Below are 112,271 nucleotides of genomic sequence, written 5' to 3'. Positions count from 1 at the left end.
AGCGCGACTTGGACAGGGTCTGCGCCACCAGCAGGTTCGGGTAGCGCTCCACCAGGGCGATCGCGGTCTCGCCGCCGAAGTCGACGTAGGCCTCGTCCACCAGCACCACGCTGTCCGGGTTGGCCAGCAGCAGGCGCTCGATGGCCTCCAGGGGCAGCAGGCAGCCGGTGGGGGCGTTGGGGTTGGGGAAGATGATGCCGGCGTTGGGCCTGGCGTAGTCTTCGACGCGGATCTGGAACCGCTCGTCCAGCGCCAGCGCCTCGAAGGGGATGCCGTAGAGACCGCAGTACACCGGGTAGAAGCTGTAGGTCACGTCGGGGAACAGCAGCGGCCGGCCGTCGTGCTGGAACAGCGCGTGGAAGGCGTGGGCCAGCACCTCGTCGGAGCCGTTGCCGACGAACACCTGGCCCGGGCGCACGCCGTAGTAGTCGGCGATGGCCTGCTTCAGGCGGTCGGCGTTGGGGTCCGGGTACAGCCGCAGGGCATCGTTCAGCTCGCCCTGCATGGCGGCCAGCGCCTTGGGCGAGGGGCCATAGGGGTTCTCGTTGGTGTTCAGCTTGACCAGCTTGGCCAGCTTGGGTTGTTCGCCCGGCACGTAGGGCACCAGGTCCTTGACGAAGGGGCTCCAGAACTTGCTCATCGCCCTTCTCTCCTCGAATGCGGTGGTGGGGCCGCCCCATCACGGGGCGGCGGCACGGGTTCAGTTCTTGATGCGGTATTCGGCGCTGCGGGCGTGGGCGGTCAGCGACTCGCCGCGGGCCAGGACCGAGGCGGTCCTGCCGAGCACCGAGGCGCCATCGGCCGAGCAGAAGATGATCGACGAACGCTTCTGGAAGTCGTACACCCCCAGCGGCGAGGAGAAGCGCGCGGTGCCGGAGGTCGGCAGCACGTGGTTCGGGCCTGCGCAGTAGTCGCCCAGGGCCTCGGCGGTGTAGCGGCCCATGAAGATGGCGCCGGCGTGGCGGATGCCCGGCAGCCAGCTTTGCGGGTCGGCCACCGACAGCTCCAGGTGCTCCGGGGCGATACGGTTGGCCACCTGGCAGGCCTGGGCCTGGTCGGCGACCTGGATCAGCGCGCCGCGGTTGCCCAGCGAGGTGCGGATGATCTCGGCGCGCTCCATGGTCGGCAGCAGTTTCTCGATGCTGGCGGCGACCTTGTCGAGGAAGGCCGCGTCCGGGCTGACCAGGATCGACTGGGCGTCCTCGTCGTGCTCGGCCTGGGAGAACAGGTCCATGGCGATCCAGTCCGGGTCGGTGCCGCCGTCGCAGACCACGAGGATCTCCGAGGGGCCGGCGATCATGTCGATGCCCACCTGGCCGAACACGTGGCGCTTGGCGGTGGCCACGTAGATGTTGCCCGGGCCGACGATCTTGTCCACCTGGGGCACGCTCTCGGTGCCATAGGCCAGCGCGGCCACGGCCTGGGCGCCGCCGATGGTGAAGACGCGGTCGACGCCGGCGATGCAGGCGGCGGCCAGGACGATCTCGTTGATCTCGCCACGCGGCGTCGGCACCACCATCACCACCTCGGAAACGCCGGCGACCTTGGCGGGAATCGCGTTCATCAGCACCGAGGACGGATAGGACGCCTTGCCGCCGGGCACGTACAGGCCGGCGCGGTCCAGCGGGGTGACCTGCTGGCCGAGCACGCTGCCGTCGGCCTCGGTGTAGCGCCAGGAGTCCTGCTTCTGCTTCTCGTGGTAGCTGCGCACGCGCTCGGCGGCGGTTTCCAGCGCTTCGCGCTGGGCCGGGGTGATGCGCGTCAGGGCCAGCTCCAGGCGCTCGCGCGGCAGGATCAGGTCGGCCATGGAGTTGACGGCGAGGCCGTCGAAGCGCTGGGTGAACTCGACCAGGGCGGCGTCGCCGCGGCTGCGCACGGCGGCGATGATGTCCAGCACGCGCTGGTTCACGGCGTCGTCGGATACGCTTTCCCAGGACAGCAGATGGTCCAGATGACGCGCGAAGTCCGGATCGGCGGCATTGAGTCGACGGATGGCGAAGGGTGCGGTCATAGCTGGCCTCTTTAATTGGCGTGATCTCGGGCGCCGCTAGACTAGCAAGCCCACCGTGCGGGCACCCGAGAAAATTTGGCTATGACACGGATAGGGCCGAAAAAAGCTCCCTGCGTTTTCGGCATTTCCGCCATCCCTGGCGGTCACTGCCGCGGCGCAGGGCCGCGGTGGGCATCAGTGACGGTGTCGCGCCTCGACGGCGTCGCGCAGGGTGTCGATCAGGGCCTGGATGCGCGCGTGCTGCATCTTCATCGAGGCCTTGTTGACGATCAGCCGCGAGCTGATGTGGGCGATCAGTTCCTGGGGCTCCAGGCCGTTGGCGCGCAGGGTGTTGCCGGTGTCGACCACGTCGATGATCTTGTCGGCCAGGCCGACCAGCGGCGCCAGCTCCATGGAGCCGTACAGCTTGATCACCTCGACCTGGCGGCCCTGCTCGGCGTAGTAGCGCTTGGCGACGTTGACGAACTTGGTGGCCACCCGCAGGCGCCCCTTGGGCTCGGGCGCGCCGACCGCGCCGGCGGTCATCAGCTTGCAGTTGGCGATCTTCAGGTCCAGCGGCTCGTACAGCCCCTGGCCGCCGTATTCCAGCAGCACGTCCTTACCGGCCACGCCGAGGTCGGCGGCGCCGTGCTCGACGTAGGTCGGCACGTCGGTGGCGCGGACGATCAGCAGGCGCACGTCGTCGAGGCTGGTGGGGATGATCAGCTTGCGGCTCTTGTCCGGGTTCTCGGTCGGCACTATGCCCGCCGCTGCGAGCAGCGGCAGGGTGTCATCGAGGATCCGGCCCTTGGACAGGGCGATGGTCAGCATGTCTGGTCAGCCCTAGCCCGGTACGCGGCGGATCTTGGCGCCGAGCAGTTGCAGCTTCTCTTCGATGCACTCGTAGCCACGGTCGATGTGGTAGATGCGGTCGATCAGGGTGTCGCCCTCGGCCACAAGACCCGCGATCACCAGGCTGGCGGAAGCCCGCAGGTCGGTGGCCATGACCGGTGCGCCCTTGAGCTGCGGCACGCCGGTGACGATGGCGGTGTTGCCTTCGACCAGGATCTGCGCGCCCATGCGGTTCATCTCGTAGACGTGCATGAAGCGGTTCTCGAACACGGTCTCGATCACCGCGCCGGTGCCTTCGGCCACGGCGTTCAGCGAGATGAACTGGGCCTGCATGTCGGTGGGGAACGCCGGGTACGGCGCGGTGCGGATGTTCACCGCCTTCGGCCGGTTGCCCTTCATGTCCAGCTCGATCCAGTCGTTGCCGGTGTTGATGTGCGCACCGGCCTCTTCCAGCTTCAGCAGCACAGCCTCGAGGATGGTCGGGTCGGTGTCCTTGAGCTTGACGCGGCCACCGGTGGCGGCGGCGGCGACCAGGTAGGTGCCGGTCTCGATGCGGTCGGGCAGCACGTTGTACTTGGCGCCGCCCAGGCGCTTCACGCCGTCGATGACGATGGTGTCGGTGCCGGCGCCCTGGATCTGCGCGCCCATGGCGATCAGGCAGTTGGCCAGGTCGACCACCTCAGGCTCGCGGGCGGCGTTTTCCAGCACGGTACGGCCGTTGGCCAGGGCCGCGGCCATCATGATGTTCTCGGTGCCGGTCACGGACACGGTATCGAAGAAGAAGTGCGCGCCGCGCAGGCCGCCGGCCGGGGCCCGGGCCTTGATGTAGCCGCCCTCGACGGTGATCTGCGCGCCCATGGCTTCCAGGCCGCGGATGTGCAGGTCGACCGGGCGCGAACCGATGGCGCAGCCGCCGGGCAGGGCCACCTCGGCCTCGCCGAAGCGCGCGACCATGGGGCCGAGCACCAGGATCGAGGCGCGCATGGTCTTCACCAGCTCGTAGGGCGCGACCAGGGTCTTGATGCTGTTGGCGTCGACTTCGACGTTGAGCTTCTCGTTGATCACCGGCTGCACGCCCATGCGGCCGAACAGCTCGATCATGGTGGTGATGTCGTGCAGGTGCGGCAGGTTGCACACGGTGACCGGGGTGTCCGCCAGCAGGGTGGCGGCGAGGATCGGCAGCGCGGAGTTCTTGGCGCCGGAAATGCGGATTTCGCCGTCGAGACGGGAACCGCCGGTAATGATCAGTTTGTCCATAGAGGTAATCCCCGGCGGCTCAGGAACGCTCGGCCCAGGCGGCGCGGCTGAAGAATTTCATGGTCACGGCATGGATGGCGCCACTGGCGATCCATTCGTTAAGGTGCGCGTAGATCTGCTGCTGACGTTTCACCGGGCTCAGACCGGCCAGTTCGTCACTGATCAGGTTCAGCTGGAAGTTGCAGCCTTCGCCTTCCACTTCGACCTGGGTACCCGGAAGCTTGGCTTCCAGGATGTTCTTGACTTCAATCGCCTGCATGCTCGACCTCGATCGGCGCTCAACGCGCGCGGGCCGGCAATGATACAAAAAAGCCCCCCGCCTGCGAACCCCGCCAGGGGAAGTCGCGGACGGAGGGGCTTTCGACCGCCCCGGTCAGCCCTGCAGCGGCAGGATGCCGTCGAGGTCGCTGACCTTGGCGATGTCCTGCATGTCCTTGGGCAGGCCGCGGATCTGCAGGCTCTTGCCCGCCTCTTGGGCATCGCGCAGGAAGGCCAGCAGCAGCGACAGGCCGACGCTGCTGGATTTCTCCACCGCCGAGCAGTCCACCACCAGTTGCTGGGCGCCGCTCGCGGCGATCAGGGCCTTGCCCTGCTCGCGCAGCTGCGCGCCGCTGCGGTAGTCGAGCACACCGGCCAGGCGCAGCTCGCCGGCCGCGCCCTCGCTGATGCTGGCGGCGCCACTCATTGCGCGCCGCCCTCGTCCGGGTTGCCCTTGGCGGCGTCCTTGGCATGGGCGACCACCTGGTCCCAACCGGCGATGGTCTTCTCCAGGTCGTTGCCGTTCTTCTGCATGGAGTCGGCGAACTGGTCGCGGAACAGCTTGCCGATGTTGATGCCGTTGATGATCACGTTGCGCAGGCGCCAGGTCCCCGACTGGTTGACCATGGTGTACTGCACCGGATAGACGGTGCCCTTGCTGTCGCGGATCTCCATGTTCACGCTGGAACGTTCCGGGTCCTGCTTGCCGGTGGACGGCAGCACGCGGATGTCCTGGTTGTCGTACTCGAGCAGGGCGTTGCCGTAGAACTGCATCAGGCTGTTCTTGAACACCGTCTCGAAGCGCTTGATCTGCTCCGGGGTGGCCTGGCGCGAGTACTTGACGGTCATCACGCCCTTGGCGATGCCCTCGGAGTCCACCACCGGGCCGAGGATGCGGTCCAGGGCGGCGTAGAGCTGCTTGGGATCGGCGCGGTAGGCCGGCCTGTTGGCCTTGAGGTCGGACAGCAGGTTGTCGACGGTCTGCTGCACCACCTGCTGCGCATTGGGCGCGGCGTTGGCGTTGGCGATCAGCGGCAGCGCGGCGAGCAGGACCAGCAGGCCGCGGCGCAGGAGAGTCAGCATGGCGTTCATCCTCATCATCGTCATTGCTTCTTGGGCTCTTCTTTGTTGACCGAGTTCAACAGGAACTTGCCGATCAGGTCTTCCAGCACCAGCGCGGACTGGGTGTCGTGGATCACCCCGCCGTCGGTGAGCATCTTGTCGTCGCCGCCGACGCTGATGCCGATGTATTTCTCGCCCAGCAGGCCTGCGGTGAGGATAGACGCGGTGGAGTCGTCCGGCAGGTTGTTGACGCTCTTGTTGATCTCCATGGTCACCCGGCCACGGTAGCTGTCGTGGTCCAGGTCCACGGCGACCACCTTGCCGATGGTCACGCCGGCCATGGTCACCTTGCCGCGCACGGTCACGCCGGCGACGTTGTCGAAGTAGGCATACAGCTGGTAGGTGTCGGTGGAATGCCCGATGGTCAGTCCACTGACACGCAGGGCCAGCAGCAGCAGGGCCAGCAGGCCGCCGAGAAGAAACAGGCCTACACCGATTTCCAGGGTGCGGGTTTGCATCAGAAGTCTCCAAACATCAAAGCGGTCAGTATGAAGTCCAGCCCCAGTACCGCCAGGGAGGCATAGACCACGGTTCGAGTCGTCGCGCGGCTGATCCCTTCGGAGGTCGGCTCGCAGTCATAGCCCTGGAACACGGCGATCCAGGTCACAACGAAGGCGAACACCACGCTCTTGATCACGCCATTGAGCACATCCTCGCCGAATTGCACGCTGTTCTGCATGTTCGACCAGAAGGAGCCCTCGTATACGCCCAGCCAGTCGATGGCGACGGCGGCGCCGCCCCAGATGCCGACCACGCTGAAGATCGCCGCCAGCAGCGGCATCGAGATGAAGCCGGCCCACAGGCGCGGCGCGATCACGTAGCGCAGCGGGTCGACGCCGATCATCTCCAGGCTGGAAAGCTGCTCGGTGGATTTCATGTTGCCGATCTCGGCGGTCAGCGCGGAACCCGCGCGGCCGGCGAACAGCAGGCCGGTCACCACCGGGCCCAGTTCGCGCAGCAGGGTCAGGGCCACCATCTGCCCCACCGCCTGCTCGGAACCATAGTCCTTGAGGATGTTGTAGCCCTGCAGGGCCAGCACCATGCCGATGAAGATGCCCGAAACCACGATGATCGCCAGCGACAGCACGCCCACCGAGTACAGCTGCTTGACCAGCAGCTGGCCCATGCCGCCGGGCACCCGGCGGCCCAGCATGGCGTGGCCGAGGAACAGCGTGGAACGGCCGAGCGCCTCGAGCACGTCGAGGCCCGACCGCCCGAGCAGGCGGATCCGCTCGAGCAGTGAAGTCTTGCGCATCAGCGTTCCCCCAGCAGGTCGGCGCGGTAGTCGCGCGCGGGATAGTGGAAGGGCACCGGACCGTCCGGGATGCCCTTCATGAACTGGCGCACGCGCGGATCGTCGAGCTCCTTGAGCTCCGCCGGCGTGCCCTGCCCCAGCACCTTGCCGTCGCCGACGATGTAGATGTAGTCGGCGATGCTGGCGGTTTCCGCCAGGTCGTGGGAAACCACGATGCTGGTGATGCCCAGGGCGTCGTTGAGCAGGCGGATCAGCCGCACCAGCACGCCCATGGCGATCGGGTCCTGGCCGACGAAAGGCTCGTCGTACATGAGGATCTGCGGGTCCAGGGCGATCGCCCGGGCCAATGCCACGCGGCGCTTCATGCCGCCGGACAGCTCGTCCGGCATCAGCTCGACGGCGCCGCGCAGGCCCACGGCCTGCAGCTTCATCAGGACGATGTCGCGGATCATCTCCTCGGGCAGGTCGGTGTGCACCCGCAGCGGGAAGGCGACGTTCTCGAACACGTCCAGGTCGGTGAACAGCGCGCCGCTCTGGAACAGCACGCCGAACTGCTTGCGCATGTCGAACAGGTCGGCGCGGGCCAGCCTGGGCAGGTTCTGCCCGTTGACCATGACGTCGCCCCTGACCGGGCGCAGCTGTGCGGCGATCAGGCGCAGCAGGGTGGTCTTGCCACAACCGGACGGCCCCATGATGCCGGTGACCTTGCCGCGCGGAATACGGATATCCACGTTGTCGAAGATGGCGCGGGTACCGCGCTTGAAGGTAACCCCCTTCAGCTCGACAGCGTATTTTTCATCGGTGCTCATAGAACTCCTTGCATGACGGCCCTGTCCCTGCAATGCCCCGTCGAACCGCCGGAACACGGTGACGCAAGACAGGCCGAACGGCGGCGAACTATAGCACTGGCGTGCGCGACGGCCCAAGGGCCGCCACCGGCGATTCAGCTCGGATTCAGCTTCGCGTGCGCAAGATCCGGTATCGGCAGGGTGAAGCCCGGACCGCTTTACCGTTATAATCTCGCCCTTCACTTCGCCCCACGCGATCGGAACATGAGCCAGAATCACGATTTCATCCAGTCGGCACAACGCACCATCGGCCTCGAGCGCGATGCGGTGGATGCCCTGCTGCCACGCATCGGGGCCGATTTCTCCAGAGCCTGCGAGCTGCTGCTCGCCTGCAAGGGCCGCGTGGTGGTGGTCGGCATGGGCAAGTCCGGGCACATCGGCCGCAAGATCGCCGCCACCCTGGCCAGCACCGGCACCCCGGCGTTCTTCGTCCACCCGGCCGAGGCCAGCCACGGCGACATGGGCATGATCACCAGGGACGACGTGGTCCTGGCGCTGTCCAACTCCGGCTCCACCGTCGAGATCATCACCCTGCTGCCGCTGATCGCGCGCCTGGGCATCACCCTGGTGAGCATGACCGGCAACCCCGAGTCGCCGCTGGCCAAGGCCGCCGCGGTGAACCTGGACGCCAGCGTCGAGCACGAGGCCTGCTCGCTGAACCTGGCGCCGACCTCCTCCACCACCGTCTCCCTGGTGCTCGGCGACGCCCTCGCCGTGGCCCTGCTGGAGGCCCGCGGCTTCACCGCCGAGGACTTCGCCTTCTCCCACCCGGGCGGCGCCCTGGGCCGGCGATTGTTGCTGAAAGTGGAAAACATCATGCACGTGGGTGAAGAACTGCCGCAGGTCTCCCCGGGCACCTCGCTCAGCGGCGCCCTGCTGGAAATGACCCGCAAGGGCCTGGGCATGACCATCGTCCTGGGCGAGGACGGCCGCCTGGCCGGCGTGTTCACCGACGGCGACCTGCGCCGCACCCTGGACAAGGGCGTGGACGTGCGCACGGCCACCATCGACCAGGTGATGACCGTGCACGGCAAGACCGTGCGCCCGGACATGCTCGCCGCCGAAGCCCTGAAGATCATGGACGACCACAAGATCAACGTCCTGGTGGTGGTCGACGGCGGCGACCACCCGGTGGGCGTGCTGCACGTCCACGACCTGACCCGCGCCGGAGTCATCTGAATGACCGCAGACCTGCTGCAACGCGCCAGTGGCGTGCGCCTGGCGGTGTTCGACGTGGACGGCGTGCTGACCGACGGCAAGCTCTACTTCCTGCCCGACGGCGGCGAGTTCAAGACCTTCAACACCCTCGACGGCCACGGCATCAAGATGCTCATCGCCTCGGGCGTGCGCACCGCCATCATCAGCGGCCGCAAGAGCGCCGTGGTCGAGCGCCGCGCCCAGAACCTGGGCATCGAGCACCTGTTCCAGGGCCGCGAGGACAAGCTGGTGGTCCTCGACCAACTGCTCGCCGAACTCGGGCTAGGCTATGAACAGGTCGCCTACCTGGGCGACGACCTGCCCGACCTTCCGGTCATCCGCCGGGTCGGCCTGGGCATGGCGGTGGCCAGCGCCGACGCCTTCGTTCGCCAGCACGCCCACGGCGTGACCCAGGCGCGCGGCGGCGAAGGCGCGGCCCGTGAATTCTGCGAACTCATCCTGCGCGCCCAGGGCAACCTCGAGGCGGCGCAGAGCGCCTACCTGTAGAGCCGGATATGCCGAAGACCCTTCGCCAGAAGCTCCTCCTCGCCCTGATCGCGGTCCTGCTGGTCGCGCTGGGCTACTACTGGAACGTGCGCCTGGACTTCAACGAGCGCCAGGTCACGCCCAGCAACGACGCCATCGACTTCTACGCGGCCAATGCCCACAGCCTGCAGTACCGCGAGGACGGCAGCCTGGCCTACGAGATGACCGCCGATCGGCTGGAACACATGAAGGCCACCGACGTCACCAACGTCACCACGCCGGACCTGTTCTTCTTCCGCGAGGGCCAGCCGCAGCCGTGGCACGTGCAGAGCGTGCGCGCCGAGGTGGGCCCGGAAGGCAAGCAGGTCGAACTGATAGACAACGTCCGGGTCCAGCGCACCGACGCGCAGAACCGCACCCTGCTGCTCACAACCACGCGCATGACGGTGTTCCCGGACAAGGATTATGCCGAGACCAGTCAACCCGTTAAGATCACCGAGCCCCAAGGGGTGACCACGGCGGTAGGCATGAAAGCGTATCTGAAAGACAGCCGGATGACCCTGCTGTCCAACGTAAGAGGTCAGCATGAGGTTCGTTAAAACCTTCCCCCTTTTCCTCGGCCTCGTCGCCAGCCTGGGCAGCAGCGCAAGCTGGGCGCTGCCGACCGATCGCGAACAACCGATCCGCGTGCAGGCCGACAGCGCCGAGCTGGACGACAAGCAGGGCGTCGCGGTCTACCGCGGCGACGTGGTGGTGACCCAGGGCAGCATGAAGCTGACCGGCAACACCGTCACCCTCAAGCAGAACAAGGACGGCGAGATCGAGGTGGTCACCTCGGTCGGCAAGCCCGCCTACTTCGAGCAGAAGCCGGCGCCGGAAAAGGAAATCACCAAGGCCTACGGCCTGACCATCCAGTACTTCGTCACCCAGAACCGGGTGATCCTGATCGACCAGGCCAAGGTGATCCAGGAAGGCAACACCTTCGAAGGCGAGAAGGTCGTCTACGATACCGAACGGCAGATCGTCAACGCCGGCCGCGCCACGGGCACCCAGGTGACCACCCCGCGCCCGCGCATCGACATGGTCATCCAGCCCAAGAAGAAGCAGGATCAAGCCCAGTGATGGCCACGCTCACCGCACAGCACCTCGCCAAGAGCTACAAGGGTCGCCAGGTCGTCCGCGACGTCAGCATGAGCATCGACAGCGGGCAGATCGTCGGCCTGCTCGGCCCCAACGGCGCCGGCAAGACCACCTGCTTCTACATGATCGTAGGCCTGGTGCGCGCCGACCAGGGCGTGGTCCGCATCGACGAGCAGGACGTCACCAACCTGCCCATGCACGGCCGCGCCCGCGCCGGCATCGGCTACCTGCCGCAGGAAGCCTCGATCTTCCGCAAGCTGTCGGTGGCGGACAACATCGGCGCCATCCTCGAGACCCGCGCCGACCTCGACCGCAACGGCCGCAAGGAGGCCCTGGAGAGCCTGCTGGAGGAGTTCCACATCCACCACATCCGCGACAACCTCGGCATGAGCCTGTCCGGCGGCGAGCGCCGCCGCGTGGAGATCGCCCGCGCCCTGGCCAGCTCGCCGAAGTTCATCCTCCTCGACGAACCCTTCGCCGGCGTGGACCCGATCTCGGTGGGCGACATCAAGCAGATCATCCACCACCTCAAGGCCAAGGGCATCGGCGTGCTCATCACCGACCACAACGTGCGCGAGACCCTGGACATCTGCGAGACGGCCTACATCGTCAACGACGGCCAGCTGATCGCCGAAGGCGACTCCGCGGCCATCATGGCCAACGAGCTGGTCAAGGAAGTCTACCTGGGCCACGAGTTCCGTCTCTGAGCCCCACGCCCCGGCCTTGCGCCGGGGCGCAGGCAGCCCCTCACGTCGGCCCGACCGACCGACATCAGATTTATGCGTAAACGCCCTAGGCAAAGTCCGAGAATTCAGGCATATAATTTGCTTCCTAGCGGCGTTCCGGAGCTTCGGCCCTGGCGCCCGTAGTCGTGGATATGGCGCACTACACGCCAGCGAACAAGGTGCCAAGTTCCAGCCATGAAACCATCGCTTGTCCTCAAGATGGGCCAGCAGCTGACGATGACCCCGCAGCTGCAACAGGCCATCCGACTGCTCCAACTCTCCACCCTGGACCTGCAACAGGAGATCCAGGAGGCGCTGGAATCCAACCCGATGCTCGAGCGCCAGGAAGAAGGCGACGACTTCGACGCTAGCGACCCCTACGCCGAAGGCGCGGAAACCCCCGCCAACACCAGCGTCAACTCGCAGAGCGAAAGCTACCAGGAAACCACCACGCCCAGCGCCGATAGCCTGGACGAGGACCAGTGGGCCGAGCGCATCCCCAACGAACTGCCGGTCGACACCGCCTGGGAAGACGTCTACCAGACCAGCGCCAGCAGCCTGCCCAGCAACGACGACGACGAGTGGGACTTCACCGCCCGCACCTCCGCCGGCGAGAGCCTGCAGAGCCACCTGCTGTGGCAGCTGAACCTCTCCCCCATGTCCGACACCGACCGCCTGATCGCCCTCAGCATCATCGACGGCATCAACGACGACGGCTACCTGGAGGAGTCCCTGGAGGACATCCTCGTCTCCCTCGACCCCGAGCTGGACGTCGAGATGGACGAGGTGGAAGTGGTGCTGCGGCGCATCCAGCAGATGGAGCCGGCCGGCGTCGGCGCGCGCAACCTGCGCGAATGCCTGCTGCTGCAGTTGCGCCAGATGCCCGCCAACACCCACTTGCTGAACGAGGCCCTGCGCCTGGTCGCCGACCACCTCGACCTGCTCGGCAGCCGCGACTACACCCAGCTGATGCGGCGCATGAAGCTCAAGGAAGACGAGCTGCGCGAGACCATCGAGCTGATCCAGTCGCTGCACCCGCGCCCGGGCTCGCAGATCGAGTCCGGCGAGGCCGAGTACGTGGTACCGGACGTGATAGTGCGCAAGCACAACGAGCGCTGGCTGGTGGAACTGAACCAGGAAGCGGTGCCGCGCCTGCGCGTCAATTCGCAGTACGCCGGCCTGGTGCGCCGCGCCGACTCCAGCGCCGACAACACCTTCATGCGCAACCAGCTGCAGGAAGCCCGCTGGTTCATCAAGAGCCTGCAGAGCCGCAACGAGACGCTGATGAAGGTGGCGACGCAGATCGTCGAGCACCAGCGCGGCTTCCTCGAGTACGGCGAGGAGGCCATGAAGCCGCTGGTCCTGCATGACATCGCCGAGGCGGTGGGCATGCACGAGTCGACCATCTCGCGGGTCACCACGCAGAAATTCATGCACACCCCGCGTGGCATCTTCGAGCTGAAGTACTTCTTCTCCAGCCACGTCAGCACCTCCGAGGGCGGCGAATGCTCGTCCACGGCGATCCGCGCCATCATCAAGAAACTGGTCGCGGCAGAAAGTCCGAAAAAGCCGTTGAGCGACAGCAAGATCGCTGGTTTACTGGAGGCACAGGGCATTCAAGTGGCACGTCGGACAGTCGCCAAGTACCGGGAATCCCTCGGGATAGCTCCGTCGAGCGAGCGCAAGCGACTGGTCTGATTGACCCAAGCCAAGGTGTTCCGGCGGCAGGCCCCATAACCTGCCACTTATACACGGGCAATAAGGAGAAAGCGGTATGCAAGTCAACATCAGTGGACATCAACTGGATGTGACCGACGCCCTGCGCGACTACGTCGGCGAGAAACTCGGCCGACTGGAGCGCCACTTCGACAAGATCACCAATGTTCAGGTCATCATGGAGGTCGAAAAGCTGAAACAGCGCATCGAGGCCACCCTGCACATCGCCGGTGGCGAAGTGGTGGCCTGCGCCGAACATGAAGACATGTACGCAGCCATCGACCTGCTGACCGACAAACTCGACCGCCAACTGATCAAACACAAGGAAAAGTACCTCGAACGCCAACAGGGCGTTGGAGTCCGCTAACCCCCCTCCCCTATGATCCGACTTGAGCAGATCCTGTCCCCCGGCCGTTCCCTGGTGAACGTGCCGGGCGGCAGCAAGAAGCGCGTACTCGAACAGATCGCCAACCTGGTCGTGAAAGACCTTCCCGGCCTCGACGCGCAAGACATCTTCGAAAGCCTGGTGGCCCGCGAACGCCTGGGCTCCACCGGCTTCGGCAATGGCATCGCCATTCCCCACTGCCGCCTGACCGGCTGCAAGGCGCCGATCAGCGCCATCCTTCACCTCGATGCACCGGTGGACTTCGACGCCCTCGACGGCGCCCCGGTCGACCTGCTGTTCGTCCTGCTGGTACCCGAAGCGGCCACCGAGGAGCACCTGGAGCTGCTGCGCCAGATCGCCTCCATGCTCGACCGTTCCGAGGTGCGCGACCGCCTGCGCCGCGCGAGCGATGGCGACGCGCTGTACCAGATAGTCGTGGAAGTGCAGAACGGCCACTAGCATGCGCCTGATCATCGTCAGCGGCCGTTCCGGCTCCGGCAAGAGCACTGCCCTCAACGTCCTCGAGGACAGCGGCTTCTACTGCATCGACAACCTGCCGGCCAGCCTGCTGCCGGACCTGGCCCAGCGCGCGCTGCTGCACACCGAGCTGATGCACCCGCAGGTGGCCGTGTCGATCGACGCGCGCAACCTGCCCAGCCAGCTCAAGCGTTTTCCCGAGCTGCTGCAGGAGGCCCGCGACAAGCACATCCAGTGCGACGTGCTGTACCTGGACGCCGACGACGAGACGCTGCTCAAGCGCTTCTCCGAAACCCGCCGGCGCCACCCGCTGACCACCGACAACCGTTCCCTCGCCGAGGCCATCGCCGACGAGGAGCAACTGCTCAGCCCGATCGCCGACCTCGCCGACCTCAAGCTGAACACCACCAACCTCAACCTCTACCAGCTGCGCGACGTCATCAAGCTGCGCCTGCTGAACAAACCCGAGCCGGGCACCGCCTTCCTCGTCGAGTCCTTCGGTTTCAAGCGCGGCATGCCGGTGGACGCCGATCTGGTGTTCGACGTGCGCTGCCTGCCCAACCCCTACTGGAAACCGGAGCTGCGCGAGCAGTCGGGCCTGGACAAGGACGTGCAGCAATACCTCGCCGAGCAGCCCGACGTGGAAGAGATGTACCAGGACACCCTGGGCTACCTGAACAAATGGCTGCCGCGCTTCGCCGCCAGCAACCGCGCCTACGTCACCATTGCCATCGGCTGCACGGGCGGCCATCATCGCTCGGTCTACCTCGCCGAGCGCATCGGCAGTGCCCTGAGAGCCACCCTGAAGAACGTGCAGATTCGCCACCGCGACCTGAGCTAGCAGCAGATAACGAAAGGACAGCCCCCTCGCGATGCCCGCCCTCGAGATCACCATCATCAACAAGCTCGGCCTGCATGCCCGCGCGGCGGCCAAATTCGTCGGCGTGGCCGGCCGCTTCCCGTGCCAGGTCCGCGTCGGCCGCAGCCCGGAGAGCACGGTGGATGGCAAGAGCATCATGGCCGTGATGATGCTGGCCGCGGGCAAGGGCACCCACCTGCACCTGAACGCCGAGGGCGAGCAGGCCGACGAGGCCCTGCAGGCCCTCGTCGACCTGATCAACAACTACTTCGACGAAGGCGAGTGATCGCCCGCTGGTACGCCCCCGGGCGCTAGCCCAGCGACGTATCCAGCACCATCATCAGGCAGAAGCCGACGATCAGCCCCAGGGTGGCCTCCCCGGCATAGCCACGGCGCTGCGATTCCGGAACGATTTCCCGCACCACCACGTAGAGCATGGCGCCCGCCGCCAGGGCCAGGCCCCAGGGCAGCAGCATCCGCGATACGCCCACCAGCCAGGCGCAGAGCACCGCGAACAACGGCTCGACCAGCCCGGAGGCCGCGCCGGCCAGCATCGCCTTGCCCCGCGACATGCCCGCCCCCGCCAGCACCAGCGCGATCGCCAGGCCCTCGGGCACGTCCTGCAGGGCGATGCCCAGCGCCAGGCCGCCCGCCCCTTCGACCTCGCCGCCGGCGGCGACGCCCACGGCCATGCCTTCGGGAATGTTGTGCAGGACGATGGCCGCGACGAACAGCAGGATGCGCGCGGGGATGGCCGGCCCCGGCGCGTCCCGCAGGTCATGCTGGGCATCGTCCAGGACCCGCCCGGCCAGCATCAGCCCCAGCGCCCCCAGGGCCATGCCGAAGCTCACCAGCAGCGCCGCGTAGAGCGGCGAGCGGCCACCGGCCTCGACCGCCTCCAGCGCCGGCAGCAGCAGCGAGAACGCGGTCGCCGCCAGCATCACCCCGGCGCCGAAGCCCAGCAGGGCATCGGCCACCCGCGCCGGCATGCTGCGGATCAGCAGCACCGGCACGGCGCCCAGGGCGGTGCCCAGGGCGCAGACCAGGCCGCCGACCAGCGCCTGGTACAACGGCGCCGGCAATTGCAGGCGCGCCAGCAGCAACAGGTGGTTGAACAGCAGGCCGCTGCCCAGCAGCACTATCCCCAGGCCGAGCCACCAGCGCAGGTTGCGTGCGCCGGCCTGGCGCGCGCTGGCCTCTAGCGGGCGCATGGCGTCACTTCCCCGGCAGGCATCAGGCGAGCCCCCGCTGCTCCAGGGCCAGGCGGTAGCGGCGCGCCACTTCCGGCCAGTCGACCACCTCGTAGAAGGCCGCGATGTATTCCGGCCGGCGGTTCTGGTACTGCAGGTAGTAGGCGTGTTCCCAGACGTCCAGGCCGAGGATGGGGATCAGGTCCTGCATCAGCGGGCTGTCCTGGTTGGCGCTGCTTTCCACCTTCAGGCGCCCCTGGCCGTCGACGCAGAGCCAGGCCCAGCCGCTGCCGAAGCGGGTCAGCGCGGCCCTGGTGAAGGCTTCGCGGAAGGCCGCGTAGCCGCCCAGCTCGGTTTCGATGGCGCGGGCCAGGGCGCCGTCGGGCTCGCCGCCGCCCGCGGGCGACATCACCTGCCAGAACAGCGAGTGGTTGGCGTGGCCGCCGCCGTTGTTGATCACCGGGCCGAGCAGCTTCTCCGGCAGGCGGTTCAGCTGCTGCAGCAGTTCTTCCACCGGCAGCTCGGCGAAGGGCGTGCCTTCCAGCGCGGCGTTCAGGTTGTTGACGTAGGTCTGGTGGTGCTTGCTGTGGTGGATCTCCATGGTCCGCGCGTCGATGTGCGGTTCCAGGGCATCGTAGGCGTAGGGCAAGGCGGGAAGACTGTGGGGCATGGTCGCTCCTAGTGGTAGCGCATGGATTGCGGGGTGGCGAAGAGGCCGGGGCGCAGCTCCACGTCGCCCTGCTGGTGCAGCAGCTCGCGGGTGCGCGGGTAGTTGCCGTGCTCGCCGATGAAATTGAGCAGCTCGAGGTAGCTGCGCCGGCTGTGGCGCAGCGCGGCCTCGCGCATGTCGCGGCTCTGCCGCGGGTCGATGCTCAGTTCCAGCAGCCGCTCGTGGCAGTTGCACAGGTATTCGGCGGCCTCTTCCGGCTGGCCCAGCTGCACGTGCAGGTCGCCGAGGTTGTGGTGGGAAATGACGAAGGCCATCACCGCCTCGTCCGGCTCGTGCCAGCGGCCCAGCAGCAACTGGGCGTGGGCCAGGGCGTGGAGGTAGTGCTCGCGGGCATCGATCAACTCGTTGCGGATGAAGCAGCGGTTCCCCAGTTCGATGGTCTGTTGCCAATGGCGCATGTCGCGTACCTCCACGGTGGGGGCGGCCTTCAGAGGCCGCCGGCGGTGAGTTTCTCGGGATCCAGCAGGGCCTCCAGGCGCTCGCGGCCGAGATCGGTGTTCTCCAGCGCCACCTCGATGATCGGCCGGCCTTCGCGGTAGGCCTGCTTGGCGATCTCGGCGGCCTTCTGGTAGCCGATGATCGGGTTCAGCGCAGTGACCAGGATGGGGTTGCGCGCCAGCGCCTCGCGCAGGCTCGCCTCGTTGACCTTGAAGCTGGCGATGGCCTTGTCGGCCAGCAGGCGGCTGACGTTGCCCAGCAGCTGGATGCTCTGCAGCAGGTTGTCGGCGATCACCGGCAGCATCACGTTCAGCTCGAAGTTGCCGGACTGCCCGGCCACGGCGATGGTCGCGTCGTTGCCGATCACCTGGGCGGCGACCATGGCGGTGGCCTCGGGGATCACCGGGTTGACCTTGCCGGGCATGATCGAGGAGCCCGGCTGCAGCGCTTCCAGCTCGATCTCGGCGAGGCCGGCGAGCGGGCCGGAGTTCATCCAGCGCAGGTCGTTGGCGACCTTCATCAGCGCCACGGCGAGGGTCTTGAGCTGGCCGGAGACGGCCACGGCGGTGTCCTGGGCGCCGATCAGCGCGAAGAAGTCGTCGCCCGGGCGGAAGGCCAGGCCGGTCAGGCCGTTTAGCTCCTGGCAGAAGCGCGCGGAGAACTGCGGGTGGGCATTCACCCCGGTGCCCACCGCGGTGCCGCCCTGGGCCAGTTGCTGCAGCGCCGGCAACAGCGCTTCGAGGTTGGCGCTGGCCTGGCGCACCTGCTGGGCCCAGCCGCCGAGCACCTGGCTCAGGCGCACCGGCATGGCGTCCATCAGGTGGGTGCGGCCGGTCTTCACGTAGCGCTGCACCTCGCCGGCCTTGCGCTCGAGGGTGGCCAGCAGGTGGCGCAGGGCCGGCAGCAGGCGCTCGTGGATTTCCAGGGCGGCGCTGATGTGGATGGTCGAGGGGATGATGTCGTTGCTGCTCTGCCCGCAGTTGACCTGGTCGTTGGGGTTGACCGCACGGCCCAGGCGGCGCCCGGCGAGGGTCGCCACCACCTCGTTGGCGTTCATGTTGGAGCTGGTGCCGGAGCCGGTCTGGAACACGTCCACCGGGAAATGCTGGAGGAAATCGCCGGCCAGCAATTCCTCGCAGGCGGCGACTATGGCCGCGCCGGTCTCGGCGTCCAGTTGCTCCAGGGCGACGTTGGCCCGCGCCGCGGCGGCCTTGGCCAGCAGCAGCGCACGGATGAAGGCGGCGGGCATGCGCTGGCCGCTGACCGGGAAGTTGTTCACCGCACGCTGGGTCTGGGCCCCGTACAGCGCCGCGGCCGGCACCGCCAGTTCACCCATGCTGTCGCGTTCGATACGGCTGTCAGTCATTCTGCTTTCTCGCTTACAGGTCGTGGTACGTCAGGGAAGGCGCCATCGGCTGGCTGGCCAGCCGGCGCGAAAGCTGTTGCAGGCGCTGCCTGCGCTCTGCGTCACCAGCCAGGCGGCGCAGGTCGCAGAGCGGGCGGTAGGCGTGATCGAGGCACAGGCCGCGCCAGTGCCAGGGCAAGGCGACGTCGGCGGCGGTGTCGAGCAGCAGCTGGAAGCACTTCTCGAACAACTGCCAGGCCGGCAGCGGCTCCCAGGCCACCAGGTAGCGCGTCTCGAACAGGTAGAGCTCCAGCAGGCGCGGCTCGTCGGGCTCCAGCGCGCAGCGGATGCGGGTACCCAGGCGGTACCAGCGGTCGAGCAGGGAGGTGTGGGTTTCGACGAACATGGCTGGCCCTCGAACGATAATGAGATTGATTATCGTTACGAGAGAAAGAAAATACAAGTCAGACCAAGGGCGTAGGGCAAATCGGGGAGGTAGTTTCGCCGGATGCTCTTCGTAGGAGCGAGCTTGCTCGCGAAGGGAGTTCCCCTGAAACGCCGCTGCATAGGGAGGCGCCTTTCCCTCTCCCTAACCCTCTCCCTGAAGGGAGAGGGGACCGTTCGGTGTATTTGGATGTTCTGCAGTTAGCCGGCAGCGCCGAAGGTTTCCGGCTGAAACCATTCCTCCTCTCGGCACGGACTGCCCCCTCTCCCTTCAGGGCGGGGCGCGCAGCCGAGGGCTGGGGAGAGGGCGCTCTTGGAGCAAACACCGAGCCTAGCCGGCAGAATGCCATTCGCGAGCAAGCTCGCTCCTACGAAAAAAGAAACGCCGCTTCCCTCGGCAGGAAACGGCGTTCTCCAGAACCACAGCCTGCTATCAGTTCCCAGCCACCATCATCCTTTCCACCAGCACCGAGCCGGTGTGCAGGTTGCCGCGGTTCTCCACGTCGTTGCCGATGGCCAGGATGCTGGCGAACAGGTCCTTGAGGTTGGCGGCGATGGTGACTTCCTGCACCGGGAACTGGATCTCGCCGTTCTCCACCCAGTAGCCGCCGGCGCCGCGGGAGTAGTCGCCGGTGACCAGGTTGACGCCCTGCCCCATCAGCTCGGTGACCAGCAGGCCGCGGCCCATGCGCCGCAGCAGGGCCTTCTGGTCCTCGTCGCCGTGGCTGACGAAGAGGTTGTGCACGCCGCCGGCGTTGGCCGTGCTGGGCATGCCCAGCTTGCGCCCGGAGTAGGTGCCCAGCACGTAGGAGACCAGGGTGCCGTTCTCCACGAAGGGCTTGGCGTAGGTGGCCAGGCCGTCGTTGTCGAACGCGGCGCTGCCCAGGGCGCCGGGCAGCAGCGGGCGTTCGTCGAGGGTCAGCCATTCGGGGAACAGGCGCTGGCCCAGGCAGCCTTCGAGGAACGACGACTTGCGGTACAGGCTGCCGCCGGAGATGGCGCCGAGGAAGTGGCCGAACAGGCCCACGGCGACTTCCGGGGCGAACAGCACCGGCACCTCGGCGGTCGGCACCGGGCGCGCGCCCAGGCGGCTGGCGGCGCGCTGGGCGGCGCGGCGGCCGATGCTCTGCGGGCTGTCCAGCAGCTCGCCGCGGCGCTTCACGTCGTACCAGTAGTCGCGCTGCATCTGCCCTTCGCCCTCGGCGATCATCACGCAGCTGAGGCTGTGGCGGGTGCTGGCGTAGCCGCCGATGAAGCCGTGGCTGTTGCCGTAGACACGGCAGCCATGGTGGATGTTCAGGGTGGTGCCGTCGGCCTTGGTCACCCGCGGGTCGGCGTCGAAGGCCGCGGCCTCGCAGGCCAGGGCGCGCTCCACCGCCTGGTCCGGGGTCAGCGACCAGGCGTGGTAGAGGTCCAGGTCGGGCAGGTCGCGGGCCATCAGCGCGGGGTCGGCCAGGCCGGAGCAGTCGTCCTCGGAAGTATGCCTGGCGATGGCCAGGGCCGCCGCCACCGTCTCGCGGATGGCCTCGTCGCCGGTCGCCGAGGTGCTCGCCGAGCCCTTGCGCTGGCCGACGTAGAGGGTGATGCCGAAGCCCTGGTCGCGGTTGAACTCGACCGTCTCGACCTCGCGCTGGCGCACGCTGGTGGACAGCCCCTGCTCCAGGGACACCGCCACTTCGCAACCGCTGGCGCCCTGGCGCTTCGCCTCGGCGACGATCCGCTCGACCTGCTCGCGCAGTGCCGGAAGTGCCTCTGGGCCGACGGCCCTGGCCTGTTCGCTCATTGCCAAACTCTCCTGTTCTGTTCCGCGGGCGGGGCATCGGGCCCCGTGGCCTCGCGGGCGGGCCGGACAAGCGACCCTCGACTCGTTATCATGGCGGCGTTTTCCACTGGACCACCGCCATGGCTGAATATCAAGACGACGACTCGCTGTTCGAAGAGAAGAGCAAGTCGCAAGTAAAACGCGAGCTGCACGCCCTGCAGGACCTCGGCGAGCGCCTGACCGCGCTCAAGCCGGACATGCTCGACCGCCTGCCGCTCACCGAGCCGCTGCGCCGCGCCATCGACGAGGCGCCCAAGCACAAGGCCAACGCCGCCCGCAAACGCCACCGGCAGTTCATCGGCAAGCTGATGCGCGACCAGGACCTCGACGCCATCGTCGCCCTGCTCGACCAGCTCGACAGCTCCACGCGCCAGTACAACGAGCGCTTCCACGCCCTGGAGCGCTGGCGCGACCGCCTCATCACCGGTGGCGACGAGGCCCTTTCCGCCTTCTTCGCCGAATACCCGGACAGCGACCGCCAGCACCTGCTGCAGCTGATCCGCCACGCCCAGCACGAGGCCGCTCACGACAAGCCCCCGGCCGCGGCGCGGAAGATCTTCAAGTACATCCGCGAACTGGACGAGCTCAAGCGCGGTCTCCGTTAAGCCCCGCCCGTCCTTCCCGGCGCCTCAGGCGCCGGTCCCGCCCACGGTGATGCCGTCGATCTTCAGCGTCGGCTGGCCGACGCCCACCGGCACCGACTGGCCATCCTTGCCGCAGGTGCCCACGCCGCTGTCCAGGGCCATGTCGTTGCCGACCATGGACACCCGGCTCATCACTTCCGGGCCGTTGCCGATCAGCGTCGCGCCCTTCACCGGGCGGGTGATCCTGCCGTTCTCGATCAGGTAGGCCTCGCTGCTGGCGAAGACGAACTTGCCGCTGGTGATGTCCACCTGGCCGCCGCCGAGGTTGGCGCAGTAGATGCCCTTCTCCACCGAGGCGATGATCTCCTCCGGCTCGCTCTGCCCGGCCAGCATGTAGGTGTTGGTCATGCGCGGCATCGGCAGGTGCGCGTAGGACTCGCGGCGGCCGTTGCCGGTGCGTGCCACGCCCATCAGGCGGGCGTTGAGCTTGTCCTGCATGTAGCCCTTGAGGATGCCGTTCTCGATCAGCACGTTGTACTGCGTCGGGGTGCCCTCGTCGTCCACCGACAGCGAGCCGCGGCGCCCGGCCAGGGTGCCGTCGTCGACGATAGTGCACAGGCTGGAGGCCACCTTCTCGCCGATGCGCCCGCTGTAGGCGGAGCTGCCCTTGCGGTTGAAGTCGCCTTCCAGGCCGTGGCCCACCGCCTCGTGCAGCAGCACGCCGGACCAGCCGGCGCCCATCACCACCGGCAGGGTGCCGGCCGGCGCGGGGACCGCTTCGAGGTTGACCAGAGCCTGGCGCAGCGCCTCGCGGGCGTAGGACATGGCGCGGTCTTCGCTGAGGAAATAGCGATAATCGGTACGGCCGCCGCCGCCGTGGCCGCCGCGCTCGCGGCGGCCGTTCTGCTCGACGATGACGCTGACGTTGAAGCGCACCAGCGGGCGGATGTCCGCGGCCAGCGAGCCATCGGCGGCGGCGATCAGCACCTGCTCCCAGACGCCGGCCAGGCTCACGGTGACCTGCTGGATGCGCGGGTCGAGGGCCCGGGTGGCAGCGTCGATCTTCTGCAGCAGCTCGACCTTCTCGGCGCGGCTGAGCACGTCCAGCGGGTTCTCGCCGGCGTACAGGCGCGTCGGCGCGACCGCCTTGAACGCCTGCACCCTGCCGTTCTGCCCGGCCCGGGAGATCGAGCGCGCGGCGCGCGCCGCCTGGGACAGGGCGTCGGGGGTGATGGCGTTGCTGTAGGCGAAGCCGGTCTTCTCGCCGGACTGGGCGCGCACGCCCACGCCCTGGTCCATGTGGAAGCTGCCTTCCTTGACGATGCCGTCCTCGAGCATCCAGGACTCGGAGACCTGGCTCTGGAAGTACAGGTCGGCGGCGTCGATGCCCGGGCCGCTCAGCTCGTGCAGGATCGGCTGCAGGCCGTCGACGTCCAGGCCGCCGGGGGCCAGCAGGTGCTGGCTGACGGATGACAACAACTCGCTCATGGCTACTCCGTAGGCGCCGGTCCGGGTACGGCCGGCGGATAGAATCTTCGATGGCGGACCACCGGCATGCGCTGCCGGACCGCCGCCTGTTCCGCGCTGTCGCGCTCGGCCAGCAATACCGCCTCGCCCTTGTCGCGCTCGGCGAGGATGCGCCCCCAGGGGTCGACGATGGCCGACTGGCCCCAGGTCTCGCGGCCGCGCGGGTGCGTCCCGCCCTGCCCCGCCGCCAGCAGGTAGCACTGGGTCTCGATGGCGCGGGCGCGGATCAGCACTTCCCAGTGCGCCTGGCCGGTCACCGCGGTGAAGGCCGAGGGCGCGCTGATCAGCTCGGCACCGGCCTCGCGCAGCCGGGTGTACAACTCGGGAAAGCGCAAGTCGTAGCACACCGTCAGGCCCAGGCGGCCGACCGGGGTATCGGCGACCACCACCTGGCCGCCGAACGCGTAGTCGTCGGACTCGCGGTAGCGGCCGCGGGCATCGGCGACGTCCACGTCGAACAGGTGCAGCTTGTCGTAGCGCGCCGCCCGTTCGCCGCGCTCGTCGACCAGCAGCGAGCAGGCGTTGGCCTTGGCCTCGGGCTGGCCGTCCGGCGGCAGCGGCAGGGTACCGGCGACTATCCACAACCTGAGGTCGCGCGCGGCGCTTTTCAACCACGGCAGGATCGGCCCCTCGCCCCGGGCCTCGGCGCGGCCCAGCTCGGCCAGGTCGCGGCGGCCCATGGCGGCGAAGTTCTCCGGCAGCACGGCCAGGCGGGCACCGCCCTCGGCGGCCTGTTCGAGCAGGCGACGAGCGGCGGCCAGGTTGGCCGGGACATCGTCCTGGCTGACCATCTGGATCACGGCGATGGACATGCGTCTCTCCAACAGCGACTGCGTTTCATCCTAACCGATGCCCGCCGGCTCTGCTCACCGGGGTTTCTCGAACGGCTTGTCGAAGGCGATCTCGGGGTTCTGCCAGGGGCCCTTGACGCTGTACTGCACGCTGGCGAAGCGGGCCACCTTGTCGCCCAGCAGCTTGTCCACCACGAAGAGCGCGCCGCCCACCGCCGGGGCGCCGACGATGAGCGCGGCCAGCGGCAGGTTGTTGGTCAGCGGCAGGGTCACCAGCAGCCTGGCGTCGATCTGGTCGTGGGCGAGGTCGAGGGTGCCGTTCATCTCGATGTTGCTGGACGGCCCGGTCAGCCTGATCGGCTCGCGGGTCAGGTAGACGCCGTTGGTGGCGCCGAGCACGCCCTGCACGCGGTCGTAGCTCAGGCCCTTGCCGAACAGGTCGGAGAAGTCCAGGCGCAGGCGGCGGTTGATGGCGTTGAAGTTGAGCAGGCCGAACACCCGCAGGGCCTGGGCGCTGCCCTCGACGTCGACGAACTGGCCCTTGCGCATGTCCGCGTCCAGGCGCCCGCCGAAGCGGCGCAGGCTGATGTAGGCCGGCGAGCCGGGCCAGTTGCCATCGATGTCCAGGCGGAAGCGGTCGCTGGTGGCGGTGGGGGCGAAGTCCCAGGCCTTGAGCACGTCGGCCAGGTTCTTGCCCTCCAGGCGTCCCTGGAAGGTACTGCGCGTCGAACCCACCGGCCCTTCCCAGCGCAACGTGCCGCCGACCTTGAGGCCGCGCAGGTCGAGGTTGACGTTGTTGAAGGCGATGCCGCTGGTGGTCGGGCGTACGTTGAAACTCCAGGCGCCGATGGGCTTGCCGCCCTGGGAGATCTGGCGGATGGCCACGTCCATCGCCGGCAGGCTGCGCGGGTCGAACTTCTCCAGCGGGTCGGGGGCGATGGTCGGCGCGGCGGCCAGGTCGTTGGTGGGGTTCTTCGGCAGGTCCAGGCGCGCCAGGTCGATCTGGATGGCCCGCTGGGCGCTGTCCGGGAATACCGCCTGGCCGGCCATCGGGGCGCTGTCGACGCCCAGCTGCCAGCCGCCGGAAACCCGCGCGAGGTCGACCTTGAGGTTGTCCAGGCTGGTGCCGAAGCCGCGGAAGTGGCCGATCCGCAGGTCGGCGCCGCGCAGCAGGCCCTGGGTATCGCTGGGCACGCCGCCGATGCCGTACTTCTTCAGCGCCGCCTGCCACTGGTCCGCGTCCAGGGTGTCCAGGTTGCCGCGCACCTGCACCCCGTTCCAGTTCGGCAGCAGCGCCGGGTCGCCGCCCAGGCGCAGGGTGCCGCGGCCGCCCAGGGGGTTGTCGGCGGGGGCGGCATAGGCCAGGCTGGCCACCTTGTCGTAGTTGGCCCAGTAGCGCCGCTCCGGGCCCTCGAGGGTCATGCGCCAGTCGCTGGCGCGGCTCTCCTCGGCGGCCTTGCCGAGGGGCGCCGGCAGGTCGATGGCCAGGCCCTTGAGGTTGGAGCTGACCTGCAGCTGGCTGTCCTTGCCGTCGAGCAGCAGGTCGAGCTGGTACGGCAGACGCCCGGAGGCCGGCAGCGCCTGGTGCACGCCGCCCCAGTCGAGCAGGCTCTTCAGCGCCACCTGGCCGCCCACCAGCACGCGGGTGCGCGGCCTGCCCGGGCTGCCCTCGGCGCGGATGCTGCCGCTGACGCGGCTGCCCAGGGCCTGGGCGCTGAGGTCTTTGGCGCTCAGGCCGCTGTTGGTGTCGTAGCGGAAGTCGCCCTTGAGCTGGGCCAGCTCCAGGGTGGGCTTGGCGATCTTCAGGCGCGCGCCCTCGGTGGCGAAGTCCACCACCACCCGCGCCTGCTTCGCCTGTTCCCTGGCCAGGGGGATGTCCAGGTTCAGGTGGCCCTTGAGCGGGCCCTCGCCTTCCCAGCCGGCGAAGACCTGCTGCACGCCCAGGGGCGAATCCTGGAGGATCTTCAGGCCGTCGCCCAGGCTGCTGTCGACGTCGCCATCGACGCGCAGGTGGGCGACCTCGCCCTTGGGCACGTGGGGAATGTCCACCTGCACGTTGCTCACCCGGCTCTGCAGGATGCGCCCGGACTGCGCGCGGATGCGCACGCCGCTGTCCTCCACCAGCACCTCGCCCTCGGCCTGGCTCAGCGCCGGCCAGCCCGGCTGGTAGTCCAGCTCGCCGTCGTGGACCTTGAAGTACAGGCTCATGGCGTGGTCTTCCGGCGCCGAGCCCTTCTTCAGCGAACCCTGCCACTGGAAGTAGCCCTGCTCGACGCGGCCGCCCCTGATGGCGGTGGCCAGCCAGCGGGCCAGGTCCTTGCTCATCTCCGGCAGCACGGTGGGCAGGAACTGCGGGGTGTAGCTGCCGTCGCCGTCCACCAGGCCCACGCGCAGGTCCATGTAGCTCTCTTTGTCGTGGTCGTGCATCAGGCGGATCAGCATGTCGCCGCCCAGCCGGCCGACGTCGCCCTCCACCTTCATCAGGTGGCTGCCGAGGGTGAAGGCCTCGTCGTCCCACTTCCAGAACAGCCGTGCGTTGGCGGTGCGGAAGCGCCAGGGCTCGGGGAACAGGGTGGCCAGGTGGAGCATGAAGTCCTTGGCCGAGGCGTCCAGCTGGCCGCCGCCGAGGTTGCCGCTGAAGGTGCCGTCGACGTTGGCCACCGCCGGCACCTCGTGGAAGGCGCTGACGCCGACCTTCTCCAGGTTCACGCCGTAGGCCAGGCGCTCGGCGCCCTGGCGCTGCGGCCACCAGTCGAGGTTGAGATGGTGCAGCACGCCCTGGGGCGCCAGGCCCTGCAGCCACGCCACCGCCTTGTCCGGCAGCGGCGCCAGGCTTTCCACCACCGGCAGCAGCGGGCCCAGGTCCAGGCGGTCGGCGCGCAGGCGCCAGTGTTCTTCGCCGCGGGTCTGCCGGCTCAGCTCCAGTTCCGCCTCGCCCCAGCGCTTTTCGCCGAGGTTGGCCGCCAGATCGTTGACGCGCAGGCTCATCTCCTCGCCCTGGCGCTGGAAGTACAGCCCCACGCCGAGGTCGCCGATCTCCACCGCCTCGCGGCCATCGAAGGAGGCCCGCACCTGCGGCGCATTGAGCCTGGCCACGGCCGCGCTCGGCTGGCCCTTGTCGATGCGCGCCCAGAGTTCGCCGCCGGCCTCCAGCCGCTGGATGCGCCATTGCCGCGTCAGGCTCGCCGGCAGCCACTTCGCCCAGTCGCTCTGCGGCAGGCTGAGGTAGGCGTCGGCCGAGCTGCGCTTCCAGTCCTCGCGGTCGATGCGCGTATCCACCCGCAGCGCCACCGGCTGGCCGTCCGGCAGGTTGAAGCGGCCGTCCAGGCGCTGGCCGAACACGCCGCTGTGCAGGGTCAGGCCCAGGTAGGTCAGGTTCAGCGTCTGCCCCTCGCGCGGCAGCAGGCTCAGCTGGCTGTCCAGCAGCGACAGGCGGCGCGGCGTCAGCAGCAGGTCGACGAGCTGGCGCGGGTCGCTGCCCTGGGGGCTGGCCGGCAGGCCCTCGACCTGCCAGTGGCCGTCCTCGCCTTCGCGCAGGCTCAGCTGCAGGCCCTGCAGCTCCAGGCTGTCGATGCGCGGCTGGCGCGCCAGCAGGCTGGCGGGGATATCAGGGGTCAGGCGCACCTGCTCCAGGCGCAGGGCATCGCTGCCCTCGCCGAGCTGGATGTCGCGCACCGTGATGATCGGGCCGAAGCCGCGCCAGCTGCCTTCCAGGGCGCCGATGCGCACCGGCATGTGCAGCCGCGCGCTGGCCTGCTCGGCCAGCTCGTCGCGGTACTCCGCCACCAGCGGCGCCAGTTGGCGCCCCAGGCTGACGTACAGCGCCAGCAGCACCAGGCCCAGGGCGCACAGCCCCAGCGCCAAGCGCAGCAGGCGCGCGAACAGGCGGCCGAAGGATTCCATGTCAGTAAAACGCCTCAGAGCAGGACGACGTCATACTGTTCCTGGGAGTAGATCGGCTCAACCTGAAACTTGATGGTGCGCCCGATGAACATCTCCAGATCGGCGACGTTGCCCGACTCTTCATCGAGCAGGCGGTCGACCACCTTCTGGTTGGCCAGCACCACGTAGGAATCGGCCTGGTAGGCGCGGGCCTCACGGAGGATCTCGCGGAAGATCTCGTAGCAGATGGTCTCGGGGGTCTTCAGCATGCCGCGCCCCTGGCAGCACGGGCAGGGCTCGCAGAGCACCTGCACCAGGCTCTCGCGGGTGCGCTTGCGGGTCATCTGCACCAGGCCCAGCTCGGTGATGCCGATGATGTTGGTCTTGGCGTGGTCGCGCTCGAGCTGCTTCTCCAGCGTGCGCAGGACCTGGCGGCGGTGCTCCTCGTCCTCCATGTCGATGAAGTCGATGATGATGATCCCGCCGAGGTTGCGCAGGCGCAGCTGGCGGGCGATGGCGGTGGCCGCCTCGAGGTTGGTCTTGAAGATGGTCTCTTCGAGGTTGCGGTGGCCGACGAAGGCGCCGGTGTTGACGTCGATGGTGGTCATCGCCTCGGTCGGGTCGATGATCAGGTAGCCGCCGGACTTGAGCAGCACCTTGCGCTCCAGGGCCTTCTGGATCTCGTCCTCGACGCCGTAGAGGTCGAAGATCGGCCGCTCGCCGGGGTAGTGCTCCAGGCGGTCGGCGATTTCCGGCATCAGCTCGTCGACGAACTGCGTGATCTTCTGGAAGTTCTCCCGGGAATCCACGCGGATCTTCTCGATGCGCGGGTTGACCAGGTCGCGCAGGGTGCGCTGGGCCAGGGACAGGTCCTCGTAGATCACCGTCGGCGCGCCGACCGTCTGGATCTGCGCGTCTATCTGGTCCCACAGCCGGCGCAGGTAGCGGATGTCGGCGAGGATCTCGTCCTCCCCGGCGCCCTCGGCGGCGGTGCGCAGGATGAAGCCGCCCTTCTCGACGATGCCCTCGGCCTCGACGCACTTGGCCACCACCTGCTTGAGGCGCTCGCGCTCCTGCTCGTCCTCGATCTTCAGGGAAATCCCGACGTGGCTGGTGCGCGGCATGTACACCAGGTAGCGCGAGGGGATCGACAGGTGGGTGGTCAGGCGCGCGCCCTTGGTGCCGATGGGGTCCTTGGTGACCTGCACCACCAGGCTCTGGCCCTCGTGGACCAGGGCGCCGATGCTTTCCACCGCGCTGCCCTCGCGGGTGGAGATTTCCGCCGCGTGGATGAAGGCCGCGCGCTCCAGGCCGATGTCGACGAAGGCCGCCTGCATTCCCGGCAGCACGCGGGCCACCTTGCCCTTGTAGATGTTGCCGACGATCCCGCGGCGCAGCGTGCGCTCGACGTGGACTTCCTGAAGGACACCGTTTTCCACCACCGCCACGCGCGATTCCATCGGCGTGATATTGATCAGGATCTCTTCGCTCATGCGCCCTTCCTTATCGCGCCCGTGTGCAGCGCTACTTCTTCAAGACTGCCAGCAAGGGATCGCGAAGTCAGCCAACAGTTCCGCGGTCTCGCACAGGGGCAGGCCAACCACCCCGCTGTAGCTGCCCTCGACGCGGTTGACGAAGATCGCCGCCAACCCCTGGATAGCGTAGCCGCCCGCCTTGTCCTGGGGCTCGCCGGTGGCCCAGTAGGCCTCGGCTTCGGCCTCGGAAACATTGCGGAACGATACCAGGCTGGTCACCACCCGCACCTCGCAGCGGTCGCGGTCGGCCACCGCCACCGCGGTCAGCACCTGGTGCTGGCGGCCGGACAGCGCGCGCAGCATGGCCAGGCTGTCCTCGCGGTCCGCCGGCTTGCCGAGGATGCGGCCGTCGAGCACCACCGCGGTATCGGCGCCGAGCACGCAGACGTCGGGCCTCTGGGCAAGCATAGTCAGTCCGGCCAGGGCCTTGCCGCGCGCCAGGCGCTCGACGTAGGCGGCCGGCGTCTCGCCGTCCCCGGGCGTTTCGTCGATGTTGCCGGAAACCAGGTGGAAGGACAGGCCGATCTGTGTCAGCAGCTCACGCCGGCGCGGCGAGCTGGAGGCCAGGTAAAGCTGGGGCATCTGCGACTCCCGGAAGCGTCCCGGCCGCCCCTCCCCCGGCCCCGTGCCAGGTGGGAAGCGGCGGGACGGGTATTAGTAGACCTTAAGGCGCTGGGCCAGGCCCTTGAGCAGCACCAGCACCCAGGGCCAGAGCAGGCCGCTGACCAGCGCCGGCAACAGGAAGGCCAGGGTCGGCGGGCGGTTGCCGGTCAGGGCGTTGAGCCACAGCTGCACCAGTTGCGCCAGGCCGTAGACCACCATCAGCACCAGGCACTGCTGCCAGACGGGGTACAGGCGCAGGCGCTGCTGCAGGGCCATGACCAGGAACACGATGAGGCTGAGGATCAGCGCGTTCTGCCCGAGCAGGCTGCCGTACAGCACGTCCTCGGCCAGGCCGCAGACCCAGGCGGTGACCATGCCCACCTTCTGCGGCACCATCAGCACCCAGAAGGTGAGGAACAGCGCCAGCCACAGCGGCCGGCCGATTTCCGTGAAGCTGGGCATCGGCGCCACCGACAGCAGCAGCGCCAGCAGCAGGCTGACCCAGATCAGCCAGCCGTTGCGCGGTCCTTGGGCGGGCATCAGTGACGGCTCCTTTGTGGCGCGGCCTGGGCCGGCGCCGGCGGATGCGCGGGCGTGGCGGCGGGCGTGGCGGGTGCCGGGGCGGCGCCCTGGGCCGGAGCGGCCGGGGCAGCAGGCGCGGCGGGTGCGGCGGGCACCGGCGCCTGGCCAGCGGCCTCCGCTGCCTGGCGGTCGGCCTCGGCCTGGGCCTCGGCGGCCTCGGTGGCGCGCTGCTCGGGGGTGCGGCTGTCGCTGAACACCAGCAGCACGTAGCGGCTGCGGTTCATCTTCGCGGTGGGCACCGCGCGGATCACCGCGAACGGCTGGCCGGAGTCGTGGATGACCTCCTTGACCACCGCCACCGGGTAGCCGGCCGGGAAGCGCTGGCCGAGGCCGGAGCTGACCAGCAGGTCGCCTTCCTTGATGTCCGCGGTGTCGGCGACGAAGCGCAGTTCCAGGCGTTCCGGGTTGCCGGTGCCGACGGCGATGGCGCGCAGGCCGTTGCGGTTGACCTGCACCGGGATGCTGTGGGTGGTGTCGGTGAGCAGCAGCACGCGGGCGGTGTAGGGCATGACCTCGACCACCTGGCCCATCAGGCCGCTGGCGTCGAGCACCGGCTGGCCCTGGAACACGCCGTCCTTCGCGCCCTTGTCGATGAGGATGCGCTGGGTGAAGGGGTTGGGGTCGACGCCGATCAGCTCGCTGACCAGCACCTTGTCGTCCACCAGGGCGGCGGAATTGAGCAGCTCGCGCAGGCGCACGTTCTGTTCGGTCAGGGCGGCCAGCTTCTGCAGTCGGCGCTGCATCAGCAGCGACTCGGCCTTGAGCCGCTCGTTCTCGGCGAGCAGCTCGCTGCGGCTGGTGAACTGGTCGCGCACGCCTTCCCAGGCACGCACCGGCAGGTCGGCCACGCCATAGAAGGGGGTCAGCACCAGGCCCATCTGGCTGCGCACGGGCTTGAGGTAGTCGAAACGCGCGTCGACCACCATCAGGCCCACCGAGAGCACGGCGAGCACCAGCAGGCGCACGCCCAGCGAGGGCCCTTTGGAGAATAGCGGTTTGATGACCAGCTCCTAGCTGATTGAAGGCGGTTGATGTTTCGCCGTGCGCGGCAAAACGTCAACCACCCTCAAGGCTCCCACCTCACTCGGTGGAGAGCAGGTCCATGGAGTGGCGGTCCATCATGTCCAGCGCCTTGCCGCCGCCACGGGCCACGCAGGTCAGCGGGTCTTCGGCGACGATCACCGGCAGGCCGGTTTCCTGGGCCAGCAGCTTGTCCAGGTCGCGCAGCAGGGCGCCACCGCCGGTCAGCACCAGGCCACGCTCGGCGATGTCCGAGGCCAGCTCCGGCGGGGACTGCTCCAGGGCGCTCTTGACCGCCTGGACGATGGTCGCCAGGGACTCCTGCAGGGCTTCGAGCACCTCGTTGGAGTTCAGGGTGAAGCTGCGCGGCACGCCTTCGGCCAGGTTGCGGCCGCGGACGTCCACCTCGCGCACTTCGCCGCCGGAGAAGGCGGCGCCGATCTCCTGCTTGATGCGCTCGGCGGTGGATTCGCCGATCAGGCTGCCGTAGTTGCGGCGCACGTAGGTGACGATGGCTTCGTCGAAGCGGTCGCCGCCGACGCGCACGGACTCGGCGTAGACCACACCGTTGAGCGAGATCAGGGCGATCTCGGTGGTGCCGCCGCCGATGTCGACGACCATGGAGCCACGGGCTTCCTCGACCGGCAGGCCGGCGCCGATGGCCGCGGCCATGGGCTCCTCGATCAGGTACACCTCGCGGGCGCCGGCGCCCAGGGCCGATTCACGGATGGCGCGGCGTTCCACCTGGGTGGACTTGCACGGCACGCAGATCAGCACGCGAGGGCTGGGCTGCAGGAAGCTGTTCTCGTGCACCTTGTTGATGAAGTACTGCAGCATCTTCTCGCAGACGCTGAAGTCGGCGATGACGCCGTCCTTCATCGGGCGGATGGCCGAGATGTTGCCGGGGGTGCGGCCGAGCATGCGCTTGGCCTCGGTACCGACGGCGACCACGCTCTTCTGGTTGCCATGGTTGCGGATGGCCACTACCGAAGGTTCGTTGAGGACGATGCCGCGTTCGCGCACATAAATGAGGGTATTGGCAGTGCCCAGGTCGATCGACAGATCGCTGGAGAACATGCCACGCAATTTTTTGAACATGGAAAGGGAACCCTGGACGATGCGTGGGTGAAAAATGCGCGGGTAAAAAAGTGCGGCAAACTCTAACAATGACGGGGATTTTGGGCAAGGCGGCATTGTGTTAAATTGCTTGACTTTCAGCGCCTTTAAGGCCTGCCCCAGCGGTCCCTGGGACCGCCCGCCGCGGGTTCCGTTCCCCCGCCTACGTTTCGTCCGGCCATGCGTCCTATCGACGCTGGCAGCTCTAGCCTGGAGACCCCCGATGGCGCTTGACCGCTCCGACGTGGAAAAAATCGCCCACCTGGCCCGCCTGGGCCTGGCGGAAACCGACGTCCAACCGACCACCGCGACCCTGAACAACATCCTCGGCCTGATCGACCAGATGCAGGCGGTGGACACCGACGGCGTCGAACCCCTCGCCCACCCCCTGGAAGCCACCCAGCGCCTGCGCGCCGACGTGGTGACCGAAAGCAACCAGCGCGAGGCCTACCAGGCCATCGCACCGGCCGTGGAAGACGGCCTGTACCTGGTTCCGAAAGTGATCGAGTAATAAGGAAGGACACGGACCCATGCTGCACCAACTGACCCTCGCCGAAGTCGCCCGCGGCCTCGCCGACAAACAGTTCTCCGCCGAAGAGCTGACCCGTGCCCTGCTCAGCCGCATCGAGCAGCTCGATCCGCAGCTCAACAGCTTCATCAGCGTCACCGCCGACGAAGCCATCGCCAAGGCCAGGGCCGCCGACCAACGGCGCGCCAACGGCGAGAGCGGCGCCCTGCTCGGCGCGCCCATCGCCCACAAGGACCTGTTCTGCACCAAGGGCGTGCGCACCAGCTGCGGCTCGAAGATCCTCGACAGCTTCGTCTCGCCCTACGACGCCACCGTGGTCGAGCGCCTGGCCGCCGCCGGCGCCGTGAGCCTGGGCAAGCTGAACATGGACGAGTTCGCCATGGGCTCGGCCAACGAATCCAGCCACTACGGCGCGGTGAAGAACCCCTGGGACACCAGCCGCGTGCCCGGCGGCTCCTCCGGCGGCTCGGCCGCAGCCGTGGCCGCACGGCTGATCCCGGCGGCCACCGGCACCGACACCGGCGGCTCGATCCGCCAGCCGGCGGCGCTGACCAACCTCACCGGGATCAAGCCGACCTACGGCCGCGTCTCGCGCTGGGGCATGATCGCCTTCGCCTCCAGCCTCGACCAGGCCGGCCCCCTGGCCCGCACCGCCGAGGACTGCGCGCTGCTGCTCGGCGCCATGGCCGGCTTCGACGCCAAGGACTCCACCTGCGTCGACCAGCCGCTGGACGACTACCTGGCAGCGCTGAACCAGCCGCTGGCCGGCCTGCGCGTCGGCCTGCCCAGGGAATACTTCGGCGCCGGCCTGGACGCACGCATCGCCGACAAGGTGATGGCGGTGGTCGAGGAGCTGAAGAAGCTCGGCGCCACGGTCAAGGACATCTCGCTGCCGAATATGCAGCACGCGATTCCCGCCTACTACGTGATCGCCCCCGCCGAGGCCAGCTCCAACCTGTCGCGCTTCGACGGCGTGCGCTTCGGCTATCGCTGCGAGAACCCGCAGAACCTCGAAGACCTCTACAAACGCACCCGCGCCGAAGGCTTCGGCGCCGAAGTGAAGCGCCGCATCATGGTCGGCACCTACGCGCTGTCCGCCGGCTACTACGACGCCTATTACCTGAAGGCGCAGAAGATCCGCCGGCTGATCAAGAACGACTTCGTCAGCGCCTTCGGCGAAGTGGACGTCATCCTCGGCCCGACCACGCCCAACCCGGCGTGGAAGCTCGGCACCAAGAACGACGACCCGGTCGCCCAGTACCTGGAAGACATCTACACCATCACCGCCAACCTCGCCGGCATCCCCGGGCTGTCGATGCCCGCCGGGTTCGTCGAGGGCCTGCCGGTGGGCGTGCAGCTGCTCGCCCCGTACTTCCAGGAAGGCCGCCTGCTCAACGTCGCGCACCAGTACCAACAGGTGACCGACTGGCACAAACAAGCACCGGCTGGATTCTGAGGACGACACACATGCAATGGGAAACCGTGATCGGGCTGGAAATCCACGCGCAGCTCGCCACCCAATCGAAGATCTTCTCCGGCAGCGCCACCACCTTCGGCGCCGAGCCCAACACCCAGGCCAGCCTGATCGACCTGGCGATGCCCGGCACCCTGCCGGTGCTCAACGCCGAAGCCGTGCGCATGGCCTGCCGGTTCGGCCTGGCGATCAACGCCGAGATCGCCGAGCGCAACGTCTTCGCCCGCAAGAACTACTTCTACCCGGACCTGCCCAAGGGCTACCAGACCAGCCAGATGGACCACCCCATCGTCGGCAAGGGCTTCCTCGACATCACCCTGGAAGACGGCACCGTCAAGCGCGTCGGCATCACCCGCGCGCACCTGGAAGAGGACGCCGGCAAGAGCCTGCACGAAGACTTCCACGGCATGAGCGGCATCGACCTGAACCGCGCCGGCACGCCGCTGCTGGAGATCGTCTCCGAGCCGGACATCCGCAGCGCCAAGGAAGCCGTGGCCTATGTGAAGGCCATCCATGCCCTGGTGCGCTACCTGGGCATCTGCGACGGCAACATGGCCGAAGGCTCGCTGCGCTGCGACTGCAACGTCTCGGTGCGCCCGAAAGGCCAGGCCGCGTTCGGCACCCGCGCCGAGATCAAGAACGTCAACTCCTTCCGCTTCATCGAGAAGGCGATCAACCACGAGGTGCAGCGCCAGATCGACCTGATCGAGGACGGCGGCAAGGTGGTGCAGGAAACCCGCCTGTACGACCCCAACAAGGACGAGACGCGCTCCATGCGCAGCAAGGAAGAAGCCAACGACTACCGCTACTTCCCCTGCCCGGACCTGCTGCCGGTGGTGATCGAACGCAGCTTCCTGGAAGAATTGCGCGCCAGCCTGCCGGAACTGCCGGACCAGAAGCGCGAGCGCTTCGAGAGCCAGTACGGGCTGTCCGCCTATGACGCCAGCGTGCTGTCCGCCAGCCGCGAGATGGCCGACTACTTCGAGCAGGTGCAGGGCATCTGCGGCGACGCCAAGCTTGCGGCCAACTGGGTGATGGGCGAGCTGTCCAGCCTGCTCAACAAGGACGGCCTGGAGATCGAGCAGTCGCCGGTTTCCGCCGAGCAGCTGGGCGGCATGATCCTGCGCATCAAGGACAACACCATCAGCGGCAAGATCGCCAAGATGGTCTTCGAGGCCATGGCCGCCGGCGAAGGCTCGGCCGATGCGATCATCGAGGCCAAGGGCCTGAAGCAGGTCACCGACACCGGCGCCATCGACAGGATGCTCGACGAGGTGCTGGCGGCCAACGCCGAGCAGGTCGAACAGTACCGCGCCAGCGACGAAGCCAAGCGCGGCAAGATGTTCGGCTTCTTCGTCGGCCAGGCCATGAAGGCCTCGAAGGGGAAAGCCAACCCCGGGCAGGTGAACGAACTGCTGAAGAAGAAGCTCGAAAGCTGAGCCCACTCTTCCTGACGCCGGGCTTGCCCGGCGTTTTTTCGTCCGGAGGCTCGATGCTGCGTTCTCTCGCCCTGCTCTGCGGCCTGGCCCTGCTGGCCGGCTGCGCCACTTCGTCGTACGACGGCGGCTCGGCGCGCGGCTACCGCGCCGAAGGCACCGCGTCCTACTATGGCCGCGCGCACCACGGCAGGAAGACCGCCAGCGGCGAGCGCTTCGACCAGCACGCCCTCACCGCCGCGCACCGCAGCCTGCCCTTCGGCACGCGGCTGAAGGTCACCAACCTCGACAACGGCCGCAGCGTGGTGGTGCGCGTCAACGACCGCGGGCCCTTCGGCCGCGGCAGGATCATCGACCTGTCCCGCGGTGCGGCGCAACGCCTCGACATGTTGCGCACCGGCACGGCGCCGGTGCGCCTGGAAGCCATCGACTAGGAGCAGTCCGAATGACCGACAAGCGCAAGGCCGGCGAACAGGTACGCCGGGAAGTGATGGGCGACGCCTTCGTCGACCGCGCCCTGAACAACGCCACCGACTTCACCCGGCCGCTGCAGGACTTCGTCAACGAAAACGCCTGGGGCAGCGTCTGGTCCCGCGACGGCCTGCCGCGCAAGACCCGCAGCCTGATCACCCTGGCCGCCCTGACCGCGCTGAAATGCCCGCAGGAACTGAAAGGCCACGTGCGCGGCGCGCTGAACAACGGCTGCACGGTGGAAGAAATCCGCGAAGCGCTGCTGCACTGCGCGGTCTACGCCGGCGTACCGGCAGCGATCGACGCCTTCCGCGCGGCGCAGGAAGTGATAGAGGCCTGGCAGGCGGATCAGAGGGCCTGAACGTAGGGCGAATAACCGTTCGCGGTTATCCGCCGTTACGCTGAGCTTATGCCCGGTGTCGCAGTCGAATTCGGAGTGCCCGGAAAGAGGCGCTCCGTGACCGAGCTCGAAGCGCGCCTGGGATCGAAGTCAAACGGCGGATAACGCCGTAGGCGTTATGCGCCCTACGGTCCCGGGAACTTCGCGGCCCCGCTTCACACCGAACGGTCCCCTCTCCCGCTTGCGGGGGAGGGTCAGGGAGGGGGAGCGGAGTTCAGGCCAGGCACCGGCACATCGGCGAAGTCCGCCCCTCTCCCCAGCCCTCTCCCTGAAGGGAGAGGGGGCTTGTCCTGAGCAAGCTGAAGATCAAGAGTCAGCCGGCAACCCCACCGTCTCGCAGTGAGCTTTGCGGCCCCGCTTCACACCGAACGGTCCCCTCTCCCGCTTGCGGGGGAGGGTCAGGGAGGGGGAGCGGAGTTCAGGCCAGGCACCGGCACATCGGCGAAGTCCGCCCCTCTCCCCAACCCTCTCCCTGAAGGGAGAGGGGGCTTGTCCTGAGCAAGCTGAAGATCAAGAGTCAGCCGGCAACCCCATAGTCTCGCAGTGAGCTTTGCGGCCCCGCTTCACACCGAACGGTCCCCTCTCCCGCTTGCGGGGGAGGGTTAGGGAGGGGGAGCGGAGTTCAGACCAGGCACCGGCACATCGGCGAAGTCCGCCCCTCTCCCCAACCCTCTCCCTGAAGGGAGAGGGGGCTTGTCCTGAGCAAGCTGAAGATCAAGAGTCAGCCGGCAACCCCATAGTCTCGCAGTGAGCTTTGCGGCCCCGCTTCACACCGAACGGTCCCCTCTCCCGCTTGCGGGGGAGGGTCAGGGAGGGGGAACGGAGTTCAGGCCAGGCACCGGCACATCGGCGAAGTCCGCCCTGCCCGCAAACGCTCTTGCTTGCAGCTTGTAGCTTGCCGCTTGCCGCTTGCAGCCGCTCCTACGGATAACTGAACCGCTTCACCAAAGTCAGCTCCCCCGGCTGCCGCATCGGCACCAGGAAGCTCTCCTGCTTCTCGTCCGGCGTGCCCTCCTCCGTCACTATCGTCACCCTGGCCGTGGTCAGCGGCTGGGCGGCCTCGACGTTGCCGCTCTCCTCGTCCTGGCTGTAGCCGCCGCCGAAGTAGTTCACGTAGACCAGGTACGCCCCCTTCAGCGGCGTCGGCGTGGCAATGATTTCCGGGCCGTAGCCGGTGGTCACGTCGACGTCCTGGGCGGCGCCGTTGGGCAGGCTGCGGTTGCCGTACCAGACGTGGCCGCCGTCGGGGGTCAGCAGGTGCAGGTCGAGGTCGGTGTTGTCGCTGTCCCAGGACAGCAGCACGCGCAGCTTGGCCGGCACCTCGCCGCCGCCACCGCCGTGGTAGAACTGCACGCGCTCGTGGCGCTGGCCGTCCGGGCTGATCACCTCGACGCTGTTGCTGCCGGCCGGGAACGCGTAGGGGCGGTCGAAGCCGCCGTCCTCGCCGATCTTCAGCGGCATGGACACGCCATTGACCACCAGGGTCGCCGGCCGGCCCTTGGGCGCGTTGGCGATCTCGCCCCTGATCCGCGCGCTCAGCGCCTGGTCGGCCGGGGTGTTCACCGAGGCCGCCGGGTAGTTCACGCGCTGGCGGAAGTTGGCGCCCTCGCCGTTGCCGGGTCGCCAGCCGCCCAGCGGGGCGTCCAGGCGGATGCCCGGCTCGGTGGCCTGGGCCAGGCCGGCGGCGAGCAGGGAAAGGAACAGGTAGGGACGCAGCGTCATGGCGGTCATTCCAGTATCAGGCGGCGGGCGAGGCTTTCGACGAAGTCTTCGTCCTGGCCGTTGGGGTGCGCCTGGAAGGCCAGGTGCAGGTATTCGTGGGTGAGGTCGAGGCGGTCCTGCAGCGAATACAGGCCGCGCACGTAGATGCGCTGGCGCTCGCGGTCGACGTAGGGGCGGCCCGAGGCCAGCTGGCAGACGGCGAAGCTCTGCAATTCCTCGTAGCCCGGCTCGCCTTCCAGGCGCGGGCGCCAGCCACGGCGCTGCTTGCGCAGCCAGTCCTCGGCGGCGGGCAGCGGCTGGCAGGCCGCCAGCGGGTTGTTCCAGGCGCTCAGGCTGGCGCGCGGGAAGGTGCGGGCGAGAATGGCGTCGAAGCGCAGGCCGCTGGCCGCCTGGGCCTTGGCCTCCTGCCAGGAGAGTTTCGCCGGGCCGGCCTGGTCGGCGTGGTAGGTGACCGGGCTGCCGGCCAGCACCAGGCCGTCGGTGAAGGCCGCCACGGCGCGCATCTGCGCCGTGGCCGGGCGCGGGGCGACGCGCTGGCGCTGGCTGCTGTCGTCGATGTCCAGGCAGTCGCCGTGCTGCGCGCCGTTCTGCAGCAGGTAGCTGCGGATGGCCACCGCCAGGGCGCGGGCGGCTTCCACCGGGGTGGCCGCGGCTTCGCGCTGCAGCACGCGGGCGACGTATTCCTCGCGCTCCAGCCGGGCCACCAGCCAGGGCTTGCCGTCGCGCTGGAGGAAGAGTTCGCCGTCGCTGTGGATATCCAGGTCGTTGCCGTTCTCGAAGCTCACCCGGTAGCTGCCGCTGAGGCCGCCGGCCGCCGCCGGACGGCCCTGGACGTCGAAGACCTCGCGCAGCGGGTAGCGGCTGAACAGCGGCACCGCCACGCAGCGCCCGGCCTCCCGCGGCCAGGGCGCCGGCAGCAGCGCCCCCAGCGCCTCGGCATACTGCGCCAGCAGCGTCTTGCTGGTGCCGGGACCGGACACCCAGACCGGCGTGCCGTCCACCAGCCAGCCGGCGAAGCCGCCACGGCGCGCCTGCGGGTCGCGCTCGTCGAGCCAACTCCAGGTCTTCACCCGCAGGCGCCCGCCAAGGCTGGCCACGGCGTGGCCGTCGTCGGCGTTCACCACCACGTCGAGCAGCACGCGGCGCGCCTCGTCCTGGGCCGGCAGGCGGCCGAGGACATCCAGCAGCTCGGCCACCGGCACCTCGGTCTGCGGCTGCAACTTGTCCAGGTCCAACAACCAGGCCGGCGCCGCGTACGCCTGCCAGTACCGGCGCCAGGCCGCGGCGTCCAGGCCCAGGCGCGCCGGCTGGAAGTACAGCCCGCAGGATTTCACCAGCGCCTGGTCGCGGCCGATGCTCTGCCCCGCCGAGCAGCAGTAGACCTCCTCGCGGGACTGGCCCTTGCAGGCATAGGCCGGCTCCTGGCGCTGGTTGTCCACCAGCCAGGCGAAGACGAACAGCTTCCACAGGCTGCCCAGGGGCGTGCGCAGGTCCGCCGGCAGCGGCTCGCGGGCCAGCACCTGCTGGCGGTCCAGGCGCAGCAGCTGGTCGCCCTGGGCGGTGCGCCAGGCGAACTGCACGGGCGGCTGCGCCGCCGCGCAGAGCGGCAACAGGAGCAGCAGCCAGGCCAGGCGCTGTCCCATCTACTGCACCTTGACCCTGGCCAGCGCCGGGTTCTGTTCCAGGGCCTGCTCGGCGGGCGCGTACATGCGCACATAGCGCGCCGGCGGCAGGGCGAACTCGCCCTTCTGCGAGAAGCGCACCAGGTGGCGGAAGCGCAGCTCGCCGGCGAGGCTGTCCACCGGGATGCCGTAGTGCAGGTCGCCCGGCTCGTTGCGCGCGCGTTCCAGGCTGGTGGCCTCGGTGCCGCCCAGGCCGCTGACCTGGATGCCCCAGGTGGTGCGCTCGACGTCGGCGCCCGGCGGCAGCGGCACTTCCAGCATGCCGTAGCGCAGCGCGGTGGGCTGCTCGGTCTTGACCGTCACTTCGTCCAGGTACAGCTCGTCGCTGGACAGCGGCTTGTCGCCCAGTTCCTCGACCTTGAAGGCGAAGGCCTTGTCGCCCGGCACCAGGCGCAGCAGGCGGCGGCTGATGCTCACCGGCAACTGGCTGGCCGGAGCCTCGGCGCTGCGGTAGCTGAGCGCGGCGTTGAGCGGGCGCGACGGCGGGCTCTGCAGGGTCAGCTCGGCGGGCACGCCCTGGCCCTGCCACTGCCAGTAGCGCTCGCCGCTGGGGCCTTGCTGCTCGAGCCAATCCTTGCCCGGCTTCAGCGTTTCGGCCGCCGGCGCCTGGGCCAGGGCGCGCTGCAGCCAGGTCAGCGCCAGGGCGCGTTCCAGGGTCGACTGCTGCGGGCCCAGGCGCGCCAGCAGGGCGCGGGCGCGGTTGGCGTCGGGCGCCGCCAGCGACAGCTGCACCGCCTGGGCGAACGGCTGGTCGCTGTTGTTGACCTTGAAGCGCGCCCCATCCAGCTGCTTGGCGAAGGCCGCCGGCAGCGGCACCTTGGCCTGCTGCGCCAGGTTCGCGGCCAGTACCCGCGCCACCGCCAGGCCGAGGCTGGAGTCCGGCGCGGCCATCACCAGGCTGACTTCGGCGTCGGCCGGCAGTTTCGCGTCCTCGCCCTCCCCGGCCTTGGCCAGGTCGTCGAGCAGGCCGCCGACCAGGGTCTGCACCGGCAGCTGCATGTCGCGGGCGAAGCCTAGGATCAGCGCGCGTTGCAGCAGCGGCGTCTGCCCGGCCAGCTTGGCGTAGAGGTCGAGCACGCGCTGCCAGTGCTCCGCCGGCAGGCTGATCTGCAGCGCGCGGCTGGCGTGCCAGTCGGCGTAGTAGGCGTAGGCGGTGAGGAAGGCGTCGCTGTCGGTGTTGTCGCCCCACCAGGTGAAGTAGGCGTTGGGCCCGGCCATCTGCACCAGGCGCAGGCGGCTGTTCTGCATGATCAGGCGCAGGCGGTCGCGCACCCGCGGCTCGCCGCCGGCCAGCAGCGGGTAGGCCACGCTCAGCGGCAGCAGGCGGCTGGCGGTCTGCTCGACGCAGCCGTAGGGGTAGGCCAGCAGGTCGTCGAGGCTGCCGCGGAACAGCGCGCTGGCGCTGTCGTCCAGGCGCAGGCGGATGTCGCGGGCGTCCGCCGGCAGTTGCAGCGGGCTGTTCTGCCCGGCCAGTTGCAGGCTGCGCGCTTGCAGCACCTGCCAGCCGTCGGCGGCCAGGGCGAAGCGCACGCCCAGGCTGTCGCGCAACTGGCCGTCCTGGCGCAGCTCGGCGCTCCATTCGCCATCGCTCAGGGCCTGGGCCGGCAGGCGCACGTAGTTCACACCCCTGGCCAGCTCCAGCGCCTGGGTCTGCTCCTGGCCGGCGTAGCGCACCAGCAGCTCGGCCTTGACCGCCTGCTCGCCCTGGTTGAAGACGAACAGGCCGAGGTCCGGCCTGTCGCCGGCGCGGAAGCGCTGCGGGCCGCTCCATTTCAGGTACAGCGGCTTCTCCGAGCGGATGAACTGCTTCTTCTGGCCGACCTGGCCGTCGCCGTCCATGGCCCGCGCGGTGATGCGCCAGCGCGTCAGCGAATCGGGCATGCGGAAGCTGAAGCGCGCCTTGCCCTGGGCGTCGGTGACCAGCTTCGGCTCCCAGGCGGCGGTGTCCACGTCCTCGCGGCGCGGCCGCTCCAGCACCTTCACCCCGCGCTCGCTGCGGTTGCTGCGCCCCGGCGCGCTGGCGTTGCCCGGCAGGGCCACGTCGTAGCTGATGAAGGCCAGGCTGGCGCTGGTGCGCACGTTGTTGCGCCGCGGATGGTAGAAGAACTGGTCGATGCCCGGGGCGATCTCCGGTTGCAGGGCGTAGATCATCTCGTCCACCACGCCTACCGCCACCTGGCTGGACACCGGCTTGCCGGCGTAGCTGGTGGCCAGGTCCACGGTCACGGTCTCGCCCGGCTCGTAGCGCTCCTTGTCGGTGGCGATGGCAATCTCCACCTGCGGCACCGTCACCTTGATGCCGGCGTTCTGGAAGCTGTAGTCGCCGCCGCGGGTGTAGAGCACCGAGAAGGTCAGGTTCGGCGAGAAGTCCGGCTTCACCGGGATGCGCGCGCGGTACTGGGTGGGGTTGAGCTTCTCCAGCTTCAGCCAGTCGCCGCCCCTGGACAGCAGCGCGGTGGCCTCGACCTTGTCGCGCTCCAGCGAGAGCAGCGCGTCGTCCACCGGCTCGGGGAAGGTGATCAGCGCCAGGGCTTCGTCACCGGCCTGGTACTCGGCCTTGTCGAGGACGATTTCCACGGTGCCGGGCACCGCCTTGACGCCCTCCCCGCTCACCGAGTGGCCGGTGCCGCCGAGCAGTTGGCCCTGGGCGTCACGCAACTCGATGCTGTAGGTGCCGGGCTTGGCGAAGGCGATGGCGAACTTGCCGTCGCCGGCCTCGCCGTCACCCGTGGAGCGGTCTTCCAGGCGCACCCAGCGGTAGCGCTTGGGCTTGAGTTCGGTGGGCTGTTCGGGCGCGTAGCTGAACTCGACCTGGTCGCCCACCGCGCTGAAGCGCTGCGGCGCGGCCAGGCTGTAGCGCGCGGCGCCGCGCTCGATGAGGATTTCCTTGCTGGTCTTCACCCGGTAGGCGGCGCCGTCGCTGGCGAACACCGTCAGCAGGTAGCGGCTGGGCTTGTCCGCCGCCGGCAGCTCGATGGCGGCGCGGCCCTGGGCGTCGGTGGCAAGCTCGGTGCTGGTCAGCTCCACCGGGAACTGGCCGAGGTACTGCAGTTCGTTGTCCACCATGGACAGCTGCTGGGCGCGCAGGCTCAGTTGCAGCTTGGCGTTGGCCACCGGCTTGCCGTCCGGGTAGAGCAGCACCAGGTTGCCCTTCACCGCTTCGCCGGTCTTGAAGTCCGGCTTGGCCAGGTCGAGAGCGATCTCGAAGTGCGGCTTGATGTACTCGGCCACGCGGAAGGCGCTGCTGTAGGTCTGCCCGCGGTAGTCGAAGCGCAGCTCGTAGCCGCCGGCCACGGCGTTGTCCGGCAGCTGGAAGCGGCCGTTGGCGCCGGCCTTGGGGTCCAGCTGCAGGTCGAGGGTCTGCAGGGTGGTGCCGGCGGCGTCGATCACGCTCAGCTTCACCGGCGCCGCCTGGGGCGCGGCGGAGTCGCGGGCGTTCTTGAACTCGCGGCCGTAGATCTTCAGCGCCACCCAGTCGCCCGGGCGGTACAGCGGGCGGTCGGTGAAGGCGTAGAGCTTGGTGTCGTAGATCTCGCTGTCGTAGTAGAAGTTTTCCGAGACGAAGACGCCGCCCTCCTTGTCCTCGCCTATCACGAAGGAGCGCTCGGGGCTGGCGTGCTGCAGGCGCAGCAGGCCCTCGGCGTCGGTGCGGCCGCTGCTCATCACGCCCAGGCCGTCGGTCCAGAGCACCTGGGTGTCGGGCACCGGGGTGCCTTCGTGCTTGCGCGCCGACCACACCAGCAGTTCGTTGCCGGCGATCTTGCTCACCGCCACCGTGTTGGAGACGAATACCACGGTGGTGGCGCGGTACTTGCCCACCAGCGCCTCGACCAGGTACAGGCCGGGCTTGAGCTTGCCCAGGGGGATGTAGACGTTGCCCGGCGAGACGTTGATGAACTCGCTGGAGGAACCGGCCAGCTTGACGTCAGCTGGCGGTTCGATGGGCTTGGCGTCCCACAGCGGGTAGCGGAACTGCTCGACCATCGGCAGCCCGGGAATCGGCGCGTACTGCGGCTGCGCGTCGTAGGGCGTGGGCGCGCTCATGGCCTGGCCCATCTTCAGCTCCGGCACCACCTCGGTGACCTGCTTGCGCGACTCGTAGGAGAAGGCGCGCTGCATCACCCGCCGCGACTTGCGGTACCAGTTGTCCCACAGGTAGGCCAGGGTGTTGGCCAGGCCCTCGCCCTTGAACTGCCCCTCGGCCAGCACCCGGTGCAGGTTCTTCTGGCGCTTGAGGAAGTCCAGCGGCTGGTCGATGCGGTACACGCGCATGTCCACCCCGCCGTAGGCTTCCATGCGGTAGCGGCGGTAGTCGCGGCCCGGCGCCTCCAGGCGCACGCGGGCCTCTTCGTCGGTGGCGAAGCTGCTGTCGGCGAGCAGGAAGAAGGACTCGCCGCTGACCGGCGCGTAGTTGCTCGCCGGCACCTCGTCGTCGGCCCGCAGCGCCTGCGGTGCGCCCAGCAGCAGGCCGCCCAGGGCCAGGCCGGCGCACAGCGCGAGCAGCTTCATCGGGCGAGGAACGACAAGCGATACACGCCGACGAAGTTGGGGTTGGCGGGGTCGGGTATCCATCGGGTGTCCTTCCATGTCATGAGTTGTTGCAGGCTGACCGAGCGCATGCCGTTGTCGGTCGGCGTGCTGCTGCCGGTGTGGTAGGCGATGTGGCGGCCCATCCAGATCATCAGGTGCTGGTCGTCGCCCTGGTCGAAGAAGATCAGGTCGCCCGGCCGCGCCTGGTTGAGGTCGCGGCCGACGAGGGTGCTGTTGTACTGGATCAGCTTGATGGCATTGACGTAGGGGCCGAGCTGGCCGCCGCCCTGCCGCCAGTTCTGCGCCAGGGCGCGCTGCTCGTCGGTGAGCGCCAGCTCCGGCGGCAGGTAGCGGTTGGACAGGCCGTTGGCGCGCAGCCACCTGGCGTCGTGGGGCTTGAGCGCCTCGTTGGCGGCGAAGCGCACCAGGCCCGCGCAGTCCTGCTGGTGCCAGCGCGGGCTAGGGCCCTGGCGCAGCTGTTCCTCGGCGATGCGCACGAACCAGGCGCGGAATACCTGGGACTGCTCCGGGTCGAGCGCGGCGCTGCCGGCCTGGGCCGCCTGGGCGGCCCACAGGCCGAGCGCCAGCAGCAGCGCCCGTGGCCTCACAGCGCGCGCCACTGCAGCGGCAGCCATTGCCAGGGTTGTTCGGCGCGGCTGCCGGCGGGCAGGCCAAGGGCATAGCCGCCATGCCCGGCCAGGGCCTTCAGGCGCGGCAGCAGCAGGCTGTCGGCGGCGTTGCGGAACACCGGCTCCAGGTCCTGCGGCAGGCTCTCCAGGGTCTCGCGCTGCAGCAGCGTGGACAGCGACTGCGGCGCCAGGTAGGCCGGCACCAGGGCATCCCTGGGCAGCACGTCGGCCAGCGGCGGGAAGCGCTTGTCGAGGGTGCCCAGGGCCTTGTCCAGCAACTGGTCGTCGAGGGAGAACAGCAGGGTGCTGCCCTGCCGCGCCAGGCCGACACGGAAGAAGCCGCGGCCGCTGACGGCGTCCGGGTCGGCCGCATCGGCAGCGGCGTATTGGCCGAAGTTGGAGCTGACCTGGCGCAGCCACTTGCGCGTCTCGCCCTGACGCTGCTCGTCCACCGGGAAGTTGCCGCCCTCGGCGTTGGCCTCGTAGGCGCCCACCAGGCTGGCGAACAGCCGCCCCAGGTCGGCGTCCAGTTCGGGGCCGGGCGGCGCGCTGAGCGTGGCCACCAGCAGCGGGGTGTACAGCCGCGAGTCGGCGTACCAGCACAGCCCGGCGGCGCCGGACAGGTGCTCGGAAAAAGCCGCGGCCATCTTCTGCTCGGCGCCCAGGCGCACCAGCAGGCTGTCGTACAGGCCCGGGGTCAGCGGCAAGGCCACGCAGGCGCTGGCGCCCATGGGCATGGCCTGCCACACGGGGGTGAAGTCCAGGTCCGGCTGGCGCTCCACCGGGTTCAGCGCCAGGTAGCTGTTCCAGCCCTTGGCGTCCTTGTCGAAGCGCACCCCGGCGAAGGCCGGGATGAAGCGCTGGTAGCCCATGGTCAGGGCGCCGGCGCCGAGGCTGACGCGCTGGCTCAGCTCGCCGCGCGGGCCCAGGCCGAAGGCGCGGGGGAAGGCTTCGTCGTCGCCGCCCAGCAGCGCGGCCAGGTCGGCGCCGGCCTGGGCGTCGGCCTCGCCCATTTCATCGCCGGCGGCCCTGGGGAAGAGCATCTTCGGGTTGGACAGCAGCACCAGATAGTCGCCGCTGGAGGCGAACAGCAGGGTCTTCTGGCCGTTGTAGCGCAGGCGGTAGACGCCGGCGCCGCCCTTCAGCTCGCCGACCTTGCGCAGCTGGCTGTCGTCGGCGGCGAGGTGCGCCAGGGGCTCCAGCAGCCTGGCCAGGCCACCGCGCTTCATCACCACCAGGAAGTCGCGCAGGCGGCCGTCGGCGCCGCGCCACAGGGCGACCTGGGCCGGCTGGTCGAGCAACTCCTCGACCAGGTTGTCCTTCAGCGTCAGCTCGTGTTCGTAGACGATGCGCCGCAGGCTGCCGGCCAGGCCCAGGCGGTCGCCGTCGTTCTCGTAGTAGAAGACGAAGTCCTCGGTGAGGGTGTCGCGCAGCAGCGGCACCTCCAGCAGTTCCTTGGGCAGGCGGGCGAGCGAGGCGCTTTCGATCAGCGCGTCGGGGTGCCGGATGTCGCGGCCCTGGGCGTTGGCCGGCGGCGCCTCCAGGCCCGGCAGCGGGCCGCTGGGCGGCGCGGTGACGACGTAGCGCAGCAGCAGGCCGCCGAGGACCAGCAGCACCAGCGCCAGGCCGCCGATGATCAGCGGCCAGCGCTTCACGCCGGGGCTGTCGGCGGCGGGAGTGGAGGGACTGGGGGTGGTGTTGTCGCTCATGCGTGCTCGATCCTGTTGCATCCCTGGCAGGGGACGGCTCTCAATAGGTGAAGGTCTTGACCAGGACCAGGTCGCCGATGGTGCGCAGCGGCACCACGAAGGTCTCGCGCTTCTCGTCGACGCTGTTCTCGTTGAACACCAGGTTGACCTGGGCGGTGATGACCTCCTGCTGGTTGGCGCCGGCCTGGAAGTTATAGCCCTGGGCGCCGAAATTGCCCCAGTAGTTCACGTAGACCAGGTAGGTGCCGTGCAGCGGCGCGGCCATGCTGAACATTTCCGGGCCGGGGCCGTCGACGCCGTCCGGGTCCAGGCCGCCGCCGTTGTTCAGCCGCGGCCGGGCCCAGAAGGCGTGCTGGCCGTCGGGGGTGACGATGTGCAGGTCCAGCTCGGCCTTGGGGTCGTCCCAGCCCAGGGCCACGCGCACCCGCGGCGGAATGCGCCCGGCGTTGGCCTCGTAGAACTGCACGCGCCTGAGCGACTGGCCGTCGGCACTGGCCACCTCGACGCTGTTGGAGCCCGCGCCGAAGGCATAGGGCCGGACGAAGTGCCCCTGGGCATCGGTATACAGGGGCAGCGGGTTGCCGTTGACCACCAGGCGCTGGGCGCGCTCGGTGCCGGCGAGCTGCTTCAGGTCGCCCTCGATCAGGCTGCGGCCACGCTGGCCGCCGCGGTCGATGGGCGGGGTGGGATAGGCCACGCGCGGGCTGTCGAGGTCGTCGAGCAACCCCGAGTAGCGCCAGCCGCCGGCCGGGCTGGACAATTCGGCGCCCGGCCCGGCGTACGACGACGCCAGCCACAGCAGGCCGGGCAGCAGCGCGAGGCTGCGGGCGGAATCCTGGAAACGCATGAGCAATCCTTTGTCGCGCGTTGGAAGGGGTAAGTGTAACCGCCTGTAAAACAGCTTGAAATGGCCTTCGGGCAGAGCAAGTGATGCCGTCTGCGAATTCAGAATCTGCTTAGACCGTTCCCCAACAGGCGGCGGTTATCCAGGACGTAGGGCGCATAACGCCTACGGCGTTATCCGCCGTTTGACCTCGATCCCGGGCGCGCTTCGAGCCCGGTCACGGAGCGCCTCTTTCCGGGCACTCCGAGTTCGACTGCGACACCGGGCATAAGCTCGGTGTAACGGCGGATAACCGCGAACGGTTATACGCCCTACGCCGAGGGTGGGCTGGACGTAGGGCGCATAACGCCTCCGGCGTTATCCGCCGTTTGACCTCGATCCCAGGCGCGCTTCGAATTCGGTCACGGAGCGCCTCTTTCCGGGCACTCCGAGTTCGACTGCGACACCGGGCATAAGCTCGGTGTAACGGCGGATAACCGCGAACGGTTATACGCCCTACGCCGAGGGTGGGCTGAACGTAGGGCGCATAACGCCTCCGGCGTTATCCGCCGTTTGACCTCGATCCCGGGCGCGCTTCGAACTCGGTCACGGAGCGCCTCTTTCCGGGCACTCCGAGTTCAACTGCGACACCGGGCATAAGCTCGGTGTAACGGCGTATAACCGCGAACGGTTATACGCCCTACGCCGAGGGTGGGCTGGGCGTAGGGCGCATAACGCCTACGGCGTTATCCGCCGTTTGACCTCGATCCCAAGCGCGCTTCTAGCTCGGTCACGGAGCGCCTCTTTCCGGGCACTCCGAGTTCGACTGCGACACCGGGCATAAGCTCGGTGTAACGGCGTATAACCGCGAACGGTTATACGCCCTACGCCGAGGGTGGGCTGGACGTAGGGCGCATAACGCCTCCGGCGTTATCCGCCGTTTGAACTCGATCCCGGGCGCGCTTCGAACTCGGCCACGGAGCGCCTCTTTCCAGGCACTCCGAGTTCAACTGCGACACCGGGCATAAGCTCGGTGTAACGGCGTATAACCGCGAACGGTTATACGCCCTACGCCGAGGGTGGGCTGGGCGTAGGGCGCATAACGCCTACGGCGTTATCCGCCGTTTGACCTCGATCCCAGGCGCGCTTCGAACTCGGTCACGGAGCGCCTCTTTCCGGGCACTCCGAGTTCGACTGCGACACCGGGCATAAGCTCGGTGTAACGGCGGATAACCGCGAACGGTTATTCGCCCTACGCCGAGGGTGGGCTGGGCGTAGGGCGCATAACGCCTCCGGCGTTATCCGCCGTTTGACCTCGATCCCAGGCGCGCTTCGGGTTCGGCCACGGCGCGCCTGTTTCGGGGCACTCCGGGCTCGACCGCGACGCCGGACATGAGCTGGGTGTAGCGGCGTATAACCGCGAACGGTTATACGCCCTACGAACTTGCCGGCTGACGCTGCGGTTCGGGGGTTGGGCACCTCAGATCCACCCACCCCACTGCAGGATGAACAGCCCGATATTGGTGGTCAGCGCCGCCGCCAGGGTGGTGATGACGATGATCGAGGCCGCCAGCTCGGCGTTGCCCTGGGCCGCGCGCGCCATCACGTAGCTGGCCGCCGCCGTGGGGCTGGCGAAGTAGAGGAACAGCACGCCCAGTTCGGCGCCGCGGAAGCCGCACAGCCAGGCGGCGGCGGTGCACAGCGCGGGCAGCCAGACCATTTTCATCAGGCTGGCGCTCAGGGCCAGGCTGCCGCTGCTGCGCAGGGCCGGCAGCGACAGGGTGCCGCCGATGCAGACCAGCGCCAGGGGCAGGGTCATCTGCGCGAAGTAGTCGCCGGAGGTGAGCACCCAGGCCGGCAGCCGGATGCCCCACCAGGCGAACGGGAAGGCCGCCAGCACGCCGAGGATCAGCGGGTTGAGCAGCACCTGGCGGGCGATGCTCAGCGGGTCGGACTTCAGTACCGGGCTGTAGATCGCCAGGACCACCGTGGCCAGCGTGTTGTAGCAGAGGATCACCAGGGCCGCGAGCACCGAGCCCAGGGCCAGGCCGTGCTCGCCGTAGAGGCTGGTGGCCAGGGCCAGGCCGACGATACCGTTGTTGCCGCGGAAGGCGCCCTGCACGTAGACGCCGCGTTCCTCGCGCGGCACCCGCCAGAGCGCCCAGCCCCAGGCGAGGAGGAAGCCGCCGAGGGTCGCCAGGCAGAAGAACGTCAGCACCGCCGGGCTGGCCGCGCGGTGCAGGTCGGAATGGTAGATGCCGAGGAACAGCATCACCGGCATGGTGGCGTTGAACACCAGGGCCGAGGCGGTCTGGATGAAGCCCTGGTCGATCCAGCCGACGCGCCGGAGCAACACGCCGATGAACAGCATGGAGAACACCGGCGCGGTGATGCCGAGGGTCTGGAACAGCAGTGCGAGCATGGAGGGGAAACGCCGGCGGAAAAACTGCGGCGATCATAGCAAGGGGCACTGCTTCGCGTGCTAACGATTTGCCTCAGGCGGGCTCCGCTTCCTCGGCGCGCGCCCGCGGGCGCTCGGGCGCCGGCAGCTCCAGCGGGCGCTGTTCGTCCAGGCGGGTGAGCTTGCCGTCGACGCTGGCGCCGTTCTCCATGCTCAGCTGGCGGTAGTGGATGTTGCCGATGACGCGGGCGTTGGAATGCAGCTCCAGCAGGTGCTCGACGTACAGGTCGCCAACGATGGTGCCGTCGATGAGCGCGTCGTAGCTGCTCACGCAGCCCTCGATCCGCCCTTCCGCGCCCAGGGCCAGCAGGCTCTGGGTGCCCGGCTTGTGGCGCACGTTGCCCTGGATGCGGCCCTGGACCTTCAGGCCCTCCTCGAACTCCAGGTCGCCCACCAGCGCCAGGTTGCCCGACAGCAGGCTGGAAAACCTGTCCACCGCCACCTGCGGCCCCTTCTTCTTGCTGCTGAACATGTTCGTCCTCCTGCGGATCACTTGGCGGGTTTCTGCTGGCGGTAGAACGCCAGGTCGGTCTTGAGCTTCTTGAGTTCCCCGGACATCTGCTCGATGCGCCGCTCCAGCTGCTCGCGCGTGGCCTGCGCCTCGGCGGCCAGCAGGCGCTGGCGCTGCAGGTCGGCGGCCAGCGCGGCATTGCCGGCCTGCAGCTCATCGATGCGCTGCTGCGCCCCGTCCCGCTGCGCGCCGCGCCAGAAGTGCAGCGCGGCGAAGGCCACGGCCAGCGCCAGCGCGGCCCAGAGCAGCGGCCGGTAGCTGCGCGCCACCTGCGCCCGCGGCTGGTGCTCGGCGCGCAGCAGCTCGCGGGTGGTCGAGGGCCTAGTCCTGGGCCAGCGCATCGAGGGCCTTCTCCATGTCGCCCAGGGAGAGGAAGTGCTGCGGGTCGACGAACTCGCCGCGGTAGAGCACTTCGAAGTGCAGGTGCGAGCCGGTGGAACGGCCCGTGGAACCCATGGCGGCGATGCGCTGGCCGGGCATCACCACCTCGCCGACGCGCACGTGGAGCTTCGACAGGTGCGCGTAGCGGGTGAGCAGGCCGTTGCCATGGTCGATCTCCACGCGGATGCCGTAGGAGCTGAAAGGCCCGGCCGCGACCACCCGGCCGCCGGCGGCGGCCTGGATCTCGGTGCCGCTGGGCGCGGCGAAGTCGAGCCCGGAGTGGAAGGCCAGGCGGCGGTTGAACGGGTCCACCCGGTTGCCGAAGGCCGAGCCCAGGCGCGCCTTGCCCACCGGGCGATGGGTGGGGATGGCGAGGAAGTCGGCGTTGCGCCGCGACACCGCGTCCAGCAGCAGGTCGAGCTGGCGGCGCAGGCAGCGGGCGGCCGCGGTGCCCTGCTGCACGTCGACCAGCGGCGCGGCCTGGCACGGCCGCGGCGGCAGCAGCAGGCCGCCCTCCCCGTCCTCATGCGGCGCCGCGGCGTCGCCGGGCACCAGGGCGGGGTCGATGCGCGCCAGCTTGCGAGCGATTTCCTCGTGGCCGTCGACCACCTTGAGCAGGTAGGCGGCGTCCTTCTCCAGCACCTGCAGGCGCCCGGCCAGCTCGCCCAGGCGCGCCACGGCGAAGCGCTGTTCCGGGGTTTCGCCCGGGGCGGCCTCGGCCACGGCGGCGGCGGGCGCCATCGCGCGGCCGAACCAGAGGCCGGCGGCGAAGGCCAGGGCGCCGAGCAGCAGGGCGAGGCCGGCGGCGGCCAGCAGCCAGCGACGCAGGTTGACCAGGCGCAGCGGCTCGCGGGTCAGCGCCTGCCAGGAAGGCAAGAGAACGTGCATTGGGGTACCCAGGCGACGAAACAGGAGAACCTTTTAGAGGAAAGTCGCCGAGGGTACCGGGTAGCAGGCCCGTTAGGCTGGCCTGATGAGCGAATCTGCCAACTGTTTATGAATTTTCCTACCCCGCCCGTGCAAGCCGTTGGCAAGATGTTTCACTACGGCGCCCCGGGCGGGGCAGGCCTCAGGCCGGCAGCACCGCCTCGACCTCGCGCAGGTGGCGATCCTCCAGGCGCAGCTGGCGGTCGTGGAAGCGCTTGAGGTCGGCGCGGTGGCCGACGCTGACCAGGGTCACGCCGGGCAGTTGCTCCAGCAGGGTCTGGTAGAGCGCGGCCTCGTCGTTGTCGTCCAGCGCCGAGGTGGCTTCGTCGAGGAACAGCCAGGCCGGCGCGTAGAGCAGCGCGCGGGCGATGGCCAGGCGCTGCTGCTCGCCCGGCGAGAGCAGGCGCTGCCAGTGCTGGGCCTCGTCCAGGCGTTCGCCCAGGTGCTCCAGGCGGCATTGCCGCAGCACCTCGCGCAGGCGCTCGGGTGCGTGCCGACCGGGCGCCTCGGGGTAGCTCAGGGCCTCGGCCAGGCTGCCGATCGGCAGGTAGGGCTTCTGCGGCAGGAACAGCGTGCGCGCCGCCGGCATCAGCACCTGCCCGGCGCCGAAGCGCCAGAGCCCGCTCATGGCCCGCAGCAGGGTGCTCTTGCCGGCGCCCGAGGGGCCGCTGACGAGAACCTGTTCGCCGGCCCGCAGGCTGAGGCTGGTGGGCTCCAGCAGCACGCTGCCGTCGGCCAGGCGCAGGCTCAGGTGGTCAAGCTGCAGGTTGTCGCCGGCGGCCCGCACCGCGATACCCTCGTGCTCGCCGGCCACCTCGTCCATGGCATTGCGGAAGCTCAGCAGACGGTCGCAGGTGGCGCGCCAGGTGGCCAGGCTGGCGTAGGCGTCGATGAACCAGCTCAGGCCGTCCTGGACGTTGCCGAAGGCGGAGTTGATCTGCATGAGCTCGCCGAGCTGGATCTTGCCGGCGAAGTAGCGCGGCGCGGCCACCACGATGGGGAAGATGATGGCGATCTGGGCGTAGCCGGAGCTGAAGAAGGTCAGGCGCTTCTGCACCTTCATCAGTTCCCAGAAGTTGCCCCAGACGTTGCGGAAGCGCGTCATCAGGCGTTCGTTCTCGCTGCCTTCGCCGTTGTACAGGGCGATGCTCTCGGCGTTCTCGCGGATGCGCACCAGGCCGAAGCGCAGGTCGGCCTCGTAGCGCTGCTGCTGGTTGTTCAGGCCGATCAGGCGGCGGGCGATCAGGTGCGTCAGCCAGCTGCCGACCAGGGCATAGAGCAGCGCGGCCCAGAACATGTAGCCGGGGATGGAGACGCCGAACAGCTCGATGCTGCCGGACACGCCCCAGAGGATCACCGAGAAGGACACCAGGCTGACCAGGTTGCGGATCAGCCCCAGGCCCAGGCTCAGGGTGGTGTCGGTGAAGCTGTTGAGGTCCTCGGACAGGCGCTGGTCCGGGTTGTCGGTGTAACCGCGCTGTTCCAGGCGGTAGTAGTGCTTGTCGGAAAGCCAGGCGGCGAAGTGCTTCTCGGTGAGCCAGCGGCGCCAGCGGATGGTCAGCATCTGCGTCAGGTACAGCCGGTACACGGCGACCAGGATGGCCACCGCGGCGATGCCGCAGAAGTACAGGATCAGGCGGACGAAGGCGTCCAGGTCCTTGTTCTGCAGGGCGTTGTAGAAGTCGCGGTACCAGGTGTTGACCCACACCGAGACACCGACGCCGACCAGCGACAGCGCGATCACCACGACCAGCAGCAGCCAGGCCATGCCCTTCTCTTCGCTGCGCCAGTACGGCGCCGTCAGTTTCCACACCTGGGAGAAGAATCGCTCGCGAACGGCATCGTTCGGAGCGCGATACTCGGCACTTTCGGTCATCGGGTCGGGCTCTGCACGGGCGGCACAAAAAAAAGGAGCGCCCAGTTGGCGCTCCCTGTCTTATGAATTCCTTAACGCCTCACCGGGCGCTTCTGCAGCTTACGCTGCAACGTCCGCCGATGCATCCCCAGGGCGCGGGCGGTGGCGGAAATATTGCCGTCGTGCTCGGCCAGCACGCGCTGGATGTGCTCCCACTGCAGGCGGTCCACCGACATGGGGTTTTCCGGCACCAGGCTGTCCAGGTCGGCGTGCTGCGAGAGCAGCGCGGTCAGCACGTCGTCGGCGTCGGCCGGCTTGCACAGGTAGTTGGTGGCGCCGCGCTTGATGGCCTCCACCGCGGTGGCGATGCTGGAGTAGCCGGTGAGGATCACCACGCGCATCTCCGCGTCCAGCTCCAGCAGCTTGGGCAGCAGCACCAGGCCGGAATCGCCGTCCATCTTCAGGTCCAGCACGGCGTAGTCGGGCAGGTCCTCCCTGGCCAGCGCCAGGCCTTCCTCGGCGGAGCCGGCGACCGATACGCGCAGGCCGCGGCGGCTCATGGCGCGCGCCATCACGCGGGTGAAGGTGGCGTCGTCGTCCACCAGCAGCAGGTGGGGTTGCTCTTCGCCTTCGAACAGGTTCTCTTCGCTCATGGGTACTTCCTCGCGCGTGGGTTCACACCACACCGTAACTGCGCGGCAGGCGCAGCTCGGTAAGCGTGCCGCCGTCTTCGTGGTTGTACAACTTCACCGTGCCGCCGGCGCGGGTGACGCTGGCCTGGCTGAGGAACAGGCCGAGGCCGAAGCCCTTGCCCTTGGTGGTGAAGAAGGGTTTGCCGAGTTGCTCGGCGATCGCCAGGGGCACGCCGGGGCCGTGGTCGCGGATGCTCAGGCAGATAGTGGAGGCGTCCCAGTCGACGCTGATCTCGAGGTCGTCCGGGCAGGCGTCGGCGGCGTTGTTCAGCAGGTTCAGCAGGGCCTGGGTGAGGTCGGTGGGCGGCGTCAGCCGCGGGGCGCTGCCGGGGCCCAGGTTCAGGTAGCGGTAGGTGGCTTCCGGGCGCATCAGGTGCCAGCGGCGCAGCACCGCCTCCAGCCATTCGTTGGCGCCCTGTTCCTGGATGGCCTGGCGGCGGTCGGCCTCGGCGGCGCGCACCAGTTGCTGCAGGGTGTCCTTGCACAGCTTGACCTGCTCCTGCAGCAGCGCCAGGTCTTCCTGCAGCAGCGGGTCCTTCGGGTGCGCCTGGCGCAGTTCCTTGAGCAGCACGCTCATGGTCGCCAGCGGCGTGCCCAGCTCATGGGCGGCGCCGGCGGCCTGGGTGGCCACGGCCAGCAGCTGCTGGTCGCGCATGCTCTCCTCGCGGCGCTGCGCGACTATCTGCTCCTGGCGGCGCAGCGCCTGGGACATGCGCGCGACGAAGAAGGTGATCAGCCCGGCGGCCAGGGCGAAGCTCAGCCACATGCCGTAGATCAGCAGGTAGTCGCGCTGCACCGGGGCCATGTCCAGCGGGTGGAACCACACCAGCAGCACCGTGTAGGCGGCCAGGGCCAGGCCGGCGAGAACGATGGTGTAGAGCCACGGCAGGGTCGCCGCGGCGATGGTCAGCGGCACCAGGTAATAGGAGACGAAGGGGTTGGACGAGCCGCCGGAGAAGTACAGCAGGGCGCTGTGGATGATCAGGTCGCAGCCCAGCTGCACCGAATACTCCAGCTCGGTCACCGGCCAGGGCCCGCGCAGGCGCAGGGCGGTGGCCAGGCACAGCACCAGGGACACGCCGAGGGTCACCCCCAGGGCCGCCCAGGGCAGCGCGAGCAACTGGGCCTTGTAGGCGATGCCCACCGAACCGGCCTGTGCGGCCAATACGAGAATGCGGATGAGCGTCAGGTGCAGCAGGTTCTGCCGGCTGGCGGATAACTGGAAAACCGGTGTGCGCATGGTGAATTCCGGAATTTGCGCGAGTATAGCCAAGCCCCTTCCCCTCTCGGTGCGTCATAGCGACACAGCATACGAGATAAAGGCTATCGCGATTCAACCCCTTTGAACGCCGACCTGCGTCAAAAGGTCTGACTGTCCATGTGCGGGTTCGTCTACCCTGCACCCGGGACTCATTCAGGACCAAGGAGTCGATCATGTCCGCATTTAAGAAAAGCCTCGCCGCCCTGGCCGCGTCCGTCGCCCTGGCCGCCACCAGCTTCGCCGCCCACGCCGACGAGCCGCGCTACAACCTGGTGTCGCTGCACGCCGAGGCCAGCCAGGAAGTGGCCCACGACCAGATGCACGTGACCCTCTTCAACGAGGCCCAGGCCAGCGACCCGGCCAGGCTCGCCGCCGAGACCACCGCCGCGCTCAACGCCGCGGTGACCGAGGCGCGCAAGGTCAAGGGGGTGACCGTGAGCCTGGGCAGCCGCAACAGCTACCCGGTGTACGACGACAAGGGGCAGAAGATCACCGCCTGGCGCGAACGCGCCGAGCTGCGCCTGGAAAGCCCGGACTTCGCCGCGCTGTCGCAGCTCACCGCCAGCCTGCTGGGCAAGCTGAAGATGGGCAACATGAGCTTCAGCATCGCCGACGCCACCCGCCAGCAGAACGAGGACAGCCTGATGAAGAACGCCGTGGCCGCGTTCAAGGCCCGCGCCCAGCTGCTGACCGACTCCCTCGGCGGCAAGGGCTACCGCCTGGTCAACCTGAACCTGAACAGCGCCGGCGCGCCGCGGCCGATGCCGGTGATGCGCATGGCGGCGATGAAGGCCGACGCCGGCTACGGCGCGGCGCCGGAGATCGAGGCCGGCACCAGCCAGGTCACGGTGACCGCCGACGGCACCATCGAAGTGCAGATGCCCTGAGCCGCGGGCCCGCCGCCTCGCCCATGCCCCGGCCATGGCGGCGGGCTTCTTGCGATATTGCGACATTCCCTTACGACTTCATCACAGCTTCTACACTGTGGCGGGTGTGGCCCTTGCGCCCGGCATGTGCCCTGCATAGTTTCAGGCGACACGCCCCACAAGGGCGTGCCTCGATGACAACCACAACAAACTGAGGTCAGCATGCGCAAGAATGCCGTCATCCGCTCCATGATCGCCGCTGGGTTGATCGCCAGTGCTCCCTTCGCCCACGCCGCCGGCAACCTGGTGTTCTGCTCCGAGGGCAGCCCGGCGGGCTTCGACCCCGGCCAGTACACCACCGGCACCGATTTCGACGCCGCCGCCGAGACCGTGTTCAACCGCCTGACCCAGTTCGAGCGCGGCGGCACCCAGGTGATCCCCGGCCTGGCCGAGAAGTGGGACGTATCCGATGACGGCAAGACCTACACCTTCCACCTGCGCCACGGCGTGAAGTTCCACACCACCGACTACTTCAAGCCGACCCGCGAATTCAACGCCGACGACGTGCTGTTCACCTTCAACCGCATGCTCGACAAGAACCATCCGTTCCGCAAGGCCTACCCCACCGAGTTCCCCTACTTCACCGACATGGGCATGGACGCCAACATCGCCAAGGTGGAGAAGGTCGACGACTACACCGTGAAGTTCAGCCTCAACGAGGTCGACGCCGCCTTCATCCAGAACCTGGCCATGAGCTTCGCCTCCATCCAGTCCGCCGAGTACGCCGACCAGTTGCTCAAGCGGAACAGGGCCAGCGACATCAACCAGAAGCCGATCGGCACCGGGCCCTTCGTGTTCAGCCGCTACCAGAAGGACGCGATGATCCGCTTCAAGGCCAACAAGGACTACTGGGTGCCCGGCGAGGTGAAGATCGACAACCTGATCTTCGCCATCAACACCGACGCCTCGGTGCGCATGCAGAAGCTCAAGGCCAACGAGTGCCAGATCACCCTGTTCCCGCGCCCGGCGGACCTGGAGTCGCTGAAGAAGGACGCCAACCTGAACATGCCCTCGCAGCCGGGCTTCAACCTCGGCTACATCGCCTACAACGTGCTGCACAAGCCGCTGGACAAGCTGGAAGTGCGCGAGGCGCTGGACATGGCGGTGAACAAGAAGGCCATCATCGACGCCGTCTACCAGGGCGCCGGCCAGCTCGCCGTGAACGGCATGCCGCCGACCCAGTGGTCCTACGACGACAGCATCAAGGACGCCGGCTACAACCCGGAAAAGGCCAGGGAACTGCTGAAGAAGGCCGGCGTGCCCGAAGGCACCGAGATCACCCTGTGGGCCATGCCGGTGCAGCGCCCCTACAACCCCAACGCCAAGCTGATGGCCGAGATGCTCCAGGCCGACTGGGCCAAGGTCGGCATCAAGGCGAAGATCGTCACCTACGAGTGGGGCGAATACATCAAGCGCGCCAAGGCCGGCGAGCACGACGCCATGCTGATCGGCTGGAGCGGCGACAACGGCGACCCGGACAACTGGCTGGGCACCCTGTACAGCTGCGACGCGGTCAACGGCAACAACTTCTCCAAATGGTGCGACCAGCCCTACGACAAGCTGATCAAGGAAGCCAAGCGCACCCCCGACCAGGCCAAGCGCACCGAGCTGTACAAGCAGGCCCAGCACATCCTCAAGGAACAGGTGCCGATCACCCCGATCGCCCACTCCACCGTGTACCAGCCGATGCGCAAGACGGTCGAGGACTTCAAGATCAGCCCCTTCGCGCTCAACTCCTTCTACGGCGTGGGCGTCGGCAAGTAAGGCAGGTGGCCGCCGCGAGGCGGCCGCTACGCCATGCTGCGCTGGCTACAGCCGCACCCTGAGCGACGACCGGGCCGCCCCACGTGGGCGGCCCTGGCGTTGCTGCTCGCCGCCGCGCCGGCGCTGGCCCGGCCCCTGGTGGTGTGCACCGAGGGCAGCCCGGAAGGCTTCGACATCACCCAGTACACCGCCGCCACCACCGCCGACGCCACGGCCGAGACGGTGTACGAACGCCTGGTGCAGTTCGCCCCCGGCAGCACGAAGGTAATCCCTGCGCTGGCGCAGAGCTGGGACATCAGCGCCGACGGCCTGGCCTACACCTTCCACCTGCGCCCGGGCGTGAAGTTCCAGCGCACCGACTACTTCACCCCCAGCCGCACCTTCAACGCCGACGACGTGCTCTGGAGCTTCCAGCGCCAGCTCGACCCGGCGCACCCGTGGAACAGGCTGGCCCCGCGCGGCTTCCCCTATGCCCAGTCGATGGGCCTGCCGGGGCTGATCGAGCGCATCGACAAGCTCGACGCGCTGACCGTGCGCTTCACCCTGCGCCACCCCGAGGCGCCCTTCCTCGCCGACCTGGCCATGGGCTTCGCCTCCATCTACTCGGCCGAGTACGCCGACCTGCTGCTGGCGGCCGGCAAGCCCGAGCAACTGAACAACCTGCCCCTGGGCACCGGGCCCTTCGTCTTCCAGCGCTACCAGAAGGACGCCCAGGTGCGCTTCGCCGCCAACCCCGACTACTGGGGCGGCACGCCGAAGATCGAGCGCCTGCTGCTGGCGATCACCCCCGACCCCAGCGTGCGCATCCAGAAGCTGCGCGCCGGCGACTGCCAGGTGGCCGTGTACCCGCGGCCCACGGACATCCCCGAGCTGCGCGGGGACCCGCGGCTGAAGGTGGAGGAACTGGACTCGCTGCTGGTCGCCTACGTCGCCATCAACACCCGGCACAAGCCGCTGGACGACGTGCGCGTGCGCCAGGCCATCAACCTCGCCTTCGACCGCGACGCCTACCGCAAGGCGCAGTTCGGCGAGGGCGGCGCCAGCCCGGCGGTGGCGCCCTACCCGCCGACGCTGTGGGGCTCGGACCCGGACCTGAAGGGCTGGCCGCGCGACCTCGAACGGGCCCGCCAGCTGCTGGCCGAGGCCGGCGTGCAACCCGGGCAGAAACTCAGCATCTGGACCCGCCCCGGCGGCGGCCCGACCAACCCCAACCCCGGCATAGGCGCGCAGATGCTGCAGAACGACCTGGGCAGGCTGGGCATCCGCGCCGACATCCGCGTCTACGAATGGGGCGAACTGATCCGCCGCGCCAAGCACGGCGAGCACGACCTGGTGTTCATGGGCTGGGTGGGCGACAACGGCGACCCGGACAACTTCCTCACCCCCAACCTGTCCTGCGCGGCGGCGCAGAGCGGCGAGAACATGGCCGGCTGGTGCAACGCCCAGTTCGACGACCTGCTGCGCCAGGCCCGCGCCACCACCGACCAGGACGCTCGCGCCGCGCTCTACCGCCAGGCCCTGGCGATCTTCCAGCGCGAGGCGCCCTGGATAGCCCTGGCCTACCCCAAGCAGTTCGTGGTGCTGAGCCCCCGGGTGAAAGGCTTCACCCTGAGCCCGCTGGGTTCGAACAATTTCACCCACGTCGAGCTGGGGCCCTGAGTCCTGCAAGACGGCACCAAGATGCTCGCTCCTACGAAAAGCCGTGCCCACCGGTTAAGGAGCGGACCTTGTCCGCGATAGCCGGACGCCCCGGCGCGATTCGCGGATGAGGTCCGCTCCGCAACCCCACCCACACCATTCCCATGTAGGAGCGGGCCCTGCGCGCGAAATCGCGGGCAGGGCCCGCTCCTACAGGTGGGCGCCAAGATTCCCACCACGCCACCTCAAAAAATTCCGCGAAGCCTCTATTCCGGGCATCGGCGAGAAGCGGCGTAGTGAAGCACCAGGCATTTTTTCATTGTCGCGGCCGCCAGGCATGGCTTAGCTTCCCTCCTGAAGGCCCGGCAGCCACGGCCCCCCACGCCTTCCACGGCACGGCAGACCCGCCGCTGCCGCCCCTGCGCCCGCCCCATCCGCTGCGGGCAGCCATGAGCCAGGTCCGACCGGCCATGCTCTTCCAACAATCATCCCACCTCACTCGCTTCCCGCCTTGCAGCCGGCCACCGGCCGTTCCCGGCGCGCGCCCAGGTGCCCGCCGTTGCACACAGCACTAGAAACGAGGAGCAATCAGATGACCAATCCACACATCCGCCCCACCACCATCGGCCTGGCACTGCTCGCCGGCATCACCGGCCAGGCCTGGGCGGCCGAAGAGGACGACAGGCAGCGGGGGCAGGCCGCCGCCAAGGGCTTCATCGAAGGCCAGAGCCTGACCCTGAGCACCCGCAACTTCGCCTCCCGCGAGCAGAAACATGGGCGCTTCGTCTTCAAGATCCCCAAGGACGACGGCTACGAACCCACCCACAGCCGGCGCACCTGGGTGCAGGGCAGCATCCTGCAGTACAGCTCCGGCTACACCCGGGGCACCGTCGGCTTCGGCCTCGACGTCGGCGCCTTCCATGCCCTCAACCTGGAGCGCGGCAAAGGCGTGGTCGCCGGCGGCAGCAACCGCACCCTGACCGACAGCGACGGCCGGCCGCTGGACGAGTGGTCCAAGCTGGGCGTGGCCAACCTGCGCCTGCGGCTGTCCAACAGCGAACTGCGCGCCGGCCGCCTCCAGGTCGAGACGCCGGTACTGGCCACCATAGACAACCGCGCCCTGCCCTCCACCTTCCGCGGCGTCGGCCTGACCAGCAGCGAACTCACCAGGCTCAAGCTGCAGGCCGGCAGCTTCGATCGCGTCAGCCCGCGCACCGGGGCCGGCGACGAGAAACTCACCACCACCTACGGCGACCGCAAGGCCAAGGGCGACCGCTACAGCTACCTCGGCGGGACCTACCGTGCGACGCCCAATCTCAGCCTCACCGCCTACGGCGGCGAGTTCGAGGACATCTGGCGGCAGTACTACCTGGGCTTCTCCCACGACCTCGGCGACCCCGACGTGCTGGCCCTGCACACCCGCTTCGACGGCTACAGCACCCGCGATGCCGGCAGCCGCAAGGCCGGCTACATCGACAACGACACCTGGAGCCTGGCCTTCACCCTCGCCCGCGGCGCCCATAGCCTGATGGCGGGCTGGCAGCAGGTCGATGGTGACGAGTACTTCGACTACGTCAACGAGACCGCGGCCATCTACCTGGTCAACTACCTGCAATCCGACTACAACGGCCCCAACGAGAAGTCCGCCCAGCTGGCCTACGGCACCGACTGGGCCCGCTACGGCATACCGGGGCTGAGCAGCACGCTGTGGTACGCCAAGGGCTGGGGCATCGACGGCACCCGCTACGACGGCGACCGCAACGGCGCCCACGGCAGCTACGCCGAGGTGCGCAAGCAGGACGGCGAAAGGCATCGCGAACTGGGCATGACGCTCGCCTACAAGATCCAGGACGGCCCGCTCAAGAGCAGCAGCATCAAGCTGACCTACCGGCGCCACCGGGCCAGCCAGAACCAGGCCGACGGCAGCATCGACGACGTGCGCCTGATCACCACCCTACCCTTCAACCTGCTGTAGCCCCCCGCTCCGGCGCCGCCCCGCCAGAGGCGGCGCCGGGCAGGTACGCGCCCTCCATCGCCCCGCGCCTAACCGAGGTGCTCGCTCCTACGAAAGGCCCTGCTCGCCGGTAGGGTAGGAGCAACTGTCTTGCAGGCTGCGCCGCCTCTTTCCAACCCGTAGGGCGCATAACGCCTACGGCGTTATCCGCCGCCGCCGTCGGGCACCGGCGTTCCGGCCGGCGGCGGATAACCGCGAACGGTTATTCGCCCTACGGTCGAGCACGGACGTAGGACTTTGTCCGCGATAACCGGAGGTTCCAGCGCGGTTCGCGGATGAGATCCGCTCCGCAACCCCACCCGCGCCATTCCCCTGTAGGAGCGCGCCCTGCGCGCGAAATCGCGGGCAGGGCCCGCTCCTACAATGCCCACCGATGCCGCTAGGCCCTAGCCCGCCAGACCGAACGGATCGTCGATGGAATGGCTCGGCCGGGTGAACCAGCGCGGGCCCTCGGCGCTCATGTAGAAATGGTCTTCCAGGCGGATGCCGAACTCGCCGGGCACGCAGATCATCGGCTCGTTGCTGAAGCACATGCCGGCCTCCAGCGGGGTTTCGTCGCCGCGTACCAGGTAGGGGCCTTCGTGGATGTCCAGGCCGATGCCGTGGCCGGTGCGGTGCGGCAGGCCGGGCAGGGCGTAGTCCGGGCCCAGGCCGCCGGCTTCCAGGCAGCGCCTTGCGGCGGCGTCCACCGCCTGGCAGGGGGCGCCCGGCACGGCGGCGTCGAAGGCGGCCTGCTGGGCGGCCTTCTCCAGGTTCCAGAAGGCGCGCTGGCGGTCGCTGGGGGTACCGAAGACGTAGCTGCGGGTGATGTCCGAGTTGTAGCCGTGCAACTGGCAGCCGGTGTCGATCAGCACCATGTCGCCCTCGCGCAGCGGGCGCGGTTCGCGCACGCCGTGGGGGAAGGCGCTGTCCTCGCCGAACAGCACGATGCAGAAGGTCGAGCCGGGCGCGCCGACACGGCGGTGCGCCGCCTCGATGAAGCGCACCACTTCGGTAGTGGTGATGCCTTCGCGGAGGATGCCGGCGGCAGCCTTGTGCACCTCCAGGGTCATGTCCTTGGCGCGTTGCAGCAGCGCCAGCTCGGCGGCCGACTTGCGCTGCCGGCCGTGGTCCACGGCGGCGCCGGCGTCCACCAGGCGCAGGGCGCCGGCGACCTCGCGCAGGCGCTCGACCATGCCGAACGGCAGGCTCGGGCACAGGCCGAGGCGGGCGTTGGCCGGCACGCCCAGCTCCACCAGCATGTCCAGCAGCAGGCGGTAGGGGCTCTGGTGCTCCTGCCAGGTGCGGATCGCCCCGGGCAGCACCTGGAAGTCGCGCACCGTGCCCTCCTCGAAGGCCGGGGCGAGGTACAGCGGCTCGCCGTCGGCGGGCACCAGCAGGCCGACCAGGCGCTCGCTGGGGTTCCACTTCACCCCGCTGAAATAGCGCAGGTAGCTGCCGGCATCGACGAAGGCCGCGGCCATGCCCTGCCCGCGCAGGCGCGCCTGCAGGCCGGCCACGCGGGCCCGGTATTCGTCCAGCCCGATCGGCTCGACGCCGCCGCTCATGTCATGCAGCCCCGCCAGTGCCTGCTCGGGGGTGCGGCCCCCAACGCCCAATGCCATCGCCCAGCTCCCGTGGTGAAAAATGCCGGCTGGATTTAAGCATTACTTAAAATCCGTGCCAAACGAATTTTAAGTCACACTTAAAACCACGAAGAAAGCGCCTACCCCCTGTCAACCTTGCCGACACTCTTCCGCCGCGATTCTTCACCGGTATACTGCCGGCATCCTCCAAGAGCCCAGCCAATGACCGTCGATCGAATCGGAGAGCGCCTGCGCCGTTATCGGCGCGCCGCGAAGAAGACCCTCAACCAGGTGGCCAGCGAATCCGGCCTCACCGCCAGCTTCCTGTCCCAGGCCGAGCGCAACCTCACCGGCGTTTCCATCTCCTCCCTGGCCAGCATCGCCAGGTCCCTGGGGGTGCCGCTCAACGAACTGTTCGACCAGCCGCAGCAAGCGCAGCCGGACACCCACCAGGGCGAGCGCGTGCGCTACGCCATCGAAGGCCAGCCGCTGGGCTACGAGCGCCTGTCCAGCACCTTCCCCGGCAACCAGCTCAACGCGGTGAAGATGAACATGCCGGTCGGCTACCAGTCCGAGCTGATTTCCCACGAAGGCGCGGAATTCGCCTACGTGCTCAGTGGCAACATCGTCTACACCATCGACGGCCGCAACTACCCCCTCGGCCCCGGCGACTCGGTGCACTTCGATGCCGGCAAACCCCACTGCCTGCGCAATGCCGGCGAGGAAACCGCCGAGGTGCTGACCGTCACCACCATGCCGCTGTTCGGCGAGCACCCGGGCACCTGAGTCCTTCCCCCGCCATCAGGATTCGTCTGATTTTTGCAGTGGCACTGAATTTAAGTTGACCTTAATTTCAGCCTGACTTAACTTCGCGTTCGACGTTCGCCGGCCACCCCCGGCGGCATCCGGCCATCGCCTCCGGGGGAGCGATGGCGCCCGAGCCGGCGCAGGCCCACAACGCCCAGCGCACGGCTCCCTCAGAAAAAGAACAACGAGGTTAGGCATGCGTATGAAGCGTCGTAACTCCATGCATTCACTGGTTGCCGGCGGCCTGCTGCTGGCCAGCTCGGCGAGCTTCGCCGGCAACACCCTGGTGTACTGCTCCGAAGGCAGCCCGGCCGGCTTCGACCCGGGCCAGTACACCACCGGCACCGACTACGACGCCACGTCGGAAACCCTGTTCAACCGCCTGGTGCAGTTCGAGCGCGGCGGCACCGAGGCCGTGCCGGCCCTGGCCGAAAGCTGGGAGACCAGCGCCGACGGCAAGGCCTGGACCTTCCACCTGCGCCCCGGCGTGAAGTTCCACAGCACCGACTACTTCAAGCCCAACCGCGCGTTCAACGCCGACGACGTGGTCTTCACCTTCCAGCGCATGCTCGACAGGAACCACCCGTTCCGCAAGGCCTACCCCACCGAGTTCCCCTACTTCACCGACATGGGCCTGGACCGCAACATCGCCAGGGTGGAGAAGCTCGACGAGCACAGCGTCCGGTTCACCCTCAACGAGGTCGACGCCGCCTTCATCCAGAACCTGGCGATGAACTTCGCGGCCATCCAGTCCGCCGAGTACGCCGACCAGCTGCTCAGGCAGAACCGGGCCAGCGACATCAACCAGAAGCCCATCGGCACCGGGCCCTTCGTGCTCGCCCGCTACCAGAAGGACGCGCTGATCCGCTTCAGGGGCAACAAGGACTACTGGAAGCCCGAGGACGTGCGCCTGGACAACCTGATCTTCGCCATCAACACCGACGCCTCGGTGCGCATGCAGAAGCTCAAGGCCGGCGAATGCCAGATCAGCCTCAACCCGCGCCCGGCGGACCTCGAGTCGCTGAAGCGCGACCCGAACCTGGACATGCCCTCGCAGCCGGGCTTCAACCTCGGCTACCTGGCCTACAACGTCACCCACAAGCCGCTGGACCGCGTCGAGGTGCGCCAGGCGCTGGACATGGCGGTGAACAAGCAGGCCATCATCGACGCCATCTACCAGGGCGCCGGCCAACTGGCGGTGAACGCCATGCCGCCGACCCAGTGGTCCTACGACGAGTCGATCAAGGGCCAGGCCTACGACCCGGAAAAAGCCAGGGCACTGCTGAAGCAGGCCGGCATCGCCGAGGACACCGAGATCACCCTCTGGGCCATGCCGGTGCAGCGCCCCTACAACCCCAACGCCAGGCTGATGGCCGAGATGATCCAGGCCGACTGGGCCAAGGTCGGCATCAAGGCCAGGATCGTCAGCTACGAGTGGGGCGAGTACATCAAGCGCGCCCACGCCGGCGAGCACGACGTGGCCCTGTTCGGCTGGACCGGCGACAACGGCGACCCGGACAACTGGCTGGGCACCCTCTACGGCTGCGACGCGGTCAACGGCAACAACGTCTCCAAGTGGTGCGACCCGGCCTACGACAAGCTGGTGAAGCAGGCCAAGGCCACCACCGACCACGCCCAGCGCGTCGCCCTCTACCAGCAGGCCCAGCAACTGCTGGCGCAGCAGCTGCCGATCAGCCCCATCGCCCACTCCACCGTGTACCAGCCCATGCGCAAATCGGTGCAGGGCTTCCTCATCAGCCCCTTCGGGCGCAACTCGTTCTACGGCGTGAGCAACCAGCCCTAGCCGCAGCCCGCGGTCCCACCGCGGGCAGGCCAGCCCGGCACAGACCGGGCGGCCCTTCGTTTCGCCACTGCCTCACTCCCAGCGTGCCAGCCCCGGCAGGCGCGGCGGGATGCGTTTGCCGTCTCGAACAACAACGAAGAAGAAAGAAGGAGCAACCCCATGCAGTGTCCCTACATCAAACCCACCGTACTGGGCCTGGCGATCGGCGCCGGGCTGCTCGGCCAGGCCTGGGCCGCCGAGGACGATTCGGACAAGGGCCAGGCCGGCGCCAGCGGCTTCGTCGAAGGCCAGAAGCTGACCCTGAGCACACGCAACTTCTTCTCCCGCGAGCAGATGCACGACAGCTTCGGCTTCCGCATCCCCAAGGAGGGCGGTTCGGAGTTCACCCACAGCCGCCGCACCTGGGTCCAGGGCACCATCCTCCAGTACAGCTCCGGCTACACCCAGGGCACCGTCGGCTTCGGCCTGGACCTGGCCGGCTTCAACGCCATCAACCTGGAGCGCGGCAAGGGCGTGATCGGCGGCGGCGGCAACCGCACCCTGACCCACGGCGACGGCGAGGCGGTGGACGAGTGGTCGAAGATGGGCATCGCCAACCTGCGCCTGCGGGTCTCCGACACCGAGCTCAAGGCCGGGCGCTTCCAGGTCGAGACGCCGGTGTTCAACAGCATCGACAACCGCGCCCTGCCGTCGAGCTTCAACGGCGTGGGGCTGGTCAGCGAGGAGCTGGCCGGCCTCTCGCTGCAGGGCGGCAGCTTCACCCGCGCCAGCCCGCGCACCGGGGCGGGCGACGAGGACCTCACCACCGAGTACGGCACGCGCCAGGTCAAGGGCGACCGCTACAGCTACCTCGGCGGCACCTACAAGGTCGCCGACAACCTCTCGGTGACGGCCTACGGCGGGCACTTCGAGGATGTCTGGAACCAGTACTACCTCGGCTTCTCCCACGACCTGGGCGATGCGCAGAGCCTGGCCCTGAACACCAGCTTCAACCTCTACAGCACCCGCGACACCGGCAACCGCGAGGCCGGCTACATCGACAACGACACCTGGAGCCTGGCCTTCACCCTCAGCCGCGGCGCCCACTCGCTGATGCTCGGCTGGCAGCAGGTCGACGGCAACGAGTACTTCGACTACGTGCACGAAACCTCGGCCATCTACCTGGCCAACTCGCTGCTGTCGGACTACAACGGGCCCAACGAGAAATCCGTGCAGCTGCGCTACGGCACCGACTTCGCGCCCTACGGCGTGCCCGGCCTGAGCACCGCGGTGTGGTACGCCAAGGGCTGGGACATCGACGGCAGCCACTACGACGGGGACCGCAACGGCGCCTACGGCAACTACGCTGAAGTTCGTGGCCAGGACGGCGAGAAGCACCACGAACTGGGCCTGATGGGCACCTACGTGATCCAGGACGGCCCGCTCAAGCGCAGCAGGTTCCGCCTGATGTACATGAAGCACCTGGCCAGCCAGAACCAGGTCGACGGCAGCGTCGACGAAGTCCGCCTGGTCAGCACCTTCCCCTTCGACCTGCTGTAGGAGAACCTGCATGCCCGTCCCGCGCTACCTGCCCCTGCTCCTGGCCCTCGGCGCCGGCCCCGCGCTGGCGCAGAACCTGGTGGTCTGCACCGAGGCCAGCCCGGAAGGCTTCGACATCGTCCAGTACACCGGCGCGGTCACCGCCGACGCTGCCGCCGAGACGGTGTTCAGCCGCCTGGTGGCGTTCCGCCCGGGCACCACCGAGGTAGTGCCGGCACTGGCGCAAAGCTGGGAGGTCAGCCCCGACGGGCTGACCTACAGCTTCCACCTGCGCCCGGGGGTGAAGTTCCACAGCACCGAGTACTTCAAGCCCAGCCGCACCCTCAACGCCGACGACGTGCTCTGGAGCTTCCGCCGCGCCCTGGACCCGCAACATCCCTGGCATGCCTCGGCGCCGCGCGGCTACCCCTACTTCGAAGCCATGGGCATGGGCGAGCTGATCAAGTCGGTGGACAAGCTCGACGACCTGACCGTGCGTATCACCCTCAACCACCCGGAGGCGCCCTTCCTCGCCGACATGGCCATGGGCTTCGCCTCCATCTACTCGGCCGAATACGGCGACCAGCTGCTCAAGGCCGGCAAGCCGGAGCAGCTCAACACCCAGCCCATCGGCACCGGGCCCTTCGTCTTCAGCCGCTACGCCCGCGACGCCCAGGTGCGCTACAAGGCCAACCCGGACTACTTCGGCGGCAAGCCGGCGATCGACAACCTGGTGTTCGCCATCACCCTGGACCCCAACGTGCGCATGCAGAAGCTGCGCCGCGGCGAGTGCCAGGTGGCGCTCTACCCCAAGCCCGCCGACGTGCCGCAGCTGCAGAAGGAAGCGGGCCTGGCGGTGGACAGCACCGACGCCCTGCTGACCACCTACGTGGCCCTCAACACCCAGCACAAGCCGCTGGACGACGTGCGCGTGCGCCAGGCCATCAACCTGGCCATCGACAAGCCGGCCCTGCTCGACGCGGTGTTCGGCCCCGGCGCCGCGACCCCGGCGATCAACCCCTATCCGTCCACCCTGCTGGGCTACAACGAGGCCCTGCAGGACTGGCCGCACGACCCCGAGCGCGCCCGGGCCCTGCTCGAGGAAGCCGGGGTGGACGGCCTGAAGCTGACGCTGTTCATCCGCAACGGCAGCTCGCCGACCATCCCCAACCCGGCGCTGGCGGCACAGATGATGCAGGCGGACCTGGCCAAGGTCGGCATCGCCTTGCAGATCCGTTCGCTGGAATGGGGCGAGCTGCTCAAGCGCTCCAAGGCCGGCGAGCACGACCTCTCGCTGCTCGGCTGGGCCGGCGACAACGGCGACCCGGACAACTTCCTCAGTCCGAACCTCAGCTGCGCGGCGGCGAAGTCCGGGGAAAACCAGGCGCGCTGGTGCGATGCGGCCTTCGAATCACTGATCCAGCAGGCCCGGCGCACCGACGAGCGGTCGAAACGGCAGGAACTTTATGAAAAGGCGACAAAGATATTCCACGAACAGGCCCCCTGGATTCCCCTGGCGCATCCTAAGCTGTTCAATGTGCGCCGCAGCAACATCGAGGGCTACACCATCAGCCCGCTGAGCAACAACAACTTCGCCGAAACCCGGGTGAAGTGACAAGAAAAAGCGGCGCCCGCCCTACCCCGGCGGGCAGCCGCGCGATGAGGAGTGCTCCACCACCATGCTGAGTTTCATCGCACGCCGCTTCGGCCTGCTCATCCCCACCTTCTTCGGCGTCACGCTGCTGACCTTCGCGCTGATCCGCATGATCCCCGGCGACCCGGTCGAGGTGATGATGGGCGAGCGCCGCGTCGACCCGCAGATGCACGCCGAGGCCATGCACCGCCTGGGCCTGGACGAGCCGCTGTACCAGCAGTACCTGGACTACATCGGCAACCTCGCCCAGGGCAACCTCGGCGAATCCCTGGTCACCCGCGACAGCGTCTGGCACGAGTTCCTCACGCTGTTCCCGGCGACCCTGGAGCTGGCCATCGCGGCCATGCTGTTCGCCGGCACCTTCGGCCTGCTGGCCGGGGTGATCGCGGCGCTCAAGCGCGGCTCGATCTTCGACCATGGGGTGATGACCATCTCCCTGGCCGGCTACTCGATGCCGATCTTCTGGTGGGGCCTGATCCTCATCATGCTGTTCTCCGTGACACTCGGCTGGACGCCGGTGTCCGGGCGCCTGGACCTGCTCTACGACATTGAGCCTGTGACCGGCTTCATGCTCATCGACACCCTGCTCTCCGACGAGCAGGGCGCCTTCCTCGACGCCCTGCACCACCTGGTGCTGCCGGCCATCGTGCTGGGCACCATCCCGCTGGCGGTGATCGCCCGCATGACCCGCTCGGCGATGCTCGAGGTGCTGCGCGAGGACTACGTGCGCACCGCCCGCGCCAAGGGCCTGTCGCCGGCCCGGGTGGTGTTCGTGCACGCCCTGCGCAACGCCATGATCCCGGTGCTCACCGTGTTCGGCCTGCAGGTCGGCGCGCTGCTGGCCGGCGCCGTGCTGACCGAGACCATCTTCTCCTGGCCGGGCATCGGCAAGTGGCTGATCGACGCCATCAGCCGCCGCGACTACCCGGTGGTGCAGAACGGCATCCTGCTGGTCGCCACCCTGGTGATCCTGGTCAACTTCACCGTGGACATCCTCTACGGCCTGGTCAACCCGCGCATTCGCCACCAACGCTGAGGAGCCCGCGATGAATTCCATGCAAAACGCTCCCGCCGGCGACCCGAGCCTGGTCTACCCCTCGCCCCTGAAAGAGTTCTGGCAAGCTTTCGCGCACAACAAGGGTGCGGTCGGCGGCCTGGCGTTCATGGTGCTGATCGTCTTCTGCGCGCTGTTCGCGCCCTGGGTGGCGCCCCACGACCCCAGCGAGCAGTTCCGCGACTTCCTGCTCACCCCGCCGGTGTGGCTGGAGGGCGGCAGCGGGCAGTTCCTGCTGGGCACCGACGAAGTGGGCCGCGACATGCTCTCGCGGCTGATCTTCGGCGCCCGCCTGTCGCTGCTGATCGCCCTGAGCTCGGTGGTCATCTCGCTGCTGCCGGGGCTGGTGCTGGGCCTGGTCGCCGGCTTCTCGCCGACCCGCCTGGGCCCGGTGATCATGCGCCTGATGGACATCATGCTGGCGCTGCCCTCGCTGCTGCTGGCGGTGGCCATAGTCGCGGTGCTCGGCCCAGGGCTGTTCAATACCGTGATCGCCATCGCCGTGGTCTCGCTGCCCTCCTACGTGCGCCTGACCCGCGCGGCGGTGCTCGGCGAGGTCAACCGCGACTACGTCACCGCCTCGCGCCTGGCCGGCGCCGGCATCTGGCGGCTGATGTTCGTCACCGTGCTGCCCAACTGCATGGCGCCGCTGATCGTCCAGGCCACCCTGAGCTTCTCCTCGGCCATCCTCGACGCCGCCGCCCTGGGCTTCCTCGGCCTCGGCGTGCAGCCGCCGACCCCGGAGTGGGGCACCATGCTGGCCTCGGCGCGCGACTACATCGAGCGCGCCTGGTGGGTGGTGAGCCTGCCGGGCCTGGCCATCCTGCTCAGCGTGCTGGCGATCAACCTGGTGGGCGACGGCCTGCGCGACGCGCTGGACCCGAAACTCAAGAGCGCGGCCTGAGGACGATCCCGATGAAGACTGCGCTTTTCGTAGGAGCGAGCTTGCTCGCGAACCTGCATCCCCGCCATACCGACGTTCGCGAGCAAGCTCGCTCCTACAGGAAGAATTCGCTGGAGACCGCCGTATGAGCCTCCTGGAAATCCGCAACCTCTCGGTGCGCTTCGGCGGCGCCGACGCCGTGCCCGTGGTCGACGGCCTCGACCTGAACGTCGACAAGGGCGAGGTGCTGGCCATCGTCGGCGAGTCCGGCTCCGGCAAGTCGGTGACCATGATGGCGCTGATGGGCCTGATCGACTCCCCCGGGCGCATCACCGCCGACACCCTGCGCTTCGACGGCAGCGACATGCTCAGGCTCAAGGGCCGCGAGCGCCGGCGCATCGTCGGCAAGGACATCGCCATGGTCTTCCAGGACCCGATGACCGCCCTCAACCCCAGCTACACCGTGGGCTTCCAGATCGAGGAAGTGCTCAGGCTGCACCTCGGCCTGCGCGGCAAGGCCGCGCGCCAGCGCGCCCTGGAGCTGCTGGAGAAGGTCGAGATCCCCGGCGCCGCCCAGCGCCTGGACGCCTACCCGCACCAGCTCTCCGGCGGCATGAGCCAGCGCGTGGCGATCGCCATGGCCATCGCCGGCGAGCCCAAGCTGCTGATCGCCGACGAACCCACCACGGCGCTGGACGTGACCATCCAGGCGCAGATCATGGAACTGCTGCTGAACCTGCAGCGCGACGAGGGCATGGCGCTGATCCTGATCACCCACGACCTCGCCGTGGTCGCCGAGACCGCCCAGCGCGTCTGCGTGATGTATGCGGGCCAGGCGGTGGAGATCGGCCAGGTGCCGGCGCTGTTCGACCTGCCCACCCACCCCTACACCGAGGCGCTGCTGAAAGCGATTCCCGAGCACAGTGCCGGCGAAGAGCGCCTGGCCACCCTGCCCGGCATCGTCCCCGGCCGCTACGACCGCCCGCAGGGCTGCCTGCTGTCGCCGCGCTGCCCCTACGTGCACGACGACTGCCGCGCCACCCGCCCGGCCCTGGAACCCCACGTCCGCGGCGCGGTGCGCTGCTACTACCCGCTGAACCTCAAGGAGGTGGTCTGATGGAAGCCGTACTGACCGCCCGCGACCTGACCCGCCACTACGACATCGCCCAGGGCCTGTTCAAGCCCCACGCCCTGGTCCGCGCCCTCAACGGCGTGTCCTTCGAACTGCAGGCCGGCAAGACCCTGGCGGTGGTCGGCGAGTCCGGCTGCGGCAAGTCCACCCTGGCCCGCGCCCTGACGCTGATCGAGGAGCCCACCTCCGGCTCCCTGCGCATCGCCGGGCAGGAGGTGAAGGGCGCCAGCCACGAGCAGCGCAGGCAATTGCGCCGCGACGTGCAGATGGTGTTCCAGAACCCCTACGCCTCGCTCAACCCGCGGCAGAAGATCGGCGACCAGCTCGGCGAGCCGCTGCTGATCAACACCAGCCTGTCGCGCGGCGAGCGCCGCGAGCGGGTACAGGCGATGATGCAGCAGGTGGGCCTGCGCCCGGAGCACTACCAGCGTTACCCGCACATGTTCTCCGGCGGCCAGCGCCAGCGCATCGCCCTGGCCCGCGCCATGATGCTGCAGCCCAAGGTGCTGGTGGCCGACGAGCCGACCTCGGCGCTGGACGTGTCGATCCAGGCCCAGGTGCTCAACCTGTTCATGGACCTGCAGGAAGAGTTCGGCACCGCCTACGTGTTCATCTCCCACAACCTGGCGGTGGTGCGCCACGTGGCCGACGACGTGCTGGTGATGTACCTCGGCCGCCCGGCGGAAATGGGCCCGGCGGACAAGCTCTACGAACGTCCGCTGCACCCCTACACCCGCGCCCTGCTCTCGGCCACCCCGGCCATCCACCCGGACCCGGGCAAGCCGAAGATCAAGATCCAGGGCGAGCTGCCCAACCCGCTCAACCCGCCCAGCGGCTGCGCCTTCCACAAGCGCTGCCCCTATGCGACGGAGCGCTGCAAGGTGGAGGTGCCGGCGCTGCGGCCGCTGGATGAGCGGCAGGTGGCTTGTCACCATGCGGAGCAGTTTCTGGGGTAGCCGGGGACGGTGGTGCTCGTGCTGGGTCCCGTTCCCTCTCCCCAGCCCTCGGCTGCGCGCCCCGCCCTGAAGGGAGAGGGAGCTTGTCCGTGCCGGCTGGAGGTAAGGTTTCAGCCGGATAGCACAGCGTCCGGCTAACGCCGAATTATCAGCGCACTCCGAACGGCCCCCTCTCCCTCCGGGAGAGGGCTGGGGTGAGGGGAACGGAGCATCCCTGTAATCCACAACGCCCCCACACACCCACCTCCTCTTGTAGGAGCGAGCTTGCTCGCGAACCCGCCCAACCCCACAGCCCCCGGCGAAATCCCTTCGCGAGCAAGCTCACTCCTACACCTCCCTCAACAATGCCAACCGCGCCCCGAACCCGATCAGCAGGGAAGCAAAAGCCCACTGCTGCACCCGCTGCGCCAAGGCATGCCGCTCCAGCCAGCGTCCCAGCCGGGCCCCGCTCAGCGCGTAGAAACCGTCGAAAGCCAAGCCCACCAACACCAGCACCGCCCCCAGCGCGCCAAACTGCAACGCCAACGGCCCCGCATCCGGCCGCACGAACTGCGGCAGCAGCACCGAACAGAACAACAACGCCTTGGGATTGAGCAGATTGGTCAACAACCCATTGCCAAAGGCCCGCCGCCAACTCCGCGCCTGGACCTCGGCCACAGGCTCGATACCAGCCAACGACGGCCGCGCCAGCAACATGCGCAGCCCCAGCCACGCCAGGTAGGCCGCGCCGGCCAGGCGCACCGCATCGAAGGTCCAGGGCACGCTGCGGAACAGCAGGGCCAGCCCGGCGCCGGCCAGCGCCACGTGGCAGGCCCGCGCCGCGGCCAGGCCCAGGGCGGTGACCAGGGCCGCGCGGCCGCCGCGGCTGGCGCCGGTGTGCAGCAGCAGGAGCATGTCCGGCCCGGGCAGCAGGTAGACCATCGCCAGGGCCAGCAGGAAGACGCCGAAATCCATGGTTCGCACTCCGCAGGAAGGGATTCCGGTCAAGGATTCTATGCCCGAAGGCCAGGGCAGGTGCTTGCGTATTCGGCTTGCCAACTCAGGTAGTTTTGGCATTATCTGCCAATCCAAACCCTGAAAGCTGGCCAGATATGCCAAACCACAAGCTTGACGCCTACGACCACCGCATCCTCGCCGCGCTGCAGCGCGACGGCCGCCTGAGCAACGTGCAGCTGGCCGAGGCCATCGGCCTGTCGCCCTCCCCCTGCCTGCGCCGCGTGCGCCTGCTGGAGGAGGCCGGGGTGATCCGCCGCTACGGCGCCGACCTGGACCGCGACCAGGTCGGCCTGGGCCTGACGGTATTCGTCGGGATCAAGGTGGAGCGCCACCACGAGGAACACGCCGAGGCCTTCCGCCAGGCGGTGATCGACCTGCCCGAGGTGATCTCGGTGCACCTGGTCTCCGGAGAGTCGGACTTCCTGCTGCAGGTGGTGGTGCCGGACCTGCGCGCCTACGAGCGCTTCCTCACCGGCACCCTGCTGAAGCTGCCGGGGGTGAGCGACATCCGCAGCAACTTCGCCATCAGCACCCTCAAGGAATCGGCGCCGCTGCCCCTGCAGCACCTGCCGCGCTAGCCGCGGAAGAAGCGGTAGAAGCGCCGCAGCTCGTCCTGGGCCGCTTCCAGGGTCGTCTCGGCGAAGCGCACCTCGGCGTGGGCCGGGCACTGCGCCAGGCGGCCCAGGTCCAGGGGGTGGACGAAGCCGAGCAGCGGGTAGCCGCCCATGCTCTGGTGGTCGGCCAGCAGGACGATGGGTTGGCCGTCCGGCGGCACCTGGATGGCGCCGCGGACCATGCCCAGCGACCACTGCCGGCGCGGCGCGCGCAGCGGCTCGCCGTGCAGGCGCGCGCCCATGCGGTCGGACTGCGGGCTGAGCTGCCAGGTGCGGCTGAAGAAGGCCGCGCGCTGCCCGGGTTCGAAGGCATCCGCATCGCCACCGTGCAGCACGCGCAGCACGGGCGTCTCGCGGTAGTCCGGCACGTAGGGCCAGGGCACGCTGGCACCGCGCGCGAAGGCTTCGCCGCAGGCCTCGCAGGGCAGCAGGTCGCCTTCCGCCAGCGCCCGGCCGTCGCCGTGCAGGCCGCCCAGCCCCTCACGGAGCTGGGTGGCGACGCTGCCCAGCACCGGTTCGACACGGAAGCCGCCCGCCACCGCCAGGTAGGCGCGCTGGCCGCTGGCGGCGAAGCCCAGTTCCAGTTCCTGCCCGGCATGCACGACGAAGCGCGACCAGCCGGGACGCGCTTCGCCATCCAGCCGAACCGGCACCTGCGCACCGCACAGCGCCAGCCAGCAATCGACTTCCGCCCGCAGGCGCAGGCCGCCCAGGGCCACTTCCAGCAGCGGCGTGCCCCAGGCATTGCCCAGCAACTGGTTGGCCCAGGCCGCGGCATGGATATCCACAGCCCCGCCCGGCGATACCCCGAGGTGCTGCCAGCCATGGCGGCCGGCGTCCTGCAACAGGCTCAGCGGCCCGGCCCTGAGCACCCGCAGGCCGCTCATGGGCAGCCTCCGGCGCGGCGGAAGGCAGCTTCGTCGATGGGCAGGAAGCGCACCCGGTCGCCCACCGCCAGCGGGCAGGGTGGCTCCTGATGCGGATCGAACAGGCGTTGCGCGGTGAGCCCCAGCAGGTGCCAGCCGCCCGGCGAGGCCTGTGGATAGACCGCGGTCTGCCGCTCGGCGATGGCCAGGCTGCCGGCAGGCACGCGGGTGCGCGGGTTGGCCCGGCGCGGCAGGGCCAGGCGCTCGTCCAGCTCGCCCAGGTAGGCGAAGCCCGGGGCGAAACCGATGGCGCCCACGCGGTACTCGCGGGCGCAGTGCAGCTCGATCACCTGCCCGGTGCCCAGGCCGCAGGCCCGCGCCACTTCCGCCAGGTCCTCGCCGGCGTACCACACCGGGATTTCATGCAGGCGCCCGGCGGCGTCGTCCGGCTCGGGGCCGGGCCAGCCCGCCAGCAGGGGCGCCAGGCGGCGCTGCAGGTCGAGGGCGTCGGTGCGGCGCAGGTCGTAATGCAGCAGCAGGGTGGTCCAGCCCGGCACCAGGTCGGTCAGCAGCTCGCCCAGGGCCGCGCGCAGGCGTTCGGCCAGGGCGGCGATGCGCAGCGGCAGGTGCGCGTCCGGGCGTTCGGCCAGGGTCAGCAGCAGGGCTTCGGCGCCGAAGGGCTCGACGCGGATCATGCGGCGTCCAGCAGGCCACGCAGGCGCCGCAGCACCGCCAGGGATTCGGGGTTGTCGCCATGCACGCAGAGGCTGTCGGCGCGCAGCCGCAGGGGGTTGCCGTCGATGTCCGGGAAGGGCTCGCCGCGGGCGATGGCCAGGGCCTGGTCGAGGATGCGCTGCGGCTCGTGGTGCACCGCGCCGGCCAGGCGCCGCGGGGCCAGTTGGCCGTCGGGCAGGTAGGCGCGGTCGGCGAAGGCCTCGAACATCAGCGGCACGTCGGCGGCGTCGGCCATGGCCAGTTCGCGGCGGTTGTCGGCCAGGGCCAGGACCATCAGCGGCAGGCCCTTGCGGTAGGCCGCGCAGGCATCGAGCACCGCGGTCAGCAGGGCGTCGTCGCGGACCAGGTCGTTGTACAGCGCGCCGTGGGGCTTCACGTAGTCGACGCAGGTGCCGGCGGCGCGGCAGAAGGCGTCCAGCGCGCCCACCTGGTACAGCACCAGGGCCTGCACCTCTTCCGGCGAGCAGCTCATGTGGCGGCGGCCGAAGCCGGCCAGGTCGGGGTAGGACGGGTGCGCGCCTATGCTCACTCCCTGCTCCACCGCCAGGCGCACGGTGCGCTGGAGGGTCAGCGGGTCGCCGGCATGGAAGCCGCAGGCCAGGTTGGCCTGGTCGATCAGCGGCATGGCGTGGACGTCGTCGCCCATGCGCCAGGCGCCGTAGCTTTCCCCCATGTCGCAGTTGAGCAGGATGCGAGTTGACTGATCGGTCATGATTCTGCCTCGACTTCGCCGGCGAGTTTCGGAAACACCCCTAGGGTAAACCAGAGGGCCATCATTTAGTCTTAGGAATATTCAGTAACGATTCAGGGGAGTAATATCCTCCGCCTCTTCCCGCCGAAAGCCATCGAATCGAAGATGAAAGCCCTGATCCTGGCGGCCTACGCGGCCTGCATCGCCTATGTGCACGTGCGTGGCAAGGTCCGTCACAAGCTGTCCCGGCAGTTGAGCGACCACTCCAGCTTCCTCGCCCCGCTGAACTGCTTCATGTACCTGTTCTCCAAGGTACCCAACACCCCCTACCTGACGCCCAACGCCTTCCCGGAGATGCAGAAGCTCACCGACAACTGGGAAGTCATCCGCGCCGAGGCCCTGCGCCTGCGCGAGGCCGGCAGCATCAAGCGCTCCGAGCAGTACAACGACGTCGGCTTCAACTCCTTCTTCAAGACCGGCTGGAAGCGCTTCTACCTGAAGTGGTACGACGACGCCCACCCCTCGGCCGACGTGGTCTGCCCGCAGACCACCGCGCTGCTGCGGGAAATCCCCTCGGTGAAGGCAGCGATGTTCGCCGAGCTGCCGCCGGGCTCGCGCCTGGTGCGCCACCGCGACCCCTACGCCGGCTCGCTGCGCTACCACCTGGGGCTGTTCACGCCGAACGACGAGGGCTGCTTCATCGAGGTCGATGGCCAGCGCTATTCGTGGAAGGACGGCGAGGCCGTGGTGTTCGACGAGACCTACATCCACTACGCCGAGAACACCACCGGGCACGACCGGGTGATCCTCTTCTGCGACGTCGAGCGGCCGCTGAAGTACCGCTGGGCGCAGGCCTTCAACCGCTGGTTCAGCCGCAACGTGATGGCCGCCGCGGCCTCGCCCAACGACGCCGGCGACAAGACCGGCGGCATCAACCGCGCCTTCGGCACGCTGTACAAGATCCGCCTGCAGGGCAAGGCGCTGAAGAAGCGCAACCGCAAGCTGTACTACCTGCAGAAGTGGGCGTTCTTCGGGGCGATCCTGGCGTTCATTCTCTGGATCTGAAGGTGCGGTGCTCTTCGTAGGAGCGAGCTTGCTCGCGAACCGGGCAGGCACGGAGCCGGGATTGGTTCGCGAGCAAGCTCGCTCCTACAGGTGATAACCGGGCATATCGGCGCGATTCGCGGATGAGATCCGCTCCTACGCTACCCCACCCATGCCATTCCCCTGTAGGAGCGCGCCCTGCGCGCGAAATCGCGGGCAGGGCCCGCTCCTACAGGTAGCTGGGAAACACGGCATTCTCCCCGTAGGAGCGGACCTTGTCCGCGATGACCGGGCATATCGGCGCGATTCGCGGATGAGATCCGCTCCTACGCTGCCCCACCCATGCCATTCCCATGTAGGAGCGCGCCCTGCGCGCGAAATCGCGGGCAGGGCCCGCTCCTACAGGTTGTGGAACACGCATGGCCGTAGAGACGTAGGGGAATAACCGTTCGCGGTTATCCGCCGTTATCGCTTGGCGCCGAGGCGGCGAATAACACCTGAGGCGTTATCCCCCTACATCCTGCAGCCTGCCGCCCTAATAAACATCCCGCCGATAGCGCCCCTCCTCCAGCAACGCCTCCACCGCCAGGTCGCCCAGCGCTTCGCGCAGCACCGCGTCCACGCCGCCGGCCATGCCCTCCAGGCTGCCGCAGACGTAGATGGCGGCGCCCTCTTCCAGCCACTGCGTCAATTCCACGGTGCGTTCGCGCAGCACGTCCTGCACGTAGACCTTTTCCGCCTGGTCGCGGGAGAAGGCCACGTCCAGGCGCTGCAGTTCGCCGCTGAGCAGGTAGTCCTCCAGCTCTTCGCGGCAGTAGAAGTCGTGCTCGCGGTTGCGTTCGCCGAACAGCAGCCAGTTGCGCCGGCGGCCGGCGCCGATGCTGGCGCGCAGCAGCGAACGCAGGCCGGCCAGGCCGGTGCCGTTGCCGATCAGCAGCAGCGGGCGGTCGTCCTCCGGCAGGTGGAAGCCGGCGTTGCGGCGCAGGCGCAGGGCCAAGCCGGCGCCGGGCTGCAGGTATTCGGTGAGCCAGCCGGAGCCCACGCCCAGGCTGCCGTCGGTGTGGCGTTCCTGGCGCACGATCAGCTCCAGGGCGCCGTCGCTGGGCAGCGAGGCGATGGAGTATTCCCGCGCCGCCAGCGGCACCAGGGCATCCACCACGGCCTGGGCATGCAGGCCGACCAGATGGCCGTGGGAAACCGGCAGTTCGCGCCCGGCCAGGGCATCGGCCAGGGCCACGCTGCCGCCCTCGACCGCGACGCGGGTCTGGCCGTCCAGGCCCAGGCGCGCCAGCCAGGCCAGCACGCGCTCGCGGGGATGCTGCGGGAGGATTTCCACCAGGTCGCCGGCGCGCCAGTCGGCGGCGCTGCCGGCCGGCGGCTGCAGGCGCAGCAGCCAGGTGGACTGGCCCTGGCTGCCGGGGTTGAGGTGTTCGCGGGCGGCCAGGCTCCACAGCTCGTATTGCGGCGCGGCAAAGGGCGCCGGCGCGGTCGTGCCGGTGAGTTGCGCCAGATGTTGCTGCCACTCGCGCAGGGCGGCGGCGTCGCCGTTGTCCACTTCCACGCCGTCGAACAGCGGCTGCGCGCCCTGCCCTTGCAGCCAGCCCTGCAAGCGCCGGGCGAAGCCGCAGAAGGCCTGGTACTGGCGGTCGCCCAGGGCGAGCATGGCGAAGCGCAGCTGGCCGAGGCCGGCGGCTTCGCCGAGCAGCTTGCGCTCGAAGCCGCGGGCGCTGTCCGGGGCCTCGCCGTCGCCGAAGGTGCTGACCACGAAGAGCGCGTTGCGCGTCTGCTCCAGTTGCTGGCGGTCCAGGCGCGCCAGGGGCTCGACGCGCACCGCCAGGCCCGCGGCCTGCAACTGCCCGGCGCTCTGCCAGGCCAGTTGCTCGGCGAAACCGCTCTGGCTGGCGTAGCCCACCAGCCAGGCATCGGCGCCGCCGGCGCCAGCCAGTTCGACGCGGGCGGCCTGGGCGGCCTTCTTCTTGCGCCGGCGGTCGAGGTAGAGCAGCCAGCCGGTGACGAAGAACAGCGGCATGGCCAGGCTCGCCAGCATCATCAGGATGCGCCCGGGCATGCCGAAGTAGCTGCCCACGTGCAGGGCGTAGACGCTGGTCAGCAGTTGCTTGCCGAAGCTGCTGTCGGCGTAGCGCTTGTCGCCCAGCAGGCGGCCGCTCTTCGGCTCGATGCGCATTTCGTTGAAGGCGCGTTCGTGGGCGGCGTCGTCCAGGCGGTAGAACACCGTGGCCGGCTGCCCGCCCACCGGCGGCAGGCGCAGGTTGTAGGCCGCAAGGCCGGGGCCGGCGGTGCTGCGCAGGGTGTTCCAGAGGGCGCTGTAGTCCACTTCCAGCGGCGGCCCCTTGGGCGCTTCGCCGCCACGGCCACCGCGGCCGCCCTGGCGCTGCTGGCCGGCCGGGGCGTCGTCGAGCAGCTTGAACAGCGCGCCGCGGTACCAGTCGTAGGACCAGTACAGGCCGGTCAGCGAGGCCAGCAGGTAGAAGGCCAGGCACCAGGTGCCGGCCACCGCGTGCAGGTCCCAGTTGAAGGCGCGGCCCTTCTTGCGCCAGTCCAGGGCCAGCCAGGCGCGCCAGCTGAGCAGCTTGCGCGGCCAGCGCAGGTACAGGCCGGAGAGGCAGAAGTAGATGAGGATCAGGGTGCAGGCCGCGGTCACCTGCTTGCCGAACTCGCCCAGGGCCAGGAAGCGGTGCAGCTGCATGACGAACATGAAGATGCCTTCCCCGGACGGCGCCGGCAGGAAGGCCGCGGTGTAGGGGTCGACGTAGCGCGACTCGCCGCGGCGCTGGCCCGGCGGAGGGGTGTAGAAGACGCGGCCGGCCTCGTCGCCGTCCACCGTGACCCAGACGAAGGAGACCTTCTTGCCCGGTTCGGCGGCTTCCACCCGCTGCACCAGCTCGTCCAGCGCCAGGGTGCCGCCGGGCTGCTTCTGCACGGTAAGGCTGGCAGGGTTGAAGGCGCGCAGCAGTTCGTCCTGGAACGACAGCGCCGCCCCGGTCACGCCCATCAGGGCCAACACCAGGCCGGCGCTTATGCCGAAGAACCAATGCAGCTGGAACCAGACTTTCTTCAACACCTTGCTCTCACCTCAGGCGCGGGGCGCCAAACATAGAAAACCCCGCCCGAAGGAGCAACGGGCGGGGTGCACGGAAGGCCGTGCGATCAGAAGTGCAGGTTCACCCCCAGCAGCGCGGTGCGGCCCGGGGCCACGTGGGCCATGTGGGTGCTGTAGACCTGGTCGAAGTAACGCTTGTCGGTCAGGTTCTGCACGTTCAGCTGCAGGTCGACGTTCTTGCTCAGCTTGTAGCTGGCCATGGCGTCGTAGCGCCAGTAGGACGGGATGTAGGTCGAGTTGGCAGTGTTGCCGAACTGCTTGTCCACGTAGGTGGTGCCGCCGCCGATGGTCAGGTCCTGGAGCAGCTCGTAGGTGGTCCACAGGGTGAAGTTGTTCGGCGCCACCTGCGGCATGCGGTTGCCTTCGTCGGACTGGGTGCTCGACTTGCGGATCTCGCTATCCAGGTAGGTGTAGCCGCCGAAGACCTTCCACTTGGGCGTCAGCTGGCCGCTGAAGCCCAGTTCCACGCCCTGTACGCGCTGTTCGCCGTCGAGCACCTGGAAGGAGCTGTTGTCCGGGTCGGCGACGCGGGCGTTGGTCTTGTCGGTGCGGAACACCGCGGCGTTCAGCGACAGCGCCTCGTCGAAGAAGTCCCACTTGGTGCCCAGCTCCAGGTTGCGGTTGCGTTCCGGGTCCAGGTTGGTGTTGGCCGCGCTGACTTCCTGGCCGCCCTCGCCTGCGGTCTCGCCGCTGGGGTTGCTGGAGGTGGACCAGGCCAGGTAGATGCTGCCGTTGGGCAGCGGCTTGTAGACCAGGCCGGTCTGGTAGTTCCAGAAGTGGGTGTTGCTCTCGCGCTTGAAGTTGCCCGGCGCCGAGCCGCGGCCACCGGTGCTGTAGCCACTGGACTTGGTGTCGAAGTCGTCGTAGCGCAGGCCCAGGTTCAGGTCCCACTGCTCGTTGAGCTTGAGGGTGTCGAACACGTAGGCGGCCGAGGTCTTGGTATCGGTGTCGGTATAGGCCTGGCTGTCGACGATGCTGCCGGTCCAGGGGTCCTTGGGCGTCGGGTTGGCCAGGCTGGTGCAGTCGCCGCTGGCCAGCAGGGCGGCGTTGCAGGTGTTGCCCGCGGCCCCCGGGGTCACCACGTAGGGACGGTTGTGCACGTCCTCGTAGCTGAACTCCAGGCCGGTCACCAGGCTGTGCTTGATGAAGCCGGTGTCGAAGCTGGCCTTCAGGTCGGTCTGGTTGACCCAGCCCTTGGAGGTGGAGTTGCGGTTCTTCGACGAGCGATAGACGTAGCCGTTGGCCACGTTGCCGCGGCTGTCGTCGGGGTTGCTGACCACGTAGTCGAGGGTGGTGCGGACCATGCGGAAGCTGTTGGACAGCGTCAGGTCGTCGTTGAGGTCGTGCTCGATGCGGAAGGTGCCGCTGTCGGTGGTGCTCTTGCGGTAGTCGCGGTGGGTCAGGCCGTAGAAGTTGTCGCGATCGACCGATGCCGGCTTGCTCGGGTTGTGCTTGCTGCGGCCGACGTTGGTCAGCGGCAGGCCGTAGTCCGGGATGTCGTCGGTATCCAGGTGGTAGTACGAGAGGGTCGCGCGGGTCGGGCTGTTGAAGCCGAAGGTGACGGTCGGCGCCACGCCCCAGCGGCTGACGCTGACGCCGTCGCGGCCGGCGACGTTGGCCTCGTGCTTCATCAGGTTCAGGCGGAAGGCCGCGTTGTCGCCCAGGGTGTGGTTGACGTCCAGGGTGGTGCGGTGGGTCTGGTCGGAACCGTAGGTGAAGCTGGCGTCGTTGAAGTCCTGCAGCTTGGCGGTCTTGCTGACCAGGTTCAGGCTGCCGCCGGTGGAGCCGGCGCCGGTGTAGGCCGAGCCCGGGCCCTTGCTGACCTCGATCTGCTCGATGTTGAACACCTCGCGGGTCTGCGAGGCGACGTCGCGCATGCCGTCCAGGAAGGTGTCGCTCTCGGCGTTGAAGCCACGGATGAACGGACGGTCGCCCGCCGGGTTGCCGCCCTCGCCGGCGCCGAAGGTAATGCCGGGGGTGGTGCGCAGGGCATCCACCAGGGTCAGGGCGCCGGTGTCCTTGATCACCTGCTGCGGGATCACGGTGACGGTCTTGGGCGTCTCGAGCAGCGGCGCGGTGTACTTCTGCGAGGCCGATTGCTGGACGTTGTAGGTTTCCTCGCCCGGCTGGCCGACGACGGTGTCGGCATCCAGCGACAGCACATCCTGCGCGGGCTTCTTCTCGGTGGATTCCGCCGCCTGGGCGAAGTGGCTGCCGGACATGGCGGTGATGGCCACACCGACGGCGGAGACCAGCAGGCGCGGAGCGCTGGTGGCTTCGACAGTTTGACGCGACATCGAAAGTTCCCTCCCCAGGGACTTGCTGAAGGCCGCGAAATCTAGTGCAAAACGAGAATATGTATCAATTAGTAAATATTATCAGACGCACTTTCTTTACAACATTTACATTTGCCCCGTGCGACCGTTCGCCACCTCCGCTATACGCTGCAAATGCAAATGTCTATCATCGGCGTCGGATTTTCATCTGACCGAGCCCCACCATGCTGCTGCACATTCCCGGCCTGTTCACCCGCGACGAGGTGACACGCATCCGTACCGCCCTGGAACAGGCCGAGTGGGGCGACGGCAAGGTCACCGCCGGCTACCAGTCGGCCAGGGCCAAGCACAACCTGCAGCTGGCCCAGGACCACCCGCTGGCCCGCGAGATCGCCGAGGCCATGCTCCAGCGCCTGTGGCAGAACCCGCTGTTCATGTCCGCCGCCCTGCCGCACAAGGTGTTCCCGCCGCTGTTCAACTGCTACACCGGCGGCGGCAGCTTCGACTTCCACATCGACAACGCCGTGCGCGACGTGCACAACGGCCGCGAGCGGGTGCGCACCGACCTGTCCTCCACGCTGTTCTTCAGCGACCCCGAGGACTACGACGGCGGCGAACTGGTGATCCAGGACACCTACGGCGAGCAGCGCGTGAAGCTGCCGGCCGGCGATCTGGTGCTCTACCCCGGCACCAGCCTGCACAAGGTCGAGCCGGTGACCCGCGGCGCGCGCCTGGCCTCGTTCTTCTGGACCCAGAGCCTGGTGCGCGAGGACAGCCAGCGCGCCCTGCTGTTCCAGATGGACCAGGCGATCCAGAAGCTCACCCGCGACGTGCCGGAGCACCCGGCCCTGGTCGAGCTGACCGGCACCTACCACAACCTGCTGCGGCGCTGGGTCGAGGTCTGACATGGCGTTCCTCCTGCGCCGGCGCGAAGAGCTCTCGGTGGAGCAGCTGCGCGCCCGCCTGGCCAGCGACCCGCGCCAGGCCGCGGCGGCCATCCTCGAAGCCGCGCGCCAGGGCGATGTCGAGGCCCAGGCGCTGCTCGGGCAGATCCTCCTCGACGGCCAGGGCATCGAGCGCGACCCGGCGCTGGCGGTGACCTGGTTCCGCATTGCCGCCGAACGCGGCCACGCCATGGCCCGCAACATGCTCGGGCGCTGCCTGGAGCACGGCTGGGGCGTGCCCGCCGACCCCGCCGAAGCGGCCGAACACTATGCCCGCGCGGCGGCCGTGGACCTCGACTGGGGCCTGTACAACCTGGCCAACCTGCTGGCCACCGGCCGCGGCGTGCCGCGCGACGCGGCCCATGCCCTGGCGCTGTACCGGCGCGCCGCCGACCTCGGCCACGCCAAGTCGATGAACCTGGTCGGCCGCCATCACGAGGAAGGCCTGTGCGTGCCGCGCAACCCCGAGCTGGCCCGCGAGTGGTACCGCCGCTCGGCCATCGCCGGCGACTTCCGCGGCCAGTTCAGCCACGCCGCGGCGCAGGCCGAGCAAGGCGAGGTGGAGGACGCGCGCTACTGGCTGCTGCGCGCCCTGGAAGGCGGCAACCTGAACTTCCTGCGGGTGGCCCGCGAGCAGCTGGAGCGGGCGCCGCAGCCGGAACTGCGCAGCCTGGCCCTGGCCTACTACCGGCGCGCCGCGGAGATCGGCGAGACGGCCGACGCAGACCTGTTCGCCGCCGCGCTCAAGCGCCTGTGAATGGCGTCTTGACGTTTTTTTCACATACCCTTGCCCCGCCCTTCACACGTGCCCCGCTAGGCTCGCAGCCCAACTGACCGCCCCGGACGGGCGGCCCCTGCAATGCGAGGCAAGCGTGTCGACTGCAACCACCCCCTCCCCCCGCAAGGTGGACTGGGCCGGCCTGGGCTGGCTGCTGCTGTTCTTCTGGTACTTCTCCGGCGTCACCCAGGCGCTGATCCTGTTCAGCGGCACCACCGGCTTCGCCGGCTTCCGCGACGCCTTCTTCCTCAGCAGCCTGTGGCTGGCCCCGGCCCTGCTGCTGCCGCGCTTCACCCGTGGCCTGGCGGCGCTGATCGGCCTGGTGCTGTGGGCGGCCTCGCTGGTGGGCCTGAGCTACTTCGGCATCTACCACCAGGAGTTCTCGCAGAGCGTCATCTTCGTCATGTTCGAATCGAACACGGCCGAGGCCAGCGAGTACTTCAGCCAGTACTTCAGCACCTGGCTGTGCCTGGCCCTGCTGCTCTACACGGCGGTGGCGGTGCTGCTGTGGCGACGCGTGCGCCCGCTGCGCATGCCGGCGCCGGCCCGGGTGGCCCTGGCCATGCTGCTGGTGGCGGCGAACCTGGCGTACCCCTTCTACAAGCAGATGGTCACCCAGGACCGCAGCTTCGCCGAGGCCCTGGAGAAGGTGCAGCAGCGCATGGAGCCGGCGGTGCCCTGGCAACTGGCCGTGGGCTATGCGCAGTACCGCCAGCAGCTGGACAACATGCAAAAGCTGCTCGACCGCAACGCCGCCCTGCCGCCGCTGAAGAACCTGCGGGACGGCAGCGGCGAGGCGCCGCGCACCCTGGTGCTGGTGCTGGGCGAATCCACCACCCGCGAACACATGCACCTGTACGGCTACGACCGGCCGACCACGCCGAACCTCGACGCCCTGGCCGCCGCCGACCGCAACCTCACGGTGTTCAAGGACGTGGTCTCGCCGCGCCCCTACACCATCGAGGTGATGCAGCAGATCCTCACCTTCGGCGACGAACAGCACCCGGACCGCTTCCTCACCGACCCGTCGCTGATCAACCTGATGAAACAGGCCGGCTACAAGACGTTCTGGATCACCAACCAGCAGACCATGACCAAGCGCAACACCATGCTCACCACCTTCTCGCAGCAGACGGACGAGCAGTTCTACCTGAACAACCAGCGCAACCAGAACGCCCGCCAGTACGACGACGTGGTCTTCGCGCCCTTCGAGCAGGTGCTCAGGGACCCGGCGCCGAAGAAGCTCATCGTGGTGCACCTGCTGGGCACGCACATGGACTACCGCTACCGCTATCCCGAGGCCTCGGCCCGCTTCAAGGACCGCCAGGGCGTGCCGGCCGGGCTCTCCGACGACCGGGCCGACACCTACAACGCCTACGACAACGCGGTGCTGCACAACGACTTCGTGGTCGCCAGCCTGATCAAGCGCTACGCCGCCAGCGAAGCGAACGGCTTCCTGGTGTACCTCTCCGACCATGGCGAGGAGGTCTTCAGCTCCGGCAAGCACGACCGCCTGGGGCGCAACGAGGGCGACCCGACGCGGCCGATGTACACCATCCCCTTCCTGCTCTGGACCTCGCCGAGCTGGCAGCAGGCGCACCCGCGCGACCTGCAGGCGATGAGCGGGCGGCCCTACAGCAGCTCGCACCTGATCCACACCCTGTCCGACCTGGCCGGCCTGAACTACGACGGCTACGAGCCGGGCAAGAGCCTGGTCAGTCCCGAGTTCGTCGCGGCGCCGCGCTGGATCGGCGACCCCTACGCGAAGAACGGCCTGCACGAGTTCGACAAGCTGCCGCTGGAGAACGCCACGGGCGACCAGCAGTTGGCCAAGGTCGGCAAGGCACCGGCCACCGCCCAGGTGCGCCAGGCCAACGAGGGTTGAGGCCGCGCGGGCCCTGCCCGCGAATCGCGCGCAGGGCGCGCTCCTACATGGAATGGCGTAGGTGGGGCAGCGTAGGAGCGGATCTCATCCGCGAATCGCGCCGATACCTCCGGCTATCGCGGACAAGGTCCGCTCCTACAGGGGGATACCGTGCCTCACGGCGAACTGTAGGAGCGGGCCCTGCCCGCGAATCGCGCGCAGGGCGCGCTCCTACATGGAATGGCGTAGGTGGGGCAGCGTAGGAGCGGATCTCATCCGCGAATCGCGCCGACACCTCCGGCTATCGCGGACAAGGTCCGCTCCAGGGGGATACCGTGCCTCACGACGAACTGTAGGAGCGGGCCCTGCCCGCGATTCGCGCGCAGGGCGCGCTCCTACATGGAATGGCGTGGCTGGGGTCGCGTAGGAGCGGATCTCATCCGCGAATCGCGCCGACACCTCCGGCTATCGCGGACAAGGTCCGCTCCACAGGGGGATACCGTGCCTCACGGCGAACTGTAGGAGCGGGCCCTGCCCGCGAATCGCGCGCAGGGCGCGCTCCTACATGGAATGGCGTAGGTGCGGCAGCGTAGGAGCGGATCTCATCCGCGAATCGCGCCGATACGTCCGGCGATCGCGGACGGAGTCCGCTCCTACGGAACAGGAAAAACGCCTTCGTAGGATGAGTGATACCCATCGCCATGGCCCCATGGGTCTAGCGCATCGCGGCGCACGAGCAACGAACGCCCAAAGAAAAAGCCCCGCATCGCGGGGCTTCTTCGACTCACCAGCGGCTTAGATGTAGAAGGCCTTCAGCGGCGGGAAGCCGTTGAATTCCACCGCGCTGTAGCTGGTGGTGTAGGCACCGGTGGACAGCCAGTACAGGCGGTCGCCGGCGGCCAGGTTCAGCGGCAGGCCGTACTTGTAGTGCTCGTACATGATGTCGGCGCTGTCGCAGGTCGGGCCGGCGATCACCACTTCTTCCATCTCGCCCTTCTTCTCGGTCCAGATGGGGAACTTGATCGACTCGTCCATGGTTTCGATCAGGCCGGAGAACTTGCCCACGTCGGCGTAGACCCAGCGCTCCACCGCGGTGCGCGACTTGCGCGCCACCAGCACCACTTCGCTGACCAGGATGCCGGCGTTGGCGATCAGCGAGCGGCCCGGCTCGAGGATGATCTCCGGCAGGTCGTCGCCGAAGTCTTCCTTGAGGAAGCGGATGATTTCCTCGGCGTAGGTTTCCAGGTCGTTGGTCTTGGCGATGTAGTTGGCCGGGAAGCCGCCGCCCATGTTGATCATCTGCAGGGTGATGCCGTCTTCTTCCTTCAGGCGCTCGAAGATCACCTTGACCTTGGCGATGGCCGCGTCCCACACCGAGATGTCGCGCTGCTGCGAGCCGACGTGGAAGGAGATGCCGTAGGGCACCAGGCCCAACTGGCGGGCGAGGATCAGAAGGTCCATGGCCATGTCGGTCTGGCAGCCGAACTTGCGCGACAGCGGCCAGTCGGCGGTGGTCGAACCCTCGGTGAGGATGCGCACGTAGACCTTGGAGCCCGGCGCGGCCTTGGCGATGTTGCGCAGGTCGGCCTCGGAGTCGGTGGCGAACAGGCGCACGCCCTTCTCGAAGAAGTAGCGGATGTCCTTGGCTTTCTTGATGGTGTTGCCGTAGCTGATGCGCTCCGGGCCCACGCCGGTCTTCATCACCTTGTCCAGCTCGTAGATCGAGGCGATGTCGAAGTTCGAGCCCTTGTCGCGCAGCAGCTCGGTGATCTCGGTGGCCGGGTTGGCCTTGACCGCGTAGTACACCTTGGCGAACGGGAAGCAGTGGGTCAGCTGGTCGTAGGCGTTGGCGATGGTCTGCTTGTCGATGACGACGAAGGGGGTTTCCTGCTTGTCGGCGAATGCCTTCATGCGCTGGAAGGTTTCAGGGGCGAAGTAATCCTCGACCTTGATGGACATGGTTGGGACTCCCAATGGCAAAACACATGGATACGTAGGGGTGAAGCTGAACGTCTAATCCGTTTCCCCACTTTGGTTCGCCTACTTCCCAAGGCATGTCGCCGAGGATCAGACCTCCGATGTTCCAGCGGCTACTGCAACCCTCTCATGGCTAGGCGCTTCGCCGCAGACAGTAGTGGACCTACGGCAAGGCGGAGCAACAACGCCAGGAGAGGGTTGCGGGAGTCGCAGGGCACCAGAGGCGACCTCTCGTCGTCAGTACTTGAGCCGGATGGATCGTTTCCAGCATGGACGTTCGGGCGCGAACTTTAGGACCTGAAGTCCGCGAGTTCAACCAGAAATTGCCGCTTTCCCGAATCCCTTTGTCGCCTGGCCGGTTGACTGTTCTAGATACTCGACAAAATGCACGGAATACCGCACAGCCTGGGCGTTCCAGGGGTATCGGACGCACGTTCGGATCGATCCGATCATCCCCCTTCTTTTTGACAGACCGGGGACAACGGCGAGGGTTCAGCCGAAGCGTCGCCATGCACCTTTCGTTGGGGAAAGTTCGCGCGCCAGCCTCGGAAACCCTACCCACGGGAGGAACCCATACTCCCCGCCCCTGTCGGACGAAACCCCGGCGTTCGCCAACGCGCCCGCCGTATCCGGTTATCATCCGGTTCCTTTTCCGCGTGCCCCCGACCCAGGGATAGGTCACTGGGGCCGGCCCGCTTGCCTTGCCAAGGAGTACCCGCATCATGCTCGACCTCGCCGCGGCGTTCATCACGCTCACCACCCTGCTCACCTACGTGAATTACCGCTTCGTGCGGCTGCCGCCGACCATCGGCGTGATGGCCACGGCGCTGGTGTTCTCGCTCATCGCCCAGGGCCTGTCGATGGCCGGCTACCCGGTGCTGGAGGTGGAGATGCAGGAGATCATCCGCCGCATCGACTTCTCCGAGGTGCTGATGACCTGGTTCCTGCCCGCGCTGCTGTTCGCCGGCGCCCTGCACGTGAACCTGGGCGACCTGCGCAACTACAAGTGGCCCATCGGCCTGCTGGCCACCGTCGGCGTGCTGATCGCCACCACGGTGATCGGCTACCTGGCCTACTACACCTTCGCCCTGTTCGGCTGGCACGTGGACTTCATCTACTGCCTGCTGTTCGGCGCGCTCATCTCGCCCACCGACCCCATCGCCGTGCTCGGCATCCTGCGCTCGGCCGGCGCGCCCAAGCCGCTGGCCACCACCATCGTCGGCGAGTCGCTGTTCAACGACGGCACCGCGGTGGTGGTCTTCACCATCCTCTTCGGCATCCTCCAAGCCGGCGAGGCGCCCACCGTCTCGGCCACCGCCTGGCTGTTCCTGCAGGAAGCGGTGGGCGGCGTGCTGTTCGGCGCGGCCCTGGGCTACGGGGTGTTCCTGATGATGCGCGGCATCGACCAGTACCAGGTGGAGGTGATGCTGACCCTCGCCCTGGTCATCGGCGGCGCCGCCCTGGCCGCGCGCCTGCACGTGTCGGCGCCGATCGCCATGGTGGTGGCCGGGCTGATCATCGGCAACCACGTCCGCCAGTACGCCATGTCCGACGAGACGCGGCGCTACGTCGACAAGTTCTGGGAGCTGATCGACGAAATCCTCAACGCCCTGCTGTTCGCCCTGATCGGCCTGGAGCTGCTCCTGCTGCCGTTCAACTGGCTGCACGTGGTGGCCGCCTTCGTCCTCGGCGGCGCGGTGCTGGTCTCGCGCCTGCTCACCGTGGCCCCGGCCATCCTGGTGCTGCGCCAGACCGAGGCCGGCGGCCGCCAGGTGCCGCGCGGGACCATCCGCATCCTGGTCTGGGGCGGCCTGCGCGGCGGCGTCTCGGTGGCCCTGGCGCTGTCGCTGCCGCTGGGCGAGCAGCGCGACCTGATCCTCAGCCTGACCTACGTGGTGGTGCTGGTGTCCATCCTGCTCCAGGGCCTGTCCATCGGCCCGCTGGTGCGCGCCATCTACCGTGGCGAGGCACGCCCGGCGGCGGACGAGCATTGAAGTCCGGCCTTGCGTCGCCGCGGCTGCTGGCGACGCAAGGCTTTGGGTTATAATCCCGCGCTTTTCCGGGCCGTCCGCGCCCGCCGTCACCGAACTCCAGCAGGCACGCACCCATGACCATCCAGGCCGCCGAAGTCGCCAAGCGCCGTACCTTCGCGATCATCTCCCACCCCGACGCAGGCAAGACCACCATCACCGAGAAGCTGCTGCTGATGGGCAAGGCCATCGCCGTCGCCGGTACCGTGAAGTCGCGCAAGTCCGACCGCCACGCGACCTCCGACTGGATGGAAATGGAGAAGCAGCGCGGCATTTCCATCACCACCTCGGTGATGCAGTTCCCCTACCGCGAGCACATGATCAACCTGCTCGACACCCCCGGCCACGAAGACTTCTCCGAAGACACCTACCGCACCCTGACCGCGGTGGACTCGGCGCTGATGGTGCTGGACGGCGGCAAGGGCGTGGAACCGCGGACCATCGCCCTGATGGAAGTCTGCCGCCTGCGCGACACGCCCATCGTCAGCTTCATCAACAAGCTCGACCGCGACATCCGCGACCCCATCGAACTGCTCGACGAGATCGAGGCGGTGCTGAAGATCAAGGCCGCGCCCATCACCTGGCCGATCGGCTGCTACAAGGACTTCAAGGGTGTCTACCACCTGGCCCAGGACAAGATCATCGTCTACGTCCCCGGCCACGGCCACGAGCGCATCGAGACCCAGGTCATCGACAAGCTGGACTCCGACGAGGCCCGCGCGCACCTGGGCGACCTCTACGACAACTTCCTCGAAGAGCTGGAACTGGTGCAGGGCGCCTGCCACGAATTCGACAAGCAAGCCTTCCTCAAGGGCGAGATGACCCCGGTGTTCTTCGGTACCGCGCTGGGCAACTTCGGCGTCGACCAGGTGCTCGACTGCATCGTCGACTGGGCCCCGCAGCCGCTGGCGCGCGCCACCCACGAGCGCGAGGTGCAGCCCACCGAGGAGAAGTTCACAGGCTTCGTGTTCAAGATCCAGGCGAACATGGACCCGAAACACCGCGACCGCATCGCCTTCATGCGCATCTGCTCGGGCAAGTACGAGAAGGGCATGAAGATGCGCCACGTGCGCCTGGGCAAGGACGTGAAGATCGCCGACGCCCTGACCTTCTTCTCCAGCGAGCGCGAGCAGCTGGAGGAAGCCTTCGCCGGCGACATCATCGGCCTGCACAACCACGGCACCATCCAGATCGGCGACACCTTCACCGAGGGTGAGAACCTGGGCTTCACCGGCATCCCGCACTTCGCCCCGGAACTGTTCCGCCGCGTGCGCCTGAAGGACCCGCTGAAGTCCAAGCAGCTGCGCCAGGGCCTGCAGGAACTGGCCGAGGAAGGCGCCACCCAGGTGTTCTTCCCCGAGCGCAACAACGACATCATCCTCGGCGCCGTGGGCGTGCTGCAGTTCGACGTGGTCGCCAGCCGCCTGAAGGAGGAATACAAGGTCGAGTGCGCCTACGAGAACATCAACGTCTGGTCGGCCCGCTGGATCGAGTGCAAGGACGAGAAGAAGCTCAAGGAGTTCAAGGACAAGGCCTTCGAGAACCTCTCCGTGGACGGCGGCGGCCACCTCACCTACCTGGCCCCCACCCGCGTCAACCTGAGCCTGATGGAAGAGCGCTGGCCGGACATCAAATTCCGCGCCACCCGCGAGCACCACTGAGTTCGGTGCCTTGCGAAAACGCCCGCCGTTGTGCGGGCGTTTTCGTTTGGGGTGGGTTCGCGAGCAAGCTCGCTCCTACGAAAAGCAGGTGCCACGCCCGACCTGTAGGAGCGAGCTTGCTCGCGAACCGCCCCACACACCTCCCTTCCCGGATAAATCCGATACCTCTTCCTGCCATGCTCCCAGCGTCACCCAAGCATGGAGCACCCCATGGGCTTCCACGGAAAGGACCTGCGCAAGGGCCGTCATTCCATATCCGGTCAGATTTACCTGGTCACAACGGTCACTCCCCATCGCGAGCGTCTCTTCGAGGACTGGGCGACCGCCTGCCAGGTCTGCCGGCAGATCCACCATGCCGAGGAGTTACGGACTCTGGCCTGGGTACTAATGCCGGATCACCTCCATTGGCTGCTCCAGCTTCAGGAAGAGAGCCTGGAACGCGCGATGCGACGCTTCAAATCACGAACGGCTATCGCCATCAACGCAGCCTCGCGGCGAACAGGAAAAGCCTGGCAATCCGGCTACCACGACCGAGCCCTGCGACGCGAAGAAGACCTCAAGGCCGTCGCCCGCTACATCATCGCCAATCCGATACGTGCCGGCCTGGTGAAACGCGTCGCCGACTACCCCTTCTGGAATGCCATCTGGCTGTGATGCCGCAGGGGCTCTTCGTAGGAGCGAGCTTGCTCGCTCAAACAGACTCCGCAGCGGGGCTGGTTCGCGAGCAAGCTCGCTCCTACGAAAAGCGGTATCGCGTCAGGGATCCAGCGCGCCGGAGCTCCAGGTGCTCGACGGCGCCGAGCCGGTGAACTTCGCCGCTATCGCCCCGCGCGGGATCAGCCGGTCGCGATAGCGGGTGACGAACAGGCCGCTCTGCGGCGCCCGCAGCACCACTTCGCTCTCCGCGTCCCCCGGCCTTGCGATGATGCGGGCGAAGCGTTCGCCCGCCTGCACCGCCTCGCCCAGCTCGCGCTCGAACACCAGCACCCCGGCCACCGGGGCGAACAGCGTTTCCATGAAGCCCATGGGCACTGCCACGCCCTTCCAGGCCGGCAGCTCCACCGCTTCGTCGATCACCCCGCGCCCACAGAGGAAGGCCCACAGCCCATCGGCATCCTGCTGCGCCAGCGCATCGCTGACGTCGCCCTGCCCGCGCAGCTCCACCGTGGCCACCAGGCGCCCGTCGAGGCGGCCCTCGGCCAGCCAGGGTTCGATCACCACCTCCTCGAAAGCGCCGTCGCTGTCGCCTTCCCAGATGATCGCCAGCTCGGCGCGCAGCGCCGCGGCCAGGTCCCGTGCCGCCGGCCACAGGCGCTCGTGGACGTAGAGGTACTGCAGCGCCTCGTCGTCGGTGTGCAGGTCCAGCACTATGTCCGCCGGCGCCGCCAGGGCGGCCAGCTGGCGTTGCCAGTCGGTGAGGTTGTCCACAGTGCCCGTGGCCTTCGCCGAGGCCGGGAAGCCGCGGTTGAAGTTGCGCGCCGTCGCTTCGTGATGGCGGCCGAGGATGCGCCCCTGGCGGAACTGGCCGCTGCCGAAGGGGTTGGCCTGGGGCACCAGGGTCACGCTGCCGTTGAGCCGGCCCTGCTCCGCCGCCTGGCGCAGCCGCGGCAGCAGCTGGTGCAGTACCAGCATGCCGGCGATCTCGTCGGCGTGCACCCCGGCCTGCAGGTGCACCCGCGGCCCCGGCCGGCCGCCGTCGATGCGCCAGGCCGGCACCGGCAGCGGCGCGCCGGAATCCCCCGTCACCCGCAGCGATACGTCTTCGATCATGCTTGCCTCCTCCCTCGTCGCGGGGCGTGGCAAACTTGCCCGGCGCCCCCTAGTATCGATTCCACCCACCGCGCCCCGGCGCCCCGCACAAGGAACTCCCCGCGTGGACAGCCCCCGCCAGAAAGCCCGCCGCGCCACGCCCGGGGAACGCCGCGACGACCTGGTGCGCGCCTGCCTCAAGTGCCTGGTCGCCGATGGCCACGCCGGCATCTCGGTGCGGCGCATCGCCAGGGAGGCGGGGGTGGCCGTCGGCCTGGTCAACCACCACTTCGGCAGCATCGAGGCGCTGGTGGCCCAGGCCTACGAGACCCTCGCCGCCGAGGTCACCCAGTCGCTGCGCGAGAGCGTCGCCGCTGCCGGCAGCGACCCCGCCGCGCGCCTGGACGCCTTCCTGGTCGGCTCCTTCTCGCCCGGCGTGCTCGACCCCGACCTGCTCAGCCCCTGGGTGGTGTTCTGGAGCCTCATCCGCCACTCCACGCCGGTCAACGACGCCCACGAGCGCGGCTACCGCGCCTACCTGCAACTGCTGGAAACCCTCATCACGGACCTGGCGCGCAGCGAGGGCTTCGCCATCGCCAACCCGCGCCTGGCCTCCATCGGCCTGTCGGCCATGCTCGACGGCCTGTGGCTGGAGTGGTGCCTGAACCCCACCACCTTCAGCGCCGAGGACGGCCTGCAGCTCAGCCGCCACTGGGTCGAGGGCCTGCGCCGCGGCGCCTACGCCTAGGCCTTCGCCTTGCGCCGCCAGAACAGGAAGCCGGCGCGCGAGCGCGGCGCGGTGGACTCGCGGCGCACCGGGGTGGCCCCCTCCAGCAGGTTGAACAGGCCCTCGATGATGAACGTCAGGCACACGTAGATGGCCGCCACCAGCAGCAGCGGCTGGTACACCTGGAAGGTCTGCGCGCGCACCACGTTGGCCGCGCCGAGCAGGTCGACCACGGCGATGGTCGAGGCCAGCGCGGTGGACTTCAGCAGCAGCACCGTCTCCCCGGCCAGGGTCGGCAGCAGCAGGCGGATGGCCCGCGGCAGCCACACGCGGTAGAGCACCAGGCGGCGGTGCATGCCGAAGGCCGCGGCGGCTTCCAGCTCGCCGCGCGGCACGGCCCTGAGGCCACCGCGCACCACCTCGCCGACGTAGGCCCCCACCGACAGCACCAGCGCCAGCACGATGTACCAGTAGCCGTCGCGCAGGTAGGGCCAGAGGAAGCTGCTGCGGATCGGCGGGTAGGTGGCGAACAGGCTGCCCAGGCCGTAGTAGCAGGTGTAGATCTGCACCAGCAGCGGTGTGCCGCGGATGACGCTGGTGAAGGCCAGGCTGGCCTTGGCCACGAACAGGTTGCGCGACATCCGCGCCAGCGCCACCAGCAGCGCCAGGGCGAAGCCGAGCACGGCGCTGACCAGCAGCAGCGACAGGGTGGTGCCCAGGCCGCGCAGCAGCAGGCTGCCGTAGGCGAATATCCAGTGATCGCTCATCGCGCGCCCCTCACACCGCCGGTATCCAGCGGCGGAAGCGCCGCTCGAGCCAGCCGGAGAACAGGTTGGAGAGCACCGTGAGCAGGTAGTACAGCGCCGCCGCGGTGAGGTAGAAGGTCAGGTAGCTGCGCGTCGAGCCGGCCGCCTGCTTGGCGGTGTAGAGCAGCTCGTTGGTGCCCACCACGCTGATCAGCGCGCTGTCCTTGATCAGGTTGACCCACAGGTTGGCCATGCCGGCCAGGGCGTTGGGCGCCATGATCGGCAGGGTGACCCGGCGGAACAGGCCGAAGCCGTGCATGCCGTAGGCCCGCGCCGCCTCGATCTGGCCGTAGGGGATGGCCTGGATGGCGCCGCGGAAGATTTCCGAGGCGTAGGCCCCCTGCACCAGGCCGAGCACGGCGATGGCGACCACGGTGCCATCGAGCTTGACGTCACCGTGGCCGAGCCAGGCGAACAGCTGGTTCAGGCCCATGGAGCCGACGTAGTACAGCAGCAGGATCAGCAGCAGCTCCGGCACAGCCCGGCACAGGGTGGTGTAGCCGCGGGCGATGGCGGCCAGCGGGCGCGAGCCGCTGAGCTTGGCGCTGGCGGCGCCCAGGCCGATGAGCATGCCGACCAGGAAGGCGCCGAAGGAAATCTGCAGGGTGACCAGCAGCCCGCGCAGCAGCGCCGGCCCCCAGCCCTGGGCGCCGAAGCCGACGAGGTCGAGATAGGATTGCATGGCGAATTCCTCGAACGACGGCGCCGCCCGGCGGGCGGCACCGGTTCATCACGGCTGCCTGGGCGCGACGCTCAGGCCGAAGTACTTGTCCGACAGCGCCTTGTAGTCGTCGCTGGCCAGCAGCTTGCCGATGGCCTCGTCCAGCTTCGCCTTCAGCGCCGTGTCGTCCTTGCGCAGGCCGGCGCCCACGCCGCGGCCGAACAGTGGGTCGTGGGGCACCTCGCCCTTGCTGACGATGCCCGCCGCCTGGGCATCGGGCGACTTGAGGAAGGTGTTCACGGCGATGCCGTCGGCCATCATCAGGTCGATGCGCCCGGCCACCAGGTCGGCGTTCACCGAGTCCTGGGTGTCGTAGTAGCGCACGTCGGCGATCTTCTCGTAGTACTTCTTCAGGTAGTTGGAGCTGACGGTGGAGATCTGCACGCCGATCACCTTGCCCTTCAGCCCCTCGGGGCTGACGACTATGTCGCTGGCGGCCGGCGCGGCCACCGCCACCGGGGTGTCGTAGTAGGGCACGCTGAAGGCGATCTGCTTCTCGCGCTCCTCGGTGATGGACAGGGAGTTGAAGATCACGTCGACCTTCTTCGCCAGCAGCGCCGGGATGATGCCGTCCCAGGCCACCTCGTCGATCTCGCACTGCGCCTGCATCTGCGCGCAGAGCGTGTGGATCAGGTCCGGCTCGAAGCCGCTCCAGCTGCCGTCCGGCTGCTTCACCGAGAATGGCGGGTAGGGCTCCGCCGCCAGGGCGAAGCGCAATGTCTCCGCCTGCGCGCTGGCCATGCCCGCCGCCAGCAATGCCGCACCCGCCAACCAACCGCAAAGACCCTGTCTGTTCATGATGCCCCTTCCGCTTTCTTGTGGTTTGTCGTGCTAGAAGCTTGTCAGGTGGCCGCGCCGCGGCCGGTTCAGCGATTCTGGTGCGCGTTGACGAACTGCCGGCAGCGCTCGCTGCGCGGCCGCGCGAAGACCTCCCCGGGGGTGCCCTCCTCCTCGATCAGGCCCTGGTGGAGGAAGGCCACGTGGCTGGAGACGTCACGGGCGAAGGCCATCTCGTGGGTCACCAGGATCATGGTGCGGCCCTCCTCGGCCAGCGAGCGGATCACCCGCAGCACCTCGCCGACCAGCTCCGGGTCCAGCGCCGAGGTCGGCTCGTCGAACAGCATCACCTTCGGCCGCACCGCCAGGGCGCGGGCGATGGCCACGCGCTGCTGCTGGCCGCCGGAGAGGAAGGCCGGGTATTCGTTGCGCTTCTCCGCCAGGCCCACCCGCGCCAGCAGCGCCTCGGCGCGTTCGCGGGCCTCGGCGCGGCTCTCGTGGAGGACGAAGGTCGGCGCCTCCATCAGGTTCTCCAGCACCGTGCGGTGCGGCCACAGGTTGAAGTTCTGGAACACCATGCCCAGCCGCGAGCGGATCCGCGTCAGCTGCTTCTGGTCGGCCACCCGCGGCTCGCCGTGGCGGTCCTGGTCGAGGCGGATGGTCTCGCCATCGACGCTGACGCTGCCGGCGTTGGGCACCTCCAGCATGTTGATGCAGCGCAGCAGGGTGCTCTTGCCCGAGCCGCTGGCGCCGATCAGCGACACCACGCCGCCCTCGCGGGCCGACAGCGACACGCCCTTGAGCACCTCGAACTGGCCGAAGCGCTTGTGCAGGTCGCGGACTTCGATCACCGGCTTGCCGGCGGGCTGTGCCGGTACGCTCTGTGTAGGAGCGCGCCCTGCGCGCGATTCGCGGGCAGGGCCCGCTCCTACAGGTTCAGGCAAGCCCTCGACGAAGGCGAGGATGCGCTCGCAGGCCTCGGCCAGGGTCTCGTCGGCCAGGGTGAAGGACAGCCGCACGAAGCCGTCGGCCTGGGGCCCGAAGGCGGCGGCGTCGAGCACCGACACGCCGCGGGCGCGGAACAGCTGCCAGGCGAAGTCCAGGGAGCTCAGGCCGGTGCCGCGCACGTCGACCATCACGAACATCCCGGCCTCGGGGCTCAGCACCTGCAACCGCGGGCTGCGCGCCAGGCGCTGCACGACCAGGTCGCGGCGGCGGCGGTAGACCTCGCGCATGCCGGCGGCCACCTGGTCGTGCTGCCGCACCGCTGCCAGGGCGGCCTCCTGCACGAAGCCGGGCAGGCCGTAGAGCATGTTCAGCGCCAGGTTCTCGATGTGCGTCACCAGCGTCGGCTCGGCGACTATCCAGCCGGCGCGCCAGCCGGTCATGGCGTGGGACTTGGATAGGCTGCCCAGGCTCAGGGTGCGCGCGGCCATGCCCGGCAGCGCGGCGAAGCTCTGGTGCGGCTGCTCGAAGGTCAGCGCCTCGTACACCTCGTCCACCACCACCCAGAGGTCGTGGCGCTCGGCGACGGCGGCGATGGCGCGCAGCTCGTCGGGGCGCATGACCACGCCGGTGGGGTTGTTCGGGTTGGCGAAGAAGATCGCCCGGGTGCGCGGGGTGATGGCCGCCTCCAGGGCCGCGGCGTCGAGGCGGAAGCCGTTGCCGGCGGGGGTCGGCACCGCCACCAGCTTCGCGCCGGTGGCCTTGAGGGTGGCTTCGTAGGTGACGTAGACCGGGTCGAAGACGATGACTTCGTCGCCGGCCTCCAGCAGGCACAGGGCGGCGGCGAACAGGGCGTTCTGCGCGCCGGCGAGGACGATGACGTTGTCCGCGCCCAGCGGCAGGTCGAAGCGTCGCCGGTACAGGTCGGCGATGGCCTGGCGCAGTTCCGCTCGCCCGGCCACGTCGCTGTAGTGGGTGTCGCCGGCCTGCAGCGCGGCCACCGCGGCGTCGGTGATGAAGGCCGGCGTGGCGAAGTCCGGATCGCCGACGCTGAGGACGATCGCATCCTCCCCGGCGCGTTGCGCCGCCACGGCGGCGTAGTGGATATCCCAGGCGGCTGCGCCCGGCCCGACCATCCTGTCCACAAGCGACGAATAACGCATGCACGGACCTCACCCGAATGACGGAGAACCCGTGGCTGGAACGCTGCCAGGCCGCGGGGCGTGGCATCACCATAACCACGAATGAACGAGTGTTCAACAGTGTTTTCCGGCCATTTCGAGCGATCGTTCAATTTGCCCCGCAATAGAGCGGCCGCGCCCTCCAGGCCCCGTTCCGGCGCCTGGCGCGGCAGGTGCCGACGAGCCTGGCGGAGCCCCCGAAGCGGCCCGCGCGGTCCCCATCACCCTGCCCCGCGAGGGTGCGGGCGGCGCCGCGACATTTTTCGAACACGCCCATAACGGGTTCTTAACGATCGCTCGGCGAGCATGAGCCCAGAGAATCGCCACCACCCCGTGAAGTGCATGGACAACCCCTTCCTCCCCTTCTCCCGGCCCAGCATCGGCGCCGAGGAAATCCAGGCCGTCAATGAAGTGCTCGGCTCCGGCTGGATCACCACCGGCCCGAAGAACCAGCTGCTGGAGCAGCGCTTCGCCGACTACGTCGGCTGCAGGCACGCCGTGGCCGTGGCCTCGGCCACCGGCGCCATGCACATCGCCCTGCTGGCCCTGGGCATAGGCCCGGGCGACGAGGTGATCACCCCGTCGCAGACCTGGGTGTCCACCGCCAACATGATCTGCCTGCTGGGCGCCACCCCGGTGTTCGTCGACGTCGACCGCGACACCCTGATGACCGACGCCGCGCGCATCGAGGCGGCCATCACCCCGCGCACGAAAGCGATAGTCCCGGTGCACTACGCCGGCGCCGCCTTCGACCTGGACCCGCTCTACGCGCTGGCCGAAAAACACGGCATCGCGGTGATCGAGGACGCCGCCCACGCCGCCGGCACCCGCTACCGCGGCCGCCACGTCGGCGCGCGCGGCACGGCGATCTTCTCCTTCCACGCGATCAAGAACATGACCTGCGCCGAAGGCGGGATGTTCGTCAGCGACGACGAGGCCCTGGCCAACCGCGTGCGCACCCTGAAGTTCCACGGCCTGGGCGTGGACGCCTACGACCGCCTGAGCCACGGCCGCAAGCCCCAGGCGCAGGTGACCGAACCGGGCTTCAAGTACAACCTCACCGACATCAACGCCGCCATCGCGCTGGTGCAGCTGCAGCGCCTGGACGCCCTCAACGCGCGCCGCGCCGAACTGGCCGAGCAGTACCGGGAGCGCCTGGCGCACCTGCCGGTGCAGCCGCTGGCCGTGCCCGGCTACCCGCAGCGGCACGCCTGGCACCTGTTCATCCTGCGCATCGACGAGCAGGCCTGCGGCATCGATCGCGACGCCTTCATGCAGGCCCTGCAGCAGCGCGGCATCGGCAGCGGCATCCACTTCATCGGCACCCACCTGCACAGCTGGTACCGCCAGCGCTTCCCCGGCCTCAGCCTGCCCGCCACCGAATGGAACTCGGCGCGCCTGTGTTCCATCCCGCTGTTCCCCGACATGACCGAGGCCGACCTGGCGCGCGTGGTCGGGGCCTGCGAAACCCTCCTGCGGTGAACCCCGTGAAACCTTACGCCATCGACTGCGTCTCCGTGGTCATCCCGGTCTACAACGAAGAAGCCAGCCTGCCCGAGCTGCTGCGCCGCAGCGAGGCGGCCTGCCGCCAGCTCGGCCGCGCCTACGAGCTGGTGCTGGTCGACGACGGCAGCCGCGACCGTTCCGCCGAGCTCATCCTGGAAGCCGCCGAGGCCCCCGGCAGCCACGTGCTGGCGGTCATCCTCAACCGCAACTACGGCCAGCACGCGGCGATCATGGCCGGCTTCGAGCAGTGCCGCGGCGACCTGGTGATCACCCTCGACGCCGACCTGCAGAACCCGCCGGAAGAAATCCCGCGCCTGGTCGAGCAGGCCGCGCAGGGCTACGACGTGGTCGGCACGGTGCGCGGCAACCGCCGGGACTCGGCCCTGCGCCGCTGGCCGTCGCGGCTGATCAACCTGGCCGTGCAGCGCTCCACCGGCGTGGCCATGAGCGACTACGGCTGCATGCTGCGCGCCTACCGCCGCGGCATCGTCAAGGCCATGCTGGCCTGCCGCGAGCGCAGCACCTTCATCCCGATCCTGGCCAACGGCTTCGCCCGCCACACCAGCGAGATCGTCGTCGGCCACGCCGAGCGCGAGCACGGCGAGTCGAAGTACGACTTCCTGCGGCTGATCAACCTGATGTTCGACCTGGTCACCTGCATGACCACCAGCCCGCTGCGCCTGCTCAGCCTGGTCGGCGGCGGCATGGCGGTGGCCGGCGTGGCCTTCGGCGTCCTGCTGCTGGCGCTGCGCCTGCTGTTCGGCGCGGCCTGGGCCGGCGACGGACTGTTCGTGCTGTTCGCCATCCTGTTCATCTTCACCGGCGCGCAACTGGTGGGCATGGGCCTGCTCGGCGAGTACCTGGGCCGCATGTACAACGACGTGCGCGCCCGCCCGCGCTTCTTCATCGAGCGCGTGGCGCGCGGTGCCGCCCTGCCCACCGCCGGCACCGCGTCGATCTCCCCTTCCCCTGTCGTCGAGTCCCTCGCCCAATGAGCGCCAAGACCCTCGTATTCGCCTACCACGACATCGGCTGCGCCGGCATCGAAGCCCTGCTGGCCGCCGGCTACCAGATCGACGCGGTCTTCACCCATGCCGACGACCCGCGGGAGAACCGCTTCTTCGGCTCGGTGGCGCAGCTGTGCGCACAGCGCGGCATCCCGGTGCACGCCTCGGAGGACGTCAACCACCCGCTGTGGGTCGCGCGCATCCGCGAGCTGCAACCGCAATACATCTTCTCCTTCTACTACCGCCACCTGCTCGGCGACGAACTGCTGGCCTGCGCCAGCCGTGGCGCCTTCAACCTGCACGGCTCGCTGCTGCCGCGCTACCGTGGCCGCGCCCCGGCCAACTGGGTGCTGGTCAATGGCGAGAGCGAGACCGGCGTGACCCTGCACCGCATGGTCAAGCGCGCAGACGCTGGCGCCATCGTCGCCCAGCAGCGCGTCGCCATCGACGAGGACGACACCGCCCTGAGCCTGCACGGCAAGCTGCGCGAGTGCGCCGCCGAACTGCTCGGCCGGGTGCTGCCGGCGCTGCGCGAAGGCGACTTCGTCGAACGCGAACAGGACGAGCGCCAGGCCAGCTACTTCGGCCGCCGCACCCCGGCCGACGGCCTGCTCGACTGGCGCCGCCCGGCCCGCGAGCTGCACAACCTGGTGCGCGCGGTGACCCAGCCCTACCCCGGCGCCTTCGCCCCGGTGGGCGAGCGCAAGCTGATCGTCTGGCAGTCGAAGGTGGTGCCCGGCAACCAGGGTCGCCCGGCCGGCGCCGTGCTGGGCGTGGAGCCGCTGCGCATCGCCTGCGGCGAAGACAGCCTGGAGATAGTCGCCGGCCAGCAGGGCGACGCCGGCCTCTACCTCGCCGGCCCGCAACTGGCCCGCGAGATGGGCCTGGTGGCGGGCTCGCGGCTGCATGCGCAGGCCAAGCCCAGGCGCAAGACGCGGGTGCTGATCCTCGGCGTCAACGGCTTCATCGGCAACCACCTCTCCGAACGCCTGCTGCGCGACGGCGGCTACGAGGTCTACGGCCTGGACATCGGCTCCGACGCCATCGAGCGGCTGAAGAGCAACCCGGACTTCCACTTCGTCGAGGGCGACATCGGCATCCACAGCGAGTGGATCGAGTACCACATCAAGAAGTGCGATGTGGTGCTGCCGCTGGTGGCCATCGCCACCCCGATCGAATACACCCGCAACCCGCTGCGGGTGTTCGAGCTGGACTTCGAGGAGAACCTCAAGCTGGTCCGCTACTGCGTGAAGTACGGCAAGCGGGTGATCTTCCCGTCCACCTCCGAGGTATACGGCATGTGCAGCGACGCCAGCTTCGACGAGGACAGCTCGAACCTGGTGGTGGGGCCGATCAACAAGCAGCGCTGGATCTACTCGGTGTCCAAGCAGCTGCTCGACCGGGTGATCTGGGCCTACGGCCAGAAGGGCCTGCGCTTCACCCTGTTCCGCCCGTTCAACTGGATGGGCCCGCGCCTGGACCGCCTGGACTCGGCGCGCATCGGCAGCTCGCGGGCCATCACACAACTGATCCTGCACCTGGTGGAAGGCACGCCGATCCGCCTGGTCGACGGCGGCGCGCAGAAGCGCTGCTTCACCGACGTGGACGACGGCATCGAGGCGCTGGCGCGCATCGTCGACAACGCAGGCGGACGCTGCGACGGGCAGATCGTCAACATCGGCAACCCGGACAACGAAGCGAGCATCCGCGAGTTGGGTGAGGAACTGCTGCGCCAGTTCGAAGCCCACCCGCTGCGCGCGCACTTCCCGCCCTTCGCCGGCTTCCGCGAGGTGGAAAGCCGCAGCTTCTACGGCGACGGCTACCAGGACGTGGCGCACCGCAAGCCGAGCATCGACAACGCCCGCCGCCTGCTGGACTGGGAGCCGAGCGTGCCCCTGCGCGAGACCATCGCCAAGACCCTCGACTTCTTCCTGTGCGAGGCCATCGCCGAACAGCGGCAGGCCGGCAAGCCGAGGCTCGCCAGCTGATGCAGGCCGGTCTGCGCATCGACGTCGACACTTACCGCGGCACCCGTGACGGCGTGCCGCGGCTGCTCGACATGCTCGACGAGGCCGGGATCAGGGCGACCTTCTTCTTCAGCGTCGGCCCGGACAACATGGGCCGCCACCTGTGGCGCCTGGCGCGGCCGCGCTTCCTGGGCAAGATGCTGCGCTCGAAGGCCGCCAGCCTGTATGGCTGGGACATCCTCCTGGCCGGCACCGCCTGGCCCGGCCGGCCCATCGGCCGCGACCTCGGCCCGTTGATGCGGCGCACCCAGGCGGCCGGCCACGAGGTCGGCCTGCACGCCTGGGACCACCACGGCTGGCAGGCCAACGCCGGGCGCTGGAGCGCCGAGCAGCTGCACCGGCAGATCGCCCTGGGCGTGGACAGCCTGAGCGACATCCTCGGCCGCCGCGTGGACTGCTCGGCGGTGGCCGGCTGGCGCGCCGACGAGCGCACCGTGCAGGCCAAGGAGGCCTTCGGCTTCCGCTACAACAGCGACTGCCGCGGCAGCGCGCCGTTCCGCCCGCGCCTGGCCGACGGCCGCCCGGGCACCCCGCAGGTGCCGGTGGACCTGCCGACCTTCGACGAGGTGGTGGGCACGGCGGTCCCCGCCGGCGCCTTCAACGACTTCATCATGGCCCGCTTCCGCCCGCAGGCGCTGAACGTCTACACCGTGCACGCCGAGGTGGAAGGCATCGTCATGGCCGACGCCTTCCGCCAGTTGCTGGGCCATGCCCGCGAGGGCGGCATCCACTTCCGCCCGCTCGGCCAGTTGCTGCCGGCCGACCCGGCGACGCTGCCGCTGGGCGAACTGCGCCGCGGCAGCCTGGCGGGCCGCGAAGGCTGGCTGGGCGTGCAGCGATGAGCCGGCGCTACGGGCTGCTGGCCGCGGCCGTCCTGCTGTTGTTCTTCCTGGTGCCGCTGGGCCTGCACGGCCTGTGGATACCCGACGAGGCGCGCTACGCCCAGGCCGCCCAGGAAATGCTGCGGCGCGGCGACTGGGTGGCGCCGCACTTCCTCGGCCTGCGCTACTTCGAGAAGCCCATCGCCGGCTACTGGCTGGTGGCCCTGGGCCAGGCGCTGTTCGGTGAGAACCTGTTCGGCGTGCGCGTCGCCTCGGTGCTGGTCAGCGCCTGCAGCACCCTGCTGGTCTGGCTGCTGGCCCGGCGGCTGTGGCCGCAGCCGGGCCGGGCGTGGACCGCCGCGCTGCTCTATGCCAGCTTCGCGCTGATCGCCGGCCAGGCCGGCTACGCCAACCTCGACCCGCAGTTCACCCTGTGGGTGAACCTGAGCCTGTTCGCCCTGTGGTTCGCCTTCGAGGCCGAAGCCCCCCGCACCCGCCTGGGCGCCTGGGCGCTGCTGGGCGTGGCCTGCGCCATGGGCTTCATGACCAAGGGCTTCCTCGCCGGCCTGCTGCCGGTGCTGGTGGCCCTGCCCTATGCGCTGTGGCGCCGACGCCTGGGCGAGCTGTTCCTGCTCGGCCCGCTGGCGGTGCTGGCGGCGCTGCTGGCCAGCCTGCCCTGGGCGCTGGCGGTGCACCTGCGCGAAGCGGACTTCTGGCATTTCTTCTTCTGGCACGAGCACATCCAGCGCTTCGCCGGCAGCGACGCCCAGCACGCGCGGCCGTTCTGGTTCTTCGTGCCGCTGCTGTTCGCCTGCGCGGCGCCCTGGACGCTGCTCGTCCCCGCCGCCTTCCAGCGCGGCTGGCAGGCGCGCCGCGAGCCCCATGCGGCATTCCTGCTGCTGTGGTTCCTGATGCCCTTCCTGTTCTTCAGCCTGGCCAAGGGCAAGCTGCCGACCTACATCATGCCCTGCTTCGCGCCGCTGGCCCTGCTGATGGCCGATGCCCTGGCCAGCGCCCTGGAGCGCGGACGCCTAGGGGCGCTGCGCCTGAACGGCGCGCTGAACCTGCTGCTGGGCCTGCTCGGCCTGGCCGCGCTGGTGTTCCTGCAGGCGAAGAAAGCGCTGTACCACCAGCAACTGCCGAGCCTGCTGCTGGTCGGCCTGGTCTGCGCCCTCTGGGCCCTGTGCGGCGCCCTGCAGTGGCTGCGCCCGCAGCAGCTGTGGGCTGCCCCGGCGCTGGCTGCCTGGCTGCTGGTGGCCGCGGCGCCGGCGGCGCTGCCCGAGCGCATGGTCAACAGCAAGATGCCCGACCAGTTCATCGCCCAGCACCTGGACGAGCTGGGCACGGCCACCACCCTGCTGAGCAACGACCTGGGCGCCGCCTCGGCGCTGGCCTGGCGCACCGGGCGCAGCGAGGTGTTCCTGCTCAACACCGAGGGCGAGCTGAAATACGGCCTCGGCTACCCCGACGCCAGTGGCCGGCGCATCGGCCTCGAACAGTTCCCCGCCTGGCTCGCCGCGGCGCGCCGCCAGGGCCCGGTGGGGGTGATCCTGCGCGTCAACAGCCCCGGCGACGAGGCCGAGCTGGCGCTGATGCCGCGGGACGCCACCAGCTACCGGGAGAACCACCTGGTCTTCCTGCTGATCCCGCAGGCCGCGCCATGACCGCCGCGCTGCTCGCCGCCGTGTGCCTGCTCACCTGCCTCGGCCAGGTCGCCCAGAAGCTCGCCGTGGAGGGCTGGCGCGAACGCAGCCTCAGCCTTGCGGGCAAGCTGCTGTCGCCCTGGCTGCTGCTGGCCATGGCCTGCCTGGGCGCGGCCCTGCTGCTCTGGCTGCTGGTGCTGCAGCGCCTGCCGGTGGGCCTGGCCTACCCGATGCTGAGCCTGAACTTCGTGCTGGTCACCCTGGCCGCGCGCCTGCTGTTCGGCGAGCACGTCGATGCGCGCCACTGGCTGGGCATCGCCCTGATCGTCGGCGGCGTGGCGCTGCTGGGGCTGCAGGCATGAGCCGGGTCCGCGGCTTCGCCCTGGCCCTGGGCAGCGTGGCCCTGGTCAGCGCTGCCCAGCTGGGCATGCGCTGGGCCATGGCGCGGCTGCCCGCCGCCGCGCAATGGCTGGAAGCGCCGGGCAGCCACCCCCTGCCGCTGCTGGGCGTGCTCGCCGCCGCCGTGCTGGCCTACGCCCTGTCGCTGTTGTGCTGGCTGGGCGCCCTGCGCCACCTGCCCCTGGGCCGCGCCTATTCGCTGCTGAGCATCAGCTACGCCCTGGTCTACCTGGGCGCGGCCGCGCTGCCCGGTTTCGGCGAGCCACCGAGCGCCCGCGGCGCCCTGGGCGTGGCCCTGGTGATCGCCGGCGTGCTGGCCATCAACGCGCCGCGCGGCAAGAGAACCGTAACGAAGCAGCGGCATGCTGGCTCCAGCGCCGGGCCGGCGCCCTCGAACCACCTGTAACCACTAGGGACACCACCATGAAAATCAGTGTATTCGGGATCGGCTACGTCGGCCTGGTGCAGGCCGCGGTCATGGCCGAAGTGGGCCACGACGTGGTCTGCATGGACATCGACCAGGCCAAGGTCGCCAAGCTGCAGCGCGGCCAGGTGAGCATCTACGAGCCCGGCCTGGCCGAGCTGGTGAAGGAGAACCTGGAGGCCGGCCGCCTGCGCTTCACCAGCGAGGTGGAAGTGGCCGCGGCCCACGGCCTGGTGCAGTTCATCGCCGTGGGCACACCGCCGCGCGCCGACGGCTCGGCCGACCTGGCCGCGGTGTTCGCGGTGGCCGAGGGCATCGCCCTGCACCGCAAGGCGCCGGTGGTGATCGTCGAGAAATCCACGGTACCGGTGGGCACCGGCGACCTGGTCAAGGCGCACGTCCACAAGGTGCTGAGCCAGCATGGCCGCAGCCTGGACTTCGATATCGTGTCCAACCCGGAATTCCTCAAGGAAGGCTCGGCCCTGGCCGACTGCCGCCGCCCGGACCGCATCGTCATCGGCTGCGAGCGAGCCGAGGTGCTGGACGTGATGCGCGAGATCTACGAGCCCTTCAACCGCAACCATGACCGCATCCTGTGCATGAACCTGCGCAGCGCGGAGCTGACCAAGTACGCCGCCAACTGCATGCTCGCCACCAAGATCAGCTTCATCAACCAGATCGCCGAGCTGGCCGAGCACCTGGGCGCCGACATCGAGGCGGTGCGCCAGGGCATGGGCGCCGACCCGCGCATCGGCTACCACTTCATCTACCCCGGCTGCGGCTACGGCGGCTCCTGCTTCCCCAAGGACGTCCAGGCCCTGATCCACAGCGCGGACGACGCCCACTGCTCCAGCGACCTGCTGCGCGCGGTGGAGGCCATCAACCAGCGCCAGAAGCACAAGCTGTTCGAACGCATCGACGCCTACTTCGGCGGCAACCTCAAGGGCCGCACCTTCGCCCTCTGGGGCTTGTCGTTCAAGCCCAACACCGACGACATGCGCGACGCCCCCAGCCGCGCGCTGATGGAAGCGCTGTGGGCGGCCGGGGCCAAGGTCCGCGCCTTCGACCCCGAGGCCATGCCCGAGGCCCAGCGCCTGTACGGCCACGACGAGCGCCTGACGCTGATGGGCACCCCCGAGGCGGCCCTGGGCGGCGCCGATGCGCTGGTGGTCTGCACCGAGTGGCAGCAGTTCAAGGCGCCGGACTTCGAACTGCTGGCCAGCCGCCTGAAGGCCCCGGTGATCTTCGACGGGCGCAACCTCTACGATCCGGAGCGGATGGCGCGCCATGGCTTCGAGTACTTCGCCATGGGCCGCGGCGACTCGCACCGCCTGCCGGTGCCGGCGCAGGAGCAGCCGTTGCGGCGCAGTGCCTGAGAGTGGCTCTTCGTAGGAGCGAGCTTGCTCGCGAACCGTGTTTCCCGGGGGCTGTGGTGTAGCAGGTTGACTCCGCCCCCTCTCCCCAGCCCTCGGCTGCGCGCCCCGCCCTGAAGGGAGAGGGGGCTTGTCCGTGCCGAGATGAGCATGGTTTTAGCCGGAAACTGCAGAGCTGCCGGCTGACTCTGAAATATCCGAGCACTCCGAACGGTCCCCTCTCCCTTCAGGGAGAGGGTTAGGGAGAGGGCGCTCTTGGAACTGGCACCGGTGCATTGCCCAACGGAATCACTCAGCAGCCCGCCCCGGCACCCCCACCATCCCCTGCACCTCATCCCGCTTGAGCACGGCATAAATCACCCCCGTCACCACGCTCCCCGCGACTATCGCCAGCAGGTACATCAGCGCGTGGTTCATCGCATTGGGGATCAGCAGCACGAACAGCCCGCCATGGGGCGCCAGCAGCTTGCAGCCGAAGTACATCGACAGCGCCCCGGTCAGCGCGCCGCCCACCACGCTGGCCGGCAGCACCCGCAGCGGGTCCCTGGCGGCGAAGGGAATGGCGCCTTCGGAGATGAAGCACAGGCCCAGCACCAGCGCCGCCTTGCCGGCCTCGCGCTCGCTGCGGGCGAACTTGCGCCGGGCCAGGAGGGTGGCCAGGCCCATGCCGATCGGCGGCACCATGCCGGCGGCCATGGTCGCCGCCATCGGTGCGTAGCTCTGCGAGGCCAGCAGGCCCACGGAGAAGGCGTAGGCGGCCTTGTTGATCGGCCCGCCGAGGTCCACGCACATCATGCCGCCGAGCAGCAGGCCGAGGAGGATGGCGTTGGCCGTGCCCATGCCGGCGAGGAAGTCGGTCAGCGCGCCCATCAGCCCGGCCACCGGCTTGCCCACCACGTAGATCATCACCAGCCCGGTGAACAGGCTGCACATCAGCGGGATCAGCAGGATCGGCTTGAGCGCCTCCAGGCTCTGCGGCAGCTTCAGCCACTGGCTGACCGCCCGCGCCGAATAGCCGGCCAGCAGGCCGGCGACTATGCCGCCGAGGAAGCCCGCGCCCAGGCTGCTGGCCAGCAGGCCGCCGATCATCCCCGGCGCCAGGCCCGGGCGGTCGGCGATGGACCAGGCGATGTAGCCGGCGAGCATCGGCACCATCAGCTTGAAGGCGCTCTCGCCGCCGATCTGCATCAGCGCCGCGGCCAGGGTGCCCGGCTGCTTGAACGCCTCGATGCCGAACACGAAGGACAGCGCGATCAGCAGGCCGCCGGCCACCACCATCGGCAGCATGAAGGACACACCGGTCAGCAGGTGCTTGTACAGCCCGTGCGCCTCGCCCTTGGCCGGCTTCGACGCAGCGGCGACGGTGCTTTGCGCAGAGCCTTCCTGCAGGGCCTTCTTCAGGGTCGCTTCGGGCTGCTTCAGGGCCATGCCGGTGCCACAGCGGAAGATGCGCTTGCCGGCGAAGCGCTCGGCGTTCACCTCGATGTCGGCGGCCAGCAGCACCACGTCGGCGGCGGCTATGTCCTCGGCCGACAGCGGGTTGCGCGCGCCCACCGAGCCCTGGGTCTCCACCCGCAGCTGCCAGCCCAGGCGTTCGGCGGCCTGCTGCAGCGCCTCGGCGGCCATGAAGGTGTGCGCCACGCCGGTGGGGCAGGCGGTCACCGCCACCACCCGCACCGCCCTGGCCTCGGCTTGCGGTTCGGCGGTGCCTTGCCAGGGCTGCGCCTCGGCGGCGGCGCGTTGCAGAAAGGCCGCGGGCTCGGCCAGGGCCTCGGCCGGGCGCGCCTGGAACAGCAGCTTGCCAGCGAAGCGGGACAGCTCCAGCGGCTGGCTGCTGACCACCAGCACCAGGTCGGCGGCGGCGATCTGCTCGGCGCTCAGGCGCGCCTCGGGGCGCTGCGGTTCGTTGCTCTCGACGCACACCGACCAGCCCAGGCGCTCGGCGGCGGCGCGCAGCAGGCGCGCGCTGAGCAGGCTGGTGACCTGGCCATTGGGGCAGGCAGTGATCAGGGCAAGATTCATCGTGGTACCTCTTGTCATGGCGCCGCCCGACGCAGCCGGGCGGGCGAATCAATCCAGCGCGCGCACCGCCACCTGCGCCTGCAGGCGGGCCAGGCGCTCGCGGTCGGCGATGCCGAAGTCGAACTGGGTCACCGCCAGGGCGGCCACCGCGGTGGCCTGGCGCAGCACCTGTCCGGCGGGCCGGCCGGCGAGCAGGCCGTCGACCATCGCCGCCAGCAGCGAATCGCCGGCGCCCACGGTGCTGGCCACCTCGACCTTCGGCGGCGTCGCCTGCCACAGCCCCTCCGGGCCGTACCAGCGCACGCCCTCGGCGCCCTCGGAAAGCACCAGGTGCTCGATACCGCCGGCGCGCAGGGCGCGGGCCTGGGCATCGAGGCCTCCCTCGCCCGCCGGGCCGCAGGCCTCGGCCAGCTCCTCGACGTTCGGCTTGACCAGCCAGGGCCCGGCCGCCAGCCCCTGGCGCAGGGCCTCGCCGCTGCTGTCCAGGGCCACGCGCAGGCCCAGGCGCTTCAGGCGCAGCAGCAGCTCGCGCAGCCACTGCGGCTCCACGCCGCGCGGCAGGCTGCCGGCCACCACCACCAGGTCCTGGCCGGCGGCCAGTTCGTCCAGGCCGTCGAGCAGACGCTGCCGGGCAGCGGCGTCCACTTCCAGGCCGGGACCGTTGAGATCGGTGATGCGCCCGCTGCGCTCGGCCAGCTTGATGTTGCTGCGCGTCTCGCCCGGCACGCGGACGAAGGCGTCGCGAAAGCCGCGGCGGCGGAACAGCGCCTCGAAGGCTTCGGCATTGTCGGCGCCGAGGAAGCCGCCCACGCTCAGTTCGTGGCCGAGGTCGGCGAGCACCTGGGCCACGTTCAGGCCCTTGCCGGCGGCCTGGGCCAGCACCGCCTCGCTGCGGTTCACCGCGCCCAGTTCCAGGCTGCGCAGGCGCACGGTGAGGTCCAGCGCCGGGTTCAGGGTAAGGCTGAGGATACGGGCCATCAGCGTGCCTCCCCCAGCGCCCGCGCCACCAGGGCGCGGACTTCCTCCGCCGAGGCCAGGCCGAGGGCGGCGCTGGCCAGCTCGCGGGCCCGGCCCATGTCCAGCTCGCGCACGCCCTGCTTCACCAGCGGGATGCTGCGCGCGGACACGCTCAGCTCGTCCACCGCCAGCCCCAGCAGGACCG

The 112,271-nt window shown here is 68.8% G+C and carries 98 protein-coding genes (2 of these 98 only partly in view); 45 read left to right on the top strand and 53 right to left on the bottom strand.

All coding sequences use genetic code 11. The features are described 5' to 3' along the window. The 10 genes from hisC to CHC02_RS06170 form a co-directional block, all read right to left on the bottom strand. A protein-coding gene (gene hisC / locus CHC02_RS06215) for a histidinol-phosphate transaminase (RefSeq protein ID WP_089390627.1) crosses the window boundary here: on the bottom strand, positions 1–640 show its 5' portion. It extends 419 nt beyond the left edge of the window; the window shows 640 of its 1,059 coding nt (coding positions 1–640); the start codon lies at positions 638–640; the stop codon falls past the left edge of the window. Between the two features lie 60 nt (positions 641–700). Next, positions 701–2,011, bottom strand: a complete 1,311-nt coding sequence (hisD, locus tag CHC02_RS06210; RefSeq protein ID WP_089390626.1) for a histidinol dehydrogenase — start codon at positions 2,009–2,011, stop codon at positions 701–703. Between the two features lie 174 nt (positions 2,012–2,185). Next, positions 2,186–2,821 carry an ATP phosphoribosyltransferase gene (gene hisG, locus CHC02_RS06205; RefSeq protein WP_089390625.1) on the bottom strand — a complete coding sequence of 212 codons (636 nt, stop codon included), beginning with the start codon at positions 2,819–2,821 and terminating at the stop codon, positions 2,186–2,188. A 12-nt stretch (positions 2,822–2,833) separates the two neighbouring features. Next, positions 2,834–4,099: a UDP-N-acetylglucosamine 1-carboxyvinyltransferase gene (gene murA, locus CHC02_RS06200; RefSeq protein ID WP_089390624.1), complete on the bottom strand. Its 1,266-nt coding sequence runs from the start codon at positions 4,097–4,099 to the stop codon at positions 2,834–2,836. 19 nt (positions 4,100–4,118) lie between these two features. Further along, positions 4,119–4,358 carry a BolA family protein gene (locus tag CHC02_RS06195; RefSeq protein ID WP_009617824.1) on the bottom strand — a complete coding sequence of 80 codons (240 nt, stop codon included), beginning with the start codon at positions 4,356–4,358 and terminating at the stop codon, positions 4,119–4,121. 114 nt (positions 4,359–4,472) lie between these two features. After that, a complete protein-coding gene (locus CHC02_RS06190; protein ID WP_089390623.1) occupies positions 4,473–4,784 on the bottom strand; it encodes an STAS domain-containing protein in 312 nt (103 codons plus the stop codon). Further along, positions 4,781–5,440, bottom strand: coding sequence for an MlaC/ttg2D family ABC transporter substrate-binding protein (locus tag CHC02_RS06185; RefSeq protein ID WP_089390704.1), 660 nt, complete (start codon positions 5,438–5,440; stop codon positions 4,781–4,783). The genes CHC02_RS06190 and CHC02_RS06185 overlap by 4 nt, the downstream gene beginning before the upstream one ends. Before the next feature lie 20 nt (positions 5,441–5,460). After that, complete coding sequence (mlaD, locus tag CHC02_RS06180) at positions 5,461–5,937, bottom strand: outer membrane lipid asymmetry maintenance protein MlaD (protein ID WP_043272353.1); 477 nt, start codon at positions 5,935–5,937, stop codon at positions 5,461–5,463. Further along, complete coding sequence (gene mlaE, locus CHC02_RS06175) at positions 5,937–6,734, bottom strand: lipid asymmetry maintenance ABC transporter permease subunit MlaE (protein WP_089390622.1); 798 nt, start codon at positions 6,732–6,734, stop codon at positions 5,937–5,939. The genes mlaD and mlaE overlap by 1 nt, the downstream gene beginning before the upstream one ends. Then, positions 6,734–7,543: an ATP-binding cassette domain-containing protein gene (locus CHC02_RS06170; protein ID WP_089390621.1), complete on the bottom strand. Its 810-nt coding sequence runs from the start codon at positions 7,541–7,543 to the stop codon at positions 6,734–6,736. Before CHC02_RS06170 ends, mlaE begins: the two co-directional genes overlap by 1 nt. A 243-nt stretch (positions 7,544–7,786) precedes the next feature. On the opposite strand from CHC02_RS06170, the gene CHC02_RS06165 reads away from it, so the two are divergent. The 10 genes from CHC02_RS06165 to CHC02_RS06120 all read left to right on the top strand — a co-directional run bounded on the left by CHC02_RS06165 (position 7,787) and on the right by CHC02_RS06120 (position 14,853). Beyond that, positions 7,787–8,761 (top strand): KpsF/GutQ family sugar-phosphate isomerase, encoded by a 975-nt coding sequence (locus CHC02_RS06165; RefSeq protein ID WP_089390620.1) that lies wholly within the window; start codon positions 7,787–7,789, stop codon positions 8,759–8,761. Next, the gene (locus tag CHC02_RS06160; protein WP_058488599.1) at positions 8,762–9,286 is read left to right on the top strand and encodes a KdsC family phosphatase; all 525 of its coding nucleotides are present in this window, start codon (positions 8,762–8,764) and stop codon (positions 9,284–9,286) included. An 8-nt stretch (positions 9,287–9,294) separates the two neighbouring features. After that, positions 9,295–9,864, top strand: a complete 570-nt coding sequence (gene lptC / locus CHC02_RS06155; protein ID WP_089390619.1) for an LPS export ABC transporter periplasmic protein LptC — start codon at positions 9,295–9,297, stop codon at positions 9,862–9,864. Continuing rightward, complete coding sequence (gene lptA, locus CHC02_RS06150) at positions 9,851–10,387, top strand: lipopolysaccharide transport periplasmic protein LptA (protein WP_089390618.1); 537 nt, start codon at positions 9,851–9,853, stop codon at positions 10,385–10,387. Before lptC ends, lptA begins: the two co-directional genes overlap by 14 nt. After that, positions 10,387–11,112 (top strand): LPS export ABC transporter ATP-binding protein, encoded by a 726-nt coding sequence (gene lptB / locus CHC02_RS06145; protein WP_089390617.1) that lies wholly within the window; start codon positions 10,387–10,389, stop codon positions 11,110–11,112. The genes lptA and lptB overlap by 1 nt, the downstream gene beginning before the upstream one ends. Positions 11,113–11,325: 213 nt before the next feature. After that, positions 11,326–12,828 carry an RNA polymerase factor sigma-54 gene (locus tag CHC02_RS06140; RefSeq protein WP_089390616.1) on the top strand — a complete coding sequence of 501 codons (1,503 nt, stop codon included), beginning with the start codon at positions 11,326–11,328 and terminating at the stop codon, positions 12,826–12,828. Between the two features lie 76 nt (positions 12,829–12,904). After that, a complete protein-coding gene (hpf, locus tag CHC02_RS06135) occupies positions 12,905–13,213 on the top strand; it encodes a ribosome hibernation-promoting factor, HPF/YfiA family (RefSeq protein WP_089390615.1) in 309 nt (102 codons plus the stop codon). 12 nt (positions 13,214–13,225) lie between these two features. Then, complete coding sequence (ptsN, locus tag CHC02_RS06130; protein WP_089390614.1) at positions 13,226–13,690, top strand: PTS IIA-like nitrogen regulatory protein PtsN; 465 nt, start codon at positions 13,226–13,228, stop codon at positions 13,688–13,690. Between the two features lies 1 nt (position 13,691). Then, positions 13,692–14,549: an RNase adapter RapZ gene (rapZ, locus tag CHC02_RS06125; protein WP_089390613.1), complete on the top strand. Its 858-nt coding sequence runs from the start codon at positions 13,692–13,694 to the stop codon at positions 14,547–14,549. A gap of 31 nt (positions 14,550–14,580) precedes the next feature. After that, the gene (locus tag CHC02_RS06120) at positions 14,581–14,853 is read left to right on the top strand and encodes an HPr family phosphocarrier protein (protein ID WP_089390612.1); all 273 of its coding nucleotides are present in this window, start codon (positions 14,581–14,583) and stop codon (positions 14,851–14,853) included. A 25-nt stretch (positions 14,854–14,878) separates the two neighbouring features. Here CHC02_RS06120 and CHC02_RS06115 read toward each other — a convergent pair whose 3' ends face one another. The 6 genes from CHC02_RS06115 to pmbA all read right to left on the bottom strand — a co-directional run bounded on the left by CHC02_RS06115 (position 14,879) and on the right by pmbA (position 20,497). Beyond that, positions 14,879–15,778, bottom strand: a complete 900-nt coding sequence (locus CHC02_RS06115) for a ZIP family metal transporter (RefSeq protein ID WP_089390611.1) — start codon at positions 15,776–15,778, stop codon at positions 14,879–14,881. Positions 15,779–15,800: 22 nt separating this feature from the next. After that, on the bottom strand, positions 15,801–16,427 hold the full coding sequence (locus tag CHC02_RS06110) for a superoxide dismutase (RefSeq protein WP_089390610.1): 627 nt from the start codon (positions 16,425–16,427) through the stop codon (positions 15,801–15,803). A gap of 8 nt (positions 16,428–16,435) precedes the next feature. Further along, positions 16,436–16,885 (bottom strand): hypothetical protein, encoded by a 450-nt coding sequence (locus CHC02_RS06105; protein WP_089390609.1) that lies wholly within the window; start codon positions 16,883–16,885, stop codon positions 16,436–16,438. Positions 16,886–16,914: 29 nt separating this feature from the next. Beyond that, a complete protein-coding gene (gene fumC / locus CHC02_RS06100) occupies positions 16,915–18,291 on the bottom strand; it encodes a class II fumarate hydratase FumC (protein ID WP_089390608.1) in 1,377 nt (458 codons plus the stop codon). A gap of 13 nt (positions 18,292–18,304) precedes the next feature. Further along, complete coding sequence (locus CHC02_RS06095; RefSeq protein WP_089390607.1) at positions 18,305–18,676, bottom strand: FagA protein; 372 nt, start codon at positions 18,674–18,676, stop codon at positions 18,305–18,307. 471 nt (positions 18,677–19,147) lie between these two features. Next, complete coding sequence (gene pmbA, locus CHC02_RS06090; protein WP_089390606.1) at positions 19,148–20,497, bottom strand: metalloprotease PmbA; 1,350 nt, start codon at positions 20,495–20,497, stop codon at positions 19,148–19,150. Between the two features lie 119 nt (positions 20,498–20,616). Here pmbA and yjgA point away from each other — a divergent pair, with 119 nt between their 5' ends. Next, the gene (yjgA, locus tag CHC02_RS06085) at positions 20,617–21,141 is read left to right on the top strand and encodes a ribosome biogenesis factor YjgA (RefSeq protein ID WP_043272347.1); all 525 of its coding nucleotides are present in this window, start codon (positions 20,617–20,619) and stop codon (positions 21,139–21,141) included. Positions 21,142–21,165: 24 nt separating this feature from the next. Here the strand turns inward: yjgA and tldD are convergent, their stop codons facing one another. From tldD to mreB, 8 genes are all read right to left on the bottom strand, one after another. Continuing rightward, complete coding sequence (gene tldD, locus CHC02_RS06080) at positions 21,166–22,608, bottom strand: metalloprotease TldD (RefSeq protein WP_089390605.1); 1,443 nt, start codon at positions 22,606–22,608, stop codon at positions 21,166–21,168. A 2-nt stretch (positions 22,609–22,610) separates the two neighbouring features. After that, a complete protein-coding gene (locus tag CHC02_RS06075; protein WP_089390604.1) occupies positions 22,611–23,459 on the bottom strand; it encodes a carbon-nitrogen hydrolase family protein in 849 nt (282 codons plus the stop codon). 54 nt (positions 23,460–23,513) lie between these two features. Next, entirely contained in the window at positions 23,514–27,341 is a 3,828-nt protein-coding gene (locus tag CHC02_RS06070) for a YhdP family protein (protein WP_089390603.1), read from the bottom strand. 14 nt (positions 27,342–27,355) lie between these two features. Next, positions 27,356–28,813, bottom strand: a complete 1,458-nt coding sequence (gene rng, locus CHC02_RS06065) for a ribonuclease G (RefSeq protein WP_089390602.1) — start codon at positions 28,811–28,813, stop codon at positions 27,356–27,358. A gap of 39 nt (positions 28,814–28,852) precedes the next feature. Beyond that, positions 28,853–29,437: a Maf family protein gene (locus CHC02_RS06060; RefSeq protein ID WP_089390601.1), complete on the bottom strand. Its 585-nt coding sequence runs from the start codon at positions 29,435–29,437 to the stop codon at positions 28,853–28,855. Between the two features lie 72 nt (positions 29,438–29,509). After that, positions 29,510–29,998: a rod shape-determining protein MreD gene (gene mreD, locus CHC02_RS06055; RefSeq protein ID WP_089390600.1), complete on the bottom strand. Its 489-nt coding sequence runs from the start codon at positions 29,996–29,998 to the stop codon at positions 29,510–29,512. Further along, entirely contained in the window at positions 29,998–31,041 is a 1,044-nt protein-coding gene (gene mreC / locus CHC02_RS06050) for a rod shape-determining protein MreC (RefSeq protein ID WP_089390599.1), read from the bottom strand. Before mreC ends, mreD begins: the two co-directional genes overlap by 1 nt. Positions 31,042–31,120: 79 nt before the next feature. Beyond that, positions 31,121–32,158 carry a rod shape-determining protein MreB gene (gene mreB / locus CHC02_RS06045; RefSeq protein ID WP_009617768.1) on the bottom strand — a complete coding sequence of 346 codons (1,038 nt, stop codon included), beginning with the start codon at positions 32,156–32,158 and terminating at the stop codon, positions 31,121–31,123. A 241-nt stretch (positions 32,159–32,399) separates the two neighbouring features. Here mreB and gatC point away from each other — a divergent pair, with 241 nt between their 5' ends. The 5 genes from gatC to CHC02_RS06020 are packed head-to-tail and all read left to right on the top strand — an operon-like array spanning position 32,400 to position 36,447. Further along, positions 32,400–32,687: an Asp-tRNA(Asn)/Glu-tRNA(Gln) amidotransferase subunit GatC gene (gene gatC / locus CHC02_RS06040; protein WP_089390598.1), complete on the top strand. Its 288-nt coding sequence runs from the start codon at positions 32,400–32,402 to the stop codon at positions 32,685–32,687. A gap of 19 nt (positions 32,688–32,706) precedes the next feature. Beyond that, positions 32,707–34,161 (top strand): Asp-tRNA(Asn)/Glu-tRNA(Gln) amidotransferase subunit GatA, encoded by a 1,455-nt coding sequence (gene gatA / locus CHC02_RS06035; protein ID WP_089390597.1) that lies wholly within the window; start codon positions 32,707–32,709, stop codon positions 34,159–34,161. Positions 34,162–34,172: 11 nt separating this feature from the next. Beyond that, complete coding sequence (gene gatB, locus CHC02_RS06030) at positions 34,173–35,618, top strand: Asp-tRNA(Asn)/Glu-tRNA(Gln) amidotransferase subunit GatB (RefSeq protein ID WP_089390596.1); 1,446 nt, start codon at positions 34,173–34,175, stop codon at positions 35,616–35,618. A gap of 53 nt (positions 35,619–35,671) precedes the next feature. Continuing rightward, positions 35,672–36,049: a septal ring lytic transglycosylase RlpA family protein gene (locus CHC02_RS06025; RefSeq protein WP_089390595.1), complete on the top strand. Its 378-nt coding sequence runs from the start codon at positions 35,672–35,674 to the stop codon at positions 36,047–36,049. Between the two features lie 11 nt (positions 36,050–36,060). Continuing rightward, entirely contained in the window at positions 36,061–36,447 is a 387-nt protein-coding gene (locus CHC02_RS06020; RefSeq protein WP_089390594.1) for a carboxymuconolactone decarboxylase family protein, read from the top strand. Between the two features lie 960 nt (positions 36,448–37,407). On the opposite strand, the gene CHC02_RS06015 is transcribed toward CHC02_RS06020, so the two are convergent. The 13 genes from CHC02_RS06015 to CHC02_RS05955 form a co-directional block, all read right to left on the bottom strand. Further along, positions 37,408–38,208, bottom strand: a complete 801-nt coding sequence (locus CHC02_RS06015) for a YfaP family protein (RefSeq protein ID WP_089390593.1) — start codon at positions 38,206–38,208, stop codon at positions 37,408–37,410. Positions 38,209–38,213: 5 nt separating this feature from the next. Then, the gene (locus CHC02_RS06010) at positions 38,214–39,851 is read right to left on the bottom strand and encodes a DUF2300 domain-containing protein (protein ID WP_089390592.1); all 1,638 of its coding nucleotides are present in this window, start codon (positions 39,849–39,851) and stop codon (positions 38,214–38,216) included. After that, the gene (locus CHC02_RS06005) at positions 39,852–44,399 is read right to left on the bottom strand and encodes an alpha-2-macroglobulin family protein (RefSeq protein ID WP_089390591.1); all 4,548 of its coding nucleotides are present in this window, start codon (positions 44,397–44,399) and stop codon (positions 39,852–39,854) included. Next, a complete protein-coding gene (locus tag CHC02_RS06000) occupies positions 44,396–45,055 on the bottom strand; it encodes a DUF1175 domain-containing protein (protein WP_089390590.1) in 660 nt (219 codons plus the stop codon). The genes CHC02_RS06005 and CHC02_RS06000 overlap by 4 nt, the downstream gene beginning before the upstream one ends. Next, positions 45,025–46,758 carry a DUF2138 domain-containing protein gene (locus CHC02_RS05995; RefSeq protein ID WP_089390589.1) on the bottom strand — a complete coding sequence of 578 codons (1,734 nt, stop codon included), beginning with the start codon at positions 46,756–46,758 and terminating at the stop codon, positions 45,025–45,027. The genes CHC02_RS06000 and CHC02_RS05995 overlap by 31 nt, the downstream gene beginning before the upstream one ends. A 40-nt stretch (positions 46,759–46,798) precedes the next feature. After that, the gene (locus tag CHC02_RS05990) at positions 46,799–47,605 is read right to left on the bottom strand and encodes a YfaP family protein (RefSeq protein WP_089390588.1); all 807 of its coding nucleotides are present in this window, start codon (positions 47,603–47,605) and stop codon (positions 46,799–46,801) included. 1,456 nt (positions 47,606–49,061) lie between these two features. Further along, a complete protein-coding gene (locus CHC02_RS05985) occupies positions 49,062–50,003 on the bottom strand; it encodes an AEC family transporter (protein WP_089390587.1) in 942 nt (313 codons plus the stop codon). A 73-nt stretch (positions 50,004–50,076) separates the two neighbouring features. After that, positions 50,077–50,514: a bactofilin family protein gene (locus CHC02_RS05980; RefSeq protein ID WP_089390586.1), complete on the bottom strand. Its 438-nt coding sequence runs from the start codon at positions 50,512–50,514 to the stop codon at positions 50,077–50,079. Between the two features lie 17 nt (positions 50,515–50,531). After that, positions 50,532–50,894, bottom strand: a complete 363-nt coding sequence (locus CHC02_RS05975; protein WP_244161025.1) for a hypothetical protein — start codon at positions 50,892–50,894, stop codon at positions 50,532–50,534. Then, positions 50,875–51,822 carry a M23 family metallopeptidase gene (locus CHC02_RS05970; RefSeq protein WP_089390585.1) on the bottom strand — a complete coding sequence of 316 codons (948 nt, stop codon included), beginning with the start codon at positions 51,820–51,822 and terminating at the stop codon, positions 50,875–50,877. The genes CHC02_RS05975 and CHC02_RS05970 overlap by 20 nt, the downstream gene beginning before the upstream one ends. Positions 51,823–52,003: 181 nt before the next feature. Beyond that, positions 52,004–53,737 carry an ABC transporter ATP-binding protein/permease gene (locus CHC02_RS05965; RefSeq protein WP_089390584.1) on the bottom strand — a complete coding sequence of 578 codons (1,734 nt, stop codon included), beginning with the start codon at positions 53,735–53,737 and terminating at the stop codon, positions 52,004–52,006. A gap of 71 nt (positions 53,738–53,808) precedes the next feature. Then, a complete protein-coding gene (locus CHC02_RS05960) occupies positions 53,809–54,369 on the bottom strand; it encodes a response regulator transcription factor (protein ID WP_089390583.1) in 561 nt (186 codons plus the stop codon). Between the two features lie 22 nt (positions 54,370–54,391). After that, a complete protein-coding gene (locus CHC02_RS05955) occupies positions 54,392–55,648 on the bottom strand; it encodes an ATP-binding protein (protein WP_089390582.1) in 1,257 nt (418 codons plus the stop codon). A gap of 194 nt (positions 55,649–55,842) precedes the next feature. Here CHC02_RS05955 and CHC02_RS05950 point away from each other — a divergent pair, with 194 nt between their 5' ends. The 4 genes from CHC02_RS05950 (at position 55,843) to CHC02_RS05935 (ending at position 61,972) form a co-directional block, all read left to right on the top strand. Then, positions 55,843–56,556 (top strand): SIMPL domain-containing protein, encoded by a 714-nt coding sequence (locus tag CHC02_RS05950; protein ID WP_089390581.1) that lies wholly within the window; start codon positions 55,843–55,845, stop codon positions 56,554–56,556. 201 nt (positions 56,557–56,757) lie between these two features. Continuing rightward, the gene (locus CHC02_RS05945; protein WP_089390580.1) at positions 56,758–58,359 is read left to right on the top strand and encodes an ABC transporter substrate-binding protein; all 1,602 of its coding nucleotides are present in this window, start codon (positions 56,758–56,760) and stop codon (positions 58,357–58,359) included. 33 nt (positions 58,360–58,392) lie between these two features. After that, positions 58,393–60,018 (top strand): ABC transporter substrate-binding protein, encoded by a 1,626-nt coding sequence (locus CHC02_RS05940; RefSeq protein ID WP_089390579.1) that lies wholly within the window; start codon positions 58,393–58,395, stop codon positions 60,016–60,018. Positions 60,019–60,589: 571 nt separating this feature from the next. Further along, positions 60,590–61,972: an OprD family porin gene (locus CHC02_RS05935; protein ID WP_089390578.1), complete on the top strand. Its 1,383-nt coding sequence runs from the start codon at positions 60,590–60,592 to the stop codon at positions 61,970–61,972. Between the two features lie 425 nt (positions 61,973–62,397). Here the strand turns inward: CHC02_RS05935 and CHC02_RS05930 are convergent, their stop codons facing one another. After that, positions 62,398–63,615, bottom strand: a complete 1,218-nt coding sequence (locus CHC02_RS05930) for a M24 family metallopeptidase (RefSeq protein ID WP_089390577.1) — start codon at positions 63,613–63,615, stop codon at positions 62,398–62,400. A gap of 183 nt (positions 63,616–63,798) precedes the next feature. On the opposite strand from CHC02_RS05930, the gene CHC02_RS05925 reads away from it, so the two are divergent. From CHC02_RS05925 to CHC02_RS05890, 8 genes are all read left to right on the top strand, one after another. Then, a complete protein-coding gene (locus tag CHC02_RS05925; protein ID WP_089390576.1) occupies positions 63,799–64,362 on the top strand; it encodes a helix-turn-helix domain-containing protein in 564 nt (187 codons plus the stop codon). A 223-nt stretch (positions 64,363–64,585) separates the two neighbouring features. Beyond that, positions 64,586–66,187: an ABC transporter substrate-binding protein gene (locus CHC02_RS05920; protein WP_089390575.1), complete on the top strand. Its 1,602-nt coding sequence runs from the start codon at positions 64,586–64,588 to the stop codon at positions 66,185–66,187. Between the two features lie 159 nt (positions 66,188–66,346). After that, positions 66,347–67,726 (top strand): OprD family porin, encoded by a 1,380-nt coding sequence (locus tag CHC02_RS05915; RefSeq protein WP_089390574.1) that lies wholly within the window; start codon positions 66,347–66,349, stop codon positions 67,724–67,726. A gap of 10 nt (positions 67,727–67,736) precedes the next feature. Beyond that, positions 67,737–69,320 carry an ABC transporter substrate-binding protein gene (locus CHC02_RS05910; RefSeq protein WP_089390573.1) on the top strand — a complete coding sequence of 528 codons (1,584 nt, stop codon included), beginning with the start codon at positions 67,737–67,739 and terminating at the stop codon, positions 69,318–69,320. Between the two features lie 64 nt (positions 69,321–69,384). After that, entirely contained in the window at positions 69,385–70,395 is a 1,011-nt protein-coding gene (locus CHC02_RS05905; protein ID WP_089390572.1) for an ABC transporter permease subunit, read from the top strand. A gap of 10 nt (positions 70,396–70,405) precedes the next feature. Continuing rightward, positions 70,406–71,317: an ABC transporter permease subunit gene (locus CHC02_RS05900; protein WP_089390571.1), complete on the top strand. Its 912-nt coding sequence runs from the start codon at positions 70,406–70,408 to the stop codon at positions 71,315–71,317. Positions 71,318–71,441: 124 nt separating this feature from the next. Next, positions 71,442–72,413 (top strand): ABC transporter ATP-binding protein, encoded by a 972-nt coding sequence (locus CHC02_RS05895; RefSeq protein WP_089390570.1) that lies wholly within the window; start codon positions 71,442–71,444, stop codon positions 72,411–72,413. Continuing rightward, entirely contained in the window at positions 72,413–73,384 is a 972-nt protein-coding gene (locus tag CHC02_RS05890; RefSeq protein ID WP_089390569.1) for a peptide ABC transporter ATP-binding protein, read from the top strand. The genes CHC02_RS05895 and CHC02_RS05890 overlap by 1 nt, the downstream gene beginning before the upstream one ends. A 327-nt stretch (positions 73,385–73,711) precedes the next feature. Here CHC02_RS05890 and CHC02_RS05885 read toward each other — a convergent pair whose 3' ends face one another. Continuing rightward, positions 73,712–74,338 carry a LysE family translocator gene (locus CHC02_RS05885; protein ID WP_089390568.1) on the bottom strand — a complete coding sequence of 209 codons (627 nt, stop codon included), beginning with the start codon at positions 74,336–74,338 and terminating at the stop codon, positions 73,712–73,714. 137 nt (positions 74,339–74,475) lie between these two features. Here CHC02_RS05885 and CHC02_RS05880 point away from each other — a divergent pair, with 137 nt between their 5' ends. Next, positions 74,476–74,958 (top strand): Lrp/AsnC family transcriptional regulator, encoded by a 483-nt coding sequence (locus CHC02_RS05880; protein WP_089390567.1) that lies wholly within the window; start codon positions 74,476–74,478, stop codon positions 74,956–74,958. Here the strand turns inward: CHC02_RS05880 and CHC02_RS05875 are convergent. From CHC02_RS05875 to CHC02_RS05865, 3 genes are read right to left on the bottom strand one after another with little or no spacing between them, the layout of a single operon-like run. Further along, positions 74,955–75,881, bottom strand: coding sequence for a 5-oxoprolinase subunit C family protein (locus CHC02_RS05875; protein WP_089390566.1), 927 nt, complete (start codon positions 75,879–75,881; stop codon positions 74,955–74,957). The genes CHC02_RS05880 and CHC02_RS05875 overlap by 4 nt on opposite strands. Beyond that, positions 75,878–76,555, bottom strand: coding sequence for a 5-oxoprolinase subunit PxpB (gene pxpB / locus CHC02_RS05870; protein ID WP_089390565.1), 678 nt, complete (start codon positions 76,553–76,555; stop codon positions 75,878–75,880). Before pxpB ends, CHC02_RS05875 begins: the two co-directional genes overlap by 4 nt. Continuing rightward, positions 76,552–77,307: a 5-oxoprolinase subunit PxpA gene (locus tag CHC02_RS05865; RefSeq protein ID WP_089390564.1), complete on the bottom strand. Its 756-nt coding sequence runs from the start codon at positions 77,305–77,307 to the stop codon at positions 76,552–76,554. The genes pxpB and CHC02_RS05865 overlap by 4 nt, the downstream gene beginning before the upstream one ends. A 144-nt stretch (positions 77,308–77,451) precedes the next feature. On the opposite strand from CHC02_RS05865, the gene lpxO reads away from it, so the two are divergent. Beyond that, the gene (gene lpxO, locus CHC02_RS05860; protein ID WP_089390563.1) at positions 77,452–78,351 is read left to right on the top strand and encodes a lipid A hydroxylase LpxO; all 900 of its coding nucleotides are present in this window, start codon (positions 77,452–77,454) and stop codon (positions 78,349–78,351) included. Between the two features lie 514 nt (positions 78,352–78,865). On the opposite strand, the gene CHC02_RS05855 is transcribed toward lpxO, so the two are convergent. After that, positions 78,866–81,409, bottom strand: coding sequence for a PepSY domain-containing protein (locus tag CHC02_RS05855; protein ID WP_244161026.1), 2,544 nt, complete (start codon positions 81,407–81,409; stop codon positions 78,866–78,868). A gap of 89 nt (positions 81,410–81,498) precedes the next feature. Then, on the bottom strand, positions 81,499–83,748 hold the full coding sequence (locus tag CHC02_RS05850) for a TonB-dependent receptor (RefSeq protein ID WP_089390561.1): 2,250 nt from the start codon (positions 83,746–83,748) through the stop codon (positions 81,499–81,501). A 203-nt stretch (positions 83,749–83,951) separates the two neighbouring features. On the opposite strand from CHC02_RS05850, the gene CHC02_RS05845 reads away from it, so the two are divergent. The 3 genes from CHC02_RS05845 (at position 83,952) to CHC02_RS05835 (ending at position 87,334) form a co-directional block, all read left to right on the top strand. Continuing rightward, complete coding sequence (locus CHC02_RS05845) at positions 83,952–84,632, top strand: Fe2+-dependent dioxygenase (RefSeq protein ID WP_089390560.1); 681 nt, start codon at positions 83,952–83,954, stop codon at positions 84,630–84,632. A 1-nt stretch (position 84,633) separates the two neighbouring features. Beyond that, positions 84,634–85,428 (top strand): tetratricopeptide repeat protein, encoded by a 795-nt coding sequence (locus tag CHC02_RS05840; protein ID WP_089390559.1) that lies wholly within the window; start codon positions 84,634–84,636, stop codon positions 85,426–85,428. 115 nt (positions 85,429–85,543) lie between these two features. After that, complete coding sequence (locus tag CHC02_RS05835; protein WP_089390558.1) at positions 85,544–87,334, top strand: phosphoethanolamine transferase CptA; 1,791 nt, start codon at positions 85,544–85,546, stop codon at positions 87,332–87,334. Between the two features lie 774 nt (positions 87,335–88,108). Here the strand turns inward: CHC02_RS05835 and CHC02_RS05830 are convergent. Then, positions 88,109–89,272 (bottom strand): type III PLP-dependent enzyme, encoded by a 1,164-nt coding sequence (locus tag CHC02_RS05830; protein WP_089390557.1) that lies wholly within the window; start codon positions 89,270–89,272, stop codon positions 88,109–88,111. Positions 89,273–90,012: 740 nt separating this feature from the next. Here CHC02_RS05830 and CHC02_RS05825 point away from each other — a divergent pair. The 3 genes from CHC02_RS05825 (at position 90,013) to CHC02_RS05815 (ending at position 93,635) form a co-directional block, all read left to right on the top strand. Then, a complete protein-coding gene (locus CHC02_RS05825) occupies positions 90,013–91,284 on the top strand; it encodes a cation:proton antiporter (protein WP_089390556.1) in 1,272 nt (423 codons plus the stop codon). Positions 91,285–91,397: 113 nt separating this feature from the next. Next, positions 91,398–92,981 carry a peptide chain release factor 3 gene (locus tag CHC02_RS05820; RefSeq protein ID WP_089390555.1) on the top strand — a complete coding sequence of 528 codons (1,584 nt, stop codon included), beginning with the start codon at positions 91,398–91,400 and terminating at the stop codon, positions 92,979–92,981. Positions 92,982–93,191: 210 nt separating this feature from the next. After that, complete coding sequence (locus CHC02_RS05815) at positions 93,192–93,635, top strand: REP-associated tyrosine transposase (protein WP_089390554.1); 444 nt, start codon at positions 93,192–93,194, stop codon at positions 93,633–93,635. A 102-nt stretch (positions 93,636–93,737) separates the two neighbouring features. Here CHC02_RS05815 and CHC02_RS05810 read toward each other — a convergent pair whose 3' ends face one another. Then, a complete protein-coding gene (locus CHC02_RS05810) occupies positions 93,738–94,751 on the bottom strand; it encodes a M14 family metallopeptidase (RefSeq protein WP_089390553.1) in 1,014 nt (337 codons plus the stop codon). Between the two features lie 103 nt (positions 94,752–94,854). Here CHC02_RS05810 and CHC02_RS05805 point away from each other — a divergent pair, with 103 nt between their 5' ends. After that, the gene (locus CHC02_RS05805) at positions 94,855–95,478 is read left to right on the top strand and encodes a TetR/AcrR family transcriptional regulator (RefSeq protein WP_089390552.1); all 624 of its coding nucleotides are present in this window, start codon (positions 94,855–94,857) and stop codon (positions 95,476–95,478) included. On the opposite strand, the gene CHC02_RS05800 is transcribed toward CHC02_RS05805, so the two are convergent. The 4 genes from CHC02_RS05800 to CHC02_RS30710 all read right to left on the bottom strand — a co-directional run bounded on the left by CHC02_RS05800 (position 95,475) and on the right by CHC02_RS30710 (position 99,869). Then, a complete protein-coding gene (locus CHC02_RS05800) occupies positions 95,475–96,224 on the bottom strand; it encodes an ABC transporter permease subunit (protein WP_089390551.1) in 750 nt (249 codons plus the stop codon). The two genes, CHC02_RS05805 and CHC02_RS05800, sit on opposite strands and share 4 nt — an antisense overlap. A 10-nt stretch (positions 96,225–96,234) precedes the next feature. Beyond that, positions 96,235–96,945 (bottom strand): ABC transporter permease, encoded by a 711-nt coding sequence (locus tag CHC02_RS05795; protein ID WP_089390550.1) that lies wholly within the window; start codon positions 96,943–96,945, stop codon positions 96,235–96,237. Positions 96,946–96,993: 48 nt separating this feature from the next. Beyond that, the gene (locus CHC02_RS05790) at positions 96,994–97,782 is read right to left on the bottom strand and encodes a transporter substrate-binding domain-containing protein (RefSeq protein ID WP_089390549.1); all 789 of its coding nucleotides are present in this window, start codon (positions 97,780–97,782) and stop codon (positions 96,994–96,996) included. A 68-nt stretch (positions 97,783–97,850) separates the two neighbouring features. Next, positions 97,851–99,869 carry an aminotransferase class I/II-fold pyridoxal phosphate-dependent enzyme gene (locus CHC02_RS30710; protein ID WP_089390548.1) on the bottom strand — a complete coding sequence of 673 codons (2,019 nt, stop codon included), beginning with the start codon at positions 99,867–99,869 and terminating at the stop codon, positions 97,851–97,853. 360 nt (positions 99,870–100,229) lie between these two features. Between CHC02_RS30710 and arnB the strand changes: the two genes are divergently transcribed. From arnB to CHC02_RS05745, 8 genes are read left to right on the top strand one after another with little or no spacing between them, the layout of a single operon-like run. Further along, the gene (gene arnB, locus CHC02_RS05780; RefSeq protein WP_089390547.1) at positions 100,230–101,369 is read left to right on the top strand and encodes a UDP-4-amino-4-deoxy-L-arabinose aminotransferase; all 1,140 of its coding nucleotides are present in this window, start codon (positions 100,230–100,232) and stop codon (positions 101,367–101,369) included. Between the two features lie 5 nt (positions 101,370–101,374). Next, positions 101,375–102,388 carry an undecaprenyl-phosphate 4-deoxy-4-formamido-L-arabinose transferase gene (arnC, locus tag CHC02_RS05775; RefSeq protein WP_089390701.1) on the top strand — a complete coding sequence of 338 codons (1,014 nt, stop codon included), beginning with the start codon at positions 101,375–101,377 and terminating at the stop codon, positions 102,386–102,388. Continuing rightward, the gene (arnA, locus tag CHC02_RS05770) at positions 102,385–104,388 is read left to right on the top strand and encodes a bifunctional UDP-4-amino-4-deoxy-L-arabinose formyltransferase/UDP-glucuronic acid oxidase ArnA (RefSeq protein WP_089390546.1); all 2,004 of its coding nucleotides are present in this window, start codon (positions 102,385–102,387) and stop codon (positions 104,386–104,388) included. Before arnC ends, arnA begins: the two co-directional genes overlap by 4 nt. After that, complete coding sequence (arnD, locus tag CHC02_RS05765; RefSeq protein WP_089390545.1) at positions 104,388–105,269, top strand: 4-deoxy-4-formamido-L-arabinose-phosphoundecaprenol deformylase; 882 nt, start codon at positions 104,388–104,390, stop codon at positions 105,267–105,269. The genes arnA and arnD overlap by 1 nt, the downstream gene beginning before the upstream one ends. Beyond that, positions 105,266–106,912: a lipid IV(A) 4-amino-4-deoxy-L-arabinosyltransferase gene (gene arnT, locus CHC02_RS05760; protein WP_089390544.1), complete on the top strand. Its 1,647-nt coding sequence runs from the start codon at positions 105,266–105,268 to the stop codon at positions 106,910–106,912. The genes arnD and arnT overlap by 4 nt, the downstream gene beginning before the upstream one ends. Continuing rightward, positions 106,909–107,253, top strand: coding sequence for a 4-amino-4-deoxy-L-arabinose-phosphoundecaprenol flippase subunit ArnE (arnE, locus tag CHC02_RS05755; protein ID WP_089390543.1), 345 nt, complete (start codon positions 106,909–106,911; stop codon positions 107,251–107,253). The genes arnT and arnE overlap by 4 nt, the downstream gene beginning before the upstream one ends. Beyond that, positions 107,250–107,696 (top strand): 4-amino-4-deoxy-L-arabinose-phosphoundecaprenol flippase subunit ArnF, encoded by a 447-nt coding sequence (arnF, locus tag CHC02_RS05750; RefSeq protein ID WP_089390542.1) that lies wholly within the window; start codon positions 107,250–107,252, stop codon positions 107,694–107,696. The genes arnE and arnF overlap by 4 nt, the downstream gene beginning before the upstream one ends. 17 nt (positions 107,697–107,713) lie before the next feature. Then, positions 107,714–109,090 (top strand): UDP-glucose dehydrogenase family protein, encoded by a 1,377-nt coding sequence (locus tag CHC02_RS05745; protein WP_089390541.1) that lies wholly within the window; start codon positions 107,714–107,716, stop codon positions 109,088–109,090. Positions 109,091–109,375: 285 nt separating this feature from the next. Here CHC02_RS05745 and CHC02_RS05740 read toward each other — a convergent pair whose 3' ends face one another. The 3 genes in view from CHC02_RS05740 to ptsP are tightly spaced (at most 48 nt apart) and all read right to left on the bottom strand, a layout consistent with a single transcriptional unit that may run on beyond the window. Further along, on the bottom strand, positions 109,376–111,109 hold the full coding sequence (locus CHC02_RS05740) for a PTS fructose-like transporter subunit IIB (RefSeq protein ID WP_089390540.1): 1,734 nt from the start codon (positions 111,107–111,109) through the stop codon (positions 109,376–109,378). 48 nt (positions 111,110–111,157) lie between these two features. Further along, complete coding sequence (pfkB, locus tag CHC02_RS05735; RefSeq protein WP_089390539.1) at positions 111,158–112,087, bottom strand: 1-phosphofructokinase; 930 nt, start codon at positions 112,085–112,087, stop codon at positions 111,158–111,160. Beyond that, positions 112,087–112,271 carry the end of a phosphoenolpyruvate--protein phosphotransferase gene (gene ptsP / locus CHC02_RS05730; protein WP_089390538.1) on the bottom strand. The gene runs 2,692 nt beyond the window's last position, so the window shows 185 of its 2,877 coding nt (coding positions 2,693–2,877); its start codon lies beyond the right edge, outside the window — the gene reads right to left on this strand; it ends in the stop codon at positions 112,087–112,089. Before ptsP ends, pfkB begins: the two co-directional genes overlap by 1 nt.

This window comes from Pseudomonas delhiensis, from assembly GCF_900187975.1.
GTDB classification, from domain to species: Bacteria; Pseudomonadota; Gammaproteobacteria; order Pseudomonadales; family Pseudomonadaceae; genus Pseudomonas; species Pseudomonas delhiensis.
This window is presented reverse-complemented; position numbering and strand designations above follow the sequence as displayed.

Excerpts from the sequence above, each read along its gene's own strand:
- CHC02_RS05845 (WP_089390560.1), top strand. The coding sequence starts at position 83,952 with ATGCTGCTGCACATTCCCGGCCTGTTCACCCGCGACGAGGTGACACGC.
- CHC02_RS06060 (WP_089390601.1), bottom strand. The coding sequence starts at position 29,437 with ATGCCCCAGCTTTACCTGGCCTCCAGCTCGCCGCGCCGGCGTGAGCTG.
- rapZ (WP_089390613.1), top strand. The coding sequence starts at position 13,692 with ATGCGCCTGATCATCGTCAGCGGCCGTTCCGGCTCCGGCAAGAGCACT.
- CHC02_RS05970 (WP_089390585.1), bottom strand. The coding sequence starts at position 51,822 with ATGCACGTTCTCTTGCCTTCCTGGCAGGCGCTGACCCGCGAGCCGCTG.
- CHC02_RS06000 (WP_089390590.1), bottom strand. The coding sequence starts at position 45,055 with ATGGCTGCCGCTGCAGTGGCGCGCGCTGTGAGGCCACGGGCGCTGCTG.
- CHC02_RS05840 (WP_089390559.1), top strand. The coding sequence starts at position 84,634 with ATGGCGTTCCTCCTGCGCCGGCGCGAAGAGCTCTCGGTGGAGCAGCTG.
- CHC02_RS05795 (WP_089390550.1), bottom strand. The coding sequence starts at position 96,945 with ATGCAATCCTATCTCGACCTCGTCGGCTTCGGCGCCCAGGGCTGGGGG.
- CHC02_RS06105 (WP_089390609.1), bottom strand. The coding sequence starts at position 16,885 with ATGCGCCATTGGCAACAGACCATCGAACTGGGGAACCGCTGCTTCATC.
- CHC02_RS30710 (WP_089390548.1), bottom strand. The coding sequence starts at position 99,869 with ATGCGTTATTCGTCGCTTGTGGACAGGATGGTCGGGCCGGGCGCAGCC.
- arnE (WP_089390543.1), top strand. The coding sequence starts at position 106,909 with ATGACCGCCGCGCTGCTCGCCGCCGTGTGCCTGCTCACCTGCCTCGGC.
- CHC02_RS05925 (WP_089390576.1), top strand. The coding sequence starts at position 63,799 with ATGACCGTCGATCGAATCGGAGAGCGCCTGCGCCGTTATCGGCGCGCC.
- hpf (WP_089390615.1), top strand. The coding sequence starts at position 12,905 with ATGCAAGTCAACATCAGTGGACATCAACTGGATGTGACCGACGCCCTG.
- CHC02_RS05875 (WP_089390566.1), bottom strand. The coding sequence starts at position 75,881 with ATGAGCGGCCTGCGGGTGCTCAGGGCCGGGCCGCTGAGCCTGTTGCAG.
- CHC02_RS05905 (WP_089390572.1), top strand. The coding sequence starts at position 69,385 with ATGCTGAGTTTCATCGCACGCCGCTTCGGCCTGCTCATCCCCACCTTC.
- CHC02_RS06025 (WP_089390595.1), top strand. The coding sequence starts at position 35,672 with ATGCTGCGTTCTCTCGCCCTGCTCTGCGGCCTGGCCCTGCTGGCCGGC.
- CHC02_RS05975 (WP_244161025.1), bottom strand. The coding sequence starts at position 50,894 with ATGCGCTGGCCCAGGACTAGGCCCTCGACCACCCGCGAGCTGCTGCGC.
- arnD (WP_089390545.1), top strand. The coding sequence starts at position 104,388 with ATGCAGGCCGGTCTGCGCATCGACGTCGACACTTACCGCGGCACCCGT.
- CHC02_RS05985 (WP_089390587.1), bottom strand. The coding sequence starts at position 50,003 with ATGCTCGCACTGCTGTTCCAGACCCTCGGCATCACCGCGCCGGTGTTC.
- CHC02_RS05955 (WP_089390582.1), bottom strand. The coding sequence starts at position 55,648 with ATGCGCACACCGGTTTTCCAGTTATCCGCCAGCCGGCAGAACCTGCTG.
- yjgA (WP_043272347.1), top strand. The coding sequence starts at position 20,617 with ATGGCTGAATATCAAGACGACGACTCGCTGTTCGAAGAGAAGAGCAAG.
- CHC02_RS05850 (WP_089390561.1), bottom strand. The coding sequence starts at position 83,748 with ATGTCGCGTCAAACTGTCGAAGCCACCAGCGCTCCGCGCCTGCTGGTC.
- CHC02_RS06115 (WP_089390611.1), bottom strand. The coding sequence starts at position 15,778 with ATGCGCCCGCTAGAGGCCAGCGCGCGCCAGGCCGGCGCACGCAACCTG.
- pxpB (WP_089390565.1), bottom strand. The coding sequence starts at position 76,555 with ATGATCCGCGTCGAGCCCTTCGGCGCCGAAGCCCTGCTGCTGACCCTG.
- CHC02_RS05740 (WP_089390540.1), bottom strand. The coding sequence starts at position 111,109 with ATGAATCTTGCCCTGATCACTGCCTGCCCCAATGGCCAGGTCACCAGC.
- arnA (WP_089390546.1), top strand. The coding sequence starts at position 102,385 with ATGAGCGCCAAGACCCTCGTATTCGCCTACCACGACATCGGCTGCGCC.
- mlaE (WP_089390622.1), bottom strand. The coding sequence starts at position 6,734 with ATGCGCAAGACTTCACTGCTCGAGCGGATCCGCCTGCTCGGGCGGTCG.
- hisG (WP_089390625.1), bottom strand. The coding sequence starts at position 2,821 with ATGCTGACCATCGCCCTGTCCAAGGGCCGGATCCTCGATGACACCCTG.
- CHC02_RS05950 (WP_089390581.1), top strand. The coding sequence starts at position 55,843 with ATGTCCGCATTTAAGAAAAGCCTCGCCGCCCTGGCCGCGTCCGTCGCC.
- CHC02_RS05815 (WP_089390554.1), top strand. The coding sequence starts at position 93,192 with ATGGGCTTCCACGGAAAGGACCTGCGCAAGGGCCGTCATTCCATATCC.
- CHC02_RS05825 (WP_089390556.1), top strand. The coding sequence starts at position 90,013 with ATGCTCGACCTCGCCGCGGCGTTCATCACGCTCACCACCCTGCTCACC.
- CHC02_RS05880 (WP_089390567.1), top strand. The coding sequence starts at position 74,476 with ATGCCAAACCACAAGCTTGACGCCTACGACCACCGCATCCTCGCCGCG.
- CHC02_RS05865 (WP_089390564.1), bottom strand. The coding sequence starts at position 77,307 with ATGACCGATCAGTCAACTCGCATCCTGCTCAACTGCGACATGGGGGAA.
- CHC02_RS05790 (WP_089390549.1), bottom strand. The coding sequence starts at position 97,782 with ATGAACAGACAGGGTCTTTGCGGTTGGTTGGCGGGTGCGGCATTGCTG.
- CHC02_RS05945 (WP_089390580.1), top strand. The coding sequence starts at position 56,758 with ATGCGCAAGAATGCCGTCATCCGCTCCATGATCGCCGCTGGGTTGATC.
- CHC02_RS05910 (WP_089390573.1), top strand. The coding sequence starts at position 67,737 with ATGCCCGTCCCGCGCTACCTGCCCCTGCTCCTGGCCCTCGGCGCCGGC.
- CHC02_RS05800 (WP_089390551.1), bottom strand. The coding sequence starts at position 96,224 with ATGAGCGATCACTGGATATTCGCCTACGGCAGCCTGCTGCTGCGCGGC.
- CHC02_RS06110 (WP_089390610.1), bottom strand. The coding sequence starts at position 16,427 with ATGCCCCACAGTCTTCCCGCCTTGCCCTACGCCTACGATGCCCTGGAA.
- lpxO (WP_089390563.1), top strand. The coding sequence starts at position 77,452 with ATGAAAGCCCTGATCCTGGCGGCCTACGCGGCCTGCATCGCCTATGTG.
- fumC (WP_089390608.1), bottom strand. The coding sequence starts at position 18,291 with ATGACTGACAGCCGTATCGAACGCGACAGCATGGGTGAACTGGCGGTG.
- CHC02_RS06070 (WP_089390603.1), bottom strand. The coding sequence starts at position 27,341 with ATGGAATCCTTCGGCCGCCTGTTCGCGCGCCTGCTGCGCTTGGCGCTG.
- CHC02_RS05885 (WP_089390568.1), bottom strand. The coding sequence starts at position 74,338 with ATGGATTTCGGCGTCTTCCTGCTGGCCCTGGCGATGGTCTACCTGCTG.
- pfkB (WP_089390539.1), bottom strand. The coding sequence starts at position 112,087 with ATGGCCCGTATCCTCAGCCTTACCCTGAACCCGGCGCTGGACCTCACC.
- pmbA (WP_089390606.1), bottom strand. The coding sequence starts at position 20,497 with ATGAGCGAACAGGCCAGGGCCGTCGGCCCAGAGGCACTTCCGGCACTG.
- mreB (WP_009617768.1), bottom strand. The coding sequence starts at position 32,158 with ATGTTCAAAAAATTGCGTGGCATGTTCTCCAGCGATCTGTCGATCGAC.
- CHC02_RS06185 (WP_089390704.1), bottom strand. The coding sequence starts at position 5,440 with ATGCTGACTCTCCTGCGCCGCGGCCTGCTGGTCCTGCTCGCCGCGCTG.
- gatB (WP_089390596.1), top strand. The coding sequence starts at position 34,173 with ATGCAATGGGAAACCGTGATCGGGCTGGAAATCCACGCGCAGCTCGCC.
- CHC02_RS05890 (WP_089390569.1), top strand. The coding sequence starts at position 72,413 with ATGGAAGCCGTACTGACCGCCCGCGACCTGACCCGCCACTACGACATC.
- CHC02_RS06195 (WP_009617824.1), bottom strand. The coding sequence starts at position 4,358 with ATGCAGGCGATTGAAGTCAAGAACATCCTGGAAGCCAAGCTTCCGGGT.
- CHC02_RS06095 (WP_089390607.1), bottom strand. The coding sequence starts at position 18,676 with ATGTTCGTCGAAACCCACACCTCCCTGCTCGACCGCTGGTACCGCCTG.
- gatC (WP_089390598.1), top strand. The coding sequence starts at position 32,400 with ATGGCGCTTGACCGCTCCGACGTGGAAAAAATCGCCCACCTGGCCCGC.
- arnT (WP_089390544.1), top strand. The coding sequence starts at position 105,266 with ATGAGCCGGCGCTACGGGCTGCTGGCCGCGGCCGTCCTGCTGTTGTTC.
- CHC02_RS05920 (WP_089390575.1), top strand. The coding sequence starts at position 64,586 with ATGAAGCGTCGTAACTCCATGCATTCACTGGTTGCCGGCGGCCTGCTG.
- tldD (WP_089390605.1), bottom strand. The coding sequence starts at position 22,608 with ATGAGCGAGTTGTTGTCATCCGTCAGCCAGCACCTGCTGGCCCCCGGC.
- CHC02_RS05915 (WP_089390574.1), top strand. The coding sequence starts at position 66,347 with ATGCAGTGTCCCTACATCAAACCCACCGTACTGGGCCTGGCGATCGGC.
- CHC02_RS05940 (WP_089390579.1), top strand. The coding sequence starts at position 58,393 with ATGCTGCGCTGGCTACAGCCGCACCCTGAGCGACGACCGGGCCGCCCC.
- arnB (WP_089390547.1), top strand. The coding sequence starts at position 100,230 with ATGGACAACCCCTTCCTCCCCTTCTCCCGGCCCAGCATCGGCGCCGAG.
- CHC02_RS05820 (WP_089390555.1), top strand. The coding sequence starts at position 91,398 with ATGACCATCCAGGCCGCCGAAGTCGCCAAGCGCCGTACCTTCGCGATC.
- CHC02_RS06005 (WP_089390591.1), bottom strand. The coding sequence starts at position 44,399 with ATGAAGCTGCTCGCGCTGTGCGCCGGCCTGGCCCTGGGCGGCCTGCTG.
- hisD (WP_089390626.1), bottom strand. The coding sequence starts at position 2,011 with ATGACCGCACCCTTCGCCATCCGTCGACTCAATGCCGCCGATCCGGAC.
- CHC02_RS05810 (WP_089390553.1), bottom strand. The coding sequence starts at position 94,751 with ATGATCGAAGACGTATCGCTGCGGGTGACGGGGGATTCCGGCGCGCCG.
- CHC02_RS06160 (WP_058488599.1), top strand. The coding sequence starts at position 8,762 with ATGACCGCAGACCTGCTGCAACGCGCCAGTGGCGTGCGCCTGGCGGTG.
- CHC02_RS06140 (WP_089390616.1), top strand. The coding sequence starts at position 11,326 with ATGAAACCATCGCTTGTCCTCAAGATGGGCCAGCAGCTGACGATGACC.
- CHC02_RS05745 (WP_089390541.1), top strand. The coding sequence starts at position 107,714 with ATGAAAATCAGTGTATTCGGGATCGGCTACGTCGGCCTGGTGCAGGCC.
- CHC02_RS05895 (WP_089390570.1), top strand. The coding sequence starts at position 71,442 with ATGAGCCTCCTGGAAATCCGCAACCTCTCGGTGCGCTTCGGCGGCGCC.
- ptsN (WP_089390614.1), top strand. The coding sequence starts at position 13,226 with ATGATCCGACTTGAGCAGATCCTGTCCCCCGGCCGTTCCCTGGTGAAC.
- CHC02_RS05995 (WP_089390589.1), bottom strand. The coding sequence starts at position 46,758 with ATGAGCGACAACACCACCCCCAGTCCCTCCACTCCCGCCGCCGACAGC.
- CHC02_RS06020 (WP_089390594.1), top strand. The coding sequence starts at position 36,061 with ATGACCGACAAGCGCAAGGCCGGCGAACAGGTACGCCGGGAAGTGATG.
- CHC02_RS05980 (WP_089390586.1), bottom strand. The coding sequence starts at position 50,514 with ATGTTCAGCAGCAAGAAGAAGGGGCCGCAGGTGGCGGTGGACAGGTTT.
- lptB (WP_089390617.1), top strand. The coding sequence starts at position 10,387 with ATGGCCACGCTCACCGCACAGCACCTCGCCAAGAGCTACAAGGGTCGC.
- CHC02_RS05935 (WP_089390578.1), top strand. The coding sequence starts at position 60,590 with ATGACCAATCCACACATCCGCCCCACCACCATCGGCCTGGCACTGCTC.
- CHC02_RS05830 (WP_089390557.1), bottom strand. The coding sequence starts at position 89,272 with ATGTCCATCAAGGTCGAGGATTACTTCGCCCCTGAAACCTTCCAGCGC.
- lptC (WP_089390619.1), top strand. The coding sequence starts at position 9,295 with ATGCCGAAGACCCTTCGCCAGAAGCTCCTCCTCGCCCTGATCGCGGTC.
- CHC02_RS05900 (WP_089390571.1), top strand. The coding sequence starts at position 70,406 with ATGAATTCCATGCAAAACGCTCCCGCCGGCGACCCGAGCCTGGTCTAC.
- CHC02_RS06170 (WP_089390621.1), bottom strand. The coding sequence starts at position 7,543 with ATGAGCACCGATGAAAAATACGCTGTCGAGCTGAAGGGGGTTACCTTC.
- CHC02_RS06015 (WP_089390593.1), bottom strand. The coding sequence starts at position 38,208 with ATGACGCTGCGTCCCTACCTGTTCCTTTCCCTGCTCGCCGCCGGCCTG.
- CHC02_RS05990 (WP_089390588.1), bottom strand. The coding sequence starts at position 47,605 with ATGCGTTTCCAGGATTCCGCCCGCAGCCTCGCGCTGCTGCCCGGCCTG.
- CHC02_RS06190 (WP_089390623.1), bottom strand. The coding sequence starts at position 4,784 with ATGAGTGGCGCCGCCAGCATCAGCGAGGGCGCGGCCGGCGAGCTGCGC.
- CHC02_RS06120 (WP_089390612.1), top strand. The coding sequence starts at position 14,581 with ATGCCCGCCCTCGAGATCACCATCATCAACAAGCTCGGCCTGCATGCC.
- gatA (WP_089390597.1), top strand. The coding sequence starts at position 32,707 with ATGCTGCACCAACTGACCCTCGCCGAAGTCGCCCGCGGCCTCGCCGAC.
- CHC02_RS06010 (WP_089390592.1), bottom strand. The coding sequence starts at position 39,851 with ATGGGACAGCGCCTGGCCTGGCTGCTGCTCCTGTTGCCGCTCTGCGCG.
- murA (WP_089390624.1), bottom strand. The coding sequence starts at position 4,099 with ATGGACAAACTGATCATTACCGGCGGTTCCCGTCTCGACGGCGAAATC.
- arnF (WP_089390542.1), top strand. The coding sequence starts at position 107,250 with ATGAGCCGGGTCCGCGGCTTCGCCCTGGCCCTGGGCAGCGTGGCCCTG.
- CHC02_RS05960 (WP_089390583.1), bottom strand. The coding sequence starts at position 54,369 with ATGAGCGAAGAGAACCTGTTCGAAGGCGAAGAGCAACCCCACCTGCTG.
- CHC02_RS05930 (WP_089390577.1), bottom strand. The coding sequence starts at position 63,615 with ATGGCATTGGGCGTTGGGGGCCGCACCCCCGAGCAGGCACTGGCGGGG.
- CHC02_RS05965 (WP_089390584.1), bottom strand. The coding sequence starts at position 53,737 with ATGACCGAAAGTGCCGAGTATCGCGCTCCGAACGATGCCGTTCGCGAG.
- mreD (WP_089390600.1), bottom strand. The coding sequence starts at position 29,998 with ATGCCCGCCCAAGGACCGCGCAACGGCTGGCTGATCTGGGTCAGCCTG.
- CHC02_RS06075 (WP_089390604.1), bottom strand. The coding sequence starts at position 23,459 with ATGTCCATCGCCGTGATCCAGATGGTCAGCCAGGACGATGTCCCGGCC.
- mlaD (WP_043272353.1), bottom strand. The coding sequence starts at position 5,937 with ATGCAAACCCGCACCCTGGAAATCGGTGTAGGCCTGTTTCTTCTCGGC.
- CHC02_RS06165 (WP_089390620.1), top strand. The coding sequence starts at position 7,787 with ATGAGCCAGAATCACGATTTCATCCAGTCGGCACAACGCACCATCGGC.
- lptA (WP_089390618.1), top strand. The coding sequence starts at position 9,851 with ATGAGGTTCGTTAAAACCTTCCCCCTTTTCCTCGGCCTCGTCGCCAGC.
- rng (WP_089390602.1), bottom strand. The coding sequence starts at position 28,813 with ATGAGCGAAGAGATCCTGATCAATATCACGCCGATGGAATCGCGCGTG.